Raw genomic sequence first — 113,122 nt, forward strand, 5'->3', positions numbered from 1 at the left:
CCAACCGGTTATGATATGCACGCCTGGAAGGCTGGCTGATACCGCTTCCGGCGTTGAAGAGGGGGTGTGGCGCTGTACCTTATTTAATCACTGACCGTCATCACGCAGCGGTTGAAATTTGGCAGGCAGAAGAGAAAAATGGCGGCCTTCTCTTTGCCCCGGGGGCCTGCGCCCCCGGCCTGGCCAGAGTACTGAACCATCCCCTTTATCACAGGAACGTTATGAAGCTCCTCCACAACACGGCGGCCGCACTGTGCTGCAGTCTGCTCCTGACCGCCATGCCCGCCCTCGCCATCGAATATGCCCTGCCCGCAGCCAACAGCCGCCTGGTGGGTGAGAACCTGGATTACGTGGTGTCGGCCGAAGAGGCGGGCCAGCCCCTGGAAGCCGCCGCGGCCAAGTTCCAGCTGGGCTTGACCAACATGCTCGAAGCCAACCCCAAGGCGGATCCCCTGCTGCTGCAGGCCGGCGAGAAGATGGTCATTCCGCACCAGCTGATCCTGCCGGATGCCCCCCGTGAGGGCATAGTGCTGAACGTGGCCGAGATGCGCCTCTATTACTATCCCAAGGGCAAGAAGGTGGTTGAAGTGCTGCCCATCGGCATCGGCCAGCTCGGCACCGACACCCCGGAAGACTGGGTGACCAGCGTACAGCGCAAGAAGGCGGGCCCGACCTGGACCCCGACCGCCAAGATGCACGCCGAGTACGCCGCCCGTGGCGAGACCCTGCCTGCGGTCTGGCCGGCCGGTCCGGACAACCCCATGGGGCTGTTCGCGCTCTACATCGGCAAGATGTACGCCATCCACGGCACCAACGCCCAGTTCGGCATCGGCCTGCGAGTGAGCCACGGCTGCGTGCGGCTGCGCAACGACGACATCGAGTACCTGTTCAAGCAGGTCCCGGTCGGTACTCGCGTCCAGTTTGTGAACCAGCCCATCAAGGCTTCTGTCGAGCCGGATGGCCGCCGCTATCTGGAAGTGCACCAGCCGCTCTCCCGCAGCCAGGAGGAGTTCGACTCCAGCCTGCCGGCACCGCTGCCCATGTCCACCGCCGTGACCCGCTTCATCGCCCACGCGGACAGCGACTCCCAGCTGGTCAAGCAGGCCCTGGAGCAGCGCAGCGGCATGCCCATCGCCATCAACCGCTGATCGTTTTTTCATCGAACTCGAGCCCCGGCCTCTGCCGGGGCTTTTTTATGTCATCGGGAAGGGGAACATCAGGGTAAATCCTTGGTGTATTGGGATAAAATCCGGCCTTCATGGCAGTGAGTGGTTACTTGATTAGGTGTGAAACGTTTTTCTTGTGTTTTTTATTTGTTAAAAGTGGTTGTGATCAGGCGATCCGCTGATTACTCTAGGCCGGTTTTTTTAAGGAAGAGCCCGTCACAAGAACGGGCACAGACGTCACATAACGGAGTTTTGAATGACAGCTAGCACCCCCATGCTCATCACCTTCCTGGTGTACATCCTCGGGATGGTCCTGATCGGCTTCATCGCCTATCGCGCCACCCGCAACTTTGACGACTACATTCTCGGCGGCCGCCGTATGGGGAGCTGGGTGACCGCCCTCTCCGCCGGTGCCTCCGACATGAGTGGCTGGCTCCTGATGGGCCTGCCCGGCGCCGTCTTCATCGGCGGCATCTCCGAGAGCTGGATCGCCATCGGTCTGGTCATCGGCGCCTATCTCAACTGGCGCTGGGTCGCCGGTCGGCTGCGGGTTCATACCGAGAAGAACCGCAACGCACTGACCCTGCCGGACTACTTCACCTACCGCTTCGAGGACAAGAGCCGGGTGCTGCGCATCCTCTCTGCCCTGGTGATCCTGCTGTTCTTCACCATCTACTGCGCCTCCGGCGTGGTGGCCGGTGCCCGCCTGTTCGAGAGCACCTTCGGCATGAGCTATGACACCGCCCTCTGGGTCGGTGCCGCGGCCACCATCACCTACACCTTCTTCGGTGGCTTCCTCGCGGTGAGCTGGACCGATACCGTGCAGGCGACCCTGATGATCTTCGCCCTGATCCTGACCCCGGTCTTCGTCATCATCGCCGTGGGTGGTATCGACACCGCCATGGTGCAGGTGGCGGCGCAGAATGCCAGCAACCTCGACATGTTCAAGAACCTGGACTTCATCGCCATCATCTCCCTGATGGCCTGGGGCCTCGGGTACTTCGGTCAGCCTCACATCCTGGCGCGCTTCATGGCGGCGGACTCCCACCACTCCATGACCAATGCCCGTCGCATCAGCATGACCTGGATGGTGCTGTGCCTGGGCGGCGCCGTGGCCATCGGCTTCTTCGGCCTCTCCTACTTCTCCACCTTCACCGAGCAGGCGAGTGGTGTGACCGGCAACCCCGAGCGGGTCTTCATCGAGCTCTCCAAGATCCTGTTCAACCCCTGGGTCGCCGGTGTGCTGCTCTCCGCCATCCTGGCGGCGGTCATGAGTACCCTCAGCTGCCAGTTGCTGGTCTGCTCCAGCGCCATCACCGAGGATCTCTACAAGCCCTTCCTGCGCAAGAACGCCTCCCAGAAAGAGCTGGTGTGGGTCGGCCGTGCCATGGTGCTGCTGATCTCCCTCATCGCCATCGCCGTGGCCGTGAACCCGGAAAACCGGGTACTGGGTCTGGTGAGTTACGCCTGGGCCGGCTTCGGTGCCGCCTTCGGCCCCGTGGTGCTGCTCTCCGTGCTTTGGTCCCGCATGACCCGTAACGGCGCCCTGGCTGGCATGCTGGTCGGTGCCCTGACCGTCATCGTCTGGAAGCAGTTCGGCTGGCTGGGTCTGTACGAGATCATCCCAGGCTTCCTGTTCGCTGGCGTGGCGATCGTGGTGTTCAGCCTGCTGGACAAGGCTCCCTCCCAGGCCATGCAGGATCGATTCGCAGAAGCCGAGCAGGAGTTCCAGAGCCCCATGGCCGACGCCATCGCGGTGAAATAACCCCGCCTCGACGACAAAAGCCCCGCAACTGCGGGGCTTTTTTATGGGCAAAAAATGCCCATGGCAAGGCAGGGGCTAGGCGGGGCGCCTGCCCAGCCGCTGCACATCCTGGCGGGCGGCGGCCCCGGCCTGGCCGAGCCAGCGCTGGCGGGCCCCCTCATCCGAGGTGTGGACGGGCCCCAGATGCTGGCGATGGGTCAGCCGGATACCGCACAGCCCCAGCACCGGTTGGTCCAGGGTACGCTCCACGGGGGCACCCTGCCACCAGCGGTAATACCAAGGGGGGCTGTCCATGGTGAGCAGCAGGCGCGCCGTCTTGCCGGCGAGCAGCCGCTCTGGGTGCGCCTTCCCCGGCTGGTAGCGAAAGGCGAACCCCGGCAGCAGGGTGCGATCCAGCAGCCCCTTGAGCCGGGCAGGCAGGTGGCCCCACCAGACGGGGGCGACGATCACCAGATGGTGGGCTTGCGTCAGGCTCTGCTGCACCGCCTGCAGATCCGGTTCGAGGGGCTGCACCTCGTCATAGCCATGGTGAAGATCCGGCGCGAAGGCGAGCCCTCCCACGTGATGCAGGGTGACGCGCGCGCCCCCTTGCTCGGCGCTGCGGGCATACTCTCGGGCGAGGGCGTGGCAGAGGCTGTCGGGTTTGGGGTTGCCGTTGAAAACAAGCAGGGTGGGGGTCATGGTATGGCTCCTTGAAGTGAGCCCCCATTACACCCCTTGCCCCATGGGACAGAGTCAAGCCACCTTGTGCGCCCGATCCGCGGCGGCTGGATGATCCCGCCCGTCGGGGGATTGCCGGACCGGGGCGCCATAGCGGCAGGGGTGCTGCGCCAGCAGCGTGGCGCACTGGCTCAAGGCCTGGTGCTGGCGTTGCAGCCTGGCCACCTCCGCTTCTATCTGTGCCAGCTTGCCCGCGATAAGCTGCTCCACCTTCTGCCAGGGAAACTCGGCGAGACTGGTGAGGCCCGCCAGCAAGGGGGCCAGCTCGCTCAATTTGCAGCCGAGCTGCTGAGCCTCGCGGATAAAGCCGACCCACTCCAGATCCTCTGCCTGGTAGACGCGATACTTGCCGTGCCGCCTGGGCTCGGGCAGCAGCCCGAGCTGCTCGTAGAGACGGACCGCCTTTGGGGTGGTGCCCGCCAGCCGGGCAAATTCGCCGATATACATGGTGCTGCTCGCAAAGGGGTGTGAAAGATGCCCACTATAGGCCAGTGGCAGGGGGGAATGCATCCCCACGGGGGCGGGACGCACCATCGGCGCAGTGCATTGCGCAGCCGCGCTCTGGATATGGCGTTGCCCCATCGAATGGGAGGGCCTTGCGTTCAACAGGGTGTCGCCCGCTCCTCAGGCCCGGACTGGATTGGCGAGAGGGGCAGGGGATAGGAAAAGGGGGGCGAGCGGCCACCTGTTGGTGACCCTCTTGCTGTTTGTACGGAAGTGGTTGCCCGGCTCCCTGGCCGGGTGGGGGATCAGTTGCGCGGGATCTCGTTGCAGTTAAGGGCAGGCTGGCCATAGCGCTCCAGTGTCGCGTCATCTCCCTTGGTCCAAAGGGTGAGGTTTTGCCCTTCATATCTGGCCCCGCTGGCGCTGGGGGTTTCATAGGCGAGCACCTGCTGCTGGTCGTTCCCCTCGTTCAGGTTGATCACGGCAGCGGGCAGTTTGGCCTCGTTGTAGAAATAGGTCGAAAGGGTCACTTTGTTGCCGCACTGGTAGTCCACCGGGCTTGGCACCATCAGCTGGCCGCCCTTGATCTGCAGCTCGGTGATCCGCATCTGGTAGCTCTTCTCCACGCATTGGCGTGCGTCACTCTCTTTCCAGCACTCGTTGCGCCCCTTGATCCAGCCGCGCTGTATCGCCTTCTCCGTCTTTTTCTGCTCGTCATTGAAGTTGGCCAGCGCCTTGGGGTAGAGGGTCGCCAGTTCGTTGTCCAGTGCGGCGAGCCCTGCATCCTGACAGACAAGCTGCTCGGCCGTGCTGTGGGCCTTGGTGCAGTCGAAGGAGGGAGTGGCCGCCGTGGCCAGCAGCGGCGAGAGAGAGAGGGCGGCAAACAGCATCTTGTTCATCGAAAGGCTCCAGCAAAAGGGGAATACCCCATAACTAGAGCACACTCTACAACATAATGGCGCAGGGACGCCGAGCGTTTTTTGCGCCGGACGGCCCGGAAGAAGGGAGGAAGATCAGGCCAGCGCCAGTTGCTGGCGGCTGCGCCACAGCCGCTCGTGGAAGAAGAACACCACTGTGTTGATGGCAGGCTCGATCAGTGCCATTACGCCGCCGGTGAGCAGCTCGCCACTCAGCAGGAAGGCGACGCCGAAGGCCACAGAGAAGTGCACCAGTGCGAAGCTGCTGGTCTTGGCCTGCAGGCTGTGCTCGGGTTTGAACCTGCGCCAGCCAAGGTCGTGGAAGTAGAAGGCGACCGTGTTGACGGCGGGTTCGATCAGGGCGATCAGGCTGGCGGTGAGCAGCTCGCCGGTCAGCAGGTAAGCCACGGTGAAGGCGACACTGAAGTGCAGGGCGGCAAAGCTGATGGTCTTTTTCATGGTGGTGGCTCCCTCTGGCGATGAAGGCAGTATCACCCAGAACACCATCAAATGAAAACCATTCTCATCTATTGGCGAAATAGAAAAAGCCTATCGATCGACATTCCCCCACCGAATTGGGAGTAGTATGGGGCCGAACCAGCGTTAGAGTGTGCCTTTTACCATGAAAAAGGAGCTTTCATGACCATCAATGCCAACATTTATGTGCTGTTCATCCTGCTGCTGATGATCATCGTCGGCGTCGTGGCCTGGCGACTGGCCCGGCGCAAGAGCCGCCATCCGGTGCTTGTCACCTTCCTGTGCGTGCTGCTCTGCCTGGCACCGCCCTTCGCCCTGCTGGCGTTGCTCATTCTGGCGCTCTGGCGGGATCTGCCCGTAAGACCTGGCGCTGAGCAACCTCAGCCGCCGCTGCCGCAGTCATAGAAAAGCCCCTTGCGGGGCTTTGTCGTTTTTTGCAACGGGTGAGCGGTCAGGCCTCGGCCTGGTTCAGCCACTCCACCCTGTACTGGGCGCCGGCGCCCTGGGCCAACCTGGCGCACAGGGGTTTCAAGAAGGCTTCGATCTGCTCATCCAGCATCCAGGGGGGGCTGACGATGAGCATCCCGGAACCGTTCATGCCCCAATCGCTGGTCTGGCCGGCCACTTCCAGCTCGGCGACCAAGACGTTACCGAAGTTCTCCCGCTTGATCGCCTTGAGCATGTCCCGGGACTTGTCCGCCTCTTGGCCGAGGATGGGATACCAGAGGGCGTAGATGCCGGTGGCCCAGCGCTTTTGCGCTTTTTTAAGGGTATCGACCACGGCGAAGTAGTCTTCTTTCAGCTCATAGGGGGGATCGATGAGCACCAGGCCGCGGCGAGGGGTGGGGGGCAGCAGGGCGACCAGCCCCTCGAAGCCGTCGCGATGGTGGACGGCGACGCGCGGGTCGTACCCCATGTTGGCGCGCAGGTCCTCCACCTCGTTGTTGTGCAGCTCCATCAAGGCCAGCTTGTCCTGCTCGCGAATGAGGCGGCGGGAGAGCTCGGGGGAGCCCGGGTAGTAGTGCAGATCGCCGCCCTGGTTCATCTCCTCGATGACACCCAGATACGGCGCCATGGCCACCCACTGGGCTCGCTCATCCCACAGCCGGCCAATGCCGTCGGCGTATTCCGCCTTCTTCTGCGACCAGTCGCCGCGCAGGTCGTAGAGACCGCCGCCGGCATGGGTATCCAGCACGATGAAGGGTTTCTCCTTCTTCTTGAGGGACTCGATGATCATGGCCTGTACGGCGTGTTTCAGCACGTCGGCGTGGTTGCCTGCGTGGAAGGCGTGGCGGTAGCTCAGCATATGAGATCTCTGAGGGGGCCCTGTTGGGCACCCAGTAACGATAGATAGTTTGACAGGTTGTGGCTCTTGCCCCGGGAGAGGGAAAGTTCGCGCAGGGTCTGCAACAAGACGCCTTGCTGCAGCCGCTCCAGTTCCAGTTCGTGGGCCAGCATGGCCTGATACTCCTCGTCGGCCACCCGGCTCTTGGCCTGCTGACGCAGGGCACGCCAGGGGAGCAGCACGGCTTCGGTCTGCACCAGGCCCGGCTGCAGATCGGTGAGATCGACCGGGATCCCGCTCTGGTCCAGATAGTGCAGCAGCAGGGCCAGGTTGACGTTGCCGCCCAGGCTCTGCACATGGAGCCAGTCCTGGCTGCGCTGGCCATAGACCTGGCTGCTCCACACCCAGAAGTCGAGGGGAGTGGGCAGCGCGTCGGCGCCGATCCGCTCGCTTGTCATCATCTGTTCGTCACGCAAAGAAGGCTTGCTCCATGGTTTCCAGCTCCTCGGAGAGGTTCATCCACTCCAGTTCTATCTCCTCAAGCTCCTCCTTGAGGGGACCCTGGGACTTTAGCAGCTCGGAGAGCTTTTGCTTGGCGCTCTCCTCGTAGATGGCGGGGTCGGCCAGCTGCTGCTCGATGTCGGCGAGTTTCCCTTGCAGCTTCTCCATGCCAGCCTCGAGCTTCTCGAGCTTCTGGCGAAGCGGCCGGGTCTGCTGGCGGAACTGGGCCTCGAGGCGTTTCTGATCCTTGCGCGCCACCGCCGAGTTGGCAGAGACGGGGCCGTCCGCCGGCTTGGCGTTGGCCTCTCTCTCCTGCTCGCCGAGCCACTTGTGGTAGTCGTCGAGGTCGCCGTCGAACGGCTCGACCCGGCCGCCGTGGACCAGATAGAAGTCATCCGTGGTGGTGCGCAGCAGGTGACGGTCGTGGGAGACCACCACCATGGCCCCTTCGAACCCTTGCAGCGCCATGGTCAGGGCGTGGCGCATCTCCAGATCCAGATGGTTGGTCGGTTCATCCAGCAGCAGCAGGTTGGGGCGCTGCCAGGTGATGAGGGCCAGCACCAGGCGCGCCTTCTCGCCGCCGGAGAAGGGGGCCACCTTGTCCAGCACCTTGTCCCCGTGGAAGCCGAAGCTGCCGAGGTAGTTGCGAAGCTCCTGCTCCGTCTTGTCCGGGGCGAGACGCACCAGGTGATCGAGAGGAGAGTCATCCAGACGCAGGGTCTCCAGCTGATGCTGGGCGAAGTAACCGATGCTGACCCCGGCGCTCACTTCCAGCTTGCCTGATAGCGGCGCATTGGAGCCCGCCAGCATCTTGATGAAGGTGGACTTGCCCGCACCGTTGCGCCCGAGCAGGCCGATGCGCGAGCCCGGCACCAGGTTGAGCTTGATCTTCTCCAGGATCACCTTGTCGCCGTAGCCAGCGCTGAGGTTCTCCATGGCGATGAGAGGGGTCGGCAGGGCCGAGGGCTCGCGAAACTCGAAGCTGAACTCGGAATCGGCGTGGGCGGGCAGGATCTTCTCCATCCGCTCCATGGCTTTCAACCGGCTCTGCGCCTGGCGGGCCTTGGAGGCCTTGTAACGGAAGCGATCCACATAGGACTGCATGTGGGCCATCTCCCGCTGCTGCTTCTCGTACATGGACTGCTGCTGGGCGAGCTGTTCGGCGCGCTGCAGCTCGAAGTCGGAATAGCCGCCGGTGTATTCGTTGAGCTTGCCGTTCTCGATGTGGATGATGCGCCCGACCACGGAGTCGAGGAAGTCCCGGTCGTGAGAGATCAGCACGAGCGTGCCCTGGTAGCTCTTGAGCCACTTCTCCAGCCAGATGACGGCATCGAGATCCAGGTGGTTGGTCGGTTCATCGAGCAGCAGCAGATCGGAGCGGCAGAGCAGCGCCTGGGCGAGGTTCAGGCGCATGCGCCAGCCACCGGAGAAGCTGCGCACCGGCGAGCTCAGCTGATCCCCGCCAAAGCCGAGGCCGTGCAGCAGCTCGGCGGCGCGGGCGCGAATGCTGTAGGCGCCTATGGTATCGAGCCTGCCGTGCAGCTCGGCCACCAGCAGACCGTTGTCATCCGCCTCGGCTTTGGCCAGCTCGGCCTCCAGGGTGCGAAACTCCTTGTCGCCGTCGATCACGTAGTCGAGGGCGGAGCACTCCAGTGCCGGGGTCTCCTGGGCAACGCCGGCAATCTGCCAGCCGGCGGGCAGGCTGAAGCTGCCGTTGTCGATGGCCAGCTCGCCCCGCACCAGCGCAAAGAAGGTGGACTTGCCACAGCCGTTCTTGCCCACCAAGCCCACCTTGTGGCCGGGATGTATGGTGGCGGACGCGTTGTCCAGCAGCGTGCGGCCGCCGCGGATCAGTTCGATTTGACTGGCAACTATCATGGATGGGTCTGCTTGGCTCAATTGAAGGAGAGAATCTGGCGCGGATCTTACGTGAAATGGCACAAATTTGCACTTGAGGGGCGGGGGGATGGCTGCGGCCGGAAAAACGTGTCATAACAGAGACATCTGGTGGCAGGAGGCTGACCATGTTGATTAAAGAGATCATGACGACCCGGGTTGCGACCGTCTCCATGGACGACAGGCTGGGCGTCATCAAGGAGATCTTCGAACAGGCGAACTTTCGCCACCTGCTGGTGGTGGAGGAAGAGGAGCTGGTGGGGGTGATCTCGGACCGGGATCTGCTGCGCGCCCTCAGCCCCTATCTGGACACGGATGCCGAAATGAACCGCGACACCGAGACCCTCAACCGGCGTGCCCACCAGATCATGAGCCGCCATCCCGTCACCGTCTCCCCCAACTGCACCCTGAAAGAAGCGGCCGCCATCATGCTGGAGCGGCACATCTCCTGTCTGCCGGTGCTGGAGAATGGCGCCCTGGTCGGCATCGTGAGCTGGAAAGACCTGCTCAGGATCATGAGAGGCTGGCAACCTGTCTGACCCTCCGGGAGGGCGCGCTGTCCATCCTGACAAGCCTCTCATGCGTCCTCTTTGATATATTCATCTGTATTGTTCAGCTATGGCGCTGGAATGGTTCTGATAAGCAATAAATAATAGTGATTAATTCTGTGCTTTCGCTGTCATGCGACATCTGGTGTCGTCTGAAATGGTGAAATTGGCGTTTTTATAATTAATCTCACATCGCTTCAGTTCCCATCAAGGTTTGTGGATCTACCTTAGGCCATCGGAACATAAACCCGATCAAACGACCGAGCACAGGTCTGACAGAGAGTGTTTACACCAGAGGAACTAATAATGAAAAAGACAGCATTGACGATGGCCATCTCCAGCCTGCTGCTGGCCGGTGGCGCACAGGCCGCTACCGTTTACGATCAGAATGGCTCCAAGCTGGAGATCGGTGGTCGCGCTCAGGGCATGTACTACGGCACCGATGACAACGACAGCGAAGGCGATGCCAGCTATCTGCGTCTGCACATCGCGGGTGAAACCAAGGTCGATGAAGAGCTGACTGCGTTCGGCTTCGCCGAGTACAACCTGCCGGTCTCCGGGTCTGACAATGACGAGCTGCGTTATGCGTTCGCCGGTATCAAGCACGATCGTTTCGGTGCCTTCAGCTACGGTCGTCAGGACGGCCTGTTCACCAAGGCGGTGAACGATTATACCGACGTGCTGCCTGAGTGGGGCGGTGACGGCCTGGGCAAGGGGACCGAGGTGTTCGGCACCGGTCGTACCAATGGCCTGGCCCAGTACATCTACAACTGGCAGGGTCTGACCCTGGGCGCCCAGTTCACTGGCAACAACGACCCGCAGAACGAGAGCCGCAGCGAGCGCATCGGCCCGAACGGCACCTGGACTCCGAAGGGTTCCTCCGAGGGTTATGCCCTGTCCGCCAACTATGACTTCGACATGGGCCTGAGCCTGGGTGCCGCCTACAACCAGGCTGGCAAGACCGACGAGCAGGCCGAGAACGTGAGCTTCGGTGGCGACAGCGACGCCAAGCTGTTCGGTGTGGGTGCCAAGTACGCCGTCGGCGACCTCTACATGGCTGCCACCTACTCACACGGTGAAGATCACCTCTTCGTCAACACCGGCTCCATGAGTGGTTATGCCGAGAAGATGGATGGTTACGAAGCCGTCGTGCAGTACAACATCACGCCGAAGCTCAAGCCGTCCCTGGCTTACCTGCGCACCGACGTGAAGGACAGCGCTCACGGCATCGATGACACCGCGACCGAATACGTCTCCATGGGCGTCTGGTACAACTTCACCGACAATTTCAACGCCTATGTTGACTACAAGCTGAACCTGCTGGACGAAGTCGGCTCTACCGGCAAGAACAGCCTGAACCAGTCTACCGACGACATCGTGGCGGTAGCCCTGCAGTACAACTTCTAAGTCATTCCCTGACTGCCTGCTGTACCCTGTTGACCGGCCGCATTGCGGCCGGTTTTTTTATGGGCGCGATTTGGTAAAGACCCGATCCGGGGTTCAGCATTGCCCCTTCCTGGTCGATACCCTTGTTGTCGGGCAGTGGGCGATCGGTTTTTCCGTTCCTGGTGTGGCGATGGGGCGGGGATCACGCCCCGTGGTCAAGAGCCTATCTTTCCTCGATCCTTTTTATTATTTCTATAGGGACTTGCGTTGCCCCGGCCGGGGGAGGGCGAGTCTGGTTGGCAGGTGGCACCCCGAAGGGGCGGCACTCGGGAAACGGACGTAAGGGCTTTATATGGCGAGCATATTGGATTCGGTGGATCAACGTACCCAGCTGGTGGGTGAGAATCGCCTGGAGCTGTTGATGTTCCGTTTGGGCGGGCAGCAGCTGTTTGCGATCAACGTCTTCAAGGTGCGGGAGGTGGTGAAGCTGCCCCATCTCAACAAGATGCCGGGGGCCCATCACAACATCAGCGGCGTGGCGAACATCCGCGGTGTCTCCATTCCCGTCATCAATCTGCGCGGTGCCATCGGCATGCGCCCCATGACCATCGACCAGGAATCCAACCTCATCATCACCGAGTACAACCGCACCATCCAGGGCTTCCTGGTGGGGCAGGTCGCACACATCGTCAACATGACCTGGAAGGACATACTGCCGCCGCCGCGCTCGGCGGGCCGCTCCAACTACCTGACCGCCATTACCCGCGTCCCGGAAGGGGGCGTCGATCAGCTCGTCGAGATCATCGACGTGGAGAAGGTGCTGGCCGAGATCATCACCTATGACGTGCGCATCTCGGCCCACGTGCTGGACGAGGAGATGCTGCCCCAGATGCAGGGGCGCAAGGTGCTCATCGTCGACGACTCCAGCACGGCGCGCAACCAGGTGCGCGAGACGCTGGCCCAGCTCGGGCTGGAGGTGATGGAGTGTCAGGACGGGTTGCAGGCTCTCAAGCTGCTCAAGGGATGGTGTGACGGAGGCAAGAAGGTGACCGACGAGATCATGCTGATGATCACGGACGCCGAGATGCCGGAGATGGACGGCTATCGCCTCACCCACGAGGTGCGCAGCGATCCGCGCATGGCAGATCTCTTCATCACCCTCAACACCTCCCTGAGCGGCAACTTCAACGAGGCCATGGTCAAGAAGGTGGGGTGCAATCGCTTCATCTCCAAGTTCCAGCCCGACTTGCTGGTGGACGTGGTGCAGGAGCGGATGCGTCAGATCCTGGGACGTTGAGCCGGGAACCGACGAGTACGAAGCCCCCGCCATGGCGGGGGCTTCGCATTGGGCTACTGGGTCAGCAGGGGCTCGATGAAACGGGCTACCCGGTCGCGTATCTGGGGCTGGGCCTCGGCCGTCGGGTGCAGTCCATCGTTCATCATGAGTTCAGGGCGAAGCGCAATATCATCCAGAAAAAAGGGCATCAGGGGCAGGTCGTTGGCCTGCGCCAGGTCCGGGAAGATCTGCTCGAACTGCTGCAGGTAGCGCGCACCGTAGTTGCGGGGCAGCTGGATCTGGGTCAGCACCGTTTTCACCTGGCTCGCCTTGGCCAGCTCCACCATCTTGGCCAGGTTGGCCCGGGTGATGGCGGGGGCAAACCCCCGCAGGCCGTCGTTGGCGCCGAGTTCGATCAACACCCAGTCCGGCTTGTGTGTCTCGAGCAGGGCGGGCAGGCGGGCAAGCCCCCCCTGGGTCGTTTCACCACTGATGCTGGCGTTGATCAGGGTGTGCCCGCCGCCCTGCTGCTGCCATTTTTCATTGAGCAGGGCCGGCCAGCTCTGCTCGGCCTGCATCTGATAGCCGGCACTCAGGCTGTCACCCAGCACCAGCAGGGTCTGGGCCTGGACAGAGGCGACCCAGCACCACAGGCAACTCACGGCAAACAAGAGACGCATCATGCATTCAACTCCCAAGTTCTATTGTCATTACAGGCTCTGGCAAACAGGAAACCCAAGATGAGTTCAACGCCCATTATCACCGTCAGGGGGCTCGGCAAGACCGTTCGCCTCGGCCAGGAAAGTCTCACCATCCTTGAAGGGATCGATCTGCAAGTCAATACCGGCGAGACACTGGCGCTGGTCGGCGCCTCCGGTTCCGGCAAGTCCACCCTGCTCGGCCTGCTGGCCGGCCTGGATCTGCCGAGCAGCGGCGAGATAGAGATCCTCGGCCAGTCGCTCACCCGGCTGGACGAGGAGGGGCGCGCCAGGCTGCGCGCCGAGCAGGTGGGCTTCGTGTTCCAGTCCTTCCTGCTGCTCCCCACCCTGAGCGCCCTGGAGAACGTCATGCTGCCGGCGGAGCTGCGCGGCGAGACCGACAGCGAACCCCGCGCCCGGGAACTGCTCGCCCAGGTCGGACTGGCCGAGCGACTGCACCATCTGCCGCCACGCCTCTCCGGCGGGGAGCAGCAGCGGGTCGCCATCGCCCGCGCCTTCATGACCCGCCCCAGCCTGCTCCTGGCGGACGAACCGACCGGGAACCTGGACAGCAAGACAGGGGAGACGGTGATCGAACTGCTGTTTCGCCTGAACCGGGAGCACAACACCACCCTGGTGGTGGTGACCCATGATCACGAGCTGGCCCAGCGCTGTCAGCGCCAGCTGGTGATGGCTGCGGGGCGGCTGATGCCGGATGCGCCGAGTTCCGTGGCGGCGGCCCGGGTCGGGGAGCTGTCATGAGTCAGTGGCGACTGGGATTGAAGCTGCTGCGCCGGGAAGGGTTCAGCGGCGAGCTGCGCTGGTTTGTGCTGGCGCTGGCGCTGAGCGTGGCCTGCGTACTGAGCGTGGCCCTGGTGGCGGATCGCCTGGATGCCGGGCTCAAGGCGTCGGGACGGGACTTCATCGGGGCGGACCGGGTGCTGCGATCCGCGACCCCGGCGCCGGCCGCCTGGCTGGCGCAGGCGAAGCAGGAGGGGCTGCTAGTCCAGACCACGGTGAGCTTCAACAGCATGCTGTTTCACGGCGAGGCCCTGCAGCTGGCGTCCATCCGCGCCGTGCCAAGCGACTTCCCCTTCTACGGCAAGCTGGAGCTCAATCCCCAGCGCGCCCCGGCTCCGGGGGAGATCTGGCTCTCCGCCCGGGTGATGCTGCTGCTGGGTGCAAAAGCGGGGGACGAGCTCGAGGTTGGCAACACCCGACTGAAGGTGGCCGGTGAGCTGGGACAGGAGCCGGATCAGGGGTTCAGCCCCTTCCAGATGGCGCCCCGGGCACTGATCCACAGCGCCGACGTGGAGGCGACCGGTGCCCTCTTGCCGGGCAGTCGCCAGCAGTGGCGTTACCTCATCAAGGGGCCGCGAGAGAATGTCGCCCGTTATGAGGCATGGCTGAGTACCCAGCTGATGCCTGGGCAGAAGCTGATCAAGCCGGACGACGAGGGCTCCCAGGTCGGCAAGCCCCTGGCCAATGCCGAACGCTTCTTCCGCCTGGCGTCCCTCGCCGGTGTGCTGCTGGGGGCGCTGGCCATGGGTATCGCCGTGCGCCACTTTGCCGAGCGCCAGACCAGCATGGTGGCGCTGCTCAAGACGCTCGGCGCGTCGCGGCGCACCCTCTGGCAGCTGATGGGCACCCTGCTGTTCTCACTCACCCTGGCGGGGGCGTTGATCGGGCTGGCGGCGGGGAGCGCCATGCAGTGGCTGACGCTCTACCTGCTGGGGGATCTGCTGCCGGCGGATCTCCCACCCCCCTCCTGGCGTCCTTTCGCCCTGGGGCTGGCGGTCGCCTTCTTCATCACTTTGTTGCTGGCGTTCGTGCCCTTCCTGCGGCTGCTCAAGGTGCCGCCGCTGCGGGTACTGCGCCGGGAGCTGGAAGCTGGCATCCCCCCCTGGCTGATGGTACCTGTGGGTCTGCTCGGCCTGTTTGCGCTGGTGTGGGGGTTCACTGCCGACGTCAGGCTGGCGGTGGGCCTCATCGGTGGCATGGGGGTGTTGATGCTGCTGCTGGCGTTGCTCGCCTCCGGGTTGCTTCGCCTCGGCAGCCGGCTCAAGGGGCCCCATGCCCTGCGCCTCGCCATCAGCCACCTCTCCCGGGAGCGCAGCAGCGGCTTGTTCCAGCTGGCGGGCTTCGCCCTGGCCCTGATGCTGTTCGGGCTCCTGTGGGCGGCCAGGGTCGATCTGCTTGAGGACTTCTCCACCCGTCTGCCCGACGATGCCCCCAACCGCTTCCTGGTCAATGTGGCTGATGTGGAGCGCGAAGGCATACTGGCCGACCTGCACCGGGCCGGTGCCATCACCTCGGACTTCTATCCCATGGTGCGCGGGCGCCTGACCAGGATAGCGGGGGAGGCCGTGGGGGAAGACGCGGCCCGTGAGGGGGTGGACAGGGAGCTCAACTTCACCACCACGGCGGCCCTGCCCCCCGACAACAAGGTGACGTCCGGCCAATGGCTCGGTGGCAAGGGGGAGGTCTCCGTCGACGAGGCGTTGGCGGAGCGGCTCGGCATTGCCCTGGGGGACGTGCTCGGCTTCACCATAGAGGGGCGCGCCTTCGAGGCCAGGGTGACCAGCCTGAGATCCATCAAGTGGGACAACATGAGGCCCAACTTCTACATGATCTTCTCCCCTGACGTGCTGGCCCCCTTCTCCCAGACCTGGCTTGGCAGCTACCGGCTGCCTGCCCAGCTGTCGGAGCAGGGGCGCAGCGCCGAGGTGGAGATCATCCGCCGCCATCCCACGGTGAGCCTCATCGACGTGGAGGATCTGATAGGCCGGCTGACCCTGGTCTCCGATCAGGTGAGCCGGGCCCTGGGGCTGATGCTGGGGCTGGTGACGGTGGCCGCCCTGCTGGTGCTGCTGACCCAGACCCAGGCCAGCATGGCCCACCGCCGTCGGGAGCTGCTGCTGATGCGTACCCTGGGAGCGGGCAGCGCCCTGCTCGAGAAGATGCTGCGCTGGGAGCTGGTGGCCAGCGGTGCCCTGGCCGGGCTCTGCGCCGCCATGGTGGTGGAGCTTTGCTCCTTCGGACTGCAGTGGTGGTGGCAGGGGGCCCAATGGCAGTTCCACTGGGCCATCTGGGGGAGCCTGCCTCTGCTGGGGGCACTGCTGGTCACCCTGGCCGGGCAGGGCATGCGTCGCCAGCTGCTGGCGGGCACCCTGAGCGACCGGCTCAGGGGCCTGGGGCAGGGGCTGCTCTGACGCAAGACTGCACGACAAGAATCCCGACCCAGGTCGGGATTTTTCATGGGCGGCCGGGACGGGGACGCAGCAGGTCGGCCAGGGCCTCGGGGAGCGCCGGATAGGTGAAGTGGAAGCCCGCCTGTTGCAGGCGGACGGGGAGGACGTGCTGGCCGGTGAGCAGCAGATCCGCCGCCTCTCCCATCAGGAGCCGCAGCAGGGGGGCCGGCACGAAGAAGAGATGCGGGCGATGGAGGGTGGCGGCGAGGGCCTGGCTGAACTGGCGATTGCTGACCGGTTGCGGTGCCGTGCCGTTGAAGATGCCGTCGCTCTCGCCGTGCTCGATGAGAAACAGCATGGCGCGCACCAGGTCCTGCACGTGGATCCAGCTCATCACCTGAGACCCCGAGCCCATGGGGCCGCCGAGACCGAGGCGGTAGGGAGGCAGCATCCTGGGCAGGGCGCCCCCTTCCATGCCGAGCACCAGGCCGATGCGCAGGATGCAGACCCGGGTCTGGGGCGAACGGGCCTGCAGGGCCAGCTGCTCCCACTGCTGACAGAGGCGGTGGGTGAACTCGTCATGGGGGGTCTGGCACTGCTCGTCCAGCGGGGTGTCGTCCTGGCGCCCATACCAGCCGATGGCGGAGGCATTGAGCAGCAATTTGGGGGGCGTGCTGGAGAGTTTGACGAGATCGACCAGCTGCTCGGTCAGCAACCAGCGGCTGTTGCACAGCAGCTGCTTGCGGGCGTCGCTCCAGCGCCCGGCGGCGATGGGTTCACCCGCCAGGTTGATGACGATGTCCACGTCGTTGAGGTGATCCAGCCTGTCCAGACTGTCGAGCAGAGTGATGTCGTGGCCGAGCAGCTCATGGGCCGCGCTGCCCTGGCGGGTCAGTACCACCACCTCGTGCGCCACCTTGAGGTGCGCCACCAGGCGGCGACCGATGAAACCCGTGCCTCCCGTGATCAGTATCTTCATGCTGTGCCTCCCAGCTGCCTCTGGCTCTACTCTAGAGGCTGGGCGCTTGATGGACAAGCGCCTGTTTTTATAAGCATTATGATTTGTGGCCTGGCCAGGACCGAGCCCGGATGGCGCCATTCAGGCTTGCCAAGCGAGCCTCAACGAGTAAACTTGAGCGCTTTTTCGCCTTGACCATGAGGGCTCCTATGCCATTACGCCGATTAAGGGTGCGTCAATTCTACATCAGGCTGCTGTGCGCCTTGCTGGCTGGCCTGCTGCCCATGGTGCTGGGCGCTGTCATCGTCGTCTGGCAGACCACCACAGGGGTGAGGCAGGATGCGATGGCGCGGCTGGATCACGCCATATTGATGTTCGATCGCACCCTGGACAATGCCAGGCTGGCGGCATCGGCCCTGGGCAGCAGTCTGGACAAGCCCTGCCTGGAGGTGGTCCAGGGGCTGCGGGATCAGGTGGCGACGGTGCCGGATGTGCGCAGCGTCAACCTCGCCAGGGGCGAGACCATCTACTGCACCTCCCTCTATGGCCCGGTGAGCGGGAGCTTCCTGCTGGGGGACTACACGGATGGCATGCTCGATCTGATGAAGGGCAACCCGGTCACCCCGAACCGGCCGCTCATCGTCTACCGGCAGGGGGTGGGGGAGTTCAGCGTGCTGGTGGGGGTCGATGGCTACTACCTGCTCAACATCCTGGACATGCTGAGCCGCACCTCGCCCCTGGGGCTGGTGGTCGGCAAGGAGATGCTGCTGCGGGAGAGCCGGCTCACCGACCGCCTCATCCCCCCGGATAGCCCCGGCTATCTGGAGCTGGCGTCGAGCAAGTATCCGTTCAAGGTGGTGACCACGGTGTCGACCAACGAGTTCGGCACCCACATCTGGGACTACTCCAGGGTCGGCATCATCGCCTACCCCCTGGTGGGTCTGCTGATGGGGCTGGCCACTTTCTGGCTGATGGGGCGGGCCGCCTCGCCGCTGCAAGAGTTCCGGCGGGCTCTGGAGAAGCAGGAGTTCATCCCCTATCTGCAGCCTGTGGTGACGGGGGAGGAGGGGACATGGAGCGGCTGCGAGGTGCTGATGCGCTGGCAGCACCCCCGTCACGGGCTGATCTCGCCGGATCGCTTCATCCCCATGGCGGAGGAGTGCGGCCTCATCGTGCCCATGACCCGCTCCCTGATGAAGCAGGTGCGGGAGGCCTTCTCGCCCCAGGCCCGGACGCTGCCAAAGGGGTTCCACTTCGGGTTCAACATCAGCGCCAGCCACTGCCGTGACCTGAGTCTGGTGGAGGATTGCCGGAACTTCATCAACGCCTTTCGGGACAACCCCGTCAAGCTGGTGCTGGAGCTGACCGAGCGGGAGCTGATCGTGGCGGACGAGACCACGGACCGGCTGTTTGCCGAGTTGCACGCCCTCGGCGTCTTCATCGCCATTGACGACTTCGGCACGGGCCACTCGAGCCTCGCCTATCTGCAGGCTTTCCAGGTCGACTTCCTCAAGATCGATCAGAGCTTCGTCGGCATGATAGGGTCGGATGCCCTCTCCAGCCACATCGTGGAGAACGTCATCGATCTGGCGACCCGCCTCGGCCTGCAACTGGTGGCGGAAGGGGTGGAGAACCAGGTCCAGGCGGACTATCTGCGGGCGCGCCGGGTGACCTTCCAGCAGGGGTACCTCTATGGCAGGCCCATGCCCATGACGGCGTTCGCCAGCCTGCTGGCGCCGGACAGCCACTGAGGCCCGAACGGGGGACGAAAAAAAACCAGCGACGGGGTCGCTGGTTTTTTTATGGCCGGCTCGCTTAGAGCATGCGGGCCAGGGCACGGCACAGACGCTGGATGCCCTCTTCCGTGGTCGCTTCATCCACACAGGAGAAGCTCAGGCGCAGGGTGTTCTGGATCTCGGGGCGCACATAGAAGGGGGCGCCGGGTACGAAGGCCACCTTCTCCTTGATCGCCTCGTCGAACAGGGCCATGGCGCTGACGCTGGACGGCAGGGTCAGCCAGAGGAACATGCCCCCCTCGGGGCGGGTGTAGCTGACGCCAGGCGGGCAGTGGCGCGTCAGGGCGGCTTCCATGGCGGCACGCTGGCGGCCATAGACCTCCTTGATCTTCTCCAGGTGAGCGTCGAGGGAGTTGTCGCAGAGGAAGCGGTGCAGTACCTGCTGGCTGAAGGCGTTGCTGTGCAGGTCGGTGGCCTGCTTGGCGATGGTGACCTTCTTGCGCAGCCAGTCCGGCACCACCATCCAGCCCAGGCGGAAGGCGGGCACGACCGTCTTGGAGAAGGATCCGAGCAGCACGGTATTGTGAGGGGCCAGCTTGGCGATGGGGGGCAGGTGCTCCCCTTCGAAGCGCAGCTCGCCATAGGGGTCGTCTTCCACCATCAGCAGATCGTGGCGCACCAGGCGCTCGGCCAGGGCCTCGCGGTTGGCGCGGCTGTAAGAGACGCCGCTCGGGTTCTGGAAGTTCGGCACCCCGTACAGCAGCCTGGCACTGGTACCCTGCTCCAGCAGCGCATCCAGCGCGGCCAGATCCAGTCCTTCTTCACCCAGGGTGATGGGCTTGAAGTTCGGTTGATAGACGGAGAACGCCTGGATGGCACCGAGGTAGCCCGGCTCTTCGATGATGAGATCCTGCCCCTCGTTGACCAGCACCTTGCCCAGCAGATCCAGCGCCTGCTGGGAGCCGCTGGTGATGAGGATGTTGTCCGGATTGACTTCCATGCCGTGGCGGCTCAGGTAGCGATCGGCGATGTACTGGCGCAGCGGGGCAAACCCCTCGGTGGTGGCATATTGCAGCGCCGCGGCTCCCTGCTCGCGCAGCACGTCCTGGCACGCTTGCTCGATGGCCTTGACCGGGAACAGGTGGGGATTGGGCAGGCCGCCGGCGAAGGAGATGATCTCCGGATTGGCGGCGACTTTGAGGATTTCACGGATAAAGGAAGGCTCGACCTTCTCGAAGCGCTGGGCAAAAAACGGCTGCATAGGGTTCTCTCTGACTAGGTGGCGGTCGCTCCATTCAACCGCCAGGTTATCCGTTTGTATCAGATTTCAGAAATGAGGCAATGGCTGTCACAAAAATCCATAAAAAAGGGCAGGTTTGACACCTGCCCGAATTTTATCGCTTCAACCCTGGCCGGGGGCGCAAAAAGCCCTGCCGGAGAGCCCTGAGATCAGAGCCCGGGTTCTTTCAGGAAACGGATCATCAGGTCGGTGTTGGCCCCGAGTTGCTGCTCGATCCGGCCCGGGAAGAGCTCGGCCATCTTGTCGAGACGGTCGTTGCCGGTATGCCAGATCTTGCCCCACTGGGTCTCGCTGTCCCGATCGCAGGCGCTTTTCGTGGTGGCGTCGTAGCAGTCCCACAGCGCCGGGTTGGTGCTCTGGGAGTAGCCGTCGTAGCCGTCCTCCCCGTTGATGGTGAAGTTGGTGGCCTCCACGTAGGCGACGGGCACTCCCAGGCAGGCGAACGGCGCGTGATCGGACCAACTGCCGGTCTCACCCTCCGGGTAGCCGTCGTAGCTGGGGTGAATGGCGAAGGGGGTGGACGTCTGCCGGGAGATGGCCAGCAGGCGGTCGCGTACCTTGGGATCAAAACTGTAGCGGCTCGGGTCGGCGCAGCTGTACTCGGCCACGTCGGAGTGGGCCGAGTGGACGTAGACGATGTCGCCCCCGGCGATGGTGTCGTAGTTCACCATGGCCAGCAGCTTGGCGACGGCGGCGGTGTCGAGGCTGGCGACATAGGCCTTGGAGCCGTTGAGGCCGTTCTCCTCGGCGCCGAAGAAGGCGAAGCGCACCGTGTAGGGCAGGGTCTGGCCCTTGAGCGCCTCGGCGACCGCCAGCAGGGCGGCGACGCCGGCCCCGTTGTCGGTGGCCCCTTCCGAGCCCTTCTTCTCGCCGGTGCTGTCATAGTGGGCACCGATGAGGATCACCTTGTCGCTCTGGCCCTTGAGCTCGGCGACGATGTTCCGGGAGGTCCGGTCGGTGCCGCCCCGGGTGTAGGTGAAGGGCTGGTTCTGCACCTCGTAGCCCCAGCCGGCCAGGTGGTCCTGGATCCAGGCGGCGGCCTGGGTCTCGGCGTCGCTGCCGGTGGGTCTGGCGCCTATGCCTTCGGCGCTCGAGCTCAGCTGCACCAGATACTCATAGGCCTGGGTCGCGGGTGACGGGGGCTGGGAGTCGTTGTCTGAGGGGTTGCATCCGGCCAGCAGGGCCGGGATCGCGAAGGCCAACAGGGTTTTCTTCATACTGCAATCCTTTGTTGTGTATGGTTTTATTCTGAGTGAACAGGATGCGCCTGACGCCCGGCAGATTCTGTGAAGGGGGTGGCATTTGTCAACCTGGCCAGCGGAAGTGGTCAGTTCGAGGGGATTTGTTGCGGGAAACACTTGCACCCCGTGCCTATCTTGGGATAATTCGCTCCCCTGTTTTTGCCGATTGATGCAATAACGAGCGATCCATTTATGTCGCCTCTGATCCAGAGCGATGAAAGAACGAGCAATTTACTATGTCTGTGACCCAAGATGTGTTTAACGAAGATGGCAAGTTCATGCGCAAGATCCGCAGCTTCGTCCGTCGCGAAGGCCGCCTGACCAAGGGGCAGGAGAAGGCCCTGGAAGATCTCTGGCCGGTCATGGGCATCGATTTTGAGCAAAAGCAGCTCGACCTGGTCGCGCTGTTTGGCCGCGAGGCCCCCGTGGTGCTGGAGATCGGCTTCGGCATGGGTGCCTCCCTGGTTGAGATGGCCAAGAATGCCCCCGAGAAGAACTTCATCGGCATCGAGGTGCATTCCCCGGGCGTGGGTGCCTGCCTCGGCACTGCCCAGGAAGCCGGCATCACCAATCTGCGTGTCCTCTGCCACGACGCGGTGGAAGTGCTGGAGCACATGATCCCGAACGGTTCTCTCGCCTGCCTGCAGCTCTTCTTCCCGGATCCCTGGCACAAGAGCCGTCACCACAAGCGCCGCATCGTCCAGCCGGCCTTTGCCCAGGCCATTCGCCAGAAGCTGGCCATCGGTGGTGTCTTCCACATGGCCACCGACTGGGAAAACTACGCCGAGCACATGCTGGAGGTGATGAGCGTCGCCGAGGGGTACGAGAACACCTCCGCCACCGGCAACTGGGTGCCCCGTCCCGAGTGGCGCCCGCTGACCAAATTCGAGCAACGTGGCCACCGTCTGGGCCACGGTGTCTGGGATCTGATTTTCAAACGAGTCAACTGAGTCAACGTATCAACTAAGGAGCTAGCATGGCCAATCGTAGCCGCCGCCTGCGTAAGAAACTGCGCGTCGACGAATTCCAGGAAATGGGGTTCGACATCGGTTTCAACTTCCCGGTCGGCACCGCCGAAGAGACCATTGATGCCGTGGTCGATGCGCTGATCGACGAGGTGATCGAACCTCGCAAGCTGGCTTTCGCCGGCTCCGGTCACCTGGCCTGGGAAGGCATGATCTGCACCCAGCAACTCGGCAAGTGCACCGAGGAAGACCGCGCCGCCGTCAAGTCCTGGCTGGAAGGCAAGGGACTGGAGGCCGTGGTGGTCACCGAACTGTTCGATCTCTGGTACGGCGAGCCGGCCTGATATCAGACTGCCCCGGGCAGATAGAAAAATCCCGCCGTCGGCGGGATTTTTGTCGGTGGGCTGGTCTCACCCCGTCTCACGTCATGGAATTGCCAATGGTGTTGTCATCCGAATTACTGGCCAGCATCCTGGAAGAGGTGCGTCCGCTGCTCGGGCAGGGCAAGGTGGCCGATTACATTCCGGCCCTGGCCCAGGTGCCGGCCGACCGCCTCGGGATCGCGGTCTGTACCGTGGAGGGGGAGCTGTTCACCGCAGGTGACGCCTTCGAGCCCTTCTCCATCCAGAGCATCTCCAAGGCCCTGAGCCTGACCCTGGCCCTCACCCTCTATCAGGAGGAGGAGATCTGGGCCCGGGTGGGCAAGGAGCCCTCCGGCCAGCCGTTCAACTCCCTCGTCCAGCTGGAGTTCGAGCACGGCATTCCCCGCAACCCCTTCATCAACGCCGGTGCCCTGGTGGTGAGCGATCTGCTGGAGACCCGGCTCACCGCCCCGCGTCAGCGCACCCTGGAGCTGGCGCGCCGGCTCTCGGGCAACCCGACCATCATGGCGGATCAGGTGGTCGCCCGCTCTGAGTACCAGCACTCCGCCCGCAACGCCGCCATCGCCTATCTGATGAAGGCCTATGGCAACTTCGAAAACGAGGTGGACAAGGTGCTGCAGAGCTATTTCAATGCCTGTGCCATCCGCATGAGCTGCGTCGACCTGGCCAGGACGTTCATCTATCTGGCCAACCGCGGCGTCCCGCTCAATGAGACGGCGCCGCTGCTGCCGGCCCGCACCACCAAACAGGTCAACGCCCTGCTCGCCACCTGCGGCCTCTATGACGAGGCGGGTGACTTCGCCTACCGGGTCGGCATGCCGGGCAAGTCCGGGGTGGGGGGCGGCATCATGGCGCTGATCCCGGGAGAGCTGTGCGTCTGTGTCTGGTCGCCCGAACTCAACAAGGCGGGCAACTCCCTGGCGGGGACGGCGGCGCTGGAGCTGCTGGCAGAGCGCCTTGGTCGCTCCATCTTCTAATTTTTCACTAGCATCGAGACAACATCATGAAACGAATGACAGGTGTGTGGCGGGCCGCGCTGGCTGCCTTGCTGCTCTGGAGTACCTGGCCTGCCCTGGCCGCGGAACTGCCCCCCCTCTCCCTGGCGGATGCCAAGGCGAAACAGGCGGTGATCCTGGATACCCGTGCCAGCTACTTCTATCAGGGCTGGCCCATGGAAGGGGAGACCCAGGGGGGCCATGTGGCGGGCGCCGAGCAGCTCTCCGCCGAGTGGAAATACAGTGACGAGGAGTGGCCCAAGGCGCTGGCGAGCAAGGGGTTGAAGGCGGATCTGCCGGTCGCCCTTTACGGCGCCCCGCGGGAAGTGGCCGAGGTGGCCCGCCTGCTGCGCCAGCAGGGTATCAAGCAGTTGTTCGAGCTGCAGGGCTGGAAGGAGGCCCCCCGGGAGCGTCTGGCGCGCTGGCAGCAGCTGGTCCACCCGCTCTGGCTGGCAGACTTGCAGGCGGGCAAGCCGGTCGTCGCCGCGCCCAAGGGGGAGTGGAAGGTCTTCGAAGTGGACTGGGGCTCTCCCAAGGCCTATCTGCTGAGCCACATTCCGGGTGCGGGTTACATCGACACCAACCGGCTGGAAGCGGAGCCGCTGTGGAACAAGGTCTCTGACGAGGCGCTCAAGGCGTTGTTGCTGGAGAACGGCATCCGTCACGATACCACCGTCATCCTCTACGGCCGCAACACCATGGCAGCGGCCCGGGCCGCGCACCTGATGATGTATGCCGGCGTCGAGGACGTTCGCCTGCTGGATGGCGGCCTGGAGGCCTGGTTCGTGCAGCACCTGCGTACCGAGACCGGTCTGGCCAACACCTTCAAGCCGGCCAAGGAGTTCGGCGTCGCCATCCCGGCCCACCCCGAGTACTACACCACCCTGAGTCAGGCGAAAGAGTTGCTCAAGCAGCCGGACGGTGCCCTGGTCAGCGTGCGCACCTGGGACGAGTTTATCGGCAACACCTCGGGCTACAGCTACATCAAGCCCAAGGGCGACATTCCTGGCGCCAAGTGGGGTCGTGGTGGCGTGGACGCCAACAGCATGAGCGACTTCCACAATCCGGACGGCACCATGAAGCCGGCCCGGGAGATCCTCGCCATGTGGGATGAGTGGCACATCGAGCCGACCCAGCAGGCCGCCTTCTACTGCGGCACTGGCTGGCGCGCCTCCGAAGCCTTCTTCTACGCCTGGCTGATGGACTGGAAACGGATCAGCGTCTATGACGGCGGTTGGTACGAGTGGAGCTCGGATCCCAAGAATCCCATCGTCACCGGCGAGCGCAAGCCCGCCCACTGACAGGCAGCCACTGTCGCCAAGGCCGGACCCCTGTCCGGCCTTTTTTATTGCCGCATGCATGCCCGTGGCGGCGGAACACTACACTTTTGGCGCAGGGACTTCAGATCGATGTGAGGAGTGGCTGATGAAACGGATATGGACTGGTCTGTTGATAGCAGGGATGCTGGGGCAGGGGGCCATGGCTGCCGAGCGGGCTCGTTATCTGGTGCAGTTGAAGCCGGGAGCGGAGGCGGCCGTGCTGGCCCAAAGCCAGGGACTGGGGGGCGAGCTGGCATTGCAACTGCCCGAGCAGCATGCGCTGGCGCTCTGGTTGCCGGGTGCGGCTGCCACGGCACTGGCGCGCAATCCCAACGTGCTCTGGGTCGAACCGGATGCCAAGCGCTATGCCAGTGCAGAGAGCCTGCCCTACGGGATTCCCATGGTACAGGCGCCGCAACTGAGCGATGCCGCCGCCGGCGAGGTGCTGGTGTGCATCATCGACTCGGGTTACAGCAGCGGCCACCCGGACCTGCCCCAGGGAAACCAGGTACAGGGCTACGACGATGCCGGTACCGGCACCTGGAACAGCGACGAGAACGGCCACGGTACTCATGTGGCGGGGACCATCACCGCCGTGGGGGGCAACGAAACAGGCGTGGTCGGGGTGTTGCCGAAGCAGATCGTGCCGCTGCAGATCGTCAAGGTGTTCGGAGCCAACGGCTGGGCTTACTCCTCCAATCTGGTGGGGGCACTCAATGCCTGCAAGAAAGGGATGAGCAGCCGCGGCTTCACCCGCATGGTCATCAACATGAGCCTGGGGGGTAGTGTGCCGAGCAAGACCGAGGAGCAGGCGTTCAACCTGGCTTACGGCCAGAATGTGCTCAGCGTGGCGGCGGCGGGCAATGCGGGCAACACCAGCAAGTCCTATCCCGCCTCCTACAACAGCGTGGTGAGCGTGGCCGCCGTGGATGCCAACAAGCAGCTGGCCTATTTCTCCCAGCGCAACGATCAGGTGGAGCTGGCCGCTCCGGGCGTCTCCGTGCTCTCCACCGTGCCGTCCGGCTATGCCTATTACAGCGGCACCTCGATGGCGGCGCCCCATGTGACCGGGGTGGCCGCCCTGGTCTGGTCGCAGCGGCTGGAGTGCAGCAACGATCAGCTGCGCCAGACCCTGCGCAGCAGTGCCCAGGACTTGGGGGCGCTCGGGCGCGACAACAGCTATGGCTACGGCCTGGTGCAGGCGAAGGCCGCAGCAGACAGCATCGAACTGGGTTGTGGCCCGGGGACAGGGGGCACAGGCAGCATCAAGCCGGGTGGGCGCAAGTAGTTGATCCTTGACGTTATATTCCACCATCACAGCAACCGGGTGTATCTGGCTGGGCTAGACTTCAGTCAGGGCCCTCGTGGTGAGGGTGAATAGGGAGGCGAAACAGGCGATGAAACCACTGATGACGTTCCTGGTGTGTGTCCTGGCGCTGGCGGGATGCAGCTCCCAATACATCATGAGTACCCGGGACGGGAAGATGATTACCACCGACAGCAAGCCCAGGCTGGATGACAGCACAGGCATGTATCGTTACTACGATGAAGAAGGGAGGGAGATGCATATCAACAAGGACGACATCACCCAGATCATCGAGCGCTGAGCCGGTCCGTCTGCCCGATTGAGTCATGAGGGGCATCTCGTAGGAGATGCCCCTTTCCATTGCCAGGCGTGTGAATGACGAAGAACGTCCGCTCATGCTGCCCTCATCCCCTCCAAACCGGCATCCGCGCTAGAGATCGATCTCCTCCACCTGGCGGTTGACCTGGCCGGCGAACAGGCGGTGGAAGCGGGAGTCCGGATTGGCCAGCAGGCTGACCGGCGAGCCCTGCTCCACCACGGTGCCGGCCTCCATCACCACCACCTTGTCCACCGACAGCAGCGGCTCCAGATGGTGGGCGATCACCAGATAACTGGCCTCGGGTCGGTAGCGATAGAGCAGCTCCGCCATCTTGCGCATGCCGCCGTGGTCGAGATCCGAGGTCGCCTCGTCCAGCACGATGAGCGGGCGGCGGGACAGCAGGATGCGGGCGATCACCAGCAGCTGGGTCTCGCCGGCGGAGAGCTGCAGCTTGTCGAGATCTTCGTCCAGCCGGCCGGCGCAGCGCTCGCCGAGGCCCACCCGGGCCAGGGCCTGCTCCAGCGCGACGTCGTCGTGTCCGGTCAGGGGGACCAGATTGGTCCGCAGGGTGCCGAAGAAGGTGAGGGGGATCTGGGAGACGGTGTCGTAGAGATCCCGCACCGCCTCCGGGGCCAGCCGGGAGAGCGGCTGCTCGCCGTAGAAGATCTCCCCCTGGGTAGCGGGATACATGGCCTGCAGCACCCCGAGCAGGGAGCTCTTGCCCGCCCCGGTGCGGCCGCACACCCCCACCTTCTCGCCGGGGGCCAGCTCGAAGTTGACCCTGTGCAGGGCCCACTGGCTGGCCTGGGGATAGCGCAACCCCAGGTTGTCGAAGCGCACCGCAGGGTGAGGGGTGGCCAGCGGCTCCCCCTCCTGGCGCTCGCTCTCTATCTCGCTGTATTCCCGCACCCGCTCCACCGCGTTCATCACCTGCTCCACCTCGGCGAAGGTGCGGATGAGGGAGTTGAGCATGGCGGAGGCGGTGAAGGCGTAGGTGATGGCCACGGCCCCCAGCAGCGGGCTGTTGCCAAAGGCCACCATCAGCGCCACAACCCCCACCAGGGAGGCGGAGAGCAGGGTCTGGTGCATGCCGAGCCAGCGGTTGATGGAGGTGGTGGTGTACCAGCTGCGCAGGTTGTTGTCGTAGTGATGCAGCACCTGATCCAGGGCGAAGCGCTCGGCCCCGGCCAGGCGCAGGGCGGGGGCGCCGCGGATGGTCTCGCTGATGCTGATGTAGAGCGGGGAGCGCAGCACCGAGGACTGGCGCCGCAGCTTGAGCTGCACCGCACGGTAGCGGCGCTGCAGCACATAGAGTGCCCAGCCCACCAGGGGGGCGATGAGCAGCAGCAGGGGAATGTTGATGCCGATGACCACCACCTGCAGCGCCACCGACACCAGCATGCCGAACAGCCCCATCAGCATGGAGAGCAGGATCTCCTGGGCCTCCCCCAGATCCCGGTCGAAGCGGTTGAGGATGCGCCCCTGGGGCACCTTGTCGAAGAAGGCCATGGGAGCGCGGCTGATGCGCCCCAGCATGCCGTCGAACAGGGTCCAGGCCAGCTTGAGGCCGAGCTTGTAGTTGATGACCCGCACCATCATGATGCAGGCGAGGGAACCCGCCCCCAGCAGCACATAGATACCGAGCAGGGTCGCGACCTCGCTCACCTCGGCCTTGCCGCCGAGCCAGAGGTCCGAGGCGATGCGCAGCCCCTCCTGGCCCAGGGTGAGCAGCAGGGCGATCAGGATGGCGCCGGGGGCGGCCAGGCGCTGCCACATGAAGCCGAACAGGCCCCAGTCCACCTTGCCCTCCACCACCTTCTCCTCGCTGAACTGCTCCGCCTCCTGAGGCGGTATCGGGGGGGCGGGCTGCGGGTGTGCGGCGAGATCCGCCAGCTGGCGGGCATCGAGCTCCACCAGTCGCCCCTGCTCGATGCGGATCACCCGATCGCAATGGGCCAGCACATCCGGGTCGTGGCTCACCAGCAGCCGGGTCGGCCCCGGTCTGAAGGCGAGCCCCTGCGCCAGCACCTGGGCCGCGACCACGGGATCGAGCGCGGACAAGGGGTTATCCAGCAGCAGGATGTCCGCCCGGGCGTAGAGGGCGCGGGCCAGGGCGACCCGCTGTTGCTGGCCGCCGGAGAGGCGGGTGCCGAGTTCCCCCACCAGGGTCTGATCCCCGTGGCCGAGCAGCTCGAGGTCGGCGGTGAGGGCACAGGCCCCCAGCACCCACTGATAGTGCTCCTCATGCCAGGGCTGGCCGAACAGGATGTTGTTGCGGATGGTGTCGTTCATCAGCCAGGGCTTGTGACCGAGATGAGCGACCCGGCCGTGGCGACGGATCTCCCCTTCGAAGCCGTTGTCGAAACCGGCGACCAGGTGCAGCAGGCAGCTCTTGCCCGCCCCGGTGGCGCCAGTGATCCCCACCAGCTCCCCCGGCTCGATGGCGAGGCTGGCCTCCTGCAGCACCGGTTTTTGCTGGTGCAGGGCGGTGACCCCTGTCATGTGCAGGCTGCCGGTCGGCAGACTGGGGTCGTTGAGATCCCTGTGCTGCTCCGGGCTGTTGAGGAAGTCGCACAGCCGGTTGAAGCCGGTGTTGAAGTTGATCAGGGTACGGATGAGGTAGGGCAGCCGCATCATGGGAATGCGCAGCACCGCGAACAGGGCGATGGTGGTGAACACCTGGGGCAGGGTCAGGCTCTGACCCGAGGCCAGATAGGTGGTGAAGGTGGCGAGCGTCACCAGCAGCGGGGTGCTCAGCATCAGGCTCTCGTTGATGGCATCGAGCCTGAGCACCCGGCCCAGCACCCCCAGCTCCTGCTGGCGCTTGGCGTTGGCCGCCCGGGTGAAGAAGGGGCCGAGCCCGTTCTGGCGCACCAGCCGCAGCTTCTTGATGTACTCCGCCAGGATGCCGTTGCGCTCGTCCTGCTGGCGCTTGAGCTGCTGCTCCTGCTGGTTCATGCGCCGCACCACCCGGGTGGAGACGAGCAGCAACAAGGTCAGCACCGCAAAGCCCACCAGGCCGGCGCTGCCCACCTGCCACACCAGCAGGGCGATGGTGCCGGCCAGCTGCAGTGCCATGGTGAGCGGCATGGCGGGGTCCGCCAGGATCCAGGTAATGTCCCAGACGTCCCGGTTGATGAGGTTCTGCACCCGGCCGCCGGCCCGGTCGTCGAAGCTCTTGCCCCCCTGTTTCATCACCTTGGCGAGCAGGGACTCGGCCAGCAGGCGGCGGATGGGGACGTGCATCTTGAGCGCCAGCTGGAGGGAGTGCTCCGCCAGCATGCCGGCGGCGAGCACCGAGGCAAACAGGGCGAAGGCCAGCAGCAGCTTGTGACCTGTACCGGCACCGCTGCCGAGCTGGGTCATGCTGTGGTTGAGCAGCCAGGGACTGGCCAGGGTCGCCAGCATGCCGAGCAGTTGCAGCAGGGTGAGCAGGCCGATGCGGCCGCGATAGTGGCGCCAGATGAACGCCATGACGGGCCAGGGGCGCACCGGCTGGCGGGCGGTGAGGGCGAGGAAGGCATCGGCGCGGTCGTCACGCCTGTCTTCCGGCAGCAGGGGATAGAGATCGTCGAGACTGACCTGGGGCTGGATCAGCCCCTTGCGCAGCAGCGGGCCCGTCCAGTGATAGAAGAGGCGACTCAGCCAGCCGGCCGAGATTTCCGGATGATCCAATGGGTGTCCTTATTATTTTGTGTTGCTTCCATGGGCGGGGCGGCTCATGGGCCGCCCTCGATTTGTTGGGTGCGGGGTCGTGCCCGCGCGGGATCAGCGATCCCGGTTCAAGCGGATGAGCCTGTCCAGGATCTGCTCGCCATCGACCCGCAGGCCGTTGTGCTCGTACTCGTTGGTGATCCAGGCGCGGCTGTTGGCCAGGCCCTTCAGGGTCTCGCGGCTGTAGTCGAACTCCACGTACATGTCCTCGGCATAGACGGCGCAGGCCACCGGCACCCGGTTGCGGGCCAGCTGCGCCGGGTCGTAGAGGGGTCCCCAGTCCGCTTTCTTGGCCAGCAGATGGGCGGCCTCCTTCAGGGGGATGAGATCGCGGAACTGCTCGAACATCCAGGGGAAGATCATCTCGCCGGTGAAGGCGAAGTCCTTGCCCGGAGCCCAGGCCAGGGCAGGGAACTCGCCCCTGACCCGCTCGGCCGCCCAGTTGCTGGCGGCCCCTTCGCAATAGATGAGCTCGTGCAGGATGGCGAACACCGGGTTGGTGTTGAACGGCTGCATGGCCTGCACCTGATAGAGGAAGGCGGGGTTGAGCCGCTCGCCGATGAAGGCGTCTTCCAGCAGGTAATAGAGCGCCTCGAAGGCGCCGGTGGCGCCGAGATCCAGCCCCTGCTGCTGCAACTGCTCCACCGTGAGGCGCTGGCCGTTGGGCAGGCGCACGTCGTGGTGGTGCAGGTGGTTCGCCAGCCGGTTGGCCAGCGCCTGGGCATGGGGGAAACGCTCGAAGAAGGCGCGGTTCTTGTCCGCCACCCGCTGGTAGGTGGCGCGATAGACCTCGTCCGCCGTGCGGCCGATGGGGGCCACCCCGCCGGTGAGGTAGACCTCGTGCAGGCTCCTGGGGAACAGGGAGAGGTAGGTGAGGCTGCAAAAGCCGCCGAAGCTCTGGCCGAGCAGGCTCCAGGGGCGATCCGGGCTCAGCACCTCGCGGATGTATTCGGCATCCCGCACTATGCTGTCGGCGCGAAAATGGGCGAGGTAGTCCGCCTGCTCACTGGGGGTCATCCCCGCCAGCGCGTCGGCGTTGATGGGGCTGGAGTGGCCCGTGCCCCGCTGATCGAGCAGCAGCACCCTAAACTCCTGCAGGGCCCGCTTGATCCAGCCGCCGTTTGCGGTGGGACGCGGGGCGCCGAAGCCCGGCCCCCCTTGCAGATAGAGCAGCCAGGGCAGGTCATCGTCCAGCTTGTCCTTGCGACAGAGGGTGCGGCCAAACAGGGTGAGGGTCTCCTCGTCCTCCGGTCGCTGGTGGTCGAGGGGTACGGTGAAGAAGTGTGGCTCGCAATGGATGCCATCCAGCACATAGTGCAAGGGGCTGCTCATCTGGGGTCTCCCTGAGGTCGGCGGAAATCGTCGGCCTCATCATAGCCCTGGTACACAGGCGGGTCACGCCAGTTTTCCTGATTGTTAACAAGCTGATGTGTGACTGTGATGGCGGGAGCGGCGGGCAGGATTATTGTGTTGGGGTCATTGACGGCGTTCACTCCCCGGACAAAGATGAGCGGCCTGCCGAGCGGGCAGGGGGAGATGCCCCGAGGGGCACGAAACAGGATGGAGCGGGCTCGATGAAGCCTAGATGGACAAGGTTCAGGAAGAAAAGGAAACAGACGGATCCGGAGGGGGTGTTGCAGGCGGGGTTGCTGGTTTTCAGCGCCACCTGCGGGGCCACCCTGCTGCTGGCGGCCTGCAACGGCGGTTAGCACATTGGCGTAAAAGCCCGCTCAGGATGAGCGGGCTTTTTTCATGCCAGGTGCCTCTCAATATAGTGAGGACTAGCCTGGAGCCCTTTGCTGGCGCGGGTTTGCGGTATGCCGAGCGCTGCTGCTATGGTCAAATTACGACGAGATCCACAGAGGGAGGCGATCATGAACAGTCGTGAAAAAGTCCTGGCTCATTTGGCCACAGATCACCGGGTTGCAGGATTGACCGCTGGCGAGGCACTGGCCGGCATCAGCCACTCGATGAGTTCGCACCTGCTGCAACAGGATCAGCACTTCTTCCGCCGCCATGCGGATGACCCTTGCCACGAGGTGGCCCGTGCCTGCTCGGCCGGTCACGTGTGGCACGGCGACGAAAACCATTATTAGCCTGACATGGGGAATGACGAATGCAGAAAGGCCCGCTCGATGAGCGGGCCTTTCGAATTTGGCTCCTCCGACTGGACTCGAACCAGTGACATACGGATTAACAGTCCGCCGTTCTACCGACTGAACTACGGAGGAAGAGTCTTGGTGCCCAGAGACGGAATCGAACCGCCGACACGGGGATTTTCAATCCCCTGCTCTACCGACTGAGCTATCTGGGCAACGGCGCGCATTAAACCCTTTCTGGGCTGGGGTGTCAACCTTGCAGAACCAGTTTCTGGCATGTTTTTGCATAGGGTGAACCAAGTGGCGAGATAATATCCAGAGCTGCGAGAGATCTGCGCCATCAATCCATCTAACTGAAAAATCAGGGGGATTCATCGGGCGGGTGATGACGCCAGCCGGTTCTGCATCCACGCGAGTGCGGCATCGACGTCATCGAAGACCTCAACCTCTACACCAGCATCGGCATAGCACTTCCGATAATGGGGCGTCATGATCCTCGAGCCTTCTATCTTGGGGGAGATGACCAACGCCGTTGCCGAGGGCATTTTCATCGACGTGGAGAGCGAGCGCAGATACCCGGTGAGGGAGGAGAGCACTTCGAGGCTCGCCATGGCGCTTTGCTTGAAGACGACCACATCCCCCCACTTTCCCTGTTTGACCAGGGTGTCTATCAGCGGGCTCTCCACAGAGACCGCGGAACCTATCAGCTCCAGATTAAATGGACCAATCGCTTCACATACCAGGATGTTATCCAGAACCACATACTCCACCAGGCCATGGGGACGGAAGCGTTTAGGCTGATGGTCATCGGTCGTGACCCTATGGGTGGTGGTCATTGGAATCCTTATTGCAGCGGATTTGCAGGAAGGCACAGGCTAGCACGTCGGCCATGTTGATGAATTGATCTGAAGAGGGGGATAGGTCGATACGGGGATGTGTCTGGTGGGAGGGGCGAGTGTCGAGGGAGGGCTCATCCGGTGTCGTGGTGCTGCCAGCATGAAAAAGGGGGCCCCAGGCCCCCTTGTCATAAGTGTCGTGCTCAGTGGCGGCTGACGATGATCCGGCCCGTGCTCAGGTCGCGGGCCTGACCGGTGACGCTGATCTTGAGCCCGTACTCGGGGAGCAGGCGACCGGCATCCGGGATCTCCTGGCTCTGGTAGCTGCGGGAATCCTTGAACACCCGGTTCGGGGTGATCCAGAAGTCGCGCAGCAGGGAGCCGCTCGGGTGCTTGAGGTTGAGCGGCTGCTGGAAGCCCAGGCTGAAGGTGGCATCGTGGATCTGGTAGCGGGTACTGGCCACGGCACCGTCGCTCCACTTGAGGGTACGCTGATCCCCGTCCACCACCCCGAGGAAGCCCTCACCCGGGTGGACACCCACCCAGTTGTTGGCCTGGCTGCTGTCCACGTACCAGAGCAGCATGCCCGGCTCGTAGCGCATCAGCTGGTCGGCCACGTTGATGTGGGCCAGCCCCTTGTCCACTCCCGCATGGTTGCGCCACTCGGCCAGGTAGTAGTGATCCTTGGCCTCGTTGCCGTCGCTCTTCACGAAACCGGCCAGGGTGAAGGGGGAGTTGCCCTCGGCCCCGTCGCTCAGCAGGGTGTCGCCATCGGCGAGGATCTGCAGCTCGTCCACAAACAGCCCGTTCTCGGCCACGCCGCCGTCGCTCAGGTATTGCAGGGTCAGGGTGACCTGCTGGCCGGCCCAGGGGGTGAGGTCGAACTCGGCATCAGTCCAGCCGTTGGAGTTGCCAGTGATGCCGACTCCGAAACCGATCCCGTTGGGATCGTCGCTGGTGGTCAGGTTGCCCGCGACGGGCTCGCCGTTGACCAGCACCCTGGCGTAGTCGTACCCCTCTTCAATCTGGTACCAGGCCTTGAAGCTCAGGCTGGCGCTCTGTTTGCCGCCCAGATCCAGCGCGAGGCTCATGCGGTTGTCCAGGTTGTTGCCCTTGCCGCCGTGGTACTCGTACTGGCCGGCGTAGGGCGGGTTGAGGGGCACCTGCTTGGCCGGCAGGTTGATGCGCACCACGTCGTCGTTGCGCCCCTTGTCGTTGGCCTGATCCAGCATGTAGACGTTGCCGCGCGGGCCGAGATCGTCGACGTGGACATTGCTGCCGTGCAGCCAGTTGCCGCCGAGGGAGGCCTGCAGGTACTCCTTGGCCCAGGGGGAGAAGCCGGTTGGCTCGGTGCCGCCGATGACCCCGGCCCAGGAGCCGGAGGACATGATGGACCAGGTCGCCACCGGTTCCCCCTTGCCGGTGTACTTGGTGTCGTACTCGTCCGGCAGCCCGAGATCGTGACCATATTCGTGGGCACAGACCCCGGCCGCCGCATCGATGGGCTGGATGGTGTAGTCGTAGGCGGCAAACTGGCCGCCGAAGTTCTGGCTCGGGCTGCTGGTGCCCGGGATGGGGTAGGGGGCCCCCAGGTTCCAGCGATGGGCCCAGATGGCATCTTCGCCGAGATCGCCGCCCCCGGCCTCCTCGCCGACGCTGGAGTGGAAGATCATCAGGTGGTCGATGAGGCCGTCCGGCTCGTTCCGGTTGCCGTTGCCGTTGAGATCGTAGCGATCCTCCTGGTCAAACTGGGCGAGATCGATGGAGGGGTCGCCCGCCACCTGGATCAGCGCCTCCTTCACCAGGTCCCGGATGGTGTCAGGGGTGGCGTTGGCACCGTAGTAGGCAGCGTTCTTGCTGGCGGTATACCAGCCCGCCACCTGGCCGCGCACGCTGTAGCTCTGGCCGGACTGCTGCTCGTAGAACTGGCGCATGGAGGTGAACCGCTCGCCGTTCGGGCCGGCATAGCCCTTGGACGAGAACAGCAGATCGTTGTAGTGCGACGGGGTGTAATCCGGGTAGTACATCTTGGTGAGCTCGGGGCGCACGCTGTTCTTCGGGTAGTCGGGGAAGTCCACCAGGATGGCGAGGATCTTGTCCTTGCGCATCTTGCCCTGGTAGTGCTCCCGCTCGATAGCCTTGAGCAGCAGGGTTGGCACCCGATCGCCGGGACGGGCGGTGCCGTTCAGGCGGATCTTCTTGAGGATGGTCTCCCGCACCTTGCCCTCTTTCACCGCCAGGGTGCCGCTGCTGCCCTGATAGGCCCGCGACTTCTCGCGATAGAAGCGAGCCAGGGCGGCCTGCTCCTGCTCGGGGGAGGCCAGGGTCGGAATGCGGCCGCTCTTCTTGAGCATCTCCAGCACCTTCACCTCGTCGGCCAGGGGGGCATCGAACGGACCGTGGACCGGGGCGGCCATGGCCTGGTTTCCAATCATAAGGGTTGAGCCGACAAGCAGGCTCATTATTGTTTTATTAGGCATTATCAATGTGCTCCTTCACATGATCAAAAAGGAGCCTGGCGGGCTCCTTTTCCGTGCGGGCGGTGTTTCACCCGCGTCCCTTGATACCTCTGGACGGCGGCCTTGTCATCCTGGCAGGAGAGGAGGAAAACACTGGGATGGGAATTGAATGCGGTGCGGTAATGGGGCTGATGGTCGGTGAGGTAGCCATATCCATTGGGAACTATCCGGATGCTGGGTGGTTACACTTTTTTAACGATGTCGGCGGTCACCACCATTTGGGAGGGAAGGGCGCGGACAGTTATCTTGCCCCATAGATTGAGCCTGCTGCGCTGTGCGGGTATGCTTTGCCGCAATCATGCCCCGGAAACAGGAATGACGTCGCCACGGCGCGTCAACCGGCAGGGGCTGACCTCCATCCAACACCGTCTGGGGTTTATATGAATACCAATCTGCAAGAGTGGCGCGAAGAGACCACCGCCATCGTCAACGAGTTGCTGGCCGATGGCAGCAATCCGGATCTGGATTACGAGATTGAGCACCACTTTGCCTGCCAGAAGTTCGAGCTGCTGGAGAAGGCGGCGGTCGATCTGTTCAAGGCCGGCTTCGAGGTGACCGACGCCGAGGAGATGGAACTGGACGACGGCGCCACCATCTTCTGCTTCGACGCCATGGTGGAGTGCAAGCTGGATATCGAGACCATAGTCGCCGACATCGAGAAGATGCTGCCTATCCTGGAAAAATACGGCGTGGATTACGACGGCTGGGGCACCTACTTCCAGGAGTAAACCGCCCGGCGGACGGAAAGCAGGGCGAGGGGCCCGGATCTTGCGTCCGCCCCGGTGCATCGTGCCACTCCTTGCAAAACGAACAAGGCCACCTCAGGGTGGCCTTGTTCGTTGCCGGCGTGTCAGTCCGTCGGCAACTGATAGTTGCGGGCGAACTCGGCCGGGGGCAGGGGACGGCTGAACAGATAGCCCTGCAGGTGATCACAACCCTCCTTCACCAGCCAGGCCTGCTGCTCTGCCGTTTCCACCCCTTCGGCGGTGATCTTGATGCCGAGCTCGTGCCCAAGCCCGATGACGGAGCGCACGATGGCGGTGGTGGCCTGGTTGGTGGCCAGCCCCTGGGTGAAGCTGCGGTCCAGCTTCAGGGTCGCCACCTGGAGTCTGGGCAGGTAGGCGAGCGAGCAGTAGCCGGTGCCGAAGTCGTCGATGGCGAGCTGGAAGCCCGCTTCGATCAGGCAGGCGAGGTTGCTCTCTATCTCGTCGGCGTTCTCCATCAGTACCCCTTCGGTGATCTCCAGCTCCAGTTGCCAGGGGGCGAGCCCGTGGCGCTCGATGCAGTCGAAGATCTGCGGGCAGAGCTCGGGATCGCGGAACTGCAGCGGCGAGAGGTTGACGGAGAGCACCAGCTCCGGCGCCGCCACCTGCCAGCGGGCCAGTTGGGCACAGCCCAGTTCCAGCATCAGCTGGCCGAGCTGGCCGATGAGCCCGAGCTCTTCCGCCAGCGGGATGAACTCGTCGGGGGAGATCATCCCGAATTCGGGATGGGGCCAGCGACAGAGCAGTTCGGCCCCGTGCAGCCGATTGCTGTGGGTACAGATGATGGGCTGGTAGACGGCGGTCAGCTCGGCCGCCTTGATGGCAAGCGGCAGCTGGGCCGCGATGAGCTGGCGGCGCTTGAGCTTGGCGTCGAGTTCCGGATCGAACAGGGTGCAGTGATGCTGCTGGCGCTTGCCCTGGGCAAGGGCGGCCTCGGCGTGGCTCAGCAGCCGCTCGGCATCCTTGGCCTTGCCATGGGCGATGCCGAGGAACACCGGGATCTGGATCCTGTGCTCCTCCACCTGATACGGAACCATCAGCTCCTCTTGCAGGTTGCGGCTCCACTCGTCCAGAGAGAGGGGGAGCTCGGGCAGCAGCAGGGCGAAGTCATCGGCGGCCACCCGGCAGAGCAGGGACTGGGGCGGCGCCAGGCGTTGCAGACGGCGGGCGACCTGGCTGAGCAGGCGGTCGGCGACCCGGATGCCGAAGCGATCGTTGATCTCGCGAAAATGCTGCAGATCGACCAGCAGCAGGCTGGCCTTGCGGGCACCGAGGTGGCGGCTGGTCTGGAGGAAGTGGGAGAGCTTGAGCAGACCGGTCAGGCTGTCGTAGTGCTGCTCCTGCTGCAACTGGGCCTGAGTGGTGCGCAGTCCGGTGATGTCGCGGCTCAGGGTGAGAATGCCAAGGGAGTTGCCCTCGTCGTCCGGCACTTCGACCCGGGTGATCTCCAGATGGCGTCCCTTGCCCTGGGCGTCCACCACGCAGTACTCCCCCTGTCCCAAGGTCTGCTCGACAGGCAGCCGGGGCGGCACGCGCCGCCCGAGGGCCTCGCCGGCCATGAGCCCCATGAAATCGAGGAAGGCCTGATTGCAGTCGATGAGTACGCCCTGGTGATCCTCGAGGCGAATCAGATCCGGGATGGCATCCAGCAGGCGGCGCTGCAGCAGCTGCTGCTGGCGGTAGGTCTGCTCCAGCTCCTTGCGCTGATCGATGGCGCTGATCATGGCGAAGAGGGCGAGGGGGTTGCCGTGCTCGTCATAGAGCGGGACCTTGTGGATCTCCATCCAGCTGGCGCCGGCGCCGTTGTGGCAATGGAGCTGCTGATTCAGCAGGGGCCTCCCTTCGGCAAGCAGGCGGTCATCTTCCTCGCGGAATACATCCCCCCAGGGCATCTCGGCATCGCGCTTGCCGATGACGTCGTCCGGGTGCTGCAAACCGGCTTCCCTGGCGAATGCCATGTTGGCAAACAGGTAGCGTCCGCTGGTATCCCGGCAGAAGATAGTCATGGGTAGCTGGTCGATGATCTGCTGCAGCAGCGCCAGGTTCAGGAAAGAATTCACGTGAGCACTCACGGGTGAGATTTCGAGCAAATCTATGATAACAGGCCAGTTTTGTAAAGCTTGGGTTAAGAGTCAGTCATTTGTAGCGATCCCAGCTGACAGTCTGTGTCGCGATCGCCATAATAGCCGCCGGTTGGCCTATGGCCTTATGGACGAGAGAAGCAGCATGAAGAAGATAATGGGGGGCGCCCTGGCCCTGTTGATGGTAGGTTGTGCCAGCGACAACAATGGCGGCGAGCAGTACCGCTATACCCCTCCGGTTGCCAAGGCAACCAACAACACCCAGGAGATGGCGATCCCGGTGGATCTGGTATGGGCCCGCGCCGAGAAGTGGTTTGGCGATCACGGTCTGAACATCGAGAACAGTCAGCGCGGTTCCGGCCTGATGACTGCCAACGTCGAGAACTCCGCCGAGGGGCTGGAGTGGCTGGATTGCGGCACCATGGGTTCCAAGGTCGCACTGGGCAACCCCAACCTGCAGATCAACCTGATCATCACCCAGAGCGGCAACAACAGCGTGGCGACCGTCAACGTGAAGGGCAACACCCAGCTCTACTTCGTCGAGTCCTCCGGCGAGCGGGTGCTGGCCCCCTCCATCACTCCGGTGTGTGTCTCCCGCGGCAGCCTGGAGCAGAGCCTGTTCGCCACGCTGGGCAACTGATCTCTGTCAGGCACCATGAAAAAACCCCGTTGCAGGCAACGGGGTTTTTTGTTTCCGGGCGCTGGGGTCAGGGGGTTAGGTCGCCGTGAAACAGCGCCCGCTCGCCGGATTTGAGCACATAGCCCTTCCAGGGATAGAGCTGATAGGCTCCGCCCTGCCAGGACCAGCCTCCCTCTTCCCCCTGACGGGTCAGGCGGATCTGCTCGCCGCCAGGCAGGGTCAGCTCGGCCTCGCTCTGATCGCCACTGAACAGCACGAAGGCGCTGCCGGTCTGCCCGGCGTCGAGCGGTGCCAACCGCACCGCCTGCTCGAACAGCCGTACGCACTGGCCGGTCAGGGCGGACCACTGGTAGCCCGCACTGCCGATGCAGCCGTGCTTGTCGCGGTCCGCACCCACGGTGGGGGTCTGCGCTGTGGTGCAGGCCGCCAGCAGCAGGGAGGCGGCCATCAGGGTCAGGGTGCGCATGGTTACTCCTTGGGATCCCGCTCGATGACGATGTTGGAGAAGCCCAGCTCCTTGAAGTAGTTCTCCCGGTAATCCTTCACGCTCTTCTTGTCACGCCGGCACACCTGGGCCAGCTGCTCCTCCATGGCGTGGAAACGGGAGAGGTCTATCCCCTCGGCAGCGGCAACGGCGTCATAGATGCTGTTGAACTTGTCGTTGGCGTAGCCAATCTCACGGGCCTGCTTCTTGTAGGTGTAGGTAATCTTGAACGCCATGGCGTCACTCCTTCTCTTTGGCCTGCTTGCGCTGAACGTACAGATAGAGACTCTCGACCTTCTCTCTGGCCCAGGGGGTCTTGCGCAGGAACTTCAGGCTGGACTTAAACACTGTGGGATCCTGCCTGTTTCGCCTGCTTGCGCTGGACGTACAGATAGAGACTCTCGACCTTTTCCCGTGCCCAGGGAGTTTTTCGCAAGAATTTCAGGCTGGACTTGATGCTGGGATCCTGGGTAAAGCAGCGGATAGCGATCTCCTGCCCCAGTTTTTCCCAGCCGTAGTGTTCGACCAGGGCGGTGACGATCGCCTCCAGGGTCAGCCCGTGCAGCGGGTTGTTCTTCTGGGGGGCGGGCGATTGATCGCTCATGCCTGCTCCGCCAGCTTGGCAAAGGGCTGGCCCATGCGGGTGGTGACCCCGTTGGCCAGGTGGGGTTCGAAACCGGCCAGCATGCCCGGGCCAAACAGGCAGACGACGGTGCTGCCGAGCTTGAACAGCCCCATCTCGGCGCCTTTTTGCAGGGTGATGGCTTCGTCGCCTGTGTAGTCCCAGCGCACCACTTCCTTCTGCTTGGTCGGCGCGATATTGCCGGCCCAGATGGTTTCGATGCTGGCGACGATGGTCGCACCGACCAGCACCAGCGCCATGGGGCCGTGGGGGGTGCGGAAGGTGGCGACCACGCGCTCGTTGCGGGCAAACAGGTTCGGCACGTTCTCGGCGGTGAGCGGGTTGACGGAGAAGAGATCCCCCGGCACGAACACCATGCTCTCCAGTACGCCGTCCAGCGGCATGTGGATGCGGTGGTAATCCTTGGGCGCCAGGTAGATGGTGGCAAAGTCCCCATCCTTGAACGGCGCCACCAGATCCTCGTAGCCGCCGAGCAGCTCGCGGGCGCTGTAGTCGTGGCCCTTGGCCTGGATGATGCGACCCTGATGGATGGGGCCGAGCTGGCTGACGGTGCCATCCACCGGCAGGGCCAGGGTCATGGCGTCCTCGACCACTGGGCGGATGCCGGGCTTGAGCTCGCGGGTGAAGAAGGCGTTGAAGCTCTTGTAGTGGGCCGGGCTCTCGTGCAGCGCCTCGCTCATGTCGACCTGGTACTGCTTGATAAAGGCCTCGATCACCCTGGTGGTGAGGCTGCCGGCTTCGGCGGCGGCCAGCTTGCCGATCAGGCGGGAGAGGGCGTGCTTGGGCAGACAGTATTGACCGGCAATCTTCAGGTTGTCAGTAATGCTCATGTTCGTCATCGATTTGGTTGAATAAGGGTCACAGCCGCGCCTGTTGGCGACCGTGGCGGGCTTCCTGCATGGTTTCCAGGATGCGGTGATAGTTGTGGAAGCGATCGGCGCTGATGGCGCCACCGTCGACGGCGGCCCGCAGGGCGCAGCCGGGATCGTCCTTGTGGGTGCAGTCGCGGAACTTGCAGCCACCCAGGTAGTCTCGGAACTCGACGAAGCACCAGGTGATGCGGTCGGCTTCCAGGTGCCAGAGGGCGAACTCGCGGATCCCGGGGGAGTCGATGAGATCGCCGCCGCTTGGGAAGTGGTAGAGCCGCGCCGTGGTGGTGGTGTGCTGGCCGAGCCCCGAGTTTTCGGAGATCTCGCCGGTGAGCACGTCCAGCCCCGGCATCAGGGCGTTGGTGAGGGACGACTTGCCCACCCCGGACTGGCCGACGAAGATGCTGATCTTGTCGGTCAGGGCGGCCTTGAGCGCATCGAGGCCTTCGCCACTCTCGCAGCTCACCAGCAACACCTCGTAACCGAGTTTGCGGTAGGTCTCGAGCTGGCCTTCGACGCGCACGCGGGCCACATCATCGAGCATGTCGACCTTGTTCAGCACGATGAGGGGGCGGATCTCCACGTCTTCAGCCGCCACCAGATAGCGGTCGACGATGTTGGTGGAGAACTCGGGCATCACCGCAGAGACGATGATGATCTGGTCGATGTTGGCGGCGATGGGCTTGACCCCGTCGTAGAAGTCCGGCCGGGTCAGCACAGAGTGGCGCGGGTGCACCGCCTCGATGACGCCGGCGGTCGCGGCATTGAGGCCGGGCCGCCACACCACCTTGTCGCCGCACACCAGACTGCTGATGCTGCTGCGTCGCAGGTTGCTGCGGTGGATGGTGCCGTCGCTCGCTTCCACGTCTGCATGCTGGCCGAAGCGGCTGATCACCACCCCCTCGATGGCGGGCCCGAACAGGGTGTCGTCCACCACAGTGGTGTGCTCTTTTTGCAGTCGCCGCTCGCGGTTGGCCTGGACGCGCCTTTGTTGACCCAGATTGAGTTTTGCTTTCTTTGCCACGGGGTTTGCCAGTTTATGAACAGATTCAAAGCCAGTATGATACATGCAAATTGGCAAAATTCCGCCATTCCTCCCAATAGAGAGAGCAATCATGACAGTCAGTGCGCAGAACCTGGTATGGATCGACATGGAGATGACGGGTCTGGACCCCGAAGAGAATGTGGTACTGGAGATCGCCACCATCGTCACCGACAAGGACCTGAACGTGCTGGCCGAAGGGCCGGTCATCGCCATCCACCAGAGCGATGAAGAGTTGGCCAAGATGGACGAGTGGAACGTCAACACCCACACCAAGAGCGGTCTGGTGGCCCGGGTCAAGGCGAGCCAGCACGACGAGGCGAAAGCCGTCGCCGAGACCCTCGACTTCATTCGCCAGTGGGTACCGGAGCGCACCAGCCCGCTGTGCGGCAACAGCATCGGCCAGGATCGCCGTTTCATGGTCAAGCACATGGGCGAGCTGGAAGCCTTCTTCCATTATCGCAACGTGGACGTCAGCACCATCAAGGAGCTGGTGCGCCGCTGGCAGCCCGAGCTGCTGGATCAGTTCAAGAAGAGCGGTTCCCACCAGGCGCTGGACGATATCCGCGAATCCATCGCCGAGCTGCAGTTTTACCGTGCTCAGGTGTTCAAAATCTGAGTGACAGGCAAGGGGTTGCCATCGTCTGGTTGCTAAAATCGGCAGTTCGACCAGCTTTTGAGCGAACGGCTGCAACCAGACAAAAAAGCCCTTGCAATTGGAATGTCTGCTCTTATAATTCGGCTCCCGTACAGTAGCGCAAGCAACCAAATGCTGTACGGCCTGTTTTAAGGTTTTGCGGGAATAGCTCAGTTGGTAGAGCACGACCTTGCCAAGGTCGGGGTCGCGAGTTCGAGTCTCGTTTCCCGCTCCAAAATCTGATGATGACACTGGTGCAAACCAGCCCGATGCGGGAATAGCTCAGTTGGTAGAGCACGACCTTGCCAAGGTCGGGGTCGCGAGTTCGAGTCTCGTTTCCCGCTCCAATCATCAGCACAGCCTCAAGACAATCTAATGTTGCGGGAATAGCTCAGTTGGTAGAGCACGACCTTGCCAAGGTCGGGGTCGCGAGTTCGAGTCTCGTTTCCCGCTCCAAAAAAATTTGTGAGTGATATTCCGATGCGGGAATAGCTCAGTTGGTAGAGCACGACCTTGCCAAGGTCGGGGTCGCGAGTTCGAGTCTCGTTTCCCGCTCCAATCACTTGCAGATGACATCCTGTTGCGGGAATAGCTCAGTTGGTAGAGCACGACCTTGCCAAGGTCGGGGTCGCGAGTTCGAGTCTCGTTTCCCGCTCCAATCTCTCTTCAAATTCAATATCTCTCCCCCAAGTTCACGAACCCAGTTTCTCAATACAATCGCTGCCACATTCAGTTGGTAGAGCATGATCCGCGCTTGCCAAGGCTGGGGTCGCGAGTTCGAGTCTCGTTTCCCGCTCCAATCTCTCTTCGAAGTCCTCATCATCCATTTGAATTGCCCATCACATCGCGCTGCGATGCTTTGCCGTATCCGGCGTTCAGCCAGGTCAGGATCCTGTTTTCTGTATCTGTTTCGTACCCAGGGGCCGGAGAGGGCGGTGGTGGCTGCGGGCAGGCTGATGATCGTGGCGGGGAAGGCGAAACGGCAGACAAAAAAATAGGAGGGGCAAAGGCTCCTCCTACAGGCTCACTGGCGCGGGCTTAGATAACGGTGACGTTCTCGGCCTGAGGGCCTTTTTTGCCCTGGGTCACAGTGAACTGTACTTTTTGACCTTCAGCCAGGGTCTTGAAACCTGCGCTCTGGATGGAGGAGAAGTGAACGAAAACGTCCGGACCCTGGGATTGCTCGATGAAGCCAAAACCCTTGGTTTCGTTGAACCATTTTACCTGGCCGGTGCGAATGTCAGACATGTGGTAAGTCCTATCTATAACAAAATGAAACTAAGCCTCGTTGGGCAGCATTTGCCTGAAAGGCAGGGGTTGAAGCATGACTGACCACGTCTCTTTGTCCCAGTAGCATGTAGCACAATCCCTGTCTAAAGCCTGACCGATTGTACTGGAGCCCGATCCCTTGTCAATTTGGTGCTTTTCGTTTTTTGAGCAAGCTAAAAGTATTGTGAAGTCAGCGGCTTGTTTCATGCTTCACCTCAAAAAAACGGGAGGCCATGGCCTCCCGTATCATCCGTGGTGCTGCCTTGAAGGCCTCACTCCTTGAGGGCGAACCCCTCACCCTGGCGGTCGTAGCGGTAGTTGGCCTGGCCAAAGGAGCGGATCTCGACCCGCTGGATTCGGCGGCTGTCATCCACCAGGATGAAGACCGACTTGCCGGACTGCAGACGGGTCAGCGGACGATCCGGCCCCTCGATGGCGATGAGGCGGCTCAGCTCGGCCCCCGGCAACTCAAACTTGCGCCAGATGGAGTAGAGCGTCTCGCCCGCCTGCACCTCGTGTTGCAGCCAGGTGCCATCGACCTTCTCCTCGACCGGCTTGGCGGCAACCTGCGCACTGCCGGCGTTGCCGGCACCCACGGTCAGGGCCTGGGTCGGCACGGCCAGGGGCACCGCCAGGGAACCTGAGGGCGCTGCGGTCGGGGCGGCAGGAGCGGGCTCCCAGGCCAGCACCAGCAGCCAGAGCGGGATCAGCACCAGCAGGCCTATGGTGTGCTTGCGGGGCAGCGGGCTCGCCAGCTTGAAGGAGCGCGCCTTCGGCTCCTGCTTGCGTTGACCCAGGCCACTCATGCCCTGGCCGAGACGCTGGCGCAGGGGCAGGGTAGCCGCGTTGATACGTTGGAGCAGGGTTCCTTGTGATTCGTCTTGGCGACGCTGCTGGGCTCGTCTGTTATGGCCACGTGGGCGACGGTCCGGGGTGGGCACGGCATTTACCTCTCACTACATTGCCTGCCATCAGGCAAATATGCCGCCTATGGTAAACGGACTCGCCCCCGAGGGGGAGAGTCCAGAGCATGAAAATTATCAACTGAGACGGAATTGTCCCAGCAATTGCTGTAAACGTTCCGCCGCCTGACGCAAGGCCTGGCTGGCGTTGGCGGTGCTGGTGGCATCCCGGGCGATGTCGTTGGCCAGTGCGCTGGTTTTTGACAGGTTGCCCGACACCGTCTCGGAGACCGAGCTCTGCTCCTCGGCGGCGGAGGCGATCTGGTAGGTCATGTCGTTGATGGTGGCGATGGCCTGGAAGATGCTGTCCAGCGCCGCCTCCGCGAGATCCGCCTCGCCCACTGCCTGGTGGGTCAGCTGCTGGCTCTGCTGGATGGCGTTGACCGCATTGGCCGAGCTGTGGCGGATCTTCTCGATCAGCTCCTGGGTATTTTGCACCGCCTGCTGGGTGTTGCCCGCGAGCTTGCGCACCTCGTCGGCCACCACCGCAAAGCCGCGCCCCTGCTCGCCGGCCCGGGCAGCCTCGATGGCGGCGTTGAGCGCCAGCAGGTTGGTCTGATCGGCGATACCCTGGATGACGGTGAGGATGCTGGTGATCTGCTCGCTGTCGTGGGCCAGCCCTTCCACCACCTTGGCCCCCTTGCCGGCTTCGGCGGCGACCTTGTGCATGGAGTGGATCACCTGCTGGAAGCGCACCTTGCCCTGATCCGCCGCGCTCTGTGCCTGTTTGGCGGAGTCGGCAGTGTTGTTGGCGTGGGTGGCCACCTCCTGGCTGACATAGGACATCTCCTGCACTGCGGTCAGCATCTGCTCCATCTCCGCCTGGTGGTGTTGCAGGTTGCTGTCGGTCTGGCCGGCAATGCGATCTGTGTCGCCGGCATGGCGGTGCACCTCGCTCGCGGTCTTCTGCACGTCACCGAGCAGGGCCTGCAGCTTGTCGATAAAGCGGTTGATCCCCCGGGAGAGGGCCCCCAGTTCATCCTGGGAGCGGCTCTCCAGGCGCTTGGTGAGATCCCCCTCGCCATCGGCGATGTCGTCTACCAGGCTCACCATCTGACGGATGGGGCCCGTGATGCTGCGGGCGATCACCAGCATGGTGGCCAGCGCCAGCACCAGCACCAGCAGGGCACCGATGAGCTGCTGGGTCATGGCGGTGCGGTTCATGTCGGTGAGCTGGCGCTCCAGCTCGTCGGCCCCCGCCAGCACCACCTTGTAGGGCAGGGTGACGATGATGGCCCAGTTGCGGGCCATGCCGGGCACCGCGATGGGCACCGAGATGCGAAACGCATCGTCGAGCTCCTGGCGCTGCACCTCGGGCTTGAGGTACTGCTGCCAGCCGTTGCCGAGCACCTTGTCGGCCCGGCTGCCCAGCAGGGCGGCATCGCCGCTGGTGCCGGTGATGACACCGGCGGCGCTGACGATCAGGGTCTCGCCCTTGCCGTCATAGATGTTGCTGTTGAGGGACTGGGCCTGCCGGCTGATGGAGTCCACCGCCAGATCGAGCGCGGCTATCCCCCTGAACTGGCCATCCACCAGGATGGGGGTGGTGATGGTGCTCACCAGTACCTGCTGGCCGTTGATGTCCACCTTGAAGGGATCGACGAGGCAGGAGCGTCCCTCCCGCTTCGGGCAGGCGTAGTAGTCGTTGGCGGGGTTGCCGAATTCATCCGGGTCGCTCTTCTCGATGGAGAGCAGCAGATCCGTGCCGATCTGATCCTTGTCGCGATAGAAGTAGGGGACGAAGCGACCCTTGTCATCGCTGCCCAGGGGCGTCTGTCCGGCGAAGCTGGCGTCCTGGCCATCGAAGCCGTTCGGCTCGAAGCCGGCGAAGGCGCCATAGAGCTGGGGCTCCAGGGCCAGCTGGGCCTTGAGGAGGTCGGTGGCCTGCTGGCGATCCAGCGGCAGTTTGCCCGCCTGCTGCAGGGCGAAGGTGCTCGCCATCTGCTGGGTGTAGGAGAGCCCCTTCTGCAGCAGCTGGGTGATGGCGGCGGCCTCGGCACGGGCGTTGGCGCTCACCTTCTGCCACGCCTCCTGTTGCAGGGCGGCACGGCTGGAGCTGATGGTCAGCTGCTGGGTCTGCCGACCCGAGTATTGATTGAGCAGGATCAGGATGACCAGGGCGGCGGTCATGGCGATCCCGGCCAGCACCAGGATGCGATTCTGGATAGAACGAAACTGCATCTTGCGTTCCTTGTGTAGTAGGCGGTTGTCCGAATTATCGGCAGGGCGGGAGATCTCTCCAGCAATCCTGCCTAGCTAAGCGTAAAAAGAGGGAAAGTTTTGCGTTCCCACTCAAAATCAGTGGTTATTAACTGTTTAAACCCTATTTTACCCTATGCCTTTCCATGGTTTTCCCATCCGTCATTGTCGGTGCTAAAATGCGACGGTTTTTTTAACGAATTGGCCCAAGGCCCTCTACACAAGGCTTAAAGATGAAAGTCAAAACCCGTTTTGCTCCCAGCCCGACCGGCTTCTTGCATGTCGGCGGTGCCCGTACCGCACTCTATTCCTGGTTGTTTGCAAAGAATCAGGGCGGTGAGTTCGTGCTGCGTATCGAGGATACCGATCTGGAACGTTCCACCCAGGAGGCCATCGACGCCATCATCGAGGGTATGGAATGGCTGGAGCTGAACTGGGATGAGGGCCCCTACTACCAGACCAAGCGTTTTGATCGCTACAACGGCCTGATCGACGAGATGCTGGCGGATGGCCGCGCCTACAAGTGCTACTGCTCCAAGGAGCGTCTGGAAGCGCTGCGCGAAGGCCAGATGGCCAACGGCGAGAAGCCCCGTTATGACGGCAAGTGCCGCCATGGTGATCACGATCACCCTGCCGACGCCCCCCACGTCATCCGTTTCCGCAACCCGACCGAAGGCTCAGTGGTGTTCGATGACCACGTGCGCGGCCGCATCGAGTTTGCCAACACCGAGCTCGACGATCTTATCATCCGTCGTACCGACGGTGCCCCCACCTACAACTTCTGCGTGGTGGTGGACGACTGGGACATGGAGATCACCCACGTGGTGCGTGGCGAAGACCACATCAACAACACCCCGCGCCAGATCAACATCTACAAGGCCCTGAACGCGCCGGTGCCGGAGTTTGCCCACGTCTCCATGATCCTGGGTGACGACGGTGCCAAGCTCTCCAAGCGCCACGGTGCCGTGTCCGTCATGCAGTACCGCGACGACGGCTACCTGCCGGAAGCCCTGCTGAACTACCTGGTGCGTCTGGGCTGGTCCCACGGCGATCAGGAGATCTTCACCCTGGAGGAGATGATCAAGCTGTTCAGCCTGGATGCCATCTCCAAGTCCGCCTCAGCCTTCAACACCGACAAGCTCTTGTGGCTGAACAACCACTACATGCGCAGCCTGGATCCGGCTTATGTGGCCAAGCACCTGGCCTGGCACATGGCCGACCAGAAGATCGATACCAGCAATGGCCCGGCTTTGCCTGCTGTGGTGACCCTGCTGGCGGAGCGCTGCAACACGCTAGTGGAAGTGGCCGCCCAGAGCCGCTACCTGTTCGAAGAGTACGAGGCCATCGACGAAGCGGCCGCCAAGAAGCACCTGCGTGGCGTTGCCGCCGAGCCGCTCACCCTGGCCAAGACCAAGCTGGCTGCCCTGGAGACCTGGACCACAGAAGCGCTGCACGAGCTGATTGAAGCCACCGCCGCCGAGCTGGGTCAGGGCATGGGCAAGGTGGGCATGCCGCTGCGCGTGGCCGTGACCGGCCAGGGCCAGTCTCCTGCCATCGACGCCGTGATGGCGCTGGTGGGCAAGGAGCGCGTACTCGCTCGCATCGACCGCGCCCTGGCGTACATCGAAGCACGCATGGCCGCCGAGTAATTCAGGCTCGCAGGGTCAGTATCCAAGATGGCATGAGAGGGCTCCCTGAGGGGGCCCTCTTTTTTTGAGTCCCAACCGGATTTACGACGTAAAACAGCGACATAGCGATGAGGTTGGCGGTAAAAACAGCTAACTGACTGAATTTTGACTAAACGCTCCAGCGGGTGCGAATTTTGGGTTGACAGCAAAGCGGACGATGCCTATCATGCGCCTCCGTTGCCAGAGATAACTTTGGTAGCGCCGAGGTGAGTTGGGGTTATAGCTCAGCTGGGAGAGCGCTTGCATGGCATGCAAGAGGTCCGCGGTTCGATCCCGCGTAGCTCCACCAAATTCTCCTCGAACAATCTGGAATCCAAGGGGTTATAGCTCAGCTGGGAGAGCGCTTGCATGGCATGCAAGAGGTCCGCGGTTCGATCCCGCGTAGCTCCACCAGGTTCCTGATTGAAATGAAGTGCCCAGGGCAGTGCGGTGTGTATCACCCAGGCCGACCTTTGTGGGGTTATAGCTCAGCTGGGAGAGCGCTTGCATGGCATGCAAGAGGTCCGCGGTTCGATCCCGCGTAGCTCCACCATCATTCAGACGTTATGCGTCGAAGGCAACCGACCGCCAGAAGCGGTTGTCTAAAGAGTAAAGAATTTGGGGTTATAGCTCAGCTGGGAGAGCGCTTGCATGGCATGCAAGAGGTCCGCGGTTCGATCCCGCGTAGCTCCACCATCATTCGGACGCCAGGCGTCCAGGATGTCCGGCCGCCAGAACCGGTTGTCTGAAGAGTAAATATTTGGGGTTATAGCTCAGCTGGGAGAGCGCTTGCATGGCATGCAAGAGGTCCGCGGTTCGATCCCGCGTAGCTCCACCATCCTTCGATGACAACAGAAGGCCACCGCATTGCGGTGGCCTTTTTGTTTTGTCGTTTTTGCATCGTCCCGGATCCCGCCGGGCTGCCAATCCTTCGCCCGCCTCGGCGCGGGTCTTTCACGCGTCACATTCATAGGGACGGCACCAGCAGGACAGGGGCACCTCTCTTTTAAATTGACCCGTCTCTCCATTTTCTCGGCCCTGGCCAAGGACGCGCCTTGTCACATTTCTGGCAACTCGGACCAGTGGTCCTGCGTGCAAGAAAGGGAAAAAAGAGGCTGCTTTCCAGGTTTAGATAAGCTCAAGATACTGATATCAATCATTTATTTTTCACCTTCTCGATGAGGGATGAAGTGGGGGAATGTCCCCACATATTTTCTTTCGAGAATAAAGATTGAGCGGCCGAGACTTGCTTCCTATACTCGGGCTGTTCCTCACGGAACCCAGGACAAGGGCAAACCGGCAGTGATGCCGGGACGCAAAGCCTCCGATCTGCCCCACCCGGGCCAGACAGCGGGGTTACCCAGGGTGACTTGAGGGTTTGTGGCCCGTCCATGGCCTGTTGTCGTTCCCTTTCCCCCTGTTGCGATTGCGCTTTTCCCGGTGTTGAAGCCAAGACAAACAAGGAAGATAACAATATGCAACAGATCTTGAGGCCCAGCAGGCTTGCCATGCTGGTCGCCCTTGCGGCCGTCCCTGCCTGGGCGCAGGCCGCTTACCCCGCCTATCAGGCCGGCACCGCCTACAAGGCTGGCGACATCGTCAGCAACGCAGGCGCTCTCTATGAATGCAAGGAATTCCCCTACTCCGGCTGGTGTGGTGCCTCCCCCTATCACTATGAGCCCGGGGTCGGCACCGTCTGGACCGATGCCTGGAAGCGCTATGGCGGCGAGGTACCGCCACCGGCCCTGGTCGTCGCCATCGGCTCTCCTGCCGTTGGCAGCAGCGTCAGTGAGGGGGCCAGCCTGGCCCTGGCGGTGACCCTGAGCGGCCCGGTCACGGCGCTCGCCAAGGTGGAGTACCTCATCGACGGCACCCTGGTCGCCACCGCAACGGCTTCCCCCTGGAGTGCGAGCTGGTCTGCCGCCGGTGTGGGCAATCACGCCCTCAAGGCCCGGGCGCTGGACAAGGATGGCAAGGTGCTGAGCGAGGCGGACTCCAGCTTCCAGGTCGCCGCCGTGGTCGCGCCCGAGGCGCCCAAAGTGAGCATCGCGAACCCGGCCGCCGGCGCCAGGGTAACCCTGGGTCGCAGCGTGGCGGTGAGTGGCAACGTCACCGACGCCAATGATGACGTCGCCAGGGTCGAGCTCTTCGTGAATGGCCAGAAGGTGGGCGAAGACACCAGCGCCCCCTGGCAAGTGAGCTGGACGCCCCAGAACAAGGGGCTGGCCGGTCTCAAGCTGGTGGCGACCGACAAGGCCAATCTCTCTGGCGAGTCGGCCCAGATGGATGTGCAGGTGGAAGAGGCCGCACTGCCTCCCACCGGCGGCAACCTCACCTGCGACGTGCGCCAGATCTACCGCGCCGACGGCAGCGAGTGCATGGGGGATGATCACGGTCGCCGTGTCATCGGCTACTTCACCTCCTGGCGCACCGGCAAGAACGGCCTGCCTGCCTACCTGGTGAACGACATCCCCTGGGACAAGATCACCCACATCAACTACGCCTTCGCGGCGGTGGACGAGCAGAGCCACATCATCAAGGTGGACGACTCGGCCACCAAGATGACCTGGAACGGCGTGCCGGGCGCCGAGATGGATCCCGAGTTCGCCTACCAGGGCCACTTCAACCTGCTGTCGAAGTACAAGAAGCAGTATCCGGACGTGAAGACCCTCATCTCCGTCGGGGGCTGGGCCGATACCCGCGGCTTCTACGCCGCCACCACCAAGGGCGACTGCTCGGTCAATACCGCCGGCATCAACGCCTTTGCCGACTCGGCCGTGGGCTTCATCCGCCAGTACGGCTTCGATGGGGTGGATATCGACTACGAGTACCCCACCTCCATGAAGGATGCGGGCAACCCCAACGACTTCCCGCTCTCCAACCTGTGTCGCGGCAAGCTCTTTGCGAACTATGAAGTGCTGATGAAGACCCTGCGCAACAAGCTCGACAGCGCCGGCACCGAGGACGGTCGCAAGTACATGCTGACCATCGCCTCGCCGGCCTCGGCCTACCTGCTGCGCGGCATGGAAAACTTCCAGGTCACCCAGTACCTCGACTACGTCAACCTGATGACCTATGACTTCCACGGCGCCTGGAACCACTTCGTCGGCCACAACGCCGCCCTGTTCGACAACAAGGCGGATCCCGAGCTGGCCCAGTGGGGGGTCTACACCCAGGCCCAGTTTGGCGGCATCGGCTATCTCAACTCCGCCTGGGCGGCCCACTACTTCCGTGGTGCCCTGGCGGCGGGCAAGATCAACATCGGGGTGCCCTATTACACCCGTGGCTGGCAGGGGGTCACCGGTGGCACCCACGGTCTGGGTGGCAAGGCGGCGCTGCCGAGCCAGAGCGATTGCCAGCCGGGCACCGGTGGCAGCACCATCCCCTGCGGCAACGGGGCGGTGGGCATCGACAACATCTGGCATGACCTCGACAAGAACGGCAAGGAGATTGGTGGCGGCGCCGTGCCCATGTGGCACGCCAAGAACCTGGAGCACGCAGCCAGCCTCGGCATTACCACCCTGCCGAGCTACGGCCAGGCCTGGGGTCTGGATCCCAACAACCCGGCAGACGTGATCCAAGGGCAGTATGTGCGTTATTACGACGACAAGGCCCATGCGCCCTGGCTCTGGAACGAGCAGAAAAGGGTGTTCCTCTCCACCGAAGATGAAGAGTCCATGGGTCACAAGCTCGACTACATCGTCAAGCGCGGCCTGGGGGGCGTCATGTTCTGGGAGATGGCGGGGGACTATGACTTCGACGCCGCGAAGAACGAGTACGTGATGGGCAGTACCCTCACCAGCCTGGCCTACGAGAAGTTCAGCAAGGCCGACAAGGCGGCCCTGAAGCAGAATGACCTGCCGGCTCCGGCCGCTCAGCTCGACATCGGCGTGAGCCTCTCCGGCTTCAAGGAGGGGGACTCCAACTACCCGATCAACCCGACCCTGAAGCTCACCAACAAGTCGACCCAGACCATTCCGGGCGGCACCCGCATCGAGTTCCTGGTGCCCACCTCCACCTCAGACACCATCACCGACCAGAGCGGCATGGGGCTGAAAGTGGTGGAGAGCGGCGGCAACCAGAACTCGGACGGCATCGCCAACGAGAAGGACTTCCACAAGGTGGCCCTGACGCTGCCGGCCTGGAAGGCCTGGGCGCCGGGTACCGACGTGGAAGTGGCCATGACCTACTATCTGCCGGCCGCTGGCGTGCCGAGCGGCATGCGCCTGATTGCCGGCAGCCAGACCATAGGCCTGAAGTCCGACTTCCCGGCCCTGGCCGAGGCGGCGCTGGGCAGCAGTGGTGGTAGTGACGGCGGCAGTGGTGGCACCACCTGTGCCAGCCAGAACGTCAACCCGGCGGACTACAATGCCTATCCGACCTGGCCGCGCGGGGATCACGCCAATGGCAACGACCGCATGACCAACGGCAAGGCGGTGTGGCAGGCCAACTGGTGGACCAGCAGCGAGCCCAAGGCGGGCGACGGCAGCTGGAAACTGGTGTGCAACTACTGAGTTGTCCCGGCTGCTGTACCAGCAGCGAACTCAGAGCGGGCGATGGCAGCTGGAAACTGGTGTGCAACTACTGAGTTGCCCCGGCTGCTGTACCAGCAGCGAACTCAGAGCGGGCGATGGCAGCTGGAAGCTGGTGTGCAACTACTGAGTTGTCCCGGCTGCTGTACCAGCCGCGAACTCAGAGCGTGCGACGGCAGCTGGAAGCTGGTGTGCAGCTACTGATGACAGGTTGAGGGGGCAACCCCGTCTCAACGCAATGACCCAATCCGGAGCCCAGGCTCCGGATTTTTTTGCAGCCTATATAAGGAGAAAACAGGCATCTCGTGAAAAAGGGGGGAGGGACCATAAAAAAGACCGCTCCGAAGAGCGGCCAATTGCCACCAAGGCAATCTGCGGGGCAGGTCCCCTTGTGCTTGCCGACCGGGCGGGAAGGCGCTTCCCTCGGCCGGATGGCCGCCCCGAACGTCCGGGGCGGCCCGTTGTTGTCGCTTACTGGGTGACGGCGCCGCCCTGCTGCTCCTTCAAGAAGCTGATCCAGGGGGTGGCACGACCGCTGACGTTGCCATTCTGGGCGGCCTGGGTGAAGGCGTTGAGCGCCTCCTTCGGCTTTTGCTGCTCAAAATAGGCGACCCCGGTCAGGAACTTCAGATCTGCCCGCTGCTCCCCGCTGGCGTTGGCGGCTGGCTTGGCGGCCAGCGCCACCAGATCCTGATAGCGTTTGCTCTGGATCATCATGCGCGCCATCTTGAGCTGCAGCTCGGCATTGGGGGCCAGCTTGTAGGACTTGGCCAGGGTGTCGATGGCCGGGTCCAGCTCCTTGGCCTGATGCCAGTAGTTGGCGAGCGTCTTGTAGTTGGCCGCATTGCTCTCGATCTGCCCCTCCTTCATGGCCTTCTCCATCACGCGGGCAGCGCGGTGGGGAATGCCGGCGAAGGCGAGGTAGTTGGCGAGCCGCTGCAACTCGTTGGCTTCGGTCAGCATGCCGAGGTTGTAGGCGCCTTCCAGTGCCGCCAGGGCCTTGGCATCGTTGCCCGCCTGCATGTGCATGGCCGAGAGCTGGGTCCAGTACTTCTTCTTCTCCGGATAGCGGTCGACCAGCGCGGTCAGCACCTCGGTGGCCGGCTTGTACTGTTTCAGCTCGTAGTGGGCCGCCATCTTCAGCAGGTACCAGGACTCCGGCGCCTTGCCCGCAGAGAGCTTGATCGCGCTGTCCACCGCCGGAATGGCTTCCCGGTACTGCTTGAGCTGCACATGGGCGTTGGCCAGGGTGATGTAGGCGTGCGGGGTCGGTTTCTCGTCCTTGCCGAGGTTCGCGAACCACTCCTTCATGGTGCTGATGGAGCCCTTGAAGTTCCCCTCGGCCATGTAGAGCTGGGCCAGGTTGTAGCGCACCTGCTGGGCCACGGGGGGAGGCAGGCCGCCGGTGGCGATGGCGTCGGCGAAGTACTTGGTCGCCTGACCGTACTTCTCCTGCTGGGCGGCCACGAAGCCCAGGGTCTGCAGAATGACCCCCTTGTCGTAGACCCGCTCGCCTGCGCCGGACAGCGCCTCCTGCAGCTTGGCATTGGCCTCGCCGTATTTCTTCTCGGTGATCAACGCCTGGGCCTTGTTGACCGCGCGGTAGGCGCGGTCAGACAGGGCGGGCTGCTCGGCGGCCCAGCTGGCGGTGCTGAGCAGCACCGCCATGGCTACCGGGGCGAGGATCAGGGTGTGTAACTTTTTCATCGCCACCTTCCTTAGTTGGTCGCAAACTCGATCTCTTGCTGCATGCGACTGGCCTGCGGCTTGCCGTCCACCATGGCCGGCTTGAAGGTCCACTTGGCGATGGTCTGGCGTGCTGCCTTGCCGAGGTCATAGCTGCGGGGCTCTTCCTTGACGATCCGGATGTTGCTGACGGTGCCGCGCTCGGTGACGGTGAACTCCACCAGTACCTTGCCGGAGGCGAGGCCGGCCAGCGCCGCCTTGCGGGGCATCATGGGCTCGAAGGTCGCCATCGGGATTGCGCCGTTGTTGCCGCCGATGCCACCACCACCACCGCCGGTGCTGTAGGCACCGAGGGCGTTGCCACCACCGATATTGACCGGGATGTCGAGTTTGGGCATGTCCATGGGGGAGCTCTCCATCTGCGGCCTGTCCGTGCTCGCCACCTCCATCTCGGGCGGGGGGGGCGGACGGTTCGGGGGCGGCGGCTTGGGCAGTTCCCGTTGCTTCTCTTGCAAGGTCTCCTGAGGCTTGAGGCGAATGAAGTCGGTCATGGTGACGTCTTCCCTCTCCGTCAGCTCCCGGTGATCCGGCGTGATGAGCTTGTTCATTCCCAGGAACAGGAAGAACACCACCACGCAGGAGACCGCTAACGATATCAGGTATCTCATAGGGCTCGCTCCGGCATCAGCTGCTCTTGCTCGCCGCGATGGAGATGTTCTGGACACCGGCCATGCGGATCTGATCCATGACCTGGACCACCAGCCCGGAACGGGACTCGGTATCGGCCTGGATCACCACGGCGCTCTCCGGGTTCTCCGCCCGCAGCCGCTCGATGTTGGCACGCACCGCGCCCACCTCGACGACCCGTTTGTCGACCCAGACCTGACCGTTCTCGCGGACCGCGACCATGATGTTCCCCTTCTTCACCGTCTCGGCCGTGCTGGCGCTCGGGCGGTTGATCTCCACGCCGGACTCCTTGACGAACGAGGTGGTGACGATGAAGAAGATCAGCATGATGAACACGATGTCCAGCATGGGGGTCAAATCGATGGCCGCCTCGTCCGCACCGCTGTCGCTGTGACGTTTTCTCATGGCAAAAAACTCCTTGCTTGTTCTGTGCCCCGGCGGGCATGGCCCGGCCGGGGGTGTGCATCCTGCATCAGCCGTGTTTCAGGTTGTCTTCCAGCTTCTGCACGGCCAGCTTGGCCTTGTGATCGAGCTGGTTGACAAAAAACAGGCCGGAAAGGGCGGCAATCATGCCCGCCATGGTCGGCACCGTCGCCTTGGAGATCCCCGAGGCCATTGCCCGCGGTGAGCCTGTGCCGGTGATGGCCAGGGTGTCGAACACCTGTACCATGCCGACCACGGTGCCCAGCAGCCCCATCAGCGGGCAGAGGGCGATCAGCACCTTGATGACCGGCATCCCCTTGTCCACGGCCATGGAGACCCGGGAGACCAGCTCGCGGCGGATCTGCTTGGCGGACCAGGAGAGGTGATCGGTGCGGGCCAGCCAGGCCGCCTTGGTCTGCTTCACCTGCTTGGGGTAGACCGCCATGAAGTAGAACCAGCGCTCCAGCAGCAGGGCCCACATCATCAGGGTCAGGAAGAACAGGGCGACCAGCACGTCGCCCCCCAATCCCAGAAACCGGCGGACCGACTCGACTTCTTCAATCAACCAGAACCACATGGGTGACTCCTTAGGCTGCGGCCTTGGCGGCGTGCAGACGTTCCTGATAGCGGGCGACGAAGCCGGCGCTCTGCTCTTCCAGGACCTGGATGAGACGGCGGCTCTGGGTCTGCACTATGGTGTAGAGGAACAGCATGGGCACGGCCACGACCAGACCCTGCATGGTGGTCACCAGGGCTTCGGAGATACCGCCCGCCATCAGCTTGGGATCGCCGGTACCGAACAGGGTGATGGCCTGGAAGGTGGCGATCATGCCGACCACTGTCCCCAGCAGACCCAGCAGCGGGGCGACCGAGGCGATCAGCTTGATGATGCTGATGCCCTTCTCGAACTTGGGCACGTTGCGCAGGATGATCTCGTCGAGCTTGGACTCCAGATCCTCGATGTTGTCACCGCGGTGCTCCTGGTAGGCCACCAGCATCTCGCCGATGGGGTTGCCCTTGATGACCTGCTCGGACTTCAGCTGCTTGCGCATGGAACCGCCGATGAGGGAGAGGCGGGCACCGCAGAACAGGGCCAGCAGGGTACCAAGCACGCCGAGTACCATGATGACGTAGCCGACTTCACCCCCCTGATCGATCCGTTCTTTCAGGGTCGGAGACTGTACCAGCAGGGAGAGGATCACGCCGCGGGACGGGTCGATGAACACGGGTTTGATGCTGCCGTCGCCCTGCTCAAAGTCGGCAACGGGCTCCAGCACCGCCTTGTCCGGCTGGCGGGGCAGCTGTTCGAACTTGCCGGTCTCCGGCACGAAGGTCAGGTACTTGCCCTCGGAGACGGTGTTGAACTCGCCGATCTGGGTCACTGTCTTCTCGGCCTGGTTGCCCTCGCCATAGACCACGGTGGCCGGGAGCTGGCTCACCTTGCCACCGTCGACCATGCGGCTAAGGGTGGTGGTCCAGAAGGCGGTCAGGTCATCGCTGGAGGGGAGCTCCTTGCTCTCGGCCAGGCGGGTCAGCAGGGCGGATTGCTCGGGGTGCTCGACCCGGCGGGCGGAGGCGTTGAAGATCCCCTTAAACTCACCGGCGAACTGGCGCAGTACGCCGAACATCTCGCCCATGTTGCCGGAGCGCTGGCGCAGGGTCTCGGTCAGCTCGGTGAGCTGCTTGTCGTTGGCATCGAAGGTGGCCTTGAGCTGTTCACCTCGGGCGGTCTCGGCGGCGAGCTCGGCCTTGGCCTTGGCCAGCAGGGCGCCCTGCTCGTTCTTGTCAGCCAGGAAGCGGGCTTCCCGCTCCTTGTTGATCTGGGATTCGCTGGCGCTGGCGGCTTTCACCTGGCTCAGCAGGGCATTGAGATCCACCGGCTTCTCGGCGGCGGTCACAGGCAAGGTGACCAGGGTAGCCCCCGCAATCAGGGAGGCAATGGCGAGTTTGATTCCTTTCATGATGCTTTCTCCGCAGTTTGAACCGGCAGCTTGATGAGGGCGGGGGGCGCCTGCTTCTTGGCGATGCGAAGGCCCTGTTCGACGGCGCTGCGATACTCCTGGGGCAGTTCTTCCCACTGGCGGGTCTTCTTGTTCCACATGCCGGTCTCGTTGCCATCCGGGGACTGGTAGAGCAGGGCGATGCGGCCCACGCGCAGGAACTCGTAGGTCTTCTCGCTGCCATCCTTGTCCAGGCTCGCCTTGTAGGACTCGATGGTGCGGCTGAAGCCCTCCTCGATCTGGTAGGCCTCGAGGATCTTGCGGTACTTCTCGGAGATGGTGACGTCAGCCCGGTTCATGAGATCGGTCAGGGCCGCCACGCGGTCCTCACGCTCCACCTTCTGGAACGGCAGGTCCAGGGAGACGAACTGATCGAGGGAGTCGATCATCTTGAGCATCAGGGGCACCACTTCGGTGCTGGTCTGGTCGATCTGGGCGATCTGCTTCTGCATGGAGGCGAGCTCGGCGCTCTGGGACTCGACCATCTTGCCCACTTGCTCGTTGTAGGTGCGCAGGCTGTCGACCTGACGCAGGGCGGCCTTGTACTGGGCCAGGGCAGACTCGGCAGACTCGGCGTAGTTGTCGATCTTCTGCTGGGAAACTTTGGATGCATTGTCGGTGGCGGCTTGAGCGTCCACTGCCTGACCGGCAGAGGCGGCACTCAGATTGAAGCTGGTCATCAAGGCAGCCGAAACCAGGCTGCCGAGGAGCGCTTTCTTCATTGTAATTGTCCTTGTTTTCATAGGATTACCCTATCTCCGTAACTTCCTTGGGGCATGGGGCAAAGCCGGCCCGAACGGGCCGGCTTGTCATCTGCAGGTGAATTAGAACTTCTGGCTGTAGTCGAGGTAGTAGATGCGACCGTCGATGCTGTAGAGGTCTTCGTCGTAGGTGAAGCCATCGCTCTCGAGGGACGGGCCCGCGTTGAACATGTTCTTCACGCCGACCTGGATCTTGCCATCCCAGGGTGCATCCACGCCGACGTTCAGGTTCCAGGTGGTCTGGGACGCGATGTGGCCCACTTCCTCACCGGTATCGGCGATATAGTCCTGGCTCTGGGAGTCGATGTAGTTCGCGCTCAGGTAGGTATCCATGTTCCACCATTGGGGAACATTGACGCCGACACCGGAGCTGAAGCGCAGCTGCGGCAGACCGTTCTGGCCGATCTTGTCGATGACGGGGCCACCGGCGTACAGACCTTCCTCGTACTCGAGGATGTAGGTACCGCCCAGGTCGTAGCGGATGGTGGCGTAGTTCAGGTCGTACTTGTAGTCCACCTTCAGATCAAGACCCGAGGTCTTGAGGGTGCCCAGGTTGACCATGGGCGCGATGGCGCCGCTGATCTTGCCCTGGCTGTTGCGGGTGATGTAGCTGGAGCCGCCGCTGTTCAGCTCGTCATAGATGACGGACTGCAGGGAGTTCAGCTGGATCACGTCGTCGATCTTGATGGTGTAGTAGTCCAGGGAGAAGTTCAGGTCATCCAGCGGGCTGTAAGCCACACCGAAGTTCCAGGTATCCGCGGTCTCTTCCTTCAGCTCTTCGTTGGAGGTACGGGTGGTATTGTACTGACGGTTCGGGCAGTCAGCGGCGGAGATGCCGTTGGCCTCGCAGTAGACATAGTCCTTGGCCCAGTCGGCGGAGTAGGAGTCAGCCGAGTAGAGGTCGCTCAGGCTCGGGGCGCGGAACGAACGGGACCAGGAGGTGCGCAACATCAGGTTGTCCAGCGGCTGGTAGCGCAGGCTCGCCTTGGGGGAGAAGGCGCTGCCGAAGTCGCTGTAGTCATCGAAGCGACCGGCCACGTTCAGCTCGATCTGCTCGGTGATGGGCACCAGGGACTCGATGTAGGCGGCGGTCACATCCCGGACACCACCGGAGGAGTTGCCGGAGGAGCCGATGATGTTGCCGGCCTCGGACTGGGCATCGTACTTGTCGGTATAGACCCAGTCGTTGTACTCGGCGCCCGCGTACCAGCTGACCGGACCGGCCGGCAGTTCACCCATGTCCCACTGGACACCGGCGTACCACTGGTAGAAGTCCATGGTGGAGCGGCGGCTGGTGTCGGCGGCCATGGAGGCCGTTGTCTTGGGATCAAACTCGCCACCGACGAACTTGCCGTCGGCCACTGCCTGCTGGGCAGCGGACTTCAGGACGTAACCGGTGCCGTTCTCCTTGTTGTCGGTCTTGGAGTACATGTAGCCGGCGTTCCACTGCATGTCGCCGACGCTTTCGGTGGTGATGGTACCCTCGAAGCCCAGGTTCATGCTGCCGGTCATGTCGGTGACCAGGTTGTCGCGGGGGCCGACGTTGTTGAAGCGGTAGTAGGCATAGGCAGCTTCACCCAGGCCCTGGGTGGCGGCGGCATCCAGGCCGTTGTCGGCGAAGAACTGGGCGTTCTTCGGGTTGGCCGGATCGATGGTGAAGGCGCCGGCGGCCGGGGCGAAGCGGCCGAAACTCTCGACCCGGGAGCCGATGAGCTGCGGCACGAAGTCGACGTTGTCGTTGATGTGATAGCGACCGTTCACGTACAGGGTGTCGCGGCTGCGGGAGGCCGTGGTGGCAGCCACTTGGCCGTAGTTGAAGTTACAGCCGTCCTCGAACCCGACGAAGGGGGACTTACAGGTGCCATCGGCATTGGTGGCGCCGGCCAGGGGACCGTATTTCCAGATGGGATCCCCGTTTGCATCGAGGCCGGTGATCCCTTCCACGTTGCGGCCATAGGCGCTGGGGGCATCGTTGCCCTGTTTGGAGAGATAATCGCGATCCCGGCTGTAGATGACGTCCTTCTTGTCGTGCTCGTAGACCGCCATCAGGGAGCCCTTCTCGCCGGCAACGCCCGCGACGATGGAGCCGCTCTTCTCGTCACCACCCTCTTCGGTCGGGGAGCCGAGACGTCCCTGGAAGGTCAGGCCTTCATAGCCCTCTTTGAGCACCACGTTGATGACACCCCCGATGGCGTCGGAACCGTAGATGGCGGAGCCGCCGTCCAGGTTGACTTCGACACGCTCAACGGCAGCCATGGGGATGGTGTTCAGGTTGATGGAGGTACCACCCATGGTGGGGGAGCCCGCCACCCGTTTGCCGTTCAGCAGGACCAGGGTACGCTCTGAACCCAGGCCGCGCAGGCCGACGGTGGATTGGGACTGGAAGGAGCTGCCGGAAGCCGGGGAGACGCCACCAAAGGAGTTGTAGGAGGCCTGCTTGAGGTAATCGGCGACGGTCTGCTGACCGGACTGTTCGATTTTTGCCTTGGTCACGGAGACGACCGGGGTGGCGCCTTCCACATCGACACGGGAGATCCGCGAGCCGGTGACCTTGATTTTTTGCAGTTTTTCGACGTTCTGGCCCTCTTCGGCCAGGACAGGGGTAGCCACTACTGCCGCGCTCGCCAAGGCAAACGCGACGGCAGCAGAGAGTCTGCTTTTCCTAAGCATCGCTAGTATCCTTCCTGATTGTTTTTTGTTTGCTTCCATACCGCCCTCGTTGGAGCGGTGCGTAAGGCTTATCAAGGTTTGATGATTGACGTCAAATGGAGCGGCAAGGATGGGGGCGACGGAACTAATTAGATGACTATGGGCAATTGTTTGATTGTTTTTGGTGTTTTATTCCGAAAGAAATGCCTCGTGTTTTGTAAAGATGTTGTTAAGGCCCTTCTTTACGATTTTATTTATTATTTTTGAACTTATCGATAAGGCATCTGTCGGGTCTGGTTCGATATCGTAAAACGACATTTTTACAGTGTTTTTATCTATATTGGCGAAGGAGTCAGTATGGGTTCAGCCAGGAGGTTCCGGCATTCCCCTTCTTCTCTATATAGGTAAAAATGGCACCGGATGTCACCATGGTTATGTGATTGATTTATATTGGTTTTTTGTTTGTTTAAACAGGTGCGTAATTATTATTTTAATTATTAAAAACAAGTTTCATGACAGGGCGTAGCAGTTTTTTATATTGAAGTTGGCTTTTTTGGAAAAAAATATCAGCGGGTTGTGCTGCAAGTGACTCCCAGGAGCAATGACCTGGTTCTACTTGATTTTTGTTGCAGAGCTTTTACAGTGACCGAGCCGGATTGTCTGCCGATAACAGGCAATTCAGTGAGTAATGCCAGGAAGGATAGGCTCGTCATCGGATGTGACTGGCCATAAAAGAACAACAAGGACGAGGTTCCACCATGCTGTCGTATTTCCTACGTCGGATGCTTTTGATCATCCCGACGTTTCTCGGTATCACCCTGCTCGTCTTCACCATCACCCGCTTCGTGCCGGGCGGCCCGGTCGAGCGCATGCTGCTCCAGGCACAGGTCTCGCAAAACGAGAGCGGTCGCTCCAGTGGCAGCAAGGGGGCACAGGCGCTCTCCGATGAGCAGATCGAGGAGCTCAAGGCGTTCTACGGTCTCGACAAGCCCATGCTGATCGCCTATTGGGAGTGGTTGCAGAAGCTGGCGGTGCTGGATCTCGGCGAGTCGACCCGCTACTACGAGCCGGTTTGGGATCTCATCAAGGATCGCCTGCCTGTGACCGCCTTCTTCGGGCTCGCGACCTTCCTGCTGAGCTACGCCGTCTCCATCCCGCTCGGGGTGGCCAAGGCGCTCAGGCACAACAGCCGCTTCGATTCGCTCAGTTCCATGCTCATCTACATGGCCTATGCGCTGCCCGCCTACGTGGTGGGGATCTTCCTCATCACCGTCTTCGCCTTCCATCTGGAGTGGCTGCCCATGGGGGGCTTCCCCGGGGACGATTTCGAATACATGGAGAGCAGCTGGGATCAGATCCGTACCGTCTTCGCCCACGCCCTGCTGCCCCTCATCGCCTACGCCATCGGGGATTTCGCCATCCTCACCATGACCATGAAGAACAGCCTGATGGAGAACCTGTCGGCGGATTACGTGCGCACCGCCGTGGCCAAGGGGTTGCCGTTTCGCAAGGCGGTCACCGATCACGCCATGCGCAACAGCCTGATCCCCATCGCGAGCCACCTGGGGTCAGTGCTCACCGTCTTCTTCGGCGGCTCCTTCCTCATCGAGACCATCTTCAACATCGACGGCATCGGCCTGCTCGGCTACGAGGCCATCGTGGAGCGGGACTACCCCACCGTCATGGGCATTCTGGCCATCACCTCCCTGCTGATGCTGGTGGGCAATATCGTCTCCGACATCTGCGTGGCCCTGGTCGATCCCCGCGTGCGGTTTGGAGAATAACCATGCAGCTTAATCCGGTTACCTTGAAAAAACTCAAGCGTTTCAAATCGATAAAACGCGGTTACTACTCTTTCATCATCTTCTCGGCCCTGGTGATCATCTCCCTCTTGGCGGAGCTCCTGGTCAACAGCCGGGCGCTGGCGGTGAGCTATCAGGGGGAGCTCTACTTCCCCACCTATGGGGACGTGATCCCGGGTCAGCAGTTCGGGCTCGACTACGAGTACGAGACCAACTATCGCCAACTGAAAGCCAAGCTTGAGCAGGAAGGGAAGGGGGACTGGGTGCTGCTGCCCCTGGTGCCCTGGAATCCCTATGAGCAGGACTTCAAGGAGGAGGCCTATCCGCCCTATGCCCCGAGCCTTGAGGAGCGCCACTTCCTCGGCACCGACACCAGCGGTCGCGACGTGCTGGCGCGCTTGGTCTACGGCTTTCGCATCGCCATCGGCTTTGCCTTCATCGCCCTGGTGGCGAGCTATGTCATCGGGGTCACCATCGGCTGCATGATGGGCTTCCTCGGCGGTCGTTTTGACCTCCTGATGCAGCGCTTCATCGAGATCTGGTCCCAGGTGCCCTTCCTCTACGTCATCATGATCCTGGTCTCCCTGGCCAAGCCGAACTTCGGCCTGTTTGTGGGCATCAACGTGCTGTTCGGCTGGATGGGGATCACCTGGTACATGCGCACCCTTACCTACAAGGAGCGGGCGCGGGACTACGTGATGGCGGCGCGGGCCCAGGGCGCGGGCACGGGGCGCATCATCTTCAACCACATCCTGCCCAACACCCTGATGATGATCGTCACCCTGGCCCCCTTTGCCGTGGTGGGCAACATCTCCACCCTGACGGCGCTGGACTATCTTGGCTTCGGGCTGGCGCCGCCGACCCCGAGCTGGGGAGAACTGCTCTCCCAGGGGATCAACAACCTGGATGCCATCTGGATCGTGAGCTCGGTGGTGGCGGCGGTGAGTCTGGTGCTCATCATGGTCTCCTTCATCGGCGAGGCCATCCGGGAGGCGTTCGACCCGCGCAAGTTTACCCGCTATCAGTGAGGTGCGGCGCCAGGCATGGCCGCACAGTGATGACCCTTAATCGAGAAGCCCCCAGTGAAGGGGCATGACCAGGAAGTCAAATATGAACAATAAAATCAAATGGATAGGTGCACTTTTTCTGCTGGTGAACGGGACCTGGGTGTGGGCGGCCAGCCTGCCCGCGGGTCTCGAGTGGGAAACCAACGACACCGACCCCGTGTTCGCCTCCCCCAAGGCGCTGCCCGGCGGCAGCATCACCATGTTCGTGGACAGCTTCCCGCTGACGTTTCGCACCGTGGGCCCCGACTCCAACGGCGCGTTTCGCTCCTTCATCCTGGACAACCAGCTGAGGCTCATCAGCTTCCACCCCAATACGGGCAATCCCATCCCCTCCCTCGCGAGTGCCTGGGCCATCGCGCCGGACAGCCAGACCGTCTACTTCAAGCTCGACCCGCGCGCCAAATGGTCGGACGGCAAGCCCGTCACCGCCGATGACTACACCTTCGGCTACGAGATGATGCGCTCCAAGGACATCAAGGGCCCCTGGTTCAACAACTACTACACCACAGAGGTGGTGGCGGTGGAGAAGATTGACGACCACACCATCCTGGTGAAGGCGGGCAGCCGGAAGGCCAAGCTGGATCTCCTGAACACCACAGAGCTCTGGCCCCAGCCCAAGCACTACTACAAGATGGGCCCGAACTGGGTGAAGCAGTACAACTGGGCCGTGGTGCCGACCACGGGCCCCTATGTGATGAGCGAGGTGAAGAAGGGCAAGTCCGTGACCTTCAGCAAGCAGAAGGAGTGGTGGGCAAAAGACGATCGCTACAACCAGCACAGGTTCAACCTCGATACCATCAAGGTGCAGGTGATCCGCGATCACAACATCGCGTTCCGCCACTTCCTGAAGGGGGAGCTCGACACCTTCGAGATGATCCTGCCGAACTGGTGGCATGAGAAGGCCGTGACCCCGGAGTACAAGAAGGGCTATGTGCAGAAGGTGATGGCCATGACCGACACCAAGCAGGGGGGGCAGGGGGTTCACCTCAACGTCAGCAACCCCAAGCTTGCTGACATCAACGTGCGCCTCGGCATCCAGCACGCCATGAATCTCGACAAGATGATCGAGACGGTGCTGCGCGGCGACTATGACAGGGCCACCACCTTCGGCTCGGGTTTTGGCGAGTTCACCGACATGACCCTGCCCGAGCGCGCCTACGACATCGCCAAGGCGCGGGAGTACTTCGCCAAGGGCGGCTACGCCAAGCCGGGGCCGGACGGCATACTGCAGAATGACAAGGGGGAGCGGCTGACCCTGGCCCTCACCTACACCAGCCAGGAGCACTCCAAGCGACTGACTGTGCTCAAGGAAGAGGCCAAGAAGGCGGGCCTGGATCTGGAGCTCAACCTGGTGGACGGCGCCACCGGCTTCAAGGTGATGCTGGAGAAGAAACACGAGGCGGCCTGGCTCGGCTGGGGGGGCGGCGGCCTCTATCCGCAGTATTGGGAGTCGTTCCACTCGGACAACGCCAACAAGCCCCAGACCAACAACCTGTTCAACGTGGCCGACAAGGAGCTGGATAATCTTATCGACGCCTACAACGTCGAGTTCGACATGGGCAAGCGGGCGGAGATCTCCCGCCAGATCCAGCAGCGCATCTATGATCTCGCCATCTTCGTACCCGGGGTTCAGCTCAACTATGTGAGGGCCAGCAGCTGGCGCTACGTGATGCTGCCCGAGGTACCCGCCACCCGAAACACCCCGGATCAGCTCTACTGGCCCATGGACGGCTACCCCCACAGCAGTGGCGGCCTGCTCTGGATCGATCCCAAGGTGAGGGAGGAGACCCGCCAAGCCAAGGAAGCGGACAAGGCGCTTGCCCCCATCACCCTGATTGACAAGACCTATGCACATCATTGAGGGAGAGACGATGGCAGCGACAGAGTCTCCCCTGCTCGGCACCCGGGGTCGTGAGGGGCAGCGCCAGGCCCCCATCCTCGAAGTGCGTGACCTCGAGGTGGAGTTCGCCGTCGACGACGGCAAGATAAAGGTGCTCGACGGGGTCAGTTTCCAGGTCGCCCCCGGCCAGACCCTGGGGATAGTCGGCGAGTCCGGCTGTGGCAAGAGCGTCACCTCGCTCGCCATCATGGGCCTGCTGCCCAAGCCCCACGGCCAGGTAGTGGCGGGTTCCATCCGCTTTCAGGGGGAGGAGCTGCTCTCCCTGCCGCCGGATCAGATGTACAGGGTGCGCGGCAACCGCATCTCCATGATCTTCCAGGAGCCCATGACGGCGCTCAACCCGGTGCAGACGGTCGGGGATCAGCTGATGGAGGTGTTTTCGCTGCACAGACCCGACTACAGCAAGGCCGAGCGCCGAGAGGCCGCCATCGCCATGTTGCAGAAGGTGGGGATCCCCGAGCCGGCCCAGCGTTTTGCGGCCTACCCCCACAACCTGTCGGGGGGAATGCGCCAGCGGGTGATGATCGCCATGGCCCTGGCCTGTGAGCCCGACCTGCTCATCTGTGACGAACCGACCACGGCGCTGGACGTCACCATCCAGGCCCAGATCCTGGATCTGATGAAGGCGCTGCAGGCCCAGACCGGCATGGCCATCATCTTCATCACCCATGATCTCGGGGTGGTAGCGGAGCTGTGCGACGAGGTGGTGGTGATGTATGCGGGCCGGGCGGTGGAGCGGGCAGACATCTTCGAGCTGTTTGACCACCCGCGCCATCCCTATACTCATGGTCTGATGGCCTCGATCCCGCGTCTGGAAGATGTGCCAAAGAGCCTGCTCAAGACCATCAAGGGCCAGGTACCCGCCCTGCACGAGATGCCGGCGGGGTGCCGCTTCTCCAACCGCTGCCCCCACGCCACCGCACTCTGCGTGGAGACCATACCGGTGACCGAGTCGTTGACCGAACGCCACGCCGTGGCCTGCCACCACTGGAAGGAGTTGAGCATATGAGCATCTTGTTGTCGGTTCGGGATGGGAAACGGCAGCTCGGCAGCGGGGAGGGCATGGAATCATGGCCATCCTTCGGCCTGGGCGAGCGGGGGCGTGCACGATGAGCATGTTATTATCCATACGGGACCTGAAGCAGCACTTCAAGATGGGGGGCGGCTTCCTGCGCAAGCAATACACCGTCTATGCGGTGGACGGCATCAGCTTCGATCTCAGGCAGGGGGAGACGCTCGGTCTGGTGGGGGAGTCGGGGTGCGGCAAATCCACTCTGGGGCGCTCGCTGCTCAAGCTGTTCGAGCCGACCGCCGGCACCATCACCTTCGAGGGGAAAGATATCACTCACCTCTCGCCCAGGGAGATGCGCTCCCTGCGCCAGGAGATGCAGATCGTGTTTCAGGATCCTGCAGAATCCCTCAACGGCCGCCACACCGTGGGGCAGATCCTGGAAGAGCCCTTCATCATCCACGGCAAGGGCACGGCGGCGCAGCGGCGGGAGTGGGTCCGGGATCTGCTGGACAAGGTGGGGTTGCCCGGCAGTGCGGCGGATCGCTACCCCCACGAGTTTTCCGGCGGTCAGCGCCAGCGTATCGGCATCGCCCGCGCCATCGCCCTCAAGCCCAAGCTGCTGGTCTGTGACGAGGCGGTGTCGGCCCTCGACGTCTCGGTGCAGTCCCAGATAGTGAACCTGCTGCTCACCCTGCAGCGGGAGATGAACCTGGCCATCATCTTCATCGCCCACGATCTGTCGGTGGTCAAACACATCTCCGACCGGATTGCGGTCATGTACCTGGGACGGATCGTGGAGCTGGCCGAGGCCCAGGAACTCTATCTGGCCCCCCGTCACCCTTATACCCAGGCGCTGATCTCGGCCATTCCGGTGCCGGATCCCCGCAGGCGCAACCAGCGTATCCTGCTGACCGGGGACGTGCCGTCCCCCATCTCGCCGCCGAGTGGCTGCCACTTTCATCAGCGTTGCCCCTATGCGACGGATCTGTGCCGCAGCACCTCACCCGGGCTCGAGTCATGCGGCGGGGTGAGCCACCAGGTGGCCTGCCATTTCCCCTTGCCTCCGGCGGAGGCGGCACCACTGGGAAAGGCGGTGTGATACCGGTGTCCACCTCGTCACGGCCGGTATCGAAACCCGGCGACATCGAGGAGACGGAATAAAAAAATGGGGCCTGCGGGCCCCATCTTCATGGTTGGAGTTCAGGTTTGGCCGTGGAACATCTGGCCCGGGCGGGACAGCGCCCCGAAGGGGTAGCTGTAGTGTGGATTGCTGGATTGTTTTGTAATTTATTTACGTTTCTAACTTCAACTTCCGGGCGAACGAAATCAGGCGCCATAGCGGAAGTAGTAGTTGCGGGTTGCAGGCGCATAAGTGACTTTCTCTTCAACGCCTTTCTTGCTGGTGGCACCCTTCAGGTGGAACAGCACTGCCAGGTTCTCAAACATATATTCACCTCATCATTGGTCATCATGGGTTGTGTGTGACCTGGGTCACGGTTTGATCCTAGGGGTTTATGTGACATGGATCAACTTTTCGTGTTGTAAATTTACATAAATCATGGAAAAGGTTTTCAATTTCAGGGTTGCTTATGGATACGCTTTCAAGCCCCAGTGTTGAGAAGAGGGGGAGAGGCAGGCGGGAGGACGCAGGCTGAGAGAGGGCAGAAACGAGATGCCCCGCACGGGGCGGGGCATCTTGAGGCGTGACCAAAACGCTTATTTGGCCGGGATATGTTCCAGCACGTGGACCAGCAGTTGCCAGAAGCGCTCGACCGCCGGGATGTGCACCTTCTCCCCCGGCGCGTGGGCGCCGCGAATGGTGGGGCCGAAGGAGACCATGTCCCACTCCGGGTAGGCGCTCTTGAACAGACCGCACTCGAGACCGGCGTGGATCACCATGACGTTCGGCATCTCGCCGAACAGGGTCTGGTAGCTGTTGCGTACCAGCGCCATCACCGGGGAGTCCACATTCGGGGCCCAGCCCGGGTAGGCGCCGGTGAACTCGCAGCTGGCGCCGGCCAGGGTAAACAGGGAGCGGGTCATCTGCTCGATGTTCTCGCGGCCGGAGTCGATGAGTGAGCGGATCAGGCACTGCACATAGACTTCCCCCTCGAGCGTCTTGATGACACCCAGGTTGGTGGAGGTCTCGGTGACGCCCGGGATGGCGTCGCTCATGCGCATCACCCCGTTCGGGCAGGCCATCAGGGCGTCCAGCAGGCGGGCCTGCAGGGATTCGCTCATCAGCTGGGCCGGTTTCTCCTGGCTGTTGAGCAGCACGGTCAGGTTCGCCTCGGTGGCAGCCAGCTCGCTCTGGTAGATGCCGGTGTAGCGGTCGACCAGGGCCTTGAAGTCGTTCACGCTGGCGGCGGGCACCAGCAGGGTGGCGCGAGCCTCGCGCGGGATCGCGTTGCGCAGGGTACCGCCACTGATATCGGCCAGGCGTATGCCGAGCGGCTCGGCCGCCTTGAGCAGACGTACCAGCAGCTTGTTGGCGTTGCCACGACCGCGGTGAATGTCGACCCCGGAATGACCGCCGCGCAGGCCTTTCACCTGCAGTTCGAACCCTTCACCCTCGGTGGAGGCGACCCGCTCCAGGGGGAAGCGGATATTGGCGTCGACCCCGCCGGCGCAGCCCATGTAGACCTCGCCATCCTCTTCGGAGTCGGTGTTCAGCAGGATCTCCCCTTCCAGCCAGCCGGCCTCCAGACCGAAGGCGCCGGTCATGCCGGTCTCTTCGTCCGTAGTCAGCAGCACTTCCAGCGGGCCGTGCTTGATGGTCTTGTCGGCCAGCACGGCCAGACAGCCGGCCATGCCCATGCCGTTGTCGGCACCCAGGGTGGTGCCACGGGCAGTGACCCATTCACCGTCGATGTAGGCATCGATGGGGTCCTTGGTGAAGTCGTGCTGGGTATCGGCGTTGGCCTGGGGAACCATGTCGATGTGGGCCTGCAGCACCACGGCCTTGCGGTTTTCCATCCCCGGCGTGGCCGGCTTCTTGATGATGATGTTGCCCACGGCGTCCTGTTTGACCGCCAGGCCTTCTCCCTGGGCCCACTGCACTACCCAGGCGCTCAGCTGGGCCTCGTGCTTGGAGGGGTGGGGGATGGAGCAGATCTGCTCGAAGAATTGCCAAATCAATTTGGGAGACAGAGAACTAAGCTGTGCCACGTCGGGACTCCTTACCAGCATGGAAATTGTCGGGGCCCCATCTGCGGGCCGGGGAAGAGGATAACGATAATACAGTCAATCACGCAAAAATGTGAGCGATCAGCGCAAATAGCGGTCTGCTTGTGCTGGTAAAGGGAACTTGCATGGCGAACTTCACTGCCCTGTGCCGCTCGGTCAGCACAACATGAAATTTGTGAGTCACATCACAAAAATATTGTCTTTTTGGCGCCGGGTGGTAAATTAGCCGCCGTGGTCACCCCACTTGTCAGGATGACAATGAATGCCTCCAGGGAACCGAAGCAAAGCAAGTGCGCCTCCATGGAACCGAGTGTCCGTTCAAGGATTTGAACCCGCATTAAGGTACGTAACTTGTTAAGCAATCAGGAGTTCATGATGTCAGGCAGCAATTCAACCTATTGGTTTGCCCAATCTCTCTATACCCAGGGCTTCAACTACCCGAATCCCTACGCCGGTCGCCGCTGAGGCAGACAGGCAACCGTCAAGCAGCAGGCGCGTGAGGACTTCATCCTCCCCCTGCTATTTTTTTACCCGCTCGCTACCCGATGTGCGGTATGGGCAGCCCGAATGAGCACCCTGCTGGTGAAAACCTGTCCCATCCTGCGCCAGACTGGCGGAAGATGGCCGACTTTTCCTGTTTTTCGCATACGTTTGCCACGCATTTTATCGATAAAGGGTGCTATCATACCGGCCCAACAGCCGGCCCGAGCTCGGGATCCTGCCCGACCTGGCCGCCAGCTACCCCCAATCCCTGCGTTCACTGCATCCGTGTTTGCCACCGAGGCGCCAGCCCTGAGGCGGCAAACGTGCAAGCAAAATTCGGGAAACGGGGCGCCAGAATTGACCGGTTTCCCGGTGTCTGCCGGGGGCCTTGCTTCTTAAGTGATTGCTTTATAACTCGTTGAGATCGACAGCATGCCTAAAAAATTCTACGTGTCCTGGGACAACCTGCAACGTGAAGCGCGCCGCCTGGCCCGTCGTCAACTGCCCGTCAGCCAGTGGAAAGGGATCATCGCAGTCAGCCGTGGCGGTCTGGTGCCTGCGGCTCTGATGGCCCGTGAACTGGGCATCCGCAATGTCGAGACTCTCTGCATCTCCAGCTATGACCACGACAACCAGCGCGAGCTGGTGGTCGTCAAGGCCGCGACCACGGCCGGTGACGGCGAAGGCTGGCTGGTGGTGGATGATCTGGTGGACACCGGCGGCACCGCCAAGGCGATCCGCGAGCTCTACCCGCGTGCCAAGTTCATCACCATCTTCGCCAAGCCCATGGGCGAGCCTTTGGTGGATGACTTCGAAGTTGCCATTCCGCAGGACACCTGGATCGAGCAGCCCTGGGACATGGCGCTGGAGTTCGCCAAGCCGATCTGCGACGAAGAGTAATCGCCACGCCGCCCCCGCAGGCACATTCTGGTGCCGGGATGGTGTAATTGGGCCCCTTATGGGGCCCAACGTGTTTCTGGTGTGGCTGCCCGCCCTGAAAAGTGGTTAAGATGGAGCATTGTTTGCGACAGAAGAGCCACCATCTTGGAACCAAACGACGATACCAACCTGACGGAAAAGCTGTTCACCCGGGTCAAAAAGGTATTGGAAACCTCCGAAATCTCCAACTCCAGCCCCGTTGGCGAGCAGGATGGCTCGCTGACCGAGAGTTTCATCGACGGCGCCCTGTCCCCCCATTGGTACCGCCTGCTGCGTCGCCCGACCTGGGCCTGGCAGGGGGCCGATCCGGTGGAGGTGGAGCAGACCCTGGCCCAGATCGCCATGGGGCAGGGGGAGCGTACCCACGAGCGCTACCTGGACACCATCAAGGGCTACGTGCCCGGCAACTGGGTCTACGAGTGGAGCCAGCTTGCCGGCCGCTACTTCAACCGGGGTCGCGAGCTGGTGGCACAGGGTGAGCGGGCCGCCGCCCTGAAAAGCTTGCTCAAGGCGGTGCGCTACTACTCCATCGCGAGTTACCCCCACCTCAAGCACGACGAGCTGGCGGATCAGGCCCAGTTGCTCGGCAACATGGCCTATCGCGAGGCCGGACGCCTGTTCAAGGTGCCCCTCAAGGAGCTGCAGGTCCCGTTCCGGGGCAAGACCATCCAGGGGTATCTGCACCTGCCCACCACCGACAGACCGGTTCCCCTGGTCATCGTCAGCGGCGGCATCGACTCGCTCCAGGTCGACTTCCTCAACTTCTATTTCAAGTGCCTCGAACCCCACGGCATCGGCATGCTGTCGCTGGACATGCCGGGCACGGGCTATGCCGAACACTGGCCCCTGGTGCAGGACACCAGCCGCCTTCACCAGGCGGTGCTCAACTACCTCTCCGAGGTGGCCTGGGTCGATCATCAGCGTATCGCCATGGTGGGATTCAGGCTGGCCGGCAACGTGGCGGCCCGCCTCGCCTTCGTCGAGCCCTTCAAGCTTCGGACCGTGGTCTGCATCGGTGCCGGCATCAACCAGGTGTTTACCAACCAGGAGATGTTTGCCCGCTGCCCGCGCATGATGCGGGACGGGCTGGCGAACCGTCTGGGGGCCGATGCGGCCCAGTGGGATCTGCTGCGCACCAAGTGCCAGGTCTTCTCCCTCAAGACCCAGGGGTTGCTGGGGAGCCGCACTTCCGTGCCGATATTGAGTATCGGGCACAAGAAAGATTTTATTTGTCCCGAGCAGGATGTCCGGGCTCTGGCCGCCGCCAGCCGCAATGGCAAGGCGGTGGTGTTTGACAAGCAACCGCTGCTCGAGGTCTATGACGAGGCGCTCAAGGAGACGGTTGATTGGCTCAAGAAGCACTTATGTACATGATATAAAACTAAAAATGTAACATCATCGTGTGATGGTATGGCTTGTTCAACAGGGAGGTTAGCATGTCAGAGAGAGTGACCTACAAGCGATTGCTGCGGCAATTCGCGGCCATTGGCCCCTATTTGCGGGAAGACCTGTGCGAAGAGGGGCGCTACCGCTTCGACTGTCTTTCCGTCTGCGTCAGCGCCAAGCCGGCGCCTGACAAGCGGGAATTCTGGGGCTGGTGGCTGGTGCTGGAGCAGGAGGATCACCGCTTCAGCTATCACTATCAGGTCGGCTTCTACAATGCGGAAGGGGAGTGGCTCGACAAGCCGCTGCCCAAGAAGCACCAGGCAGAAGTCGAGCGCACCCTCCATCACTTCTACAAGCTCATCAGCGGCAAACTGGCCCAGCTGGAGTGCACCCTGTTGCCGGCCGAGCAGGTGACCGCCGAGCTGAGCGTGACGGCGGCCTGACCCCTGGCCCCGCGCGCACGTTGCGCGGGGCTGCTTCTTCCCTGTCCCGACCACCTTGCACAAGGCTTAATTGCCTTGCAGGGCAACAGGGCCGTGGGTATAAAGGGACTCCTTACTTTTCTGACCCCTTTGTTCCCATGGAAAACAGAACCATAGTCGTCAAACTGGGCACCAGCGTGCTCACCGGGGGATCTGCCCGGCTCAACCGTGCCCACATGGTGGAGCTGGTCAGGCAGTGTGCCGCCTTGCATCGACACGGACACCGCGTCGTGCTGGTCACATCGGGGGCCATCGCCGCCGGTCGTGAACACCTGGGCCATCCTCCACTGGCGCCTACCCTGCCGAACAAGCAGATGCTGGCGGCGATTGGCCAGACCCAGCTCATCCGGGTGTGGCAGGACCTGTTCAATCTCTACGGGTTGCACATCGGCCAGATGCTGCTGACCCGTGCCGATCTGGAGGACAGGGAGCGTTACCTCAACGCCCGCGACACCCTGCGCACCCTGCTCGATCACCGCATCATCCCCGTCATCAACGAGAACGATGCGGTAGCGACCGCCGAGATCAAGGTGGGGGACAATGACAACCTCTCCGCCCGTGCCGCCATCCTGGCGGACGCCGATCTGCTGATCCTGCTGACCGACCAGAAGGGGCTCTTCACCGCGGATCCGCGTACCAACCCGGATGCCCAGCTCATCGAAGAGGTGCAGACCATAGATGACACCCTGAGATCCCTTGCCGGCGACAGCGTCAGCGGCCTTGGCACCGGCGGCATGGCCACCAAGCTGCAGGCGGCCGACGTGGCACGCCGGGCCGGGGTGGACGTGGTGATCGCCACCGGCCAGATCCCGGAAGTGATCGGTCGCCTCGCCGCAGGGGAGCGGGTGGGTACCCTGTTCCCGGCACTGGCGTCGCCTCTGGAAGGGCGCAAGAGCTGGATCCTGGCGGGCCCGCCCCCCCATGGGGAGGTGCATGTGGATCAGGGCGCCGTGGCCGCCATGCAGGAGAAAGGCTCCAGCCTGCTGCCCAAGGGCATAGTGGCGGTCAAGGGGGATTTCGTGCGCGGCGATGTGGTGCGCATCCTGGATCCCAAGGGGAGCGAGCTGGCGCGCGGCATCTGCCGTTATGACCACCTCGAGCTCGACCGCTTGCGCGGCGTCCATTCGGACAACATCGAACAGGTCTTGGGTTACGGCTATGGCGCCGTGGCCATTCACCGGGATGATATGGTGCTGCTGTAAGCCGCACCGATGAAAGAGAAAAAGGATGACGTTATGAGTCTGGAGAAAATGGGGCTGGCGGCCCGCGAGGCTGCCTATCAGCTGGCCACCGTCAGCACGGCGCAGAAGAACCGGGCGCTGGCCGCCATCGCCGACGAACTGGAGGCGCGCAGTCACCAGATCCTGGCGGCCAACGAGAAAGATATCGCCGCAGGGCGCGAGGCGGGGCTGACTGATGCCATGCTGGATCGCCTGCTGCTCAACCCGGCCCGGCTGGCCGGTATCGTCGCGGATGTGCGCAAGGTGATCACCCTGGACGATCCGGTCGGTGCCGAAATCGACAGCCGGGTACTGGAGAACGGCCTGCGCCTCTCCCGCCGCCGGGTGCCCATCGGCGTCATCGGCGTCATCTACGAGGCGCGCCCCAACGTCACCATCGACATCGCCAGCCTCTGCCTCAAGACCGGCAACGCCAGCATACTGCGCGGTGGCCGGGAGACCTTCCACTCCAACCTGGAGCTGGTGCGGGTGATCCAGCATGCACTGGCCGCCTCCGGCCTGCCCGAGGCGGCGGTGCAATACATCGACAACCCGGACAGGGCGCTGGTCGGCGAGCTGCTGCGCCTGGATCGCTACGTGGACATGATCATCCCCCGCGGCGGCGCAGGCCTGCACAAGATGTGCAAGGAGAACAGCTCCATTCCGGTCATCATCGGCGGCTTCGGCATCAGTCACATCTTCGTGGACGAGAGCGCCGATCTGGTGCGCTCCCTGGCGGTCATCGACAACGCCAAGGTGCAGCGCCCCTCCGCCTGCAACGCCCTCGATACCCTGCTGGTTCACGAGAAGGTGGCGGAGCACTTCCTGCCGCAGCTGGTGGCGCTCATGAACGAGCGCAAGGTGAGCCTGGTGGCCGCCCCCAATGCCATGACGCTGCTGGCCGGGGCCGACAACCTGTGCGAGGCGGGGCCGGAAGACTTCGATACCGAGTGGCTGGGGCTGACCCTGGGGGTCAAGCTGGTGGCCGACGTCAACGAGGCGCTCGCCCATATGCGCGAGCACAACGCGGGCCACTCCGACGCCATCCTGACCAACTCCCTCGTTAACGCCGAGCGCTTCGTCAACGGCGCCGGTTCGGCGGCCGTCTATGTCAACGCCTCCACCCGTTTCACCGACGGCGGCCAGTTTGGCCTCGGCGCCGAGGTGGCGGTCTCGACCCAGATGCTGCATGCGCGTGGCCCCATGGGGCTGACGGAGCTCACCAGCTACAAGTGGGTCGGCCAGGCGGATTACCTGAGCCGTGCCTGATCCGTTGTTTCGCCATGCCGTTCTGAATGCCGACCCTGGTCGGCATTTTTATGGTTTTTTATTGCGCGCAATCAGTGGCTTGCATATAACTATCCAGCGAGAGGTGGCGCCTTTCAGGGCGCCGGACTATCGGCTGAACGGGGAGTGACTTCAAGGATGAAGCGACACTATGTAAGCGGATGGCTGGGCCGTCTCTGGCTGAGCCTGCCCTTGCTGCTGGGGGCGCTCTGGTTCAGCAGCACCAGTCACGCCAGCTGGGATCAGGATCTCTATCGCCAGCTGGGTCTGGCGGGCAAGCTGGACAAGAAGGTGTTTCGCCAGGCCCTCGATGGTTATCAGAGCGTGCGTCACAAGCGAAAGCCCATCCTCACCATCATCGACTACAGCAAGCCCTCGACCATGCGCCGGCTGTTCGTCATCGACGTAAAGCGCCACAAGCTGCTCTATCACACCTGGGTCAGCCACGGGCGCAACTCGGGGGAGCTGGCGGCCCGCCAGTTTTCCAACCAGATGAACTCTCGGCAGAGCTCCCTCGGGGTCTATCGCACCGCCGAGACCTACCAGGGCAAGCACGGTTACTCCCTGCGTCTGGACGGCCTCAGCCCGGGCAAGAACAGCAATGCCCGCAAGCGGGCCATCGTGGTACACGGGGCGGACTATGCGAGCCCCAAACACCTGCGCAAGTTTGACAAGCTGGGCCGCAGCTGGGGTTGTCCCGCCCTGCCGCGGGAGCAGTCCAGGGCCATCATCGACACCATCAAGGGGGGGAGCGTCATCTACGCCCACGGCTGAGAAGCACTCCACGATCTTGCTGGCGGCCTCTCGTCACCACTCGTGAGCCGGTACTGAGCCAAACGCTCCGACCAGCAAAGAGCAAAAAGGCCAGCATATGCTGGCCTTCGCGTCTCGGGTGGGGGTTACTTGCGCACCACCAGCACCGGGCAGGGGGCGTGGCGTACCACGGACTCGGCCACGCTGCCCACCAGCAGATGGCTGATGCCGGAGCGGCCGTGGCTGCCCATGACCAGCAGGTCCACCTTGTCCTCCTTCGCCTGGATAACGATCTCGTCGGCGGCGCGACCGAAGCGCACCTCGAAGGTGGCCGGAATGGGCAGGCAGGCTACCAGCTCCTTGAGCTGGCTCTTGGCCTGGCGCTCCATCTCGTGGGTGATCTCGATGGCCGTCATGTGCAGGATCTTGTAGCTGTCGAAACCGTGCAGCTGATCGACCACGTGAACCAGCTTGAGCTCGGCCTGGTGGCTGGTGGCCATGAAGACGGCGTAGTCGAGCACGGCCTTGGACATCTCGGAAAAGTCGACGGGGCAGAGCAGGGATTTGATGGTTGGCATGAGAATCTCCCTTCAGGTTGGGCTGCTAATGAATCTTGTTTTCATCATACCGAACGAGGGGACAATAACCCTCGACCCGCTCGCAAAATGAGGAAAATCTCCGGTGGTACCGGCAATTTTCTATGCTATCTGTAAGCCTGAATGTGCCGTCTGGCGTTTGGCGCCCGCCACACCACCGAGGAAACACATGGTTCGTCTGCTCCTGTTGTGCTGTCTATTGTTCGTCTTGCCCGTCCGGGCCGATACCATACACGTCTATTGCGATGACTGGCCCGGCTTCTGTCAGCAGGATGGCGAGGGGGTCTATCTGGACGTGGTACGCGCCATCTATGAACCCCGGGGTTATGTCGTGGTATCCCATCTGGTGCCCTACAAGCGGGCGCTGGCGCTGGTCTCCCAGAAGGGAGGGGACATGGCGATGGGGGTCTATCGGGGCGAGGTGTCTGGGGTCCATCAACCGGATTACCCCGACTCGGCCGATCATGTGACCGTGCTGATGCAGAAGCGCTGGCTGCCGCACTGGACTGGGGTGCAAAGCCTGAAAGGGCAGGAAGTGCTCTGGCTGCGGGGCTGGGCCTTCGACAAGTTCATCCCGGTCACCATGAACTGGCACGAGATAGACAACCACGACATGGCGCTGCAACTGCTGATGAAGGGGCGCTACCGCTACTACCTGACCGACGACGCCCTCTATCCCAAGGGGGCCCTCCCTCCCGAGCTGGCGCAGGTCTTCCTGCACTGGATCCCGACTTACCCCATCTTTGCCGACACCGAGAAAGGCAGGCTGTTGAAAGCGCTCTGGGATCCCGCCATGCATGCCCTGCTGACGGGGGGGAAACTGGCGGAGATCTACCGGGAGAACCGGCTCTACGACTATTACCGGGACTTTATCCGGGAGCAGGAGGCGAGGGCGCGCAAGGCGCCGCCACCTGGGAGATGATCCCCCTTCACGGCTGGCCGGACAGGTTCACTCTCCTGGTCAGCCCTCGGTGTTCGGCTCCCGGCCCTGGGCTCTCAACCCCTTGGCCAGGCGATCGTAGAGGATGACGTTGACCGAGGCCGCCAGGTTCATGCACCCGCGAGTGGGCACATAGATCACCTCCTTCACCGCCGCGAAACGAGCGGGCTCCAGGGTGCCATCCTCCGGGCCGAAGATGTAGAAGGCCCGCGCCGGGTGCACATAGTCCGGCAGGGAGGTGGCCCCCTCGATGAGATCCACCAGCACCGGGGTACACCCCTCGGGCACGAAGTCCAGCAGCTCCTCGACCCCGAGCAGGGGGATCTTCTCCACCATCTGCTTGGTATCGGTGACAAACCGCCTCGCCAGCTCGAAGCGCTGCCCCGTGTAGTAGACCTCGTCCGCCCCGTAGCAGCCGGCGGCCCGCATCACGGCGCCCACGTTCTCAGGGGACTTGGGATTGACCAGCCCGATGGCGCAATAGTCGCGTCCCTCCCGATCATCGGTCCTGAGCTGCCGGGCTTCGCCCTTCTCTGACACTTTCATCTCGCTCTCCTCTGTGGCGGCGCATTATACCCCCGCCGCGCCCCTTGCCCAGCGCGTGGCGCTCTCTCCCGCCGGACGGGCCCAACAAGGGAGCAGTTGCACCGTCCCGGCGCAGGCCAGTGCCTCTGTGCCCCGTGGAGAGCGGCCCTGCATCCTGGCGCGGGGTTTGCAGTCACTTTCCCATACAAGACGATGAGGCTTATCCGGACAAAGGCGTCCGTCCCCGCAGGGGGGCGGACGCTTTTTTATGGGCCATGGCAATGAGGCAGCCCCGGAGGTTGTCGGTGACAAGGAGCAAGGGAATGAAGACCACCTGTGCCTATTGTGGAGTGGGGTGCGGCATCCGGCTGAACCGGGAGGGGGATGAGTGGCAACTGCAGGGGGATGAGCAGCACCCGGCCAATGGCGGCGCCCTGTGCGTCAAGGGGGCCAGCCTGCTGGAGAGCCTGGCGTTCCCGGATCGCCTGCTCTATCCGCGCTGGATGGGGCAGCGCATTGGCTGGGAAGAGGCCCTGGACACCCTGGCGGCGCGCCTGGCCACCATAGCGAAGGAGTCGGGGCCCGAAGCCATCGGCCTCTATCTGTCGGGCCAGCTCACCACGGAGGACTACTACGTCGCCAACAAGCTGATGAAGGGGTATCTCGGCAGTGCCAACGTGGACACCAACTCCCGGCTCTGCATGTCCTCGGCGGTGGTGGCCCATCAGCGCGCCTTCGGGGAGGATCTGGTGCCCGCCTGCTACGAGGATCTCGAGCTCGCCGATCTGGTGGTGCTGACCGGCGCCAACACCGCCTGGACACACCCCGTGCTGTTCCGTCGCCTGCAGCAGGCGCGGGCGCGCCGCCCCGGGCTCAGACTGGTGGTGCTGGATCCCCGTCGTACCATGACGGCGGAGCAGGGGGATCTCCACCTGGCGCTCAAGCCCGGCAGCGACGTGACGCTGTGGAACGGCCTGTGCCGCTACCTGCTCGATGTCGACGGCTGGGACAAGGATTATGTGGCGCAGCACGTGAGCGGCTTCGAGGCGCTGGCGGCGGCGCTGGACGACCCCGCCTGGCAGCTGGACGAGGTGGCTCGCAGCTGCGGCCTCTCCCGCAGCGATCTGCTCGGTTTCTACCAGCTGTTTGCCCGCACCCCCAAGACCGTCACCCTGTTCTGCCAGGGGATCAACCAGTCCAACCAGGGGGTGGACAAGGCCAACGCCATCCTCAACGCCCACCTGATGTGCGGCCGCATCGGCAAGCCGGGGGCGGCCCCCTTCTCCATGACGGGGCAGCCCAATGCCATGGGAGGGCGCGAGGTGGGGGGGCTCGCGACCCAGCTCGCGGCCCACATGGGCTTTGGCGAGGCCGAGTGCGACCGGGTGCAGCGTTTCTGGCAGAGCCCGACCATAGTGCGCGGACCGGGGCACAAGGCGGTCGAGCTGTTCGAGGCGGTGCACCGGGGGGAGATCCGCGCGCTCTGGGTGCTCGGCACCAATCCGGCGGTCTCCCTGCCCGACGGCAACCGGGTACGGGAGGCGCTGAGTCGCTGCGAGCTGCTGGTGGTCTCCGAGGTGACGGCCAACACCGACACGGCGCGTCTCGCCCACCTGCTGTTGCCCGCTGCCGCCTGGGGGGAGAAGAGCGGCACCGTCACCAACTCCGAGCGCACCATCAGCCGCCAGCGTGCCTTCCTGCCCCTGCCGGGGGAGGCCAGGCCAGACTGGTGGGCGCTGACCCGGCTCGCCCGCCGGCTCGGCTTTGGGGAGGGGTTCGCCTATGAGCACGAGCACGACATCTTCTGCGAGCACGCCGCCCTGTCGGGGTTCGAGAACGCGGGGGAGCGTCAGTTCGACATCTCGGGCCTGGCGGGCCTCACCCGTGCCGAATTCGAGGCCCTGGAGCCCCTGCGCTGGCCCGTCAACGCCCGCTGGCCCAAGGGGCGTGACCGCCTGTTCGAGGATGGTCGCTTCGCCACCCCGGATGGCCGGGCACGTCTGCTGCCTCTGGCCCAGCACTTCCCGCCGCAGCAGGGCGCCGGGCCGGGGGAGGACCTCCCCCTGCTCCTCAACAGCGGTCGTCTGCGGGATCAGTGGCACACCATGACCCGCACCGGCCATGTGCCCCGATTGCAGGAGGCCGAGCCCTGGCCCAGGGTGCGGATGGGGGCGGCCAGCCTGCTGGCGCTCGGTGTGCGGGAGGGGGATCTGGTGCGCCTTGGCAACGGGCTCGGGGAGGCCCTGCTGCTGGCGGGGCTGGACGAGGGGCTCAGGGAAGGGGAAGCCTTCCTGCCCATGCACTGGACCGACAGCCAGTGCAGTCAGGGGGCGGTCAACCGCCTCATCGCCCCCGTGGTGGATCCCCTCTCCGGCCAGCCCATGTTCAAGCAGGGGCGGGTGCAGGCCAGGGCGCAGCCTACCCGCTGGGAGGGGCTCTGGTGCGGCCGCCATGAGTGGCGCGAGCCGGTGGACTGGTGGGCCAGGCGCCCCCTGCCCGAGGGCAACTGCACCCTGCTGGCCTCCTGGTCAGAGAGCCCGGCGATCCTGTGGCAGCGGCTGGGAGAGCAGGGGCACTGGCTCAGGCTGCCCCTGAAAGAGGGTTGGCTGGCCGTGGCCCTGGCGGGGGATCGCATCGAGGGGATCCTGCTGATGGCGGCGCGGCGCCCGTCGATCAAGGTCGATCTGCTGGCGAGCCTGCTCGGTACGCCGCTGCAGGCGGGGGGGCTGAGTCAGACCCTGAGCCAGGCCCTGGCGGGGGAGAGCCGCCTGGTCTGCTCCTGCCTGCGGGTGTCGGAGGAGCGCATCGTCGATGCCATCACTAGGCAGGGGGTGAGCGAGCTGGCGGGGCTGCAGGCTCTGCTCGGCTGCGGCAGCAACTGTGGCACCTGCCTGCCTGAAATCGACAAGTTGTTGATCAAACATGTATTTCTGGCATCCGCTTAGCGCGTTGCCAGGACACAAGGAGCGTGAAATGAGCCAAATCAGTCTGGTGGGAGCGGGGCCCGGCCCCCTCGAGTTGTTGACCCTTCGAGCCCTGCAACGTCTGGAGGCGGCGGAGGTGGTGGTCTATGACCGTCTGGTGGGGAGCGAGATCCTGGCCCGTATTCCCCGGGGGGCGGCCCGCTTCGACGTGGGCAAGCGCTGCGGAGAGCCGAGCCCGACCCAGGAGGAGATCAACGCCCTGCTGCTGGCCCTGGCCCGTACCGGCAAGCGGGTGGTGCGCCTCAAGGGAGGGGACCCCCTGGTGTTTGGCCGGGGCGGCGAGGAGGCGCTGCACCTGGCCCGCCACGGCATCGAGGCCGAGCTGGTGCCCGGCATCACCGCGGCCCTGGGGTGTGCCGCCAGCACCCTCATCCCCCTGACCCACAGGGGGCTGGCCCGCTCCCTGACCCTGGTGACGGGCCACCAGATGGACGAGCGGGACTACCAGGGCTGGCAGGGGCTGACCCGGGCCGGCCACACCCTGGTCTTCTACATGGGGCTGGAGCGGGCGGCCCGGATCCGGCAGGGGCTGCTGGGGGCGGGGGCCTGCGGGGATCTGCCGGTGGCGCTGGTGGTTGCCGGCTGCAGTGCGCGCCAGCAGGTGCATCACACCCGGCTGGAGACGCTGGAAGAGGCGGCAAGTGCCCTGCTGGGCCAGAGCCCGGTGCTGATCATCATGGGGGAGGTGGTGCGGCTGCGCACCGAGTTGCAGGCCCTGCTGAACCAGGCGCTGGAACGGGTGGCCTGAGGGCCCTGTCCCCTCTACCCCCACTACCTCCAGATAGATAAAAAAGAGGTAGATTCAAAGAGTTGGCCTTCATGTTGCGGCACTTTTGCCAGATGAATCGCAATAGCCGTTGGCAAGGAGTGCCATGACTACTTTTTCCCCCCGGGGCCAGGATGGCCCCGCTTCCCGCCTGCTGATCCACGCCGACGAACCGGGTCAGGCCAACCGCCTGGCCCTGCTGGTCAGCCATTACGGCCATCAGCCCAGGATCCTCGACAGTCGCCAGTTGCTGACGCCGACGGATCAGGGGGACGCCCTCATCATCAGTTGCCGCCAATTCGGCGCCGAGGTGCGCCTCGGCCTCTCCCTTTGGCCCGGCCTGCCGCGCCTGCTGTTCTGCGAGCGGCTCGGGGGCGACACCCAGCTCGCCCTGTTGCAGCAGGGAGTGCTGCTGGTGCCCCACCCTTGCGGCGAGCGGGAGCCGGTGGAGCAGTGGCTGCGCCTCGCCCGCAGCCAGCTCGCCATGGTACAGGCCCTGCAGCAGACCGAGAGCGAGCTGCGCCAGAAGCTGGTGGAGCGGCGGCTCATCGAGCAGGCCAAGGGGCGCCTGATGCGCCACCAGGGGCTGGACGAGGAGCAGGCCTACCGCCTGATGCGCAGCACCGCCATGAACCGCCACCTGAGCCTGGGGGAGCTCGCGCAGCAACTGCTGCAGGCGCTGCCAGCCTGAACGTCCCGGTGCCCAACCGTTTTGGTGCAGTTGCGCCTAATTGAGGCAAATTCGGGGTGGCGAGGGTGGGATGGGAGGCGCGAAAGCCCGTCTGGCGGGCCCTGGCAGAGCTGGCACGGAAAGTGAATAACCGAATACACGATAGCAAGTGAAGAGACAGCGGGCAGGGAAGGGCCATATGGCCATTCCTCCGCAACAGGGCAAAGAAGCCCCACCGATCCCGGATCGGTGGGGCTTTTTTTTGGTCGCGACTCGCCTGTCGGGTCGCAGCGCTGCAACGAGGTGGCGCTGCAATCCCTGAGAGCGCGGCGCGACCGCCGGGAAGAGTGAACCGAGCGAGGGACTGGAATGAACGGACGACAAGGATGTGCGGGCTTGCTGCTGGTGGCGCTGTCGCTGCCGGCGCTGGCCGCGGTGGGTGCCCCCGAGCAGGAGGAGCTCAGGCTCGGCTTCATCAAGCTGACCGACATGGCGCCGCTGGCGGTGGCCTACGAGCGGGGCTATTTCGAGGACGAGGGGCTCTATGTCACCCTGGAGGCCCAGGCAAACTGGAAGATCCTGCTGGATCGGGTGATAGACGGCGAGCTGGATGGCGCCCAGATGCTGGCGGGCCAGCCCCTGGCCGCCCACATCGGCATCGGCACCCAGGCCGAGCTGGTGACGGCCTTTGCCATGGATCTCAACGGCAATGCCATCACGGTGGCCAACAGCGTCTGGGCCGCCATGGCGCCCCAGCTGCCCAGGCCACAGGCGGGTCAGGCGCCGGCCCCGGTGAGCGCCGCCGCCCTCAAGCCCGTGGTGGCGGACTACCGCCAGGCGGGCAAGCCCTTCAACATGGGGATGGTGTTCCCCGTCTCCCCCCACAACTACGAGCTCAGGTACTGGCTGGCGGCAGGCGGCCTGCACCCCGGTTTCTATGCGCCCAAGCTGGGCGACAACTCGGGCCAGCGCCAGGCCGACGTGCTGCTGTCGGTGACGCCGCCGCCCCAGATGCCCGCCACCCTGGAAGCGGGCACCATCGCCGGCTACAGCGTGGGGGAGCCCTGGAACCAGCAGGCGGTCGCCAAGGGCATAGGGGTGCCCGTCATCACGGATCACGAGATCTGGCGCAACAACCCGGAGAAGGTGTTCGGCGTCACCCGGGAGTGGGCCGAGCGCCACCCCAACACCCATGTCCGGCTGGTGAAGGCGCTGTTGCGGGCGGCCTGGTGGCTGGATGCCGAGCAGAACGGCAACCGGCGCGAGGCGGCCAAGCTGCTGGCCAAACCCGAGTACGTGGGGGCGGACGAGCAGGTGATCGCGAACTCCATGACGGGCACCTTCGAGTACGCCAGGGGGGACAAGCGCCAGGTGCCGGATTTCAACGTCTTCTTCCGCCATCACGCCACCTATCCCTACTACTCCGACGCCATCTGGTACCTGACCCAGATGCGGCGCTGGGGCCAGATCCCCGAGGCCAAGCCGGACGCCTGGTTCGAGCAGGTGGCCAAGGCGGTCTATCGACCGGACGTCTATCGCCAGGCGGCGGAGGCCCTCATCGCCGAGGGCAAGCTCAAGGCGCAGGACTTCCCCGACTTTGCCAGCGAGCAGGGCTATCGCGGCCCCCAGGATGGCTTCATCGACGGCCTCATCTATGACGGCCGCCACCCCAACGCCTATCTGCAGCAGTTCGCCATCGGCCTCAAGGGCGATGAGCGGGTGCAATGAGCAAGGAGCGCGCAATGACACGATACCAGTGGAGAATCATGGATTGGAAAACCCTGGTGCAGCCCCTGATGGGCGTGCTGCTCTTCCTCGGCCTCTGGCAGTGGGGGGCCAGCCAGGTGCAGACCAGTCTGGGCACCCTGCCCGGGCCGATCGCCACCGCCAGCCAGCTCTGGTCCCTCGGGCAGGAGCACCTGCAGGAGCGGAAGAAGGCGGCGGCCTTCCTCGAACGCCAGCAGGCGCGCAACGCCGCAAGGCTGGCGGAGGATCCGTCGGCCGAGGTGAAGCTGCGCCCCTACACCGGGCGCCCCACCTTCTTCGATCAGATTGGAACCAGCCTGCTCACCGTGCTGTGCGGCTTTGGCCTCGCGACCCTGATCGCCATCCCGTGCGGGGTGCTGCTTGGCATGAACCAGGGGCTCTATCGCGCCGCCAACCCGGTGATCCAGCTGCTCAAGCCGGTCTCCCCCCTGGCCTGGCTGCCCCTGATCACGCTAGTGGTGAGCGCGCTCTACGCCAGTCCCGCCCCCTGGCTCGCCAAGTCCTTCCTCACCTCGGCCCTGACGGTGACCCTCTGTTCCCTCTGGCCGACCCTGATCAACACGGCAGTCGGGGTGGCGGGGCTGGACCGGGACCTGCACAACGTCAGCCGGGTGCTGCAGCTGTCGTTTGCGACCCATGTGCGGCGCATCGTCTTGCCCGGGGCCCTGCCCATGATCTTCACCGGCCTGCGCCTGTCCCTGGGGGTGGCCTGGATGGTGCTGATCGCGGCGGAGATGCTGGCCCAGAACCCGGGGCTCGGCAAGTTCGTGTGGGACGAGTTCCAGAGCGGTGGCGCCTCGTCCCTGGCCCGCATCATGGTGGCGGTCATCACCATAGGCCTCATCGGCTGCGCCCTGGACAGGGGCATGCTCGCCCTGCAGCAGTGGCTGTCCTGGGACAAGCGCCAGGTATTGCGTTGACGACGCTGCGAGAAACCCCGGGCAGTACAGGCCCTGCAGCAGTGGGTCTGCTTCAGGACAAGCGCCAGGTACTGCGTTAACCACATTCCTATTCAGGCAGGAGAAGAGCCAATGAAGAGTTATCTGGAGATAAGCGACGTCGGCATCTCGTTCGAGACGGAGCAGGGGCGCTTCGAGGCCCTCAGCCGGGTCAACCTGCGCATCGAGAAGGGGGAGTTCGTCTCCCTCATCGGCCACTCGGGCTGTGGCAAGAGCACCGTGCTCAACCTGGTGGCCGGGCTGCTGGAGCCGACCCTCGGCGGCATCATCCTCGATGGCCGCGAGGTGGCGGGCCCGGGGCCGGAGCGGGCCATGGTGTTCCAGAACCACGCCCTGCTGCCCTGGCTCAGCGTCCAGCAGAACGTGGCGCTGGCGGTGGGCCAGGTGGAGCCAGACAAGCGGGCGGTGGCGGAGCGGGTGGACTACTACCTCTCCCTGGTGCAGATGGATCACGCCAGCCAGAAGATGCCCCACGAGCTGTCGGGGGGGATGAAGCAGCGGGTCGGCATCGCCCGGGCGCTGTCCCTCTCCCCCAAGGTGCTGCTGATGGACGAGCCGTTCGGCGCCCTCGATGCCCTGACCCGGGCCCATCTGCAGGATGCGCTGATGGCGATCCAGGCGGAGCTTGGCAACACCGTCATCATGATCACCCACGACGTGGACGAGGCGGTGCTGCTCTCCGATCGCATCGTCATGATGACCAATGGCCCCAGTGCCACCGTCGGGGAGATCCTGACCGTCGACCTGCCAAGGCCCAGAGACAGGGTCGCCCTGGCGGATGACCCCCACTACCACAAGCTGCGTCAGCAGGTGCTGCGCTTCCTCTACGAGAAGCAGCGCAAGGTGACCCCCCTCAAGGCAGCCGGGCAGGTGCGCAGCAAGCTGCGCGCCTGAGCCCCACCGGATTCAAGGAAGAGAGACATGACTGACAAAGAGCAACAGTGGGTGATCGGCGACGGCATGGACCTGCTCGATCGCCAGAACAGCGGTTCCGCCGACAAGGCCGACAATGCTGCAAAACAGCGGCTGCTGGTGGTAGGCAACGGCATGGTGGGTCATCACTTCGTCGAGCAGCTGGTGGCGGCCGGCGGCCTGGCGCGCTTCGAGGTGACGGTGTTTGGCGCCGAGCCGGACGCCGCCTACGACAGGGTGCATCTGTCCGAGGTGTTCGGCGGCAAGGCGCCCCAGGCCCTGCGCATGGCGGATCCCGCCTGGTATGAAGAGAACGGCATCGCCCTGCGGCTGGGGGCCGAGGTGGAGGTGCTCGACAGAGAAACCCGGACCCTGACCCTGTCCTGTGGCGAGCAGTATTCATACGACCGCCTGGTGCTGGCGACCGGCTCCGTGCCCTTCGTGCCCCCCATCCCCGGCCATCAGCGGGAGGGGTGCTTCGTCTACCGCACCCTGGGGGATCTCGCCGCCATCCGCGATGCCTGCGCCCAGGCGCGCAGCGGCGTGGTCATCGGCGGCGGTCTGCTGGGGCTGGAGGCGGCCAACGCCCTGCGCCTGCTCGGGCTCAAGACCCAGGTGGTGGAGTTCGCCCCCAGGCTGATGCCGGTGCAGCTCGACGAGAGCGGCGGCGCCGTGCTGAGGGACAAGATCCAGGCCCTCGGGGTCGAGGTGCTGGTGGAGAAGGCCACCGAGTGCATCGAGCAGGGGGAGCAGGCCCGCCATCGCCTGCGCTTCAAGGACGGTACTCACATTGAGACCGACGTACTGCTGTTCTCGGCGGGGATCCGCCCCGCCGACACCCTGGCCCGGCAATCCGGGCTGGCGGTCGGGGAGCGCGGCGGCATCTGCATCGACGACGGCTGCCACAGCTCGGATCCCGCCATCCTCGCCATCGGCGAGTGCGCGCTCTGGCAGGGGCGCATCTTCGGCCTGGTGGCCCCCGGCTACCAGATGGCCCGGGCCGCCGTGGCCAGCCTGTGTGGCGGCGAGACCCGCTTTGGCGGGGCCGACATGTCCACCAAGCTCAAGCTGATGGGGGTGGACGTGGGCTCCATCGGCGATGCTCACGCCACCACCGCCGGCGCCCAGGAGTTGCTGGTGCTGGACAGGATCAAGGGCATCTACAAGAAGCTGGTGACCGACGGCGAGGGCAATCGCCTGCTCGGCGCCATCCTGGTGGGGGACGGGGCCGACTATGAGCGGCTGTTGCAGTACTACCAGAACGGGGTGGCGCTGCCCCAGCCGCCGCTCTCCCTGCTGGTGGGGGACGCAGGGGCCGCTCCCGCGCCCCTGGTGCTGCCGGACAGCGCCATCCTCTGCTCCTGTCACAACGTCAGCAAGGGGGACGTGGTGGCCGCCGTTCGGGCGGGCAATCACGAGCTGGCGGCGGTGAAGAGTTGCACCAGGGCCGGCACCGGCTGCGGCGGCTGCGGCAACCTGCTCAAGCAGGTGGTGGATCAGACCCTGGCAGACCTTGGTGTGGAGGCGGACAAGGGGTTGTGCGAACACTTCGCCTACAGCCGCCAGGAGCTCTATCACCTGGCCCGGGTGGGCGAGCTGAAGAGCTTCGAGGCCCTGCGGGACAAGCACGGCCAGGGGCTGGGGTGCGACATCTGCAAGCCGACGGTGGCCTCCATCCTGGCGTCGCTCTGGAACGAGCACGTGCTGGAGAAGCCCCACCGCGCGTTGCAAGACACCAACGACGCCTTCCTCGCAAACCTGCAAAAGGACGGCACCTACTCGGTGGTGCCGCGCATTCCCGGGGGGGAGATCACCCCGGACGGCCTCATTACCATCGGCGAGGTGGCGCGCAAGTACGGCCTCTACACCAAGATCACCGGCGGCCAGCGCATCGACCTGTTCGGCGCCCGGGTCGATCAGCTGCCCGCCATCTGGGGCGAGCTGGTGGCGGCGGGCTTCGAGACCGGTCAGGCCTACGGCAAGTCGGTGCGCACCGTGAAGTCCTGTGTCGGTTCCACCTGGTGTCGTTACGGGGTGCAGGACTCCATGACCCTGACCCAGACCCTGGAGCACCGCTACAAGGGGCTGCGGGCTCCCCACAAGCTGAAGTTTGCGGTCTCCGGCTGTACCCGGGAGTGCGCCGAGGCCCAGAGCAAGGACATCGGCGTCATCGCCACCGAGCGGGGCTGGAACCTCTATGTGTGCGGCAACGGCGGCATGCGGCCGCGCCACGCCGATCTGTTCGCCACCGACCTCGACGAGCAGACCCTGATCCGCTACATCGACCGGCTGCTGATGTTCTACGTGCGCACCGGGGACAGGTTGCAGCGCACCTCGGTCTGGATGGAGAACATGGAGGGGGGACTCGACTACCTCAGGTCGGTGATCATCGAGGACAGGCTCGGCATCGGTGCCGAGCTGGAGGCCATGATGGAGGGAATAGTCGGCACCTGGCAGTGCGAGTGGAAGAGCACATTGGCGGATCCGGACAAGCTCAAGCTGTTCGAGGCCTTCGTCAACCGGCCCGAGGACGAGACACCGCCGCGCCGTGAGGAGCGGGGGCAATGGGTGCCGGATATCGCTATCAAGGAGGTGGTATGAGGGACATAAAAGAAGCGACCTTGCAGTCAGCGACCGGGGCCTGGCATCGGGTATGCGAACTGGCGGCGTTGCCGGAGCAGGCCGGGCGCAGCGCCTGGCTGGAGGGGCGGGTGCTGGCGCTGTTTCGTCTCGGGGAGCATGTCTACGCCCTGGACGGGGTGGATCCCCTGGCCGGCGTCGCCGTGCTGGGGCGCGGCCTGGTTGGGGATGCAGGCGGGGAGCCCGTGGTCGCCTCGCCCCTCTACAAGCAGCGCTACGCCCTGATGGACGGTCGCTGCCTGGACGATCCGGCCCTGAGCGTCGCCTGCTGGCCGGTACGGCTGGATGAGGGCGCTGTCTGGGTTCGACTGGACTGAGAACACCAGGCATATGGCATTGAGGATCACCGGGCTTGCCCGGTGATTTTTTTTGTGGCTGACCCGACATTTCTTGCACGCAGTCGTGGCGGGAAAACGTTTCCCGACAATAATGGACAAACGTTTGTAACTGGATGTTTGTCTATGACGGAACGTGAGCAAGAGATCCTCGCCCTGCTGCGCCAGGACCCCATGATTGCCCAGCAGGAGCTGGCGGACAGGCTCGGCATCAGCCGCTCGGCGCTGGCGAGCCACATCTCCAGCCTGATGCGCCAGGGCTATGTGCAGGGGCGCGGCTATGTGCTGCGGGAAGGGCCCTACGCCGTGGTGATCGGCGGTGCCAACATGGATATCTGCGGCTGCAGCCACGACAACCTGCGCATCGGGGATTCCAACCCGGGCCGGGTGCGTACCTCCGCCGGCGGGGTGGGGCGCAACATCGCCGAGAACCTGGCGCGCCTCGGTACCGACACCCGGCTGCTGACCGCGGTGGGCAACGATCAGTACGGCCACCACCTGCTGGAGGTGAGCCAGCGCGCCGGGGTCGACGTGCGCCAGGTGCTGGTGCTGGACGGCCAGGCCACCTCCTGCTACCTCAGTCTGCACGATGGCAGCGGCGAGATGAGCTGCGCCGTCAACGACATGGGGATCATCGATCAGCTCACCCCGGCCCGGCTCACTCCCCTGAGCGGTTTTCTCGGTGCGGCCCGGCTCTGGGTGCTCGACACCAACCTCGCGACCCACACCCTGGACTGGCTGTTCGAGCGCCAGGGGGAGCACATCATCTTCGTCGACACCGTCTCGGTGGCCAAGGTGGAGAAGATCCGCCCCTGGCTGCACCGCATCCACACCCTCAAGCCGAACCGCAGCGAGGCGGAGCAGCTGTGCGGCTTGCGCATCGCCGGCCCAGACACCTGGTCCATGGCGGCGGCCTGGTTCCACCGCGCCGGGGTGCAGCGGCTGTTCCTGAGCCTGGGGGATCAGGGGATCTTCTACAGCGACGGGGCCTGCCAGGGCCATCTGCCCGTGCTCGGCAGCCCGGTCGTCAACGTGACCGGTGGTGGCGATGCCTTCATGGCAGGGCTGGCCCACGCCTGGTTGCAGGAGCAGGGCATCGTCGAAACGACCCGTTTCGCCCTCGGCTGCGCCGCCCTCACCGTCAATTGTTCCGATACCGTCTTTTCCGGCCTCTCCAAGGCCGCCGTTGAACGCATGCTGGAGGAGTACCCATGTTGAACGCTTACCTCGATATCCAACCCGAAATCGCTGCCGCCCTGGCCGCCGGCAAGCCTGTGGTGGCCCTGGAATCCACCATCATCTCCCACGGCATGCCCTATCCGCAGAACGTGGAGACGGCGCGCCAGGTGGAGCAGGTGGTGCGCGACAATGGCGCCGTGCCGGCCACCATCGCCATCATCGACGGCCGCCTCAAGGTGGGTCTGGATGCGGGGGCCCTGGAGGCGCTGGGCAAGGCCGGCCACGCCGCCATCAAGTGCAGCCGCCGTGACATCCCCTTCGTGCTTGCGAACAAGGGGATGGGTGCTACCACGGTGGCCTCCACCATGATAGTGGCCGCCATGGCCGGGATCCGAGTGTTTGCCACCGGCGGCATCGGCGGCGTGCACCGCGGCGCCCAGGAGAGCTTCGACATCTCCGCCGACTTGCAGGAATTTGCCCAGACCCCGGTGGCCGTGGTCTGCGCCGGCGCCAAGTCCATCCTCGACATCGGTCTGACCCTGGAGTACCTGGAGACCCAGGGGGTGCCGGTCATCGGCTACCAGACCGAGGAGCTGCCCGCCTTCTACACCCGGGAGAGCGGCTTCAAGGTGGATTACCGCCTCGACACCCCGGCGGCGATCGCGCAGGCGCTGCGCCTGAAGTGGGAGCTGGGGCTGGCGGGCGGTGCCGTGGTGGCCAATCCCATCCCGGCCCAGTTTGCGATGCCGAAGGCGGACATAGACGCGGCCATCGAGCAGGCGCTGCGGGAGGCGGACGAGCAGGGGGTCAAGGGCAAGGCCTCCACCCCCTTCCTGCTGGCTCGCGTCTGCGAGCTGACCGGCGGCAACTCCCTGGCTTCCAACATCCAGCTGGTACTGAACAACGCCGCCCTGGGGGCAAAGATTGCCGCCAGCCTGTAACCACTTGCTGCAATTAAAAAAGAGGGCCCGTTGGCCCTCTTTTTATTGCGCAAATCGGTGACATACCACCTTATTGCAGCACCAGTCGCCCGTTGAGGGGCTGGACGGGTCTGTTGTTGGGGTGGTGCATCACCGCCTTGAAGGCGTCGATCTGGGCCTGACTCACCTGCACCGGATCCTTCATCACCAGCCAGCGCACCCCTTCCGAGCAAGGCGGGGTGGTCAGCGAGCCGCTGAAGCGGTAGTAGTCCCGTTTGGCGGGCAGCAACTGCTCCGCCGAGACCGGCTCCTTGAGCTCGTGGTGCTCGCCCGCCTTGGCCGGCAAGGATTGCCAGGCTTGGCCGAGGGCCGTGTTCGCACCGCCCGGCTCGAACATCACCGCCACCACCGCCAGCTCACCCTTGTCATTGGCGTGCACCAGGTGCCCCTCCAGGGGGTAGGATTTGCCCTCGATGAGGTTTTCGCTGGGGGCGTGGAAGTGGAACTGCTTGAGGGTGAAGCGCATGCCATCGAGCTCCAGGGTGCTGCCGGGGGCATAGTCGACCTGCACCGTGTGGCCATTGTTGGTGACGCTGCGCCCGCCTGCCTGGTAGTGGAACTGCAGCGGGGCCAGTTCGGCCTCCACCAGGCCCGTCAGGTTGACCGGCGACTGGTTGCTGCCCGCACACTGGCCATATTCCGGGGTGAGGCTGGCCCATTTTGCCGGACCGGCCTCGCCACCGTATTCCCAGTGCGGGGTGGCGGCGAAGGCGGTGGGGCACAGCAGCAGGGCGGCGAACAGGGACTTTCTCATCATGCATCCTTATCTTGATTGAAAAGCACGGCCATCCGTTCCCGCAATAAACACGGAAATCGCAGATGGCATCATCTGAAATGCGGGATACAGAATGTCAGACCGGATTTTTATTATTGGCTGGGGATTGTCGACGATATTTATGATGCATTTAACATGAATCTAAATAATGTTCGGCACCCCATGCATATTGAATAATTGCCGTGTTTATTGAAAGCAATCTAATTAATGGCGTGTCGTTGCAGATGAATTCCCTCATGTTACATCCATCAAGGTTCATCTTTTTCTACCGCTCAGGCTCCCGCCACCAGGCCTCCTGCGATATATCAATACCTTGTTTCCAATATGGTTTTTGTTTTCCCATCCAGCCATTGAACAAATAACAGGCAGCTATGCGCGGGCAGGCCGGGGCTGCTGCCATGCCCGGCCACAAGGGAGAGAAAACCCGAATCGAGAGTGTCGGGGGTCGGTGGCTGGACGGGACGGGCAAACGCGCCTGAGCCGGTGATGGCGTTCAGGTGATGACCAGGTGGGACTGACCCCCTTATGACAGCAGGGGACTGGGCCCCTGTTGTCAGTCGTTCAACTCGTTACCTATCTTCTTGACGGTATCCCGGGTGCCGTGACCTATCTCGCGGGTCACGTCACGGGTGGTGTGGCCAATCTCCCGGGTCACGTCCCGGGTGGTGTGCCCCACCGTCCTGCCCGCCTCCTTGATGTCGGCGCAACCGCCGAGCAGGCTGCCCAGGATCAGGCCGAGTGCCAACAGTGCCGTGCCGTTACGCGCCATGGCGTGCTCCTTCTCGTGTCATCGTTGCAGTCTGTGTGATGACGGCCATTATGGCTGGGTGTGCAAGGGGCGGGCAACCAGCAGGGTGTGGCCCGGGCCCGGGATCTCGTGCTCGGCCTCCACGTGGAAATGGGCCTCGCGCAGGCACTGGTACAGCTCCTTGGAGTGATAGAAGCGGCTGTTGCCATTGGCCAGACAGGTGAAGTAGAGGGAGGTGGCGTTGAGACTGAAACTGGCGGCTTCGAAGGATTGGCGGTCCCAGAACAGCTCCAGGATGCAGACCCGGGCGTCCGGTTTCATGGCCAGCCGGATCCGGTTCAGGATGGCGACGATCTGTTCGTGGCTGAAACAGTCGAGGAACTGGCTCATCCACCAGATGTCTGCCTCACCGGGCAGGGAACCCGGTTGCAGCAGATCCACCGGATGGCCCTGCACCCGATCCGCCAACCCCGCCTCTTCGATGTTGCGGCGGGCGAGCGCCAGCTGCTCGGGCAAATCGAGGATGGTGACTTGCAGCGCAGGATCACGACTGGCGCAGGCCAGCGCCCACTTGCCGGTGTTGCCACCGAGATCGTAGAGGTGGCGCGGCTCGTACTCGAACACCTTGTCCAACGCCTGCTGGAATGCCCAGTCGGAGTAGAAGTGATCGAAGGCAAACCAGCTGCGGCGGGCCTCTTCCGGCAGCTCGCTCAGATGCGGGTAGAGGGTCTGCCAGGAGCCGAATACCTGCAGGCCGGCCGGGGTGCCCTGACGAATGGCGTCGAGCAGGTGGGCGAGGGGCTGGTAGCAGAGGTGCTGGGTGAAGTCGAAGTTGACCCGGCTCATGGGGTCGTTCAGCAGGTACTTGCCAACCCGCCCCAGCACATAGCGCTCCTCGGCCAGGTAGCAGAGGCCGCCGCCGAGCCCCATGTCCAGCAGCACGCCGGCGCCGTATTCGCTCAGCTCGCAGGCCCGGGCGATGTCCGCCAGCGGTGCGCCCTGCTGACCACGACTCTCGAGAAAGGCGAGCACCCCGGTCTCGCGAAGACACCAGCTGGCTTGAAACAGCATGGGGCCGAAGGCGATTTTCTGGGCCTCGCTGATGGCCTCCAGCGCATTGTAGGGGTCTGTCTGATAATGCTTCACGGGGTGGCTCCTGCCGGATCAATGGCTCTGGGTGCGGGCGAGTTCGGTCTGGATGGCCTGATTAAGGCCCAGGACCCAACGGTTATAACTGCGATGTATGCTGCCCTTGCCCTCGTCGTCCAGATTGACACTGCTCACATAATTGATGGAATAATCGCGAGCGCTGTAGGGAATATCGATCACGGCCTGATGTTGGCGCACATTGACCTGACCACGAATAAGTCCGGGTTTTTCTTTCTTCATCACCCAGCTCTTGCTGATGCCTGCCGTAATAATGGCATTGGCTACCTGCTCATCGGTCAAATTAAAAGCAACCGGGTTGGCAGCCATATTGCGAATGGGCTGACTGGTAGAACAGGCGGCCAACAGGGCACAGGTCAGCACCACGCATATTTTATTAACGAGTTTCATAATATATTCCTTGGAGAGTATATTCACCACTGGCGGATGGCAATAAGACAACACAAATCGTTATTTTTCAATCACCATGGCGGGGAATAATCTGTGCCAGCTATTATTTTTGATAAATAATGGTATTATCCGCCCAGAATTAACGTGATGACTCCATTTCATGCCGTGGAGCAGGCTGCGCCCGCCGGGGGCGCGCCTGTTATTCCCAGGGCATTTACACCAAGGTCAAGGACAGGTTGCCTGAAACATGCTCTCTTTTTCACTGCAGGACAGTCAGGCCCTGTCACCCGGTCTCGTCGATGAGGCCGCCTGGCAGGCGTGGGCACAACAGGGCCGCTGGCCCGTCGAGCCGCCGTTTCCCGCCACCCCCCTGCTGCCCATGATGATGGCGCGCCGCCTGAGCCAGGGTTCCCGGCTGGCGGTGCAGGTGGGATTGAGCCTGCTGGCCAGCCACCCCGTCGATTACGCCATCTTCGCCAGCCGCCACGGCGAACTGACCCGCTCCATGACGCTCTTGCAGGCGCTGGCGGACCGTCAGGCGCTGTCGCCTACCGATTTTTCCATGTCGGTGCACAACACCGCCGCCGGGCTCTGCTCCATCCAGGGCAAGGCCGCCATCCCCATGACGTCCCTGGCGGCAGGGGAGAGCAGCCTGATGGCAGGCCTGACCGAGGCGGTGGCGGCCCTGCAGGCCGGCGCCCGCAAGGTGCTGCTGGTGGCCTTCGAGGGGCCTGTGCCCGGGTTTCATCGCCCCTGGCTGGGGTCGGAGGCGCCGCCCCACGCCCTGGGGCTGGTGCTCGAAGCTGGCGACCAGTGGCGCTGCGAGGGGGTACGACCCGCGGTCGACGCCGCCCGCCCGCTTCCCCAGAGCCTCGCCTTCTGGCGCGCCCTGCTGCGGGACGAGCGGACCCTGACCCTGGGTGATGACCGTCAGGAGTGGACATGGCAAGCTTGCTGAACCGGGGATGGCGGCTGATCGGCACGGCCCTTGGCTTCACCCTGTTCGGGGTGGGGGGGCTGCTGCTCTCCCTGTTCTGGTTCCCCTTGCTGGCGCTCTGCCTGCGCGGGGAGCGGCGCCGTACCCTGGCCCAGCTCACCATTCGCCACAGCTTCCGGCTGTTTCTGGCCATGCTGCGGGGCTGGGGGGTGCTGGATTACCGGGTGAGCGGCATGCCCGCCGACCTGCAAGGCGCCCTGGTGGTGGCCAACCATCCCAGCCTGCTCGACTATGTCATCCTGGCGGCCGAGATGCCGGTGTGCGACTGCATCGTCAAGCAATCCCTCTGGCGCAACCCCTTCATCGGCGGCGTGGTGCGGGCGGCCGACTACCTGCCCAACGTGGCGGGGGAGGATCTGCTAACCCTGTGCACGGCGCGGATCCGGGCCGGCGGCCTGCTGCTGATCTTCCCGGAGGGAACACGCACCACTCCGGGGGAGCCGATCAAGCTGCAGCGCGGCGCGGCCCAGCTGGCGGTGCGCGCCCAGGTGCCGGTGCAGCTGGTGCGGATCCACTGCAGCGCCCGTTTTCTCACCAAGCAGGACAAATGGTTCAAGATCCCGGAAAATAAGCCGACTTTCACCATAGAATTTCTGCAGCAAGTGGCGGCACAAGAGGTGGTCGCCACCGGCCAGAGCAGTGCACTGGCCGCCCGCCAGTTGACCCGGTTTCTCACCCGGGCCCTGCAACCGGGGCCCCAATGACAGCGTATGGAACAGTTATGCAAGACCTGCATCTAGAGATAAAACAACTCATCATCGACAGCCTCAACCTCGAAGGGCTCACCCCTGACGACATCGACAGCCAGGCCCCCTTGTTCGGTGACGGCCTGGGGCTGGACTCCATCGATGCGCTGGAGCTGGGCCTTGCCATCAAGGGACGCTACGGCATCGTCCTCTCCGCCGACGATGAGAATACCCGTCGCCACTTTGCCTGTGTCGCGGCCCTGGTGGCCCTGGTGCAGGCGCAGTCTAAAGCGGAGGCCTGAGCCATGACCCGTGACGATATCTTTGCCCAGATCCAGGCCGCCCTCGTCGAGCTGTTCGAAGTCGACGAAGAGGCCGTGACCCCCGAGGCCCGTCTCTACCAGGATCTCGAACTCGACAGCATCGACGCCATCGATCTGGTGGTGCACCTGCAGAAGCTGACCGGCAAGAAGATCAAGCCGGAGGAGTTCAAGTCGGTACGCAGCGTCAACGACGTGGTGGATGCGGTCGAGCGTCTGCTGGCAGACTCCTGATGCCGGTTCGCGCCAAATCATGACGCGTTGGCTCTCCTGGCTGGCCGGTGGTGTCCTGCTGCTCTACCCGCTGGCGGTTTACTGGGGGCTGACCCGTGCCGGTCAGACCCCGCTGCTGCTCGCCCTGCTGCTCCTCTTCTCGCTGCGACTCTTGCCCGGCCTGCTCAAGGGGCGGGTCCGTCTCGGCCCACTGCCGGAGTGGCTCTGGCTGGGCCGCCTGCTGGCCTGCATCGGGCTCGGGCTGACCCTGCTCTCTGCCCTGTTCAGTGCCCGGCACTGGCTGCTTTACTACCCCCTGGCGGTGAGTCTCTCCCTGCTCTGTCTGTTCGGCTGGAGCCTGACCCACCCCATGAGCCTGGTGGAGCGGCTGGCCCGCTTGCAGGATCCCGATTTGCCGGCGGCGGCCATCGGCTACACCCGGCGGGTGACCCAGGTCTGGTGCGGCTTCTTCGTGTTCAACGGCGCCCTCGCGGCCGCCACCATCTGGCACGGGGATCTGGCGCTCTGGAGCCTCTACAACGGCCTCGTCAGCTATGTCCTGATGGGCTGCCTGATGGGGGGGGAGTACCTGGTGCGCAGGCGCGTGATGAAGAGGCTGACCCCATGAGCCTGCTGCAGACCCTCTGGCTGCGCGATGGTGCCCAGCCGGTGGCCTTCGGCCCGCAGGGGGAGGTGACCCTGGCCGAGCTGCGCCGCGCCAGCCTGCAACTGGCCAGAGCCATGGCCCGTCACGAGAGCGCCGGCCAGCCTGGCGCGCGCTGGGCCCTCTGCTTCGACGACAGCCTGCTGTTCACGCAAGCGTTGCTCGCCTGCGCCCTCGGCGGCTATCAGGCTATTCTGCCAGGTCATCAGCGACTGGCCGGCCTGCAGGAACTGCAGAGCCAGTTTGACGGCCTGCTCACCGACTCCGAGCTGCCCGGTGCAGCACTTGTCGTGCCTCAGCTCAGGCTGCCCCTGGCCGATGCCCACGAGGGGCTGGATGCCGCACACGGTGATCTTGCGCCCGCGCGCCTGGATATCACCCTGTTCAGCTCCGGCTCCACCGGCGAGCCCAAGGCGATCCCCAAGGCCTGGCCCCAGCTGGAGGCCGAGCTGCGGGTACAGATGGCGCTCTGGGGCGAGCGGATGGCGGGCACCCGGGTGCTGGCCAGCGTCAGCCACCAGCATATCTACGGGCTGCTGTTTCGCATCCTGCTGCCGCTGGCCCTCGGTCGCCCGTTCGATCGCCGCACCATCGACTACCCGGAGCAGCTGGCGACGCAAGGCGCCCCCTGGTGCCTGATCGCCTCCCCAGCGTTCCTGAGCCGGCTCGATCCGGCCATGCCCGCCACCGGCTGCCGGCTGATCGTCTCCTCCGGCGGCCCCCTGCAGCTGGAGGATGCCCGGCAAGCCCGGTTGCTGCTCGGTCAGCTGCCGGTGGAGATCTTCGGCAGCAGCGAGACCGGCGGCATCGGCTGGCGTCAGCGCCATCGGGAGCAGACCCCCTGGACGGCGCTGCCCGGGGTCGAGGTGCGGGTCAGCCCGGATCAGGGCCTGTTGCTGCGCTCCCCCTTCCTGGAAGAGAACGACTGGCTGGCCTGCGCCGATCGCATCGCCCTGCACGAGGAGGGTTTCGAGCTGCTGGGGCGTCAGGACAGGATCGTCAAGCTGGAGGAGAAGCGCATCTCCCTCGACGAGGTGGAGGCGCGCCTGCAGGCCCTGGCGGAGGTGGAATCGGCCGCCGTGCTGGCGCTGCAACAGGGCCATCGCCAGATCCTCGGCGCCGTGCTGGTGCTAAGCGAATTGGGCGCCGCCCGCTGGGACGAGCTCGGTCAGGGTCGCTTCCTCCTGGCCCTGCGCCAGCAGCTGCGTCCCTGGCTCGAACCGGTCGCCCTGCCGCGCAGCGTGCGCCGGGTTGAGCAGATGCCCGTCAACGCCCAGGGCAAACGCCCCTGGCCACTACTCAAGGAGCTGTTCGATGAGCCTGCCCGCTGACACGCTGCCAACCGAGCTGGGTTGCGAGGTGCTGGCCGATGGCGTGCGCCTGCGGCTGCGACTCGATCCCGCACTGCCCTGGTTTGCGGGCCACTTTCCCGGGGCGCCCCTGCTGCCCGGGGTGACCCAGGTCCACTGGGTGATGCACTACGCCGCCAGCCGGCTCAAGCTGACACTGCCGTTTCACGGGGTGGATCAGCTCAAGTTCCAGCGCCCGTTGCGCCCAGGGGCCGAGTGCAGCCTGAGCCTGCAGTGGCAGGCGGACAAGGGCCAGCTCCTCTTCAGCTACCAGCTCGGGGACGAGCCGGCGAGCAGCGGGCGGGTGCGCCTGATCCCATGAACCCCTGCATTCTGATTCCCTGTTACAACCATGCCGAGCCGCTGGCCCCCGTGCTGGCGCGGCTGGCCGAATTCGGGCTGCCCTGCCTGCTGGTCGACGATGGCAGCGAGCCCGTCGCCGCCGCAGCGCTCGATGCGCTGGCCGCCCAGCACCCCTGGGTCACCCTGCTGCGCCACCCCCACAACCAGGGCAAGGGGGGCGCCGTGATGACGGGGCTGCGCCGCGCCCATGAGCTCGGCTTCAGTCACGCCCTGCAGGTGGATGCCGACGGCCAGCACGATCTCGCCGACCTGCCGGCCCTGCTGGCGGAGGCGCGCCAGCACCCGGCGGCGCTCGTCTCCGGCCGCCCGCTCTACGACGACTCCGTGCCCAAGGGGCGCCTCTACGGCCGCTATATCACCCATGTCTGGGTCTGGATAGAGACGCTGTCGTTCGTCATCAAGGACAGCATGTGCGGCTTTCGGGTCTATCCGCTGGCGCCCACCTGCGCCCTGCTGGAGCGGGTGGCCCTCGGCCGGCGGATGGATTTTGACACCGAGGTGATGGTGCGCCTCCATTGGGACGGGGTGCCGATGCGCTTCGTGCCGACCCGGGTGATCTACCCCGTCGACGGCCGCTCCCACTTCCGGCTTTTTCGCGACAACCTCGACATCTCCTGGATGCACACCCGGCTGGTGTGCCGCCTGCTGTGGGATCTGCTGCTGTGCCTCTGCCGTTGGCCCGCCCGTCTGGGCGCCCGCGTCACCCGGCTGTGGCGCGAGCGACGCTCTCACTGGTCGCGCACCCCGGAGCGGGGCTCGCTGCTCGGCATGCAGATCATGCTGGCCAGCTATCGTTTGCTGGGGCGGCGCGGATTTTCCCTGCTGCTCTATCCGGTCATCGGCTACTTCTGGCTGACCGGTCGTGCCCAGCGGGAGGCCTCCCAGGCCTATCTGGCGCGACTCGAGGCCTTCGCCGGCGAGCGCGGCGTGGCGCTGCCCGCCGAGCCGAGATCGAGCTTTCGCCACTTCTTGCGCTTCGGCGAGGCGGCCCTCGACAAGCTGGCGGGCTGGCGCGGCGACATCACAGAGCAGCAGGTTGAACTGGTGGGGGCTGAGCACTACCAGACCGCCATCACCAGCGGCAAGGGGGTCCTGCTGCTGGGCTCTCACCTTGGCGATCTCGAGCTGTGTCGGGCCCTCGGCAGTCGCAAGCAGGGGCTGCGCATCAATGCGCTGGTGTTCACCCGCCATGCGGCCCGCTTCAACGCCCTGCTCAAGCAGATCAACCCGGATTCGCACCTCAACCTCATCCAGGTGCAGGAGCTGGGGGCCGATACCGCCATCCTGCTCAAGGAGAAGCTGGAGCTGGGAGAGTGGGTGGTGATCGTCGGCGATCGCACCTCGGTGACCCGGGAGAAGCGGGTGATCTGGGCCGATTTCCTCGGCGCGCCTGCGCCGTTTCCCCTCGGCCCCTTCGTGCTCAGCAGCGTGCTGGGCTGCCCCGTCTACCTGATGTTCGGCCTCAAGGAGCAAGGGCGCTTTCGGGTGCATTTCGAGCCCTTTGCCGATGGCCAGCCCCTGCCGCGGCAGGGGCGCCAACAGATTCTCGCGTCCCGGGTACAGGCCTATGCCGATCGCCTGCAGCACCACTGCCTGCGCGCCCCGCTGGACTGGTTCAACTTTTTTGATTTCTGGCAGCTGACCGATGAACAAGAGTGAGATGAGCAGGGTTGTCTTCGGCGCGAAGCCGCTGACCATCGAAGACGTGGTGGCGCTGGCGGAACTCCGTGCCACCCCCGCATTGAACCCGGATCCCGCCTTCATGGCCCGCATCCAGCGGGGCGCCGACTTCCTCGACCGGCTGCTGGCCGAAGAGGGGGTCATCTACGGGGTGACCACTGGCTACGGCGATTCGGTGACCCGGCCGGTGCCAACCGAGCTGGTGCCCGAGCTGCCGCTGCACCTGACCCGTTTTCACGGCTGCGGGCTGGGGGCGGATCTCGAGCTCGATGCCGCCCGCGCCGTACTGGCGACCCGGCTCTGCTCCCTGACGCAGGGGGTCTCCGGGGTCAGCCCGGCCCTGCTCGAGCGCCTCTGCTGGCTGCTGGAGCAGGATCTGGTGCCGCGCATTCCGGAAGAGGGATCGGTGGGCGCCAGCGGCGATCTCACCCCGCTCTCCTACGTCGCCGCTGTGCTGGTGGGGGAGCGCGAGCTTCATCATGATGGTGTGCTGCGCCCCGCCGCCGAGGTCTATCGGGAGCTGGGGGTGACCCCCCTGACCCTGCGGCCGAAAGAGGGGCTGGCGCTGATGAACGGCACCTCGGTGATGACGGCGCTGGCCTGCCTCGCCTACGCCCGCACCGAGTACCTGATGCAACTGGCGACCCGGATCACCGCCCTGGTGAGCGTCGCCATGGGGGGCAACGCCTTCCACTTCGACGAGCGGCTGTTTGCCGCCAAGCCGCACCCCGGCATGCAGGGGGTCGCGGCCTGGTTGAGAGAGGATCTGGTGGCCGGTGAGCTGCCGCGCCACAGCGACCGGCTGCAGGACAGATACTCGTTGCGCTGCGCCCCCCATGTCATCGGGGTGGTGGCCGACAGCCTGCCCTGGTGGCGCCAGCTCATCGAAAACGAGCTCAACAGCGCCAACGACAACCCGCTGATCGACGGCGAAGAGGAGCACGTGATGCACGGCGGCCACTTCTACGGCGGTCACATCGCCATGGCCATGGACAGCATGAAGGCGGCCGTCGCCAACCTGGCCGACCTGCTGGATCGCCAGCTGGCCCAGCTGGTGGACAGCAAGTTCAACGGCGGCCTGCCGAGCAACCTCTCCGGCGCGCCACAGGGGCGGCAGATGATTAACCACGGCTTCAAGGCGGTGCAGATCGGCGTCTCGGCCTGGACCGCGGAGGCGCTCAAGCAGACCATGCCCGCCAGCGTCTTCTCCCGCTCCACCGAGTGCCACAATCAGGACAAGGTGAGCATGGGCACCATAGCGGCGCGGGATGCCCTGCGGGTGCTGACCCTGAGCGAGCAGGTGGGAGCCGCCTGCCTGCTGGCGGCGGTGCAGGGGGTGGAGCTGCGCCTGAATGCCCGGCAACACGGCCTGGAGACCCTGAGCCAGCCCCTGCGCGAGACGGTGCTCGCGGTGAGGGCGGATCACCCGCCACTGGTGGAGGACAGACCCCTGGAGCAAGAGCTCAGGGCCCTGATCGCCCGGTTGCAGGGGCGCCACTATCAGTTTTACGGAGAGTCGAAACATGTCAGCTGAACCCTGGATGATCAGCCACAGCATCGAGGTGGAGATCCCGTTCCACGACGTGGACATGATGGCTGTGGATGTCTGGCATGGCCTGATGGAGAAGTCTCATGCAGCATGAACCCTGGATGATCAGCCACAGCATCGAGGTGGAGATCCCCTTCCACGACGTGGACATGATGGCGGTCGCCTGGCATGGCCACTACGTCCGTTACATCGAGCTGGCCCGCTGCGCCCTGCTCGAGCAGATCGATTACAACTATCCGCAGATGGATGCGTCCGGCTACCTCTGGCCCATCATCGATCTGCGGCTCAAGTACATGGCGCCCCTGCGCTTTGGCCAGAAGGTGCGGGTCGAGGCGAGACTGTGCGAATACCAGAACCGGCTGAAGATCGAGTACGAGCTGTTCGATGCGAAGAGCGGCGTGCGCACCAGCAAGGGGTACAGCATCCAGGTGGCGGTGAACAAGGCGAGCGGCGAGATGTGTCTGGCCTCTCCCAGGGTGCTGCTGGACAAGCTGGGGGTGAGCGAATGACCCCCGTGATGACGCGGCTGGTGGCCGGCCTGTTCCTGCTGCTGGCGTGGCCGCTGCAGGCGGCGCCCCTGAGCCGGGCCGAAGTGCAGCAGCTGCTCGCCCTGAGCCAGGCCAAGGAGGCCCGCTTCGAGCAGGAGAAACAGGTGGCGGGGCTGAGCCAGCCCCTCAAAGCCTCCGGCGAGCTGCTGCTGGTGCGTGATCTTGGCCTCTGGTGGCAGCAGCAGAAGCCCTTCCCCCTGACCCTCACCCTGACGCCGACGCGCATGGTGCAGCAGATGGCGGGCCAGCCCGCCACCGTCATCGACAACCCCCAGCTGCTGGAGTTCAGCCAGATGCTGCTGGCGCTGTTCGGCTCGGACGAGGCGACCCTGGGCCGCTACTTCACCATCGATTTTCACAGCTCGGAGACGGGCTGGCAGCTGGTGCTGGTGCCAAGCCGGGCCCCGCTCGACAAGGTGTTCGCCAGCCTCACCCTGAGCGGCCAGGGGCAGCTGGATCAGCTGCTCATAGCCGATCGGCAGGGTGACAGCACCCGCATCCGCTTCAGCGCCTGGCGCGAGCGCCCCCTGCCATTGACCCCTGAGGAGCAGGCCCGCTTTGCTGTCCACTAGTGCCCGCGCGTACTCTGGTGCCCCCTCCAGGAGGAGAGCCCGCCTTGCTGCACGCTGAAACCACCTGGCGCTGGCTCGGCACTGTCTGGATCGGGCTCTGCCTGCTGCTGGCGGCGGTGCTCGCCTGGCAGCTGCCCCACAGCCGCATCAACACCAGCCTGATGGATCTGCTGCCCCACGAGTCCCGCAGCGATCTGGACCCGGCACTGCAGCAGGGTCTGCTGCAGCAGCTCGACCGCCAGCTGGTCTGGATGCTGAGCCTGCCCGCCGGCCAGGACGGGCGCGCCGCCGCTACCTTCTGGGCGAAGCAGCTCGGCACGCTGCCTGCCCTGTCCCGCATCAAGGGGGAGCAGCCCGAGCTGGCCCCCGCCTGGCAGCGCTATCTGCACGCCCTGGCCTGGCAGCGGCTGGATCCGGCGAGCCGGGCGCGCCTCGCCGATGGCGCCGAGGGGTGGAGCCAGTGGGTGCTCGGCCAGATTTACTCCCCCTTCGGCGGCGTCTCCCGCGCCGAGTGGCAGAGCGATCCTCTGCTCCTGACCCGGGCCGGGGTGCTGGCCGAGGCCGGCGGCGCCATGCAGCTCAAGGAGGGCTGGCTGGTGAGCCGGGACAAGGGGGGGCGCGACTGGTATATGATCCGGGCCGAGCTGGATCTCTCCGCCTTCGACATCCAGCGCAACCAGGCGCTGCTGAGCGCGCTGGCCGGGGCTGAACAACGGCTCGCCGAGGCCTATCCCGGCACCGAGTTGCTGCGCCGGGGCACCCTCTTCTACAGCCAGCACGCCAGCAACCTGGCCCAGCAGGACATCTCCACCATAGGGCTGGGCTCCATGGTCGGGGTCATCCTGCTCATCTGGGGCGTGTTCCGCTCCACCCGGGCGCTGCTGCTCTCCCTGCTGCCCATCGGCGTGGGGCTGATGTGGGGGCTCGGCACCGTGCTGCTCCTGTTTGGCGAGATCCACGTCTTCACCCTGGTCATCAGCAGCAGCCTCATCGGCATCGCCATTGACTACGCCATCCACTTCTTGTGCGAGCGGCGGCTGCACGGCGACGACGAGACGCCCCACCAGACCCGGCTCAAGTTGCTGCCGAGCCTGTCGCTCGCGGTGCTGACCACCCTGATAGGGTATGGCCTGCTCTGGTTCGCCCCCTTCCCGGGGTTGCAGCAGCTGGCGGTGTGCGCCCTGGCGGGGTTGTTCAGCGCCTTCGTCACCGTGCTCTGCCTGTTCCCGCGCTGGGTCGGCCCGCTGCCGACAAGGCCGCTTTGGGGCCAGCGCTGGCTGCAGGGCTGGCTGCTGGCCTGGCAGCAACGCCCGCTGGTGCGTATCGTTCTGCCGCTCTGCTGTCTGGTGCTGGCGGTCCTCGGCGTCAGCCGGCTGCAGGTGGATGACGACATCCGCCGGTTGCAACCTCTGCCAGCGGAGCTGCAGGGGCAGGAGCGCAGGATCCAGGCGCTCACCGGCCAGCAGGGGGGCATACAGGGCCTCCTGGTGACGGGAGCGGACGGCGAGCAGGCACTGCAACGGCTGGAGCGGCTCCACGGCCCGCTGGCCGCGTTGAAGGCACGCGGTGCGCTGCAGGAATTCGTCTCCCTCGACCGCTGGTTGCCCTCCCTGGCGCGCCAGCAGGAGGACGCCGCCGCCATCCGCACCCTGCTGCCCGAGGTGGTGAGCCGGCTCAAGGCGGCCGGCCTGCCTGTGCAGGCGCCCGTTCGGGAACCCGAATGGTTGACCCCGGCGGCTTGGCTGGCCAGCCCGGTCAGCGAGGGGAGCCGCCTGCTGTGGCACGCGGCGAGCGACGGCCGCGTCGCCATCTGGGTGCCGCTGGTGGGGGTGACAGACGAAGGGGCCCTGACGGCGCTGGCGGCGGCCGAGCCCGGGGTCTACTGGCAGGATCAGCGCAGCGAGTGGAGCCAGCTGTTTGCCCACTACCGCGTCAAGCTGGCGGAGCTGCTGGCGGTGGCCATCGCGCTGGTGGCCCTGCTGCTGTGGCGACGGATGGGGGCGGCCCGGGCGGCCCGGGTGCTGCTGGTCAACCTGATTGCGCTGGCCATGGGGCTGGCGCTGCTCGCCGCCTGTGGTCAGCCGCTCACCCTGTTCGGGGTGCTGGCGCTCAGCCTCATCTTCGGCATCGGCATCGACTACGGCCTCTTCTTTGCCCATAGCGGCAGCGGGGTGGCGCGCCAGAGTTCCACCCTGCTCGCCATCCTGCTGGCCAACCTCACCACCCAGCTGGCCTTCGGTCTGCTGGCGCTGAGTCACACCCCCGCCATCGCAGGCTTTGGCCTGGTGCTGAGCGGCGGTATCTTTACTGCATTCCTGCTCTCTCCCCTGGTGCTGGATCGGGTGGGGCAGGATGGCGCCATCCAGGCGCCGCCATCCCTTGGGCAGGAGAATCGGGAGCCAACGCCACAATGAGAACCCTGTTCGTCCTCTTCACCCTGTTGCTGGGGGGCTGCAGCAGCCAGCCGACCCCCACCGCCTATCTCGACAAGGGGACAGCCATGACGCTGCCGGCCCCCGTGCTGGCCACCCCCTTCTATCGCCAGCAGCTGCTGACCGCCAGCGTGGGGGGGCGTTCTCACCAGCTGATGACGGTGCTGGAGGCGGACGGTCGCCAGCTGACCCTGGTGGGCCTCACGCCGAGCGGGGTGCGGCTGTTCCGGGTGCGCTATGACCAGCAGGGCATTGCGACCGAGCAGCTCAGCCCGCTGCTCACCGGCGGTATGCCGCCGGTGAGCCAGGTGCTGGCGGACGTGATGCTCTGCTACTGGCCGCTGGCAAGCTGGCAGCCGCAGCTGCCGCCGGGCTGGACGCTGCAAGACGATGGGCTGACGCGCCGGCTGCACGCCCCCGATGGTGCCCTGGTCACCGAGATCCGCTATAGCGACGCCGACGGCGTGCGCGAGCCGGTCAGCCTGCAACAGCACGTGTTCAACTACCGTCTGCAACTGGAGACCCTGAGCCAATGAGCTGTTATATCGCCGCCTATGGTCTCGTCTCGGCGCTGGGGGCGGGGCGCGATGCCAGCGCCGAGGCGCTGAAGGCCTGGCACGACGCGGGTGTCAGCCCGCTGGATCGCCACCGGACACCGCTGCTGGATGGCCGCCTGACCCCGGTGGGCCAGGTGGAGGACGAGCTGCCGGCCATCCCGGCGGCGCTGGCCCCCTACGCCTCGCGCAACAACCAATTGCTGCTGGCTGCGCTAGCCCAGATCCGGCCAGCCCTGGACCAGGCGCTGGCCACCTTCGGCAGGGATAGGGTCGGCCTGGTGCTCGGCACCAGCACCGCCGGGATCGGCGAGGCCGAGCTGGCGGTGGCCGCCGCCCGGCATGGGGAGGCCGTGCCCCCCGAGTTTGACTATCGCCAGCAGGAGCTGGGGTCCCCGTCGGAGTTCCTGTCCCGCCACCTCGGCCTGACCGGGCCGGCCTGGACGATTTCCACCGCCTGCTCCTCCAGCGCGCGCGCCTTCATCAGCGGCCAGCGGCTGCTGGCGGCCGGGCTGGTGGACGCCGTACTGGTGGGCGGTGCCGACAGCCTGTGCGGGCTCACCCTCAACGGCTTTGACAGCCTGGAGTCCCTTAGCTGTGCGCGCTGCCAGCCGTTCGATCTGGCCCGCCAGGGGATCAACATCGGCGAGGGGGCAGCGATCTTCCTGCTGAGCCGGGAGCCTGCACCGCTGGCGCTGCTGGGGGCGGGGGAGTCCTCCGATGCCTGGCACATCTCGGCGCCCCATCCAGAGGGCATCGGGGCCGAGGCGGCGATGCGCATGGCGCTGGCCCAGGGGGGGATAGCGCCAGAGGAGGTGGGTTACCTTAATCTCCACGGCACCGCCACCCGGCTCAACGACGCCATGGAGAGCCAGGCGGTGCACCGCCTGTTTGGCAACCGCGTGCCCTGCAGCTCCACCAAGGCGCTCACCGGCCACACCCTGGGTGCGGCGGGAGCCATCGAGGCCGCGCTCGCCTGCCTGTTGCTGGAGCGCGCACTGCCACTGCCGCCCCAGCGGGTGGCCACGGCGGATCCGGCGCTGGCCCCCATCTGGCTGGTGAGCGACGAGGTGCCACTGGCGGCGCCCCGGGTGCTCTCCAACTCCTTTGCCTTCGGTGGCAACAATGTCAGCCTGCTGTTTGGGAGCGTTCACCATGAATGAGCCAGGTTCACTGCCTGCCATCGAGACCCTGCTGCCCCACCAGGCCCCCATGCTGCTGCTGGACCGGCTCTGCGCGGTGGATGCCCTGCGGGTGCGCTGCGAGACCCGCATCGGTGCCCGCCACGCCCTGCTGCTGGATGGGGAAGGCAGGCTGCCGGCCTGGGTCGGCATCGAGCTGATGGCCCAGACCATCGCCGCCTGGGCCGGCATACAGGGGCGGCTGCGCGGCGAGCCGGTGCGCATCGGCATGCTGCTCGGCACCCGCAAGTACCGCTGCCAGCCGGAGGGCTTCGCGCCGGGCACCCTGCTCACCATAGAGGCGTGCTGCCTGTTGCAAGACGGCGGCATGGCCAGTTTTGATTGCCGGATCCTGCTGGACGGGGAGGAGTGCGCCCAGGCGCGGCTCTCCACCTACCAGCCGGGCCCCGGCGAATTGTCCGATTTGTTAGCCTGAGGAAGTTTCATGAGCTCTAGCGTATTGGTCACGGGCGCCAGCAAGGGGATAGGCCGCGCCATCTCCCTCAAGCTGGCGGCCGACGGCTTTGTCATCGTGGTGCACTACCACAGCGATCGGGCCGGCGCCGAGGCCACTCTGGCCAGCCTGGAGGCGGCCGGGGGACAGGGGCGTCTGCTCCAGTTCGACATCGCGGATCGCGAGGGTTGCCGCGCGCGGCTGGAGGCCGACATGGCCGAGCACGGCGCCTATTACGGTGTGGTCTGCAACGCCGGCATCATCCGTGACGCCGCCTTCCCCGCCCTCACCGACGAGGAGTGGGACGGGGTGCTGCACACCAACCTGGACGGTTTCTACAACCTGCTCAAGCCCTGCATCATGCCGATGATCGGCCTGCGCCGGGGCGGGCGCATCGTGACCATCTCCTCGGTGTCCGGGCTGATGGGCAATCGTGGCCAGGTCAACTACAGCGCCGCCAAGGCGGGCATCATGGGAGCCACCAAGGCGCTGGCCCTCGAGCTCGCCAAGCGCAAGATCACGGTCAACTGCGTCGCCCCCGGCCTCATCGACACCGGCATGGTGGACGAGGAGGTGAAGGCGGAGGCGATGAAGATCATCCCGCTCAAGCGGATGGGGCAGGCGGACGAGGTGGCCGGTCTGGTCTCCTACCTGATGTCCGACATCGCAGGCTATGTCACGCGGCAGGTCATCTCCATCAACGGGGGCATGGTATGAAACGGGTTGTGGTGACCGGCATGGCCGGGGTAACGGCCTTCGGGCAGGACTGGGCGAGCGTGCGGGCCAGATTGCAGGCGGGGCGCAATGCGGTGGTGAGCATGCCGGAGTGGGCCATCTACGACGGCCTCAACACCCGGCTGGCGGCCCCCATCCCGGACTTCGTGCTGCCGGCCCACTACCCGCGCAAGAAGACCCGTGCCATGGGGCGGGTTTCGGCGCTTGCCACCGTCGCCACCGAGCTGGCGCTGGCGCAGGCGGGGCTGCTGGACAACCCCGTGCTCACCGACGGGCGCACCGGCATTGCCTACGGCTCGTCCATCGGCAGCACGGATCCCATCCGCGCCTTCGGGACCATGCTCAACGACAAGAGCACTGCCAGCATCACGGCCACCACCTATGTGCAGATGATGTCGCACACGGCGGCGGTCAACACAGGGCTCTTCTTCGGCCTGCGTGGCCGGGTCATTCCCACCTCCAGCGCCTGCACCTCCGGCAGCCAGGGAATAGGCTACGCCTATGAGGCGATCAAGCACGGCTACCAGACCCTGATGGTGGCCGGCGGGGCGGAGGAGCTCTGCCCGTCTGAGGCCGTGGTGTTCGACACCCTGTTTGCCACCAGCCAGATGAACGACCACCCAGAGCTGGCGCCACGACCGTTCGACAGGGACAGGGACGGCCTGGTGATAGGCGAGGGGGCCGGCACCCTGGTGCTGGAGGAGCTGGAACATGCGCAGGCGCGCGGCGCGACTATCCTCGCCGAGCTGGTGGGCTTTGCCACCAACTGCGACGCCACCCACGTGACCCAGCCCCAGCAGGAGACCATCAGGCTCTGCATGGAGATGGCGCTGGCCCAGGCCGGGCTTCAGCCCGCCGACATCGGCTACATCAGTGCCCACGGCACCGCCACCGAGCGTGGCGACATCGCGGAGAGCCACGCCACCGCCGCCATCTTCGGCGATCGCACTCCCATCTCCTCCCTCAAGAGCTACTTCGGCCATACCCTGGGGGCCTGCGGCGCCATCGAGGCCTGGCTGGCCCTGGAGATGATGCGGGAGGGCTGGTTTGCCCCCACCATCAACCTGAGGGAGCCGGATCCCGCCTGCGCCCCGCTGGATCACGTGATGGGCAGCGGCCGCGCGCTGGACGTGGAGTACCTGATGTCCAACAACTTTGCGTTCGGCGGCATCAATACCTCCCTCATCTTCAAGCGCTGGTCCTGACGGGGCCTGCCCGTTCAGCTCCGGTGCAGCCTGGGTTCAGTTCCAGTACAGCCTGGGTTTAGCTTTGCTTAATTAAGATGCCTCCCTTTTTCAGGGAGGCATCATGTCCGTTTTATCTGTTTCATCCTTTTCCCGCCGCGGCCTGGCCGCATGCTTGCTGTCCACGCTGCTCTGGGTGCCGGCCTCGCCGGCCCTGGCCGACGATGAATTCCGGCTGGGCAAGACCATTCTGCTTGGCGTCGGCGATCACCCCGCCATCATTCCCATGCTCGCCTGTCGTCCCACCAAGTCCATCATGGTCAAGGCGGGGCGGGAGCTGACCCTGGAGAGGGTCAAGGTGTTTTATGGCAGCGATCGCAGCAAGACCCTCTATTTTGACAGGGATCTGAAAGAGGATCAGGAGTCGGGGTGGAAGTCCCTCGGCAGCCGGCTCTGCATCAAGCGGATCGAGGTGTACGGCAATTCGGAAGGGAGCCGGGCCGGTGTCAGGGTATACGGCCGCAAATAGGGCGGGAGCATGACGGCGGCCGGGGAGACCCGGCCACCTTGTTCATCCCCTGGAACAGGGGGCTTATTTCTTGGGCCTGAACGGCTTGATGACGGCTTCGTCGCACTCGAGGTAGGGCCCTTCCATCAGGTCGATGCAGTAAGGGATGGCGGGGAAGACCGCATCCAGGCACTCGCGAATGGACTTGGGCTTGCCCGGCAGGTTGACGATGAGCGAGTCGCCGCGCAACCCCGCAGTCTGGCGCGACAGTATGGCGGTCGGCACGAATTTGAGGGACTCGGCCCGCATCAGTTCGCCAAAGCCCGGCATCATGCGATCGCAGACCGCCTCGGTTGCCTCCGGCGTCACGTCCCGTCTGGCCGGCCCTGTGCCACCGGTGGTGACGACGAGGCAGCACTGCTCCTCGTCGACCAGCCGGATCAGGGTCGCCTCGATCTGATCCCGTTCGTCGGGGATCACCTGGTAGACGGGCTCCCACGCCGAGGTCAGATAGGCGTTCAGGGTGTCGATGATGGCCTTGCCGGACAGATCTTCGTAGATGCCCGCGCTGGCGCGATCGCTGACGGTGACGATACCGATTCTTGCCTTGCTCATGGTCTGCTCTTGGTTGCCGCAATAAGTGGTAAATAAAATAACATAATCAGTGAGATATGTTAAATCGTCGGGGGCGGGGAGGGGCGGGAATGACAAAAATAGAGAGTCGAACGAAAAGCTGTTTATGTCACACCGATGAATAGCGAATAAGAAAGACGAAAAACGAATTCAAATTTTATAAAAAAACTGGCGCAGTCAAATTGAAAACAATTTCATGAATCATAAGGAATAAATGCCATTCCCCCTGGCCTGTCAGGCTATTTTTCGGAAAACTGGACTCCTGTGGCACGGAGGCGACTGAACCAAAGTTCCCACCATCCTATATAACCTTCCTATGGACAGTGAAATAGTGATGGATCGGCGTCGTCGTTGCTGTAATACGCGCGATACGTCCAGCCTGGAGGGCATATGGAGCTGCCTGACTTTGACACCCTGAGACATTGGGCCCTGGCGGAGCCGCAGCGGCTCGATGCGCTGTTGCACCAGCAGATAGAGACCCTGATCGCCCAGGTGGGGCCGGAGCAGCAACGGCGGTTGCGCGGTCTGCAGTTTCGTATCGACTGCCAGCGTCGTCTCGCCAGAAACAACATGGACAGCTGCATCCGCATCGCCAATATGATGCACGAATCCGTCAATGCCATGCGCCAGCATTTCAATCACCTGCAGGATGACTCATTTTCGGACCCGTATGAGGGTTCGCCGCCAAATAACGT

At 64.1% G+C, this 113,122-nt stretch carries 102 protein-coding genes, 12 tRNA genes, 1 pseudogene and 1 riboswitch (1 of these 116 cut by a window edge); of the genes and pseudogenes, 73 read left to right on the forward strand and 42 right to left on the reverse strand.

The genetic code is table 11. The features are described from left to right. The first annotated feature begins 221 nt into the window (after window positions 1-221). Window positions 222-1,148, forward strand: a complete 927-nt coding sequence (locus J9885_RS08780; RefSeq protein WP_210548977.1) for a L,D-transpeptidase family protein — start codon at window positions 222-224, stop codon at window positions 1,146-1,148. Between the two features lie 274 nt (window positions 1,149-1,422). Continuing rightward, window positions 1,423-2,931, forward strand: coding sequence for a sodium/proline symporter PutP (gene putP / locus J9885_RS08785; RefSeq protein ID WP_134697272.1), 1,509 nt, complete (start codon window positions 1,423-1,425; stop codon window positions 2,929-2,931). Between the two features lie 75 nt (window positions 2,932-3,006). Here the strand turns inward: putP and J9885_RS08790 are convergent, their stop codons facing one another. From J9885_RS08790 to J9885_RS08805, 4 genes are all read right to left on the reverse strand, one after another. Next, window positions 3,007-3,612, reverse strand: a complete 606-nt coding sequence (locus J9885_RS08790; protein WP_210548979.1) for an NAD(P)H-dependent oxidoreductase — start codon at window positions 3,610-3,612, stop codon at window positions 3,007-3,009. A 54-nt stretch (window positions 3,613-3,666) separates the two neighbouring features. Continuing rightward, window positions 3,667-4,098 (reverse strand): MerR family transcriptional regulator, encoded by a 432-nt coding sequence (locus J9885_RS08795; protein ID WP_210548980.1) that lies wholly within the window; start codon window positions 4,096-4,098, stop codon window positions 3,667-3,669. A gap of 302 nt (window positions 4,099-4,400) precedes the next feature. Continuing rightward, the gene (locus J9885_RS08800) at window positions 4,401-4,994 is read right to left on the reverse strand and encodes an MliC family protein (protein WP_210548982.1); all 594 of its coding nucleotides are present in this window, start codon (window positions 4,992-4,994) and stop codon (window positions 4,401-4,403) included. 114 nt (window positions 4,995-5,108) lie between these two features. Next, on the reverse strand, window positions 5,109-5,471 hold the full coding sequence (locus J9885_RS08805; protein WP_134697270.1) for a DUF2061 domain-containing protein: 363 nt from the start codon (window positions 5,469-5,471) through the stop codon (window positions 5,109-5,111). A 180-nt stretch (window positions 5,472-5,651) separates the two neighbouring features. Between J9885_RS08805 and J9885_RS08810 the strand changes: the two genes are divergently transcribed. After that, window positions 5,652-5,894, forward strand: a complete 243-nt coding sequence (locus J9885_RS08810; RefSeq protein WP_210548983.1) for a hypothetical protein — start codon at window positions 5,652-5,654, stop codon at window positions 5,892-5,894. Between the two features lie 46 nt (window positions 5,895-5,940). Here the strand turns inward: J9885_RS08810 and rlmJ are convergent, their stop codons facing one another. The 3 genes from rlmJ to J9885_RS08825 are packed head-to-tail and all read right to left on the reverse strand — an operon-like array spanning window position 5,941 to window position 9,153. Beyond that, on the reverse strand, window positions 5,941-6,795 hold the full coding sequence (gene rlmJ, locus J9885_RS08815) for a 23S rRNA (adenine(2030)-N(6))-methyltransferase RlmJ (RefSeq protein ID WP_210548985.1): 855 nt from the start codon (window positions 6,793-6,795) through the stop codon (window positions 5,941-5,943). Next, the gene (locus J9885_RS08820) at window positions 6,789-7,250 is read right to left on the reverse strand and encodes a DUF2390 domain-containing protein (RefSeq protein WP_210548987.1); all 462 of its coding nucleotides are present in this window, start codon (window positions 7,248-7,250) and stop codon (window positions 6,789-6,791) included. Before J9885_RS08820 ends, rlmJ begins: the two co-directional genes overlap by 7 nt. Further along, complete coding sequence (locus J9885_RS08825; RefSeq protein WP_043762450.1) at window positions 7,243-9,153, reverse strand: ABC transporter ATP-binding protein; 1,911 nt, start codon at window positions 9,151-9,153, stop codon at window positions 7,243-7,245. Before J9885_RS08825 ends, J9885_RS08820 begins: the two co-directional genes overlap by 8 nt. 146 nt (window positions 9,154-9,299) lie before the next feature. Here J9885_RS08825 and J9885_RS08830 point away from each other — a divergent pair, with 146 nt between their 5' ends. From J9885_RS08830 to J9885_RS08840, 3 genes are all read left to right on the forward strand, one after another. Continuing rightward, on the forward strand, window positions 9,300-9,710 hold the full coding sequence (locus J9885_RS08830; RefSeq protein WP_210548989.1) for a CBS domain-containing protein: 411 nt from the start codon (window positions 9,300-9,302) through the stop codon (window positions 9,708-9,710). Between the two features lie 315 nt (window positions 9,711-10,025). Beyond that, window positions 10,026-11,126 (forward strand): porin, encoded by a 1,101-nt coding sequence (locus tag J9885_RS08835; RefSeq protein ID WP_043762447.1) that lies wholly within the window; start codon window positions 10,026-10,028, stop codon window positions 11,124-11,126. A gap of 331 nt (window positions 11,127-11,457) precedes the next feature. After that, a complete protein-coding gene (locus J9885_RS08840; protein ID WP_043762445.1) occupies window positions 11,458-12,402 on the forward strand; it encodes a chemotaxis protein CheV in 945 nt (314 codons plus the stop codon). 53 nt (window positions 12,403-12,455) lie between these two features. On the opposite strand, the gene J9885_RS08845 is transcribed toward J9885_RS08840, so the two are convergent. Further along, entirely contained in the window at window positions 12,456-13,064 is a 609-nt protein-coding gene (locus tag J9885_RS08845) for an arylesterase (protein ID WP_043762444.1), read from the reverse strand. A 57-nt stretch (window positions 13,065-13,121) separates the two neighbouring features. On the opposite strand from J9885_RS08845, the gene J9885_RS08850 reads away from it, so the two are divergent. Together J9885_RS08850 and J9885_RS08855 are read left to right on the forward strand one after the other, a co-directional pair. Next, window positions 13,122-13,841, forward strand: a complete 720-nt coding sequence (locus J9885_RS08850) for an ABC transporter ATP-binding protein (protein ID WP_043762443.1) — start codon at window positions 13,122-13,124, stop codon at window positions 13,839-13,841. After that, the gene (locus J9885_RS08855; RefSeq protein WP_210548991.1) at window positions 13,838-16,291 is read left to right on the forward strand and encodes an FtsX-like permease family protein; all 2,454 of its coding nucleotides are present in this window, start codon (window positions 13,838-13,840) and stop codon (window positions 16,289-16,291) included. Before J9885_RS08850 ends, J9885_RS08855 begins: the two co-directional genes overlap by 4 nt. Before the next feature lie 43 nt (window positions 16,292-16,334). On the opposite strand, the gene J9885_RS08860 is transcribed toward J9885_RS08855, so the two are convergent. Beyond that, window positions 16,335-17,249 carry a TIGR01777 family oxidoreductase gene (locus J9885_RS08860; protein WP_210548993.1) on the reverse strand — a complete coding sequence of 305 codons (915 nt, stop codon included), beginning with the start codon at window positions 17,247-17,249 and terminating at the stop codon, window positions 16,335-16,337. A 188-nt stretch (window positions 17,250-17,437) separates the two neighbouring features. Between J9885_RS08860 and J9885_RS08865 the strand changes: the two genes are divergently transcribed. Further along, the gene (locus tag J9885_RS08865; protein WP_210548994.1) at window positions 17,438-18,979 is read left to right on the forward strand and encodes a cyclic diguanylate phosphodiesterase; all 1,542 of its coding nucleotides are present in this window, start codon (window positions 17,438-17,440) and stop codon (window positions 18,977-18,979) included. A 64-nt stretch (window positions 18,980-19,043) separates the two neighbouring features. Here J9885_RS08865 and J9885_RS08870 read toward each other — a convergent pair whose 3' ends face one another. Both J9885_RS08870 and J9885_RS08875 read right to left on the reverse strand, forming a co-directional pair. Continuing rightward, complete coding sequence (locus J9885_RS08870; protein WP_210548996.1) at window positions 19,044-20,225, reverse strand: PLP-dependent aminotransferase family protein; 1,182 nt, start codon at window positions 20,223-20,225, stop codon at window positions 19,044-19,046. Window positions 20,226-20,413: 188 nt separating this feature from the next. After that, entirely contained in the window at window positions 20,414-21,481 is a 1,068-nt protein-coding gene (locus J9885_RS08875; protein ID WP_210548998.1) for a M20/M25/M40 family metallo-hydrolase, read from the reverse strand. Window positions 21,482-21,741: 260 nt separating this feature from the next. Between J9885_RS08875 and trmB the strand changes: the two genes are divergently transcribed. The 6 genes from trmB (at window position 21,742) to J9885_RS08905 (ending at window position 26,774) form a co-directional block, all read left to right on the forward strand. Beyond that, window positions 21,742-22,455: a tRNA (guanosine(46)-N7)-methyltransferase TrmB gene (trmB, locus tag J9885_RS08880; protein ID WP_210549000.1), complete on the forward strand. Its 714-nt coding sequence runs from the start codon at window positions 21,742-21,744 to the stop codon at window positions 22,453-22,455. A gap of 26 nt (window positions 22,456-22,481) precedes the next feature. Beyond that, window positions 22,482-22,814 carry a YggL family protein gene (locus J9885_RS08885; RefSeq protein WP_210549002.1) on the forward strand — a complete coding sequence of 111 codons (333 nt, stop codon included), beginning with the start codon at window positions 22,482-22,484 and terminating at the stop codon, window positions 22,812-22,814. Window positions 22,815-22,909: 95 nt separating this feature from the next. Beyond that, complete coding sequence (gene glsB, locus J9885_RS08890; RefSeq protein WP_210549004.1) at window positions 22,910-23,830, forward strand: glutaminase B; 921 nt, start codon at window positions 22,910-22,912, stop codon at window positions 23,828-23,830. Between the two features lie 26 nt (window positions 23,831-23,856). Beyond that, window positions 23,857-25,149, forward strand: coding sequence for a rhodanese-like domain-containing protein (locus J9885_RS08895; RefSeq protein WP_210549006.1), 1,293 nt, complete (start codon window positions 23,857-23,859; stop codon window positions 25,147-25,149). 124 nt (window positions 25,150-25,273) lie between these two features. After that, window positions 25,274-26,455 (forward strand): S8 family peptidase, encoded by a 1,182-nt coding sequence (locus J9885_RS08900; protein ID WP_210549008.1) that lies wholly within the window; start codon window positions 25,274-25,276, stop codon window positions 26,453-26,455. 109 nt (window positions 26,456-26,564) lie between these two features. After that, window positions 26,565-26,774, forward strand: coding sequence for a YgdI/YgdR family lipoprotein (locus J9885_RS08905; protein ID WP_043762427.1), 210 nt, complete (start codon window positions 26,565-26,567; stop codon window positions 26,772-26,774). A gap of 129 nt (window positions 26,775-26,903) precedes the next feature. On the opposite strand, the gene J9885_RS08910 is transcribed toward J9885_RS08905, so the two are convergent. Both J9885_RS08910 and J9885_RS08915 read right to left on the reverse strand, forming a co-directional pair. Further along, window positions 26,904-30,467, reverse strand: coding sequence for an ATP-binding cassette domain-containing protein (locus J9885_RS08910; RefSeq protein WP_210549010.1), 3,564 nt, complete (start codon window positions 30,465-30,467; stop codon window positions 26,904-26,906). 93 nt (window positions 30,468-30,560) lie between these two features. Next, complete coding sequence (locus J9885_RS08915; RefSeq protein ID WP_210549012.1) at window positions 30,561-31,838, reverse strand: alpha/beta hydrolase; 1,278 nt, start codon at window positions 31,836-31,838, stop codon at window positions 30,561-30,563. Window positions 31,839-32,080: 242 nt separating this feature from the next. On the opposite strand from J9885_RS08915, the gene J9885_RS20075 reads away from it, so the two are divergent. Both J9885_RS20075 and J9885_RS08920 read left to right on the forward strand, forming a co-directional pair. Beyond that, window positions 32,081-32,215 (forward strand): hypothetical protein, encoded by a 135-nt coding sequence (locus J9885_RS20075; protein ID WP_081843827.1) that lies wholly within the window; start codon window positions 32,081-32,083, stop codon window positions 32,213-32,215. Window positions 32,216-32,380: 165 nt separating this feature from the next. Beyond that, window positions 32,381-32,602, forward strand: coding sequence for a hypothetical protein (locus tag J9885_RS08920; protein WP_081843829.1), 222 nt, complete (start codon window positions 32,381-32,383; stop codon window positions 32,600-32,602). A gap of 59 nt (window positions 32,603-32,661) precedes the next feature. Here J9885_RS08920 and J9885_RS08925 read toward each other — a convergent pair. The 4 genes from J9885_RS08925 to J9885_RS08940 form a co-directional block, all read right to left on the reverse strand. Further along, window positions 32,662-32,737, reverse strand: a tRNA-Asn gene (locus J9885_RS08925). Window positions 32,738-32,744: 7 nt separating this feature from the next. Next, a tRNA-Phe gene (locus J9885_RS08930) sits at window positions 32,745-32,820 on the reverse strand. Between the two features lie 156 nt (window positions 32,821-32,976). Next, a complete protein-coding gene (locus J9885_RS08935; RefSeq protein WP_210549014.1) occupies window positions 32,977-33,441 on the reverse strand; it encodes a hypothetical protein in 465 nt (154 codons plus the stop codon). A gap of 203 nt (window positions 33,442-33,644) precedes the next feature. Beyond that, window positions 33,645-35,921 (reverse strand): immune inhibitor A domain-containing protein, encoded by a 2,277-nt coding sequence (locus tag J9885_RS08940; RefSeq protein WP_210549016.1) that lies wholly within the window; start codon window positions 35,919-35,921, stop codon window positions 33,645-33,647. Window positions 35,922-36,340: 419 nt separating this feature from the next. On the opposite strand from J9885_RS08940, the gene rraB reads away from it, so the two are divergent. Then, window positions 36,341-36,688 carry a ribonuclease E inhibitor RraB gene (gene rraB / locus J9885_RS08945; protein WP_197068428.1) on the forward strand — a complete coding sequence of 116 codons (348 nt, stop codon included), beginning with the start codon at window positions 36,341-36,343 and terminating at the stop codon, window positions 36,686-36,688. A gap of 122 nt (window positions 36,689-36,810) precedes the next feature. On the opposite strand, the gene J9885_RS08950 is transcribed toward rraB, so the two are convergent. Continuing rightward, complete coding sequence (locus tag J9885_RS08950; protein WP_210549018.1) at window positions 36,811-38,784, reverse strand: EAL domain-containing protein; 1,974 nt, start codon at window positions 38,782-38,784, stop codon at window positions 36,811-36,813. A gap of 166 nt (window positions 38,785-38,950) precedes the next feature. Between J9885_RS08950 and J9885_RS08955 the strand changes: the two genes are divergently transcribed. Next, window positions 38,951-39,445: a hypothetical protein gene (locus J9885_RS08955; protein WP_025325936.1), complete on the forward strand. Its 495-nt coding sequence runs from the start codon at window positions 38,951-38,953 to the stop codon at window positions 39,443-39,445. 67 nt (window positions 39,446-39,512) lie between these two features. Here the strand turns inward: J9885_RS08955 and J9885_RS08960 are convergent, their stop codons facing one another. The 6 genes and pseudogenes from J9885_RS08960 to rsgA all read right to left on the reverse strand — a co-directional run bounded on the left by J9885_RS08960 (window position 39,513) and on the right by rsgA (window position 42,465). Further along, window positions 39,513-39,911 (reverse strand): hypothetical protein, encoded by a 399-nt coding sequence (locus J9885_RS08960; RefSeq protein WP_043762416.1) that lies wholly within the window; start codon window positions 39,909-39,911, stop codon window positions 39,513-39,515. Window positions 39,912-39,913: 2 nt separating this feature from the next. Then, the gene (locus J9885_RS08965) at window positions 39,914-40,165 is read right to left on the reverse strand and encodes a DUF2960 domain-containing protein (RefSeq protein ID WP_043762415.1); all 252 of its coding nucleotides are present in this window, start codon (window positions 40,163-40,165) and stop codon (window positions 39,914-39,916) included. Between the two features lie 4 nt (window positions 40,166-40,169). Next, window positions 40,170-40,286 (reverse strand): annotated as a pseudogene (locus tag J9885_RS08970) (VF530 family DNA-binding protein); the annotation flags it as partial. Beyond that, window positions 40,270-40,533, reverse strand: coding sequence for a VF530 family protein (locus tag J9885_RS08975; RefSeq protein WP_210549020.1), 264 nt, complete (start codon window positions 40,531-40,533; stop codon window positions 40,270-40,272). The pseudogene J9885_RS08970 and the gene J9885_RS08975, both read right to left, overlap by 17 nt. After that, entirely contained in the window at window positions 40,530-41,402 is an 873-nt protein-coding gene (gene asd, locus J9885_RS08980) for an archaetidylserine decarboxylase (protein ID WP_210549022.1), read from the reverse strand. The genes J9885_RS08975 and asd overlap by 4 nt, the downstream gene beginning before the upstream one ends. Window positions 41,403-41,430: 28 nt before the next feature. Then, window positions 41,431-42,465 (reverse strand): small ribosomal subunit biogenesis GTPase RsgA, encoded by a 1,035-nt coding sequence (rsgA, locus tag J9885_RS08985; protein WP_210549024.1) that lies wholly within the window; start codon window positions 42,463-42,465, stop codon window positions 41,431-41,433. A gap of 91 nt (window positions 42,466-42,556) precedes the next feature. On the opposite strand from rsgA, the gene orn reads away from it, so the two are divergent. From orn to J9885_RS09015, 6 genes are all read left to right on the forward strand, one after another. Next, entirely contained in the window at window positions 42,557-43,102 is a 546-nt protein-coding gene (orn, locus tag J9885_RS08990; RefSeq protein ID WP_134697214.1) for an oligoribonuclease, read from the forward strand. A 177-nt stretch (window positions 43,103-43,279) separates the two neighbouring features. After that, window positions 43,280-43,355: transfer RNA gene (locus tag J9885_RS08995), tRNA-Gly, on the forward strand. Between the two features lie 36 nt (window positions 43,356-43,391). After that, window positions 43,392-43,467: transfer RNA gene (locus J9885_RS09000), tRNA-Gly, on the forward strand. Window positions 43,468-43,500: 33 nt separating this feature from the next. Next, window positions 43,501-43,576, forward strand: a tRNA-Gly gene (locus J9885_RS09005). 26 nt (window positions 43,577-43,602) lie between these two features. Further along, window positions 43,603-43,678 (forward strand) — tRNA-Gly (locus J9885_RS09010). Between the two features lie 24 nt (window positions 43,679-43,702). After that, window positions 43,703-43,778, forward strand: a tRNA-Gly gene (locus tag J9885_RS09015). 380 nt (window positions 43,779-44,158) lie between these two features. On the opposite strand, the gene J9885_RS09020 is transcribed toward J9885_RS09015, so the two are convergent. The 3 genes from J9885_RS09020 to J9885_RS09030 all read right to left on the reverse strand — a co-directional run bounded on the left by J9885_RS09020 (window position 44,159) and on the right by J9885_RS09030 (window position 47,532). Next, a complete protein-coding gene (locus tag J9885_RS09020; RefSeq protein WP_005297820.1) occupies window positions 44,159-44,368 on the reverse strand; it encodes a cold-shock protein in 210 nt (69 codons plus the stop codon). Window positions 44,369-44,661: 293 nt separating this feature from the next. Further along, window positions 44,662-45,330 carry a LysM-like peptidoglycan-binding domain-containing protein gene (locus tag J9885_RS09025; RefSeq protein WP_210549026.1) on the reverse strand — a complete coding sequence of 223 codons (669 nt, stop codon included), beginning with the start codon at window positions 45,328-45,330 and terminating at the stop codon, window positions 44,662-44,664. Between the two features lie 99 nt (window positions 45,331-45,429). Continuing rightward, entirely contained in the window at window positions 45,430-47,532 is a 2,103-nt protein-coding gene (locus tag J9885_RS09030; RefSeq protein WP_210549028.1) for a methyl-accepting chemotaxis protein, read from the reverse strand. 251 nt (window positions 47,533-47,783) lie between these two features. Here J9885_RS09030 and gltX point away from each other — a divergent pair, with 251 nt between their 5' ends. The 7 genes from gltX (at window position 47,784) to J9885_RS09065 (ending at window position 53,731) form a co-directional block, all read left to right on the forward strand. Continuing rightward, entirely contained in the window at window positions 47,784-49,199 is a 1,416-nt protein-coding gene (gene gltX / locus J9885_RS09035; RefSeq protein ID WP_134697158.1) for a glutamate--tRNA ligase, read from the forward strand. A gap of 252 nt (window positions 49,200-49,451) precedes the next feature. Then, window positions 49,452-49,527 (forward strand) — tRNA-Ala (locus tag J9885_RS09040). 28 nt (window positions 49,528-49,555) lie between these two features. Then, window positions 49,556-49,631: transfer RNA gene (locus tag J9885_RS09045), tRNA-Ala, on the forward strand. Between the two features lie 63 nt (window positions 49,632-49,694). Continuing rightward, window positions 49,695-49,770 (forward strand) — tRNA-Ala (locus J9885_RS09050). 67 nt (window positions 49,771-49,837) lie between these two features. After that, a tRNA-Ala gene (locus tag J9885_RS09055) sits at window positions 49,838-49,913 on the forward strand. Between the two features lie 66 nt (window positions 49,914-49,979). Next, window positions 49,980-50,055: transfer RNA gene (locus J9885_RS09060), tRNA-Ala, on the forward strand. Window positions 50,056-50,497: 442 nt separating this feature from the next. Beyond that, a riboswitch (cyclic di-GMP riboswitch) is annotated at window positions 50,498-50,581 on the forward strand. A 144-nt stretch (window positions 50,582-50,725) separates the two neighbouring features. After that, window positions 50,726-53,731 (forward strand): glycosyl hydrolase family 18 protein, encoded by a 3,006-nt coding sequence (locus J9885_RS09065; protein WP_210549193.1) that lies wholly within the window; start codon window positions 50,726-50,728, stop codon window positions 53,729-53,731. A 489-nt stretch (window positions 53,732-54,220) separates the two neighbouring features. On the opposite strand, the gene J9885_RS09070 is transcribed toward J9885_RS09065, so the two are convergent. The 7 genes from J9885_RS09070 to J9885_RS09100 form a co-directional block, all read right to left on the reverse strand. Beyond that, on the reverse strand, window positions 54,221-55,456 hold the full coding sequence (locus J9885_RS09070) for a tetratricopeptide repeat protein (RefSeq protein WP_043762404.1): 1,236 nt from the start codon (window positions 55,454-55,456) through the stop codon (window positions 54,221-54,223). A gap of 11 nt (window positions 55,457-55,467) precedes the next feature. After that, window positions 55,468-56,103 (reverse strand): energy transducer TonB, encoded by a 636-nt coding sequence (locus tag J9885_RS09075; protein WP_043808277.1) that lies wholly within the window; start codon window positions 56,101-56,103, stop codon window positions 55,468-55,470. A gap of 16 nt (window positions 56,104-56,119) precedes the next feature. Next, on the reverse strand, window positions 56,120-56,527 hold the full coding sequence (locus J9885_RS09080; protein WP_005327075.1) for a biopolymer transporter ExbD: 408 nt from the start codon (window positions 56,525-56,527) through the stop codon (window positions 56,120-56,122). Between the two features lie 67 nt (window positions 56,528-56,594). Beyond that, entirely contained in the window at window positions 56,595-57,122 is a 528-nt protein-coding gene (locus J9885_RS09085; RefSeq protein ID WP_043762401.1) for a MotA/TolQ/ExbB proton channel family protein, read from the reverse strand. 10 nt (window positions 57,123-57,132) lie between these two features. Next, window positions 57,133-58,506: a MotA/TolQ/ExbB proton channel family protein gene (locus tag J9885_RS09090; RefSeq protein ID WP_043762400.1), complete on the reverse strand. Its 1,374-nt coding sequence runs from the start codon at window positions 58,504-58,506 to the stop codon at window positions 57,133-57,135. Continuing rightward, window positions 58,503-59,267, reverse strand: a complete 765-nt coding sequence (locus tag J9885_RS09095; RefSeq protein WP_210549031.1) for a DUF3450 domain-containing protein — start codon at window positions 59,265-59,267, stop codon at window positions 58,503-58,505. The genes J9885_RS09090 and J9885_RS09095 overlap by 4 nt, the downstream gene beginning before the upstream one ends. Window positions 59,268-59,369: 102 nt before the next feature. Then, entirely contained in the window at window positions 59,370-61,976 is a 2,607-nt protein-coding gene (locus tag J9885_RS09100; protein WP_210549033.1) for a TonB-dependent receptor, read from the reverse strand. A 737-nt stretch (window positions 61,977-62,713) separates the two neighbouring features. On the opposite strand from J9885_RS09100, the gene J9885_RS09105 reads away from it, so the two are divergent. From J9885_RS09105 to J9885_RS09125, 5 genes are all read left to right on the forward strand, one after another. Beyond that, window positions 62,714-63,739, forward strand: a complete 1,026-nt coding sequence (locus J9885_RS09105; RefSeq protein ID WP_043762394.1) for an ABC transporter permease subunit — start codon at window positions 62,714-62,716, stop codon at window positions 63,737-63,739. Between the two features lie 2 nt (window positions 63,740-63,741). After that, entirely contained in the window at window positions 63,742-64,785 is a 1,044-nt protein-coding gene (locus tag J9885_RS09110; protein ID WP_134697155.1) for an ABC transporter permease subunit, read from the forward strand. A gap of 82 nt (window positions 64,786-64,867) precedes the next feature. Then, window positions 64,868-66,685, forward strand: a complete 1,818-nt coding sequence (locus J9885_RS09115; RefSeq protein WP_210549035.1) for an extracellular solute-binding protein — start codon at window positions 64,868-64,870, stop codon at window positions 66,683-66,685. 10 nt (window positions 66,686-66,695) lie between these two features. Further along, window positions 66,696-67,733, forward strand: a complete 1,038-nt coding sequence (locus J9885_RS09120) for an ABC transporter ATP-binding protein (protein WP_210549037.1) — start codon at window positions 66,696-66,698, stop codon at window positions 67,731-67,733. Between the two features lie 100 nt (window positions 67,734-67,833). After that, window positions 67,834-68,835 (forward strand): dipeptide ABC transporter ATP-binding protein, encoded by a 1,002-nt coding sequence (locus J9885_RS09125; protein WP_043762386.1) that lies wholly within the window; start codon window positions 67,834-67,836, stop codon window positions 68,833-68,835. 617 nt (window positions 68,836-69,452) lie between these two features. On the opposite strand, the gene J9885_RS09130 is transcribed toward J9885_RS09125, so the two are convergent. Continuing rightward, window positions 69,453-70,904, reverse strand: coding sequence for an aminoacyl-histidine dipeptidase (locus J9885_RS09130; RefSeq protein WP_210549039.1), 1,452 nt, complete (start codon window positions 70,902-70,904; stop codon window positions 69,453-69,455). A gap of 933 nt (window positions 70,905-71,837) precedes the next feature. On the opposite strand from J9885_RS09130, the gene gpt reads away from it, so the two are divergent. The 6 genes from gpt (at window position 71,838) to J9885_RS09160 (ending at window position 77,493) form a co-directional block, all read left to right on the forward strand. After that, window positions 71,838-72,305 carry a xanthine phosphoribosyltransferase gene (gene gpt, locus J9885_RS09135; protein WP_043762384.1) on the forward strand — a complete coding sequence of 156 codons (468 nt, stop codon included), beginning with the start codon at window positions 71,838-71,840 and terminating at the stop codon, window positions 72,303-72,305. Between the two features lie 144 nt (window positions 72,306-72,449). Further along, window positions 72,450-73,718: an esterase FrsA gene (gene frsA / locus J9885_RS09140; RefSeq protein WP_210549041.1), complete on the forward strand. Its 1,269-nt coding sequence runs from the start codon at window positions 72,450-72,452 to the stop codon at window positions 73,716-73,718. 62 nt (window positions 73,719-73,780) lie between these two features. Beyond that, window positions 73,781-74,173, forward strand: a complete 393-nt coding sequence (gene crl, locus J9885_RS09145) for a sigma factor-binding protein Crl (protein WP_043762381.1) — start codon at window positions 73,781-73,783, stop codon at window positions 74,171-74,173. Window positions 74,174-74,310: 137 nt separating this feature from the next. Then, window positions 74,311-75,414 carry a glutamate 5-kinase gene (proB, locus tag J9885_RS09150; RefSeq protein ID WP_043762379.1) on the forward strand — a complete coding sequence of 368 codons (1,104 nt, stop codon included), beginning with the start codon at window positions 74,311-74,313 and terminating at the stop codon, window positions 75,412-75,414. A gap of 33 nt (window positions 75,415-75,447) precedes the next feature. Next, the gene (locus tag J9885_RS09155) at window positions 75,448-76,701 is read left to right on the forward strand and encodes a glutamate-5-semialdehyde dehydrogenase (RefSeq protein ID WP_210549043.1); all 1,254 of its coding nucleotides are present in this window, start codon (window positions 75,448-75,450) and stop codon (window positions 76,699-76,701) included. A 156-nt stretch (window positions 76,702-76,857) separates the two neighbouring features. After that, complete coding sequence (locus J9885_RS09160) at window positions 76,858-77,493, forward strand: murein L,D-transpeptidase catalytic domain family protein (protein ID WP_210549045.1); 636 nt, start codon at window positions 76,858-76,860, stop codon at window positions 77,491-77,493. Window positions 77,494-77,618: 125 nt separating this feature from the next. On the opposite strand, the gene J9885_RS09165 is transcribed toward J9885_RS09160, so the two are convergent. Next, the gene (locus J9885_RS09165) at window positions 77,619-78,050 is read right to left on the reverse strand and encodes a universal stress protein (protein WP_043762376.1); all 432 of its coding nucleotides are present in this window, start codon (window positions 78,048-78,050) and stop codon (window positions 77,619-77,621) included. Between the two features lie 187 nt (window positions 78,051-78,237). On the opposite strand from J9885_RS09165, the gene J9885_RS09170 reads away from it, so the two are divergent. Beyond that, window positions 78,238-78,990 (forward strand): hypothetical protein, encoded by a 753-nt coding sequence (locus J9885_RS09170; protein ID WP_043762375.1) that lies wholly within the window; start codon window positions 78,238-78,240, stop codon window positions 78,988-78,990. Window positions 78,991-79,029: 39 nt separating this feature from the next. On the opposite strand, the gene J9885_RS09175 is transcribed toward J9885_RS09170, so the two are convergent. Beyond that, window positions 79,030-79,554 (reverse strand): RNA methyltransferase, encoded by a 525-nt coding sequence (locus J9885_RS09175; protein ID WP_246876892.1) that lies wholly within the window; start codon window positions 79,552-79,554, stop codon window positions 79,030-79,032. Between the two features lie 302 nt (window positions 79,555-79,856). Between J9885_RS09175 and J9885_RS09180 the strand changes: the two genes are divergently transcribed. The 10 genes from J9885_RS09180 (at window position 79,857) to J9885_RS09225 (ending at window position 92,686) form a co-directional block, all read left to right on the forward strand. Next, window positions 79,857-82,478 carry a nitrate reductase gene (locus tag J9885_RS09180; protein WP_210549047.1) on the forward strand — a complete coding sequence of 874 codons (2,622 nt, stop codon included), beginning with the start codon at window positions 79,857-79,859 and terminating at the stop codon, window positions 82,476-82,478. Window positions 82,479-82,506: 28 nt separating this feature from the next. Then, window positions 82,507-83,265, forward strand: a complete 759-nt coding sequence (gene cobA, locus J9885_RS09185; RefSeq protein ID WP_210549049.1) for a uroporphyrinogen-III C-methyltransferase — start codon at window positions 82,507-82,509, stop codon at window positions 83,263-83,265. Window positions 83,266-83,389: 124 nt separating this feature from the next. After that, entirely contained in the window at window positions 83,390-83,974 is a 585-nt protein-coding gene (locus J9885_RS09190; RefSeq protein WP_043762368.1) for an ANTAR domain-containing protein, read from the forward strand. A gap of 348 nt (window positions 83,975-84,322) precedes the next feature. Continuing rightward, on the forward strand, window positions 84,323-85,681 hold the full coding sequence (locus tag J9885_RS09195) for a CmpA/NrtA family ABC transporter substrate-binding protein (protein ID WP_043762367.1): 1,359 nt from the start codon (window positions 84,323-84,325) through the stop codon (window positions 85,679-85,681). Between the two features lie 38 nt (window positions 85,682-85,719). Further along, a complete protein-coding gene (locus J9885_RS09200; protein ID WP_246876893.1) occupies window positions 85,720-86,640 on the forward strand; it encodes an ABC transporter permease in 921 nt (306 codons plus the stop codon). A gap of 111 nt (window positions 86,641-86,751) precedes the next feature. Further along, window positions 86,752-87,573, forward strand: a complete 822-nt coding sequence (locus tag J9885_RS09205; RefSeq protein WP_134696157.1) for an ABC transporter ATP-binding protein — start codon at window positions 86,752-86,754, stop codon at window positions 87,571-87,573. Between the two features lie 27 nt (window positions 87,574-87,600). Continuing rightward, a complete protein-coding gene (nirB, locus tag J9885_RS09210) occupies window positions 87,601-90,192 on the forward strand; it encodes a nitrite reductase large subunit NirB (protein WP_210549052.1) in 2,592 nt (863 codons plus the stop codon). Further along, complete coding sequence (gene nirD, locus J9885_RS09215) at window positions 90,189-90,548, forward strand: nitrite reductase small subunit NirD (RefSeq protein ID WP_043762362.1); 360 nt, start codon at window positions 90,189-90,191, stop codon at window positions 90,546-90,548. Before nirB ends, nirD begins: the two co-directional genes overlap by 4 nt. 144 nt (window positions 90,549-90,692) lie before the next feature. After that, window positions 90,693-91,784 carry a PfkB family carbohydrate kinase gene (locus J9885_RS09220; RefSeq protein WP_134696154.1) on the forward strand — a complete coding sequence of 364 codons (1,092 nt, stop codon included), beginning with the start codon at window positions 90,693-90,695 and terminating at the stop codon, window positions 91,782-91,784. After that, entirely contained in the window at window positions 91,778-92,686 is a 909-nt protein-coding gene (locus J9885_RS09225) for a pseudouridine-5'-phosphate glycosidase (RefSeq protein WP_043762359.1), read from the forward strand. Before J9885_RS09220 ends, J9885_RS09225 begins: the two co-directional genes overlap by 7 nt. Before the next feature lie 70 nt (window positions 92,687-92,756). Here the strand turns inward: J9885_RS09225 and J9885_RS09230 are convergent, their stop codons facing one another. From J9885_RS09230 to J9885_RS09245, 4 genes are all read right to left on the reverse strand, one after another. Next, window positions 92,757-93,479 carry a carbonic anhydrase gene (locus J9885_RS09230; RefSeq protein ID WP_210549054.1) on the reverse strand — a complete coding sequence of 241 codons (723 nt, stop codon included), beginning with the start codon at window positions 93,477-93,479 and terminating at the stop codon, window positions 92,757-92,759. A gap of 574 nt (window positions 93,480-94,053) precedes the next feature. Further along, window positions 94,054-94,269, reverse strand: coding sequence for a hypothetical protein (locus tag J9885_RS09235; protein WP_043762355.1), 216 nt, complete (start codon window positions 94,267-94,269; stop codon window positions 94,054-94,056). Between the two features lie 48 nt (window positions 94,270-94,317). Then, entirely contained in the window at window positions 94,318-95,394 is a 1,077-nt protein-coding gene (locus tag J9885_RS09240; RefSeq protein WP_210549056.1) for a methyltransferase, read from the reverse strand. Window positions 95,395-95,412: 18 nt separating this feature from the next. Beyond that, window positions 95,413-95,805, reverse strand: a complete 393-nt coding sequence (locus tag J9885_RS09245) for a hypothetical protein (protein ID WP_210549058.1) — start codon at window positions 95,803-95,805, stop codon at window positions 95,413-95,415. A gap of 247 nt (window positions 95,806-96,052) precedes the next feature. Here J9885_RS09245 and J9885_RS09250 point away from each other — a divergent pair, with 247 nt between their 5' ends. From J9885_RS09250 to J9885_RS09340, 18 genes are all read left to right on the forward strand, one after another. Beyond that, complete coding sequence (locus tag J9885_RS09250; RefSeq protein ID WP_210549059.1) at window positions 96,053-96,763, forward strand: beta-ketoacyl synthase chain length factor; 711 nt, start codon at window positions 96,053-96,055, stop codon at window positions 96,761-96,763. Next, complete coding sequence (locus J9885_RS09255) at window positions 96,748-97,506, forward strand: lysophospholipid acyltransferase family protein (protein ID WP_043762350.1); 759 nt, start codon at window positions 96,748-96,750, stop codon at window positions 97,504-97,506. The genes J9885_RS09250 and J9885_RS09255 overlap by 16 nt, the downstream gene beginning before the upstream one ends. Window positions 97,507-97,523: 17 nt before the next feature. Next, entirely contained in the window at window positions 97,524-97,790 is a 267-nt protein-coding gene (locus tag J9885_RS09260) for a phosphopantetheine-binding protein (protein WP_210549060.1), read from the forward strand. A gap of 3 nt (window positions 97,791-97,793) precedes the next feature. Continuing rightward, a complete protein-coding gene (locus tag J9885_RS09265) occupies window positions 97,794-98,042 on the forward strand; it encodes an acyl carrier protein (protein ID WP_210549061.1) in 249 nt (82 codons plus the stop codon). 19 nt (window positions 98,043-98,061) lie between these two features. Further along, complete coding sequence (locus J9885_RS09270; protein ID WP_210549062.1) at window positions 98,062-98,649, forward strand: hypothetical protein; 588 nt, start codon at window positions 98,062-98,064, stop codon at window positions 98,647-98,649. After that, a complete protein-coding gene (locus J9885_RS09275; RefSeq protein ID WP_210549063.1) occupies window positions 98,646-100,016 on the forward strand; it encodes an AMP-binding protein in 1,371 nt (456 codons plus the stop codon). Before J9885_RS09270 ends, J9885_RS09275 begins: the two co-directional genes overlap by 4 nt. Next, entirely contained in the window at window positions 100,000-100,356 is a 357-nt protein-coding gene (locus J9885_RS09280; protein WP_043762345.1) for a hydroxymyristoyl-ACP dehydratase, read from the forward strand. Before J9885_RS09275 ends, J9885_RS09280 begins: the two co-directional genes overlap by 17 nt. Continuing rightward, window positions 100,353-102,056 carry a glycosyltransferase family 2 protein gene (locus J9885_RS09285; RefSeq protein WP_210549064.1) on the forward strand — a complete coding sequence of 568 codons (1,704 nt, stop codon included), beginning with the start codon at window positions 100,353-100,355 and terminating at the stop codon, window positions 102,054-102,056. The genes J9885_RS09280 and J9885_RS09285 overlap by 4 nt, the downstream gene beginning before the upstream one ends. Continuing rightward, a complete protein-coding gene (locus J9885_RS09290) occupies window positions 102,043-103,611 on the forward strand; it encodes an aromatic amino acid ammonia-lyase (RefSeq protein ID WP_210549065.1) in 1,569 nt (522 codons plus the stop codon). The genes J9885_RS09285 and J9885_RS09290 overlap by 14 nt, the downstream gene beginning before the upstream one ends. A 98-nt stretch (window positions 103,612-103,709) precedes the next feature. Next, window positions 103,710-104,135 carry a thioesterase family protein gene (locus tag J9885_RS09300; RefSeq protein WP_210549066.1) on the forward strand — a complete coding sequence of 142 codons (426 nt, stop codon included), beginning with the start codon at window positions 103,710-103,712 and terminating at the stop codon, window positions 104,133-104,135. After that, window positions 104,132-104,746, forward strand: a complete 615-nt coding sequence (locus J9885_RS09305) for an outer membrane lipoprotein carrier protein LolA (protein ID WP_210549069.1) — start codon at window positions 104,132-104,134, stop codon at window positions 104,744-104,746. The genes J9885_RS09300 and J9885_RS09305 overlap by 4 nt, the downstream gene beginning before the upstream one ends. 44 nt (window positions 104,747-104,790) lie before the next feature. Then, window positions 104,791-107,160, forward strand: coding sequence for an MMPL family transporter (locus tag J9885_RS09310; protein ID WP_210549071.1), 2,370 nt, complete (start codon window positions 104,791-104,793; stop codon window positions 107,158-107,160). Continuing rightward, a complete protein-coding gene (locus tag J9885_RS09315) occupies window positions 107,157-107,714 on the forward strand; it encodes a DUF3261 domain-containing protein (RefSeq protein ID WP_210549073.1) in 558 nt (185 codons plus the stop codon). The genes J9885_RS09310 and J9885_RS09315 overlap by 4 nt, the downstream gene beginning before the upstream one ends. After that, window positions 107,711-108,895, forward strand: coding sequence for a beta-ketoacyl-[acyl-carrier-protein] synthase family protein (locus tag J9885_RS09320; protein ID WP_210549076.1), 1,185 nt, complete (start codon window positions 107,711-107,713; stop codon window positions 108,893-108,895). Before J9885_RS09315 ends, J9885_RS09320 begins: the two co-directional genes overlap by 4 nt. Further along, entirely contained in the window at window positions 108,888-109,349 is a 462-nt protein-coding gene (locus tag J9885_RS09325; RefSeq protein WP_210549078.1) for a hotdog family protein, read from the forward strand. Before J9885_RS09320 ends, J9885_RS09325 begins: the two co-directional genes overlap by 8 nt. 9 nt (window positions 109,350-109,358) lie before the next feature. Then, window positions 109,359-110,084: a 3-ketoacyl-ACP reductase FabG2 gene (locus J9885_RS09330; protein WP_210549081.1), complete on the forward strand. Its 726-nt coding sequence runs from the start codon at window positions 109,359-109,361 to the stop codon at window positions 110,082-110,084. After that, window positions 110,081-111,307, forward strand: coding sequence for a beta-ketoacyl-ACP synthase (locus J9885_RS09335; protein WP_210549083.1), 1,227 nt, complete (start codon window positions 110,081-110,083; stop codon window positions 111,305-111,307). Before J9885_RS09330 ends, J9885_RS09335 begins: the two co-directional genes overlap by 4 nt. A gap of 103 nt (window positions 111,308-111,410) precedes the next feature. After that, on the forward strand, window positions 111,411-111,815 hold the full coding sequence (locus tag J9885_RS09340; RefSeq protein WP_043762334.1) for a DUF2541 family protein: 405 nt from the start codon (window positions 111,411-111,413) through the stop codon (window positions 111,813-111,815). 63 nt (window positions 111,816-111,878) lie between these two features. On the opposite strand, the gene mog is transcribed toward J9885_RS09340, so the two are convergent. Further along, window positions 111,879-112,409 (reverse strand): molybdopterin adenylyltransferase, encoded by a 531-nt coding sequence (mog, locus tag J9885_RS09345; protein WP_043762333.1) that lies wholly within the window; start codon window positions 112,407-112,409, stop codon window positions 111,879-111,881. Window positions 112,410-112,817: 408 nt separating this feature from the next. Between mog and J9885_RS09350 the strand changes: the two genes are divergently transcribed. Beyond that, on the forward strand, window positions 112,818-113,122 hold the 5' portion of the coding sequence (locus J9885_RS09350) for a DUF3135 domain-containing protein (RefSeq protein ID WP_210549085.1). The gene runs 34 nt beyond the window's last position; 305 of the gene's 339 nt are visible here — the first part of the coding sequence; the start codon lies at window positions 112,818-112,820; its stop codon lies off the right edge, out of view.

This window comes from Aeromonas sp. SrichE-2G (genome assembly GCF_017939565.1).
Taxonomy (GTDB): domain Bacteria; phylum Pseudomonadota; class Gammaproteobacteria; order Enterobacterales; family Aeromonadaceae; genus Aeromonas; species Aeromonas taiwanensis.

Coding starts and splice junctions, on each gene's coding strand:
- putP (WP_134697272.1), top strand. CDS start 1,423: ATGACAGCTAGCACCCCCATGCTCATCACCTTCCTGGTGTACATCCTC.
- J9885_RS08955 (WP_025325936.1), top strand. CDS start 38,951: ATGAAGAAGATAATGGGGGGCGCCCTGGCCCTGTTGATGGTAGGTTGT.
- J9885_RS09030 (WP_210549028.1), bottom strand. CDS start 47,532: ATGCAGTTTCGTTCTATCCAGAATCGCATCCTGGTGCTGGCCGGGATC.
- J9885_RS08840 (WP_043762445.1), top strand. CDS start 11,458: ATGGCGAGCATATTGGATTCGGTGGATCAACGTACCCAGCTGGTGGGT.
- J9885_RS08865 (WP_210548994.1), top strand. CDS start 17,438: ATGCCATTACGCCGATTAAGGGTGCGTCAATTCTACATCAGGCTGCTG.
- J9885_RS09320 (WP_210549076.1), top strand. CDS start 107,711: ATGAGCTGTTATATCGCCGCCTATGGTCTCGTCTCGGCGCTGGGGGCG.
- J9885_RS08860 (WP_210548993.1), bottom strand. CDS start 17,249: ATGAAGATACTGATCACGGGAGGCACGGGTTTCATCGGTCGCCGCCTG.
- J9885_RS09265 (WP_210549061.1), top strand. CDS start 97,794: ATGACCCGTGACGATATCTTTGCCCAGATCCAGGCCGCCCTCGTCGAG.
- J9885_RS08900 (WP_210549008.1), top strand. CDS start 25,274: ATGAAACGGATATGGACTGGTCTGTTGATAGCAGGGATGCTGGGGCAG.
- orn (WP_134697214.1), top strand. CDS start 42,557: ATGACAGTCAGTGCGCAGAACCTGGTATGGATCGACATGGAGATGACG.
- J9885_RS09125 (WP_043762386.1), top strand. CDS start 67,834: ATGAGCATGTTATTATCCATACGGGACCTGAAGCAGCACTTCAAGATG.
- J9885_RS09160 (WP_210549045.1), top strand. CDS start 76,858: ATGAAGCGACACTATGTAAGCGGATGGCTGGGCCGTCTCTGGCTGAGC.
- J9885_RS08965 (WP_043762415.1), bottom strand. CDS start 40,165: ATGGCGTTCAAGATTACCTACACCTACAAGAAGCAGGCCCGTGAGATT.
- J9885_RS09115 (WP_210549035.1), top strand. CDS start 64,868: ATGAACAATAAAATCAAATGGATAGGTGCACTTTTTCTGCTGGTGAAC.
- asd (WP_210549022.1), bottom strand. CDS start 41,402: ATGAGCATTACTGACAACCTGAAGATTGCCGGTCAATACTGTCTGCCC.
- gpt (WP_043762384.1), top strand. CDS start 71,838: ATGCCTAAAAAATTCTACGTGTCCTGGGACAACCTGCAACGTGAAGCG.
- J9885_RS08940 (WP_210549016.1), bottom strand. CDS start 35,921: ATGCCTAATAAAACAATAATGAGCCTGCTTGTCGGCTCAACCCTTATG.
- J9885_RS09315 (WP_210549073.1), top strand. CDS start 107,157: ATGAGAACCCTGTTCGTCCTCTTCACCCTGTTGCTGGGGGGCTGCAGC.
- J9885_RS09155 (WP_210549043.1), top strand. CDS start 75,448: ATGAGTCTGGAGAAAATGGGGCTGGCGGCCCGCGAGGCTGCCTATCAG.
- J9885_RS09120 (WP_210549037.1), top strand. CDS start 66,696: ATGGCAGCGACAGAGTCTCCCCTGCTCGGCACCCGGGGTCGTGAGGGG.
- J9885_RS09305 (WP_210549069.1), top strand. CDS start 104,132: ATGACCCCCGTGATGACGCGGCTGGTGGCCGGCCTGTTCCTGCTGCTG.
- trmB (WP_210549000.1), top strand. CDS start 21,742: ATGTCTGTGACCCAAGATGTGTTTAACGAAGATGGCAAGTTCATGCGC.
- J9885_RS20075 (WP_081843827.1), top strand. CDS start 32,081: ATGAAGCCTAGATGGACAAGGTTCAGGAAGAAAAGGAAACAGACGGAT.
- J9885_RS08850 (WP_043762443.1), top strand. CDS start 13,122: ATGAGTTCAACGCCCATTATCACCGTCAGGGGGCTCGGCAAGACCGTT.
- J9885_RS08835 (WP_043762447.1), top strand. CDS start 10,026: ATGAAAAAGACAGCATTGACGATGGCCATCTCCAGCCTGCTGCTGGCC.
- J9885_RS09200 (WP_246876893.1), top strand. CDS start 85,720: ATGGATTGGAAAACCCTGGTGCAGCCCCTGATGGGCGTGCTGCTCTTC.
- crl (WP_043762381.1), top strand. CDS start 73,781: ATGTCAGAGAGAGTGACCTACAAGCGATTGCTGCGGCAATTCGCGGCC.
- J9885_RS09235 (WP_043762355.1), bottom strand. CDS start 94,269: ATGGCGCGTAACGGCACGGCACTGTTGGCACTCGGCCTGATCCTGGGC.
- J9885_RS09105 (WP_043762394.1), top strand. CDS start 62,714: ATGCTGTCGTATTTCCTACGTCGGATGCTTTTGATCATCCCGACGTTT.
- rraB (WP_197068428.1), top strand. CDS start 36,341: ATGAATACCAATCTGCAAGAGTGGCGCGAAGAGACCACCGCCATCGTC.
- J9885_RS09110 (WP_134697155.1), top strand. CDS start 63,742: ATGCAGCTTAATCCGGTTACCTTGAAAAAACTCAAGCGTTTCAAATCG.
- J9885_RS09290 (WP_210549065.1), top strand. CDS start 102,043: ATGAACAAGAGTGAGATGAGCAGGGTTGTCTTCGGCGCGAAGCCGCTG.
- gltX (WP_134697158.1), top strand. CDS start 47,784: ATGAAAGTCAAAACCCGTTTTGCTCCCAGCCCGACCGGCTTCTTGCAT.
- J9885_RS08905 (WP_043762427.1), top strand. CDS start 26,565: ATGAAACCACTGATGACGTTCCTGGTGTGTGTCCTGGCGCTGGCGGGA.
- nirD (WP_043762362.1), top strand. CDS start 90,189: ATGAGGGACATAAAAGAAGCGACCTTGCAGTCAGCGACCGGGGCCTGG.
- J9885_RS08795 (WP_210548980.1), bottom strand. CDS start 4,098: ATGTATATCGGCGAATTTGCCCGGCTGGCGGGCACCACCCCAAAGGCG.
- J9885_RS09020 (WP_005297820.1), bottom strand. CDS start 44,368: ATGTCTGACATTCGCACCGGCCAGGTAAAATGGTTCAACGAAACCAAG.
- J9885_RS09165 (WP_043762376.1), bottom strand. CDS start 78,050: ATGCCAACCATCAAATCCCTGCTCTGCCCCGTCGACTTTTCCGAGATG.
- J9885_RS08915 (WP_210549012.1), bottom strand. CDS start 31,838: ATGAGCAGCCCCTTGCACTATGTGCTGGATGGCATCCATTGCGAGCCA.
- cobA (WP_210549049.1), top strand. CDS start 82,507: ATGAGCCAAATCAGTCTGGTGGGAGCGGGGCCCGGCCCCCTCGAGTTG.
- J9885_RS09090 (WP_043762400.1), bottom strand. CDS start 58,506: ATGAAAGGAATCAAACTCGCCATTGCCTCCCTGATTGCGGGGGCTACC.
- J9885_RS09195 (WP_043762367.1), top strand. CDS start 84,323: ATGAACGGACGACAAGGATGTGCGGGCTTGCTGCTGGTGGCGCTGTCG.
- J9885_RS09285 (WP_210549064.1), top strand. CDS start 100,353: ATGAACCCCTGCATTCTGATTCCCTGTTACAACCATGCCGAGCCGCTG.
- J9885_RS09325 (WP_210549078.1), top strand. CDS start 108,888: ATGAATGAGCCAGGTTCACTGCCTGCCATCGAGACCCTGCTGCCCCAC.
- J9885_RS08920 (WP_081843829.1), top strand. CDS start 32,381: ATGAACAGTCGTGAAAAAGTCCTGGCTCATTTGGCCACAGATCACCGG.
- J9885_RS09300 (WP_210549066.1), top strand. CDS start 103,710: ATGCAGCATGAACCCTGGATGATCAGCCACAGCATCGAGGTGGAGATC.
- J9885_RS08830 (WP_210548989.1), top strand. CDS start 9,300: ATGTTGATTAAAGAGATCATGACGACCCGGGTTGCGACCGTCTCCATG.
- J9885_RS09255 (WP_043762350.1), top strand. CDS start 96,748: ATGGCAAGCTTGCTGAACCGGGGATGGCGGCTGATCGGCACGGCCCTT.
- J9885_RS09280 (WP_043762345.1), top strand. CDS start 100,000: ATGAGCCTGCCCGCTGACACGCTGCCAACCGAGCTGGGTTGCGAGGTG.
- J9885_RS09080 (WP_005327075.1), bottom strand. CDS start 56,527: ATGAGAAAACGTCACAGCGACAGCGGTGCGGACGAGGCGGCCATCGAT.
- proB (WP_043762379.1), top strand. CDS start 74,311: ATGGAAAACAGAACCATAGTCGTCAAACTGGGCACCAGCGTGCTCACC.
- rlmJ (WP_210548985.1), bottom strand. CDS start 6,795: ATGCTGAGCTACCGCCACGCCTTCCACGCAGGCAACCACGCCGACGTG.
- J9885_RS09220 (WP_134696154.1), top strand. CDS start 90,693: ATGACGGAACGTGAGCAAGAGATCCTCGCCCTGCTGCGCCAGGACCCC.
- J9885_RS09100 (WP_210549033.1), bottom strand. CDS start 61,976: ATGCTTAGGAAAAGCAGACTCTCTGCTGCCGTCGCGTTTGCCTTGGCG.
- J9885_RS08845 (WP_043762444.1), bottom strand. CDS start 13,064: ATGATGCGTCTCTTGTTTGCCGTGAGTTGCCTGTGGTGCTGGGTCGCC.
- J9885_RS09065 (WP_210549193.1), top strand. CDS start 50,726: ATGCTGGTCGCCCTTGCGGCCGTCCCTGCCTGGGCGCAGGCCGCTTAC.
- J9885_RS09070 (WP_043762404.1), bottom strand. CDS start 55,456: ATGAAAAAGTTACACACCCTGATCCTCGCCCCGGTAGCCATGGCGGTG.
- J9885_RS09275 (WP_210549063.1), top strand. CDS start 98,646: ATGAGCCTGCTGCAGACCCTCTGGCTGCGCGATGGTGCCCAGCCGGTG.
- J9885_RS09095 (WP_210549031.1), bottom strand. CDS start 59,267: ATGAAGAAAGCGCTCCTCGGCAGCCTGGTTTCGGCTGCCTTGATGACC.
- J9885_RS08855 (WP_210548991.1), top strand. CDS start 13,838: ATGAGTCAGTGGCGACTGGGATTGAAGCTGCTGCGCCGGGAAGGGTTC.
- J9885_RS09075 (WP_043808277.1), bottom strand. CDS start 56,103: ATGAGATACCTGATATCGTTAGCGGTCTCCTGCGTGGTGGTGTTCTTC.
- J9885_RS09190 (WP_043762368.1), top strand. CDS start 83,390: ATGACTACTTTTTCCCCCCGGGGCCAGGATGGCCCCGCTTCCCGCCTG.
- J9885_RS09170 (WP_043762375.1), top strand. CDS start 78,238: ATGGTTCGTCTGCTCCTGTTGTGCTGTCTATTGTTCGTCTTGCCCGTC.
- J9885_RS08975 (WP_210549020.1), bottom strand. CDS start 40,533: ATGAGCGATCAATCGCCCGCCCCCCAGAAGAACAACCCGCTGCACGGG.
- J9885_RS08885 (WP_210549002.1), top strand. CDS start 22,482: ATGGCCAATCGTAGCCGCCGCCTGCGTAAGAAACTGCGCGTCGACGAA.
- J9885_RS08935 (WP_210549014.1), bottom strand. CDS start 33,441: ATGACCACCACCCATAGGGTCACGACCGATGACCATCAGCCTAAACGC.
- J9885_RS09085 (WP_043762401.1), bottom strand. CDS start 57,122: ATGTGGTTCTGGTTGATTGAAGAAGTCGAGTCGGTCCGCCGGTTTCTG.
- J9885_RS08825 (WP_043762450.1), bottom strand. CDS start 9,153: ATGATAGTTGCCAGTCAAATCGAACTGATCCGCGGCGGCCGCACGCTG.
- J9885_RS09250 (WP_210549059.1), top strand. CDS start 96,053: ATGCTCTCTTTTTCACTGCAGGACAGTCAGGCCCTGTCACCCGGTCTC.
- J9885_RS08805 (WP_134697270.1), bottom strand. CDS start 5,471: ATGAAAAAGACCATCAGCTTTGCCGCCCTGCACTTCAGTGTCGCCTTC.
- J9885_RS09230 (WP_210549054.1), bottom strand. CDS start 93,479: ATGAGAAAGTCCCTGTTCGCCGCCCTGCTGCTGTGCCCCACCGCCTTC.
- mog (WP_043762333.1), bottom strand. CDS start 112,409: ATGAGCAAGGCAAGAATCGGTATCGTCACCGTCAGCGATCGCGCCAGC.
- glsB (WP_210549004.1), top strand. CDS start 22,910: ATGGTGTTGTCATCCGAATTACTGGCCAGCATCCTGGAAGAGGTGCGT.
- J9885_RS08800 (WP_210548982.1), bottom strand. CDS start 4,994: ATGAACAAGATGCTGTTTGCCGCCCTCTCTCTCTCGCCGCTGCTGGCC.
- J9885_RS09245 (WP_210549058.1), bottom strand. CDS start 95,805: ATGAAACTCGTTAATAAAATATGCGTGGTGCTGACCTGTGCCCTGTTG.
- J9885_RS09260 (WP_210549060.1), top strand. CDS start 97,524: ATGCAAGACCTGCATCTAGAGATAAAACAACTCATCATCGACAGCCTC.
- J9885_RS08870 (WP_210548996.1), bottom strand. CDS start 20,225: ATGCAGCCGTTTTTTGCCCAGCGCTTCGAGAAGGTCGAGCCTTCCTTT.
- nirB (WP_210549052.1), top strand. CDS start 87,601: ATGACTGACAAAGAGCAACAGTGGGTGATCGGCGACGGCATGGACCTG.
- J9885_RS08875 (WP_210548998.1), bottom strand. CDS start 21,481: ATGAAGAAAACCCTGTTGGCCTTCGCGATCCCGGCCCTGCTGGCCGGA.
- J9885_RS08790 (WP_210548979.1), bottom strand. CDS start 3,612: ATGACCCCCACCCTGCTTGTTTTCAACGGCAACCCCAAACCCGACAGC.
- J9885_RS09205 (WP_134696157.1), top strand. CDS start 86,752: ATGAAGAGTTATCTGGAGATAAGCGACGTCGGCATCTCGTTCGAGACG.
- J9885_RS09335 (WP_210549083.1), top strand. CDS start 110,081: ATGAAACGGGTTGTGGTGACCGGCATGGCCGGGGTAACGGCCTTCGGG.
- J9885_RS08780 (WP_210548977.1), top strand. CDS start 222: ATGAAGCTCCTCCACAACACGGCGGCCGCACTGTGCTGCAGTCTGCTC.
- J9885_RS09175 (WP_246876892.1), bottom strand. CDS start 79,554: ATGAAAGTGTCAGAGAAGGGCGAAGCCCGGCAGCTCAGGACCGATGAT.
- J9885_RS09180 (WP_210549047.1), top strand. CDS start 79,857: ATGAAGACCACCTGTGCCTATTGTGGAGTGGGGTGCGGCATCCGGCTG.
- J9885_RS09270 (WP_210549062.1), top strand. CDS start 98,062: ATGACGCGTTGGCTCTCCTGGCTGGCCGGTGGTGTCCTGCTGCTCTAC.
- J9885_RS08895 (WP_210549006.1), top strand. CDS start 23,857: ATGAAACGAATGACAGGTGTGTGGCGGGCCGCGCTGGCTGCCTTGCTG.
- J9885_RS09340 (WP_043762334.1), top strand. CDS start 111,411: ATGTCCGTTTTATCTGTTTCATCCTTTTCCCGCCGCGGCCTGGCCGCA.
- J9885_RS08810 (WP_210548983.1), top strand. CDS start 5,652: ATGACCATCAATGCCAACATTTATGTGCTGTTCATCCTGCTGCTGATG.
- J9885_RS09225 (WP_043762359.1), top strand. CDS start 91,778: ATGTTGAACGCTTACCTCGATATCCAACCCGAAATCGCTGCCGCCCTG.
- J9885_RS08960 (WP_043762416.1), bottom strand. CDS start 39,911: ATGCGCACCCTGACCCTGATGGCCGCCTCCCTGCTGCTGGCGGCCTGC.
- J9885_RS09330 (WP_210549081.1), top strand. CDS start 109,359: ATGAGCTCTAGCGTATTGGTCACGGGCGCCAGCAAGGGGATAGGCCGC.